Annotated in this window: 98 protein-coding genes and 1 tRNA gene (1 of these 99 running past the window's edge); 43 read left to right on the forward strand and 56 right to left on the reverse strand. The window is 36.7% G+C overall.

Annotated features, from left to right (window positions below; genetic code table 11):
- Positions 1-325 precede the first annotated feature (325 nt).
- The 4 genes from ileS (at position 326) to AC13DP_RS04845 (ending at position 5,663) form a co-directional block, all read left to right on the forward strand.
- A complete protein-coding gene (gene ileS, locus AC13DP_RS04830; RefSeq protein WP_483067397.1) occupies positions 326-3,751 on the forward strand; it encodes an isoleucine--tRNA ligase in 3,426 nt (1,141 codons plus the stop codon).
- A gap of 7 nt (positions 3,752-3,758) precedes the next feature.
- Positions 3,759-4,142 (forward strand): TraR/DksA family transcriptional regulator, encoded by a 384-nt coding sequence (locus AC13DP_RS04835; RefSeq protein WP_013069690.1) that lies wholly within the window; start codon positions 3,759-3,761, stop codon positions 4,140-4,142.
- A 242-nt stretch (positions 4,143-4,384) separates the two neighbouring features.
- The gene (locus tag AC13DP_RS04840; protein ID WP_228250758.1) at positions 4,385-5,017 is read left to right on the forward strand and encodes a DUF4097 family beta strand repeat-containing protein; all 633 of its coding nucleotides are present in this window, start codon (positions 4,385-4,387) and stop codon (positions 5,015-5,017) included.
- 37 nt (positions 5,018-5,054) lie between these two features.
- A complete protein-coding gene (locus AC13DP_RS04845; protein WP_013069692.1) occupies positions 5,055-5,663 on the forward strand; it encodes a lipoprotein signal peptidase in 609 nt (202 codons plus the stop codon).
- Between the two features lie 1,432 nt (positions 5,664-7,095).
- On the opposite strand, the gene AC13DP_RS04850 is transcribed toward AC13DP_RS04845, so the two are convergent.
- Genes AC13DP_RS04850 through AC13DP_RS04865 form a run of 4 tightly spaced genes read right to left on the reverse strand, consistent with a single transcriptional unit; the run spans position 7,096 to position 9,955 of the window.
- A complete protein-coding gene (locus tag AC13DP_RS04850) occupies positions 7,096-7,659 on the reverse strand; it encodes a 5-formyltetrahydrofolate cyclo-ligase (RefSeq protein WP_013069694.1) in 564 nt (187 codons plus the stop codon).
- The gene (locus tag AC13DP_RS04855; protein ID WP_013069695.1) at positions 7,652-8,638 is read right to left on the reverse strand and encodes a succinylglutamate desuccinylase/aspartoacylase family protein; all 987 of its coding nucleotides are present in this window, start codon (positions 8,636-8,638) and stop codon (positions 7,652-7,654) included. The genes AC13DP_RS04850 and AC13DP_RS04855 overlap by 8 nt, the downstream gene beginning before the upstream one ends.
- A gap of 8 nt (positions 8,639-8,646) precedes the next feature.
- Positions 8,647-9,519, reverse strand: a complete 873-nt coding sequence (gene rimK, locus AC13DP_RS04860; protein WP_013069696.1) for a 30S ribosomal protein S6--L-glutamate ligase — start codon at positions 9,517-9,519, stop codon at positions 8,647-8,649.
- A complete protein-coding gene (locus AC13DP_RS04865; RefSeq protein WP_013069697.1) occupies positions 9,509-9,955 on the reverse strand; it encodes an ATP-dependent zinc protease family protein in 447 nt (148 codons plus the stop codon). The genes rimK and AC13DP_RS04865 overlap by 11 nt, the downstream gene beginning before the upstream one ends.
- A gap of 186 nt (positions 9,956-10,141) precedes the next feature.
- Between AC13DP_RS04865 and uvrC the strand changes: the two genes are divergently transcribed.
- The 3 genes from uvrC (at position 10,142) to AC13DP_RS04880 (ending at position 14,530) form a co-directional block, all read left to right on the forward strand.
- On the forward strand, positions 10,142-11,944 hold the full coding sequence (gene uvrC, locus AC13DP_RS04870; RefSeq protein ID WP_013069698.1) for an excinuclease ABC subunit UvrC: 1,803 nt from the start codon (positions 10,142-10,144) through the stop codon (positions 11,942-11,944).
- Positions 11,945-14,167 carry a patatin-like phospholipase family protein gene (locus AC13DP_RS04875; RefSeq protein WP_013069699.1) on the forward strand — a complete coding sequence of 741 codons (2,223 nt, stop codon included), beginning with the start codon at positions 11,945-11,947 and terminating at the stop codon, positions 14,165-14,167.
- A gap of 75 nt (positions 14,168-14,242) precedes the next feature.
- Positions 14,243-14,530, forward strand: coding sequence for a ribosomal maturation YjgA family protein (locus AC13DP_RS04880; protein ID WP_049771401.1), 288 nt, complete (start codon positions 14,243-14,245; stop codon positions 14,528-14,530).
- 340 nt (positions 14,531-14,870) lie between these two features.
- On the opposite strand, the gene AC13DP_RS04885 is transcribed toward AC13DP_RS04880, so the two are convergent.
- Complete coding sequence (locus tag AC13DP_RS04885; protein ID WP_013069702.1) at positions 14,871-15,881, reverse strand: LLM class flavin-dependent oxidoreductase; 1,011 nt, start codon at positions 15,879-15,881, stop codon at positions 14,871-14,873.
- Positions 15,882-16,082: 201 nt separating this feature from the next.
- On the opposite strand from AC13DP_RS04885, the gene AC13DP_RS04890 reads away from it, so the two are divergent.
- The 10 genes from AC13DP_RS04890 (at position 16,083) to AC13DP_RS04935 (ending at position 30,288) form a co-directional block, all read left to right on the forward strand.
- Positions 16,083-17,252 carry a homogentisate 1,2-dioxygenase gene (locus AC13DP_RS04890; RefSeq protein WP_013069703.1) on the forward strand — a complete coding sequence of 390 codons (1,170 nt, stop codon included), beginning with the start codon at positions 16,083-16,085 and terminating at the stop codon, positions 17,250-17,252.
- A 29-nt stretch (positions 17,253-17,281) separates the two neighbouring features.
- Positions 17,282-18,424, forward strand: coding sequence for a 4-hydroxyphenylpyruvate dioxygenase (gene hppD, locus AC13DP_RS04895; protein ID WP_483067398.1), 1,143 nt, complete (start codon positions 17,282-17,284; stop codon positions 18,422-18,424).
- 296 nt (positions 18,425-18,720) lie between these two features.
- A complete protein-coding gene (locus AC13DP_RS04900) occupies positions 18,721-19,497 on the forward strand; it encodes a DUF3108 domain-containing protein (protein WP_013069705.1) in 777 nt (258 codons plus the stop codon).
- A gap of 1 nt (position 19,498) precedes the next feature.
- The gene (locus AC13DP_RS04905) at positions 19,499-20,464 is read left to right on the forward strand and encodes a tryptophan 2,3-dioxygenase family protein (RefSeq protein ID WP_013069706.1); all 966 of its coding nucleotides are present in this window, start codon (positions 19,499-19,501) and stop codon (positions 20,462-20,464) included.
- A gap of 3 nt (positions 20,465-20,467) precedes the next feature.
- A complete protein-coding gene (locus AC13DP_RS04910) occupies positions 20,468-21,700 on the forward strand; it encodes a M23 family metallopeptidase (RefSeq protein WP_013069707.1) in 1,233 nt (410 codons plus the stop codon).
- A 71-nt stretch (positions 21,701-21,771) separates the two neighbouring features.
- On the forward strand, positions 21,772-23,403 hold the full coding sequence (gene pgi / locus AC13DP_RS04915) for a glucose-6-phosphate isomerase (protein ID WP_013069708.1): 1,632 nt from the start codon (positions 21,772-21,774) through the stop codon (positions 23,401-23,403).
- 370 nt (positions 23,404-23,773) lie between these two features.
- Complete coding sequence (locus AC13DP_RS04920; RefSeq protein ID WP_013069709.1) at positions 23,774-26,326, forward strand: TonB-dependent receptor; 2,553 nt, start codon at positions 23,774-23,776, stop codon at positions 26,324-26,326.
- Positions 26,327-26,336: 10 nt separating this feature from the next.
- The gene (locus AC13DP_RS04925; protein WP_148211639.1) at positions 26,337-28,052 is read left to right on the forward strand and encodes a hypothetical protein; all 1,716 of its coding nucleotides are present in this window, start codon (positions 26,337-26,339) and stop codon (positions 28,050-28,052) included.
- A gap of 121 nt (positions 28,053-28,173) precedes the next feature.
- Positions 28,174-29,826 (forward strand): Ig-like domain-containing protein, encoded by a 1,653-nt coding sequence (locus tag AC13DP_RS04930; protein WP_013069711.1) that lies wholly within the window; start codon positions 28,174-28,176, stop codon positions 29,824-29,826.
- 24 nt (positions 29,827-29,850) lie between these two features.
- Positions 29,851-30,288 (forward strand): hypothetical protein, encoded by a 438-nt coding sequence (locus tag AC13DP_RS04935; RefSeq protein ID WP_041578476.1) that lies wholly within the window; start codon positions 29,851-29,853, stop codon positions 30,286-30,288.
- A 35-nt stretch (positions 30,289-30,323) separates the two neighbouring features.
- On the opposite strand, the gene AC13DP_RS04940 is transcribed toward AC13DP_RS04935, so the two are convergent.
- Positions 30,324-31,364, reverse strand: a complete 1,041-nt coding sequence (locus AC13DP_RS04940) for an endonuclease/exonuclease/phosphatase family protein (protein ID WP_013069713.1) — start codon at positions 31,362-31,364, stop codon at positions 30,324-30,326.
- Positions 31,365-31,505: 141 nt separating this feature from the next.
- On the opposite strand from AC13DP_RS04940, the gene AC13DP_RS04945 reads away from it, so the two are divergent.
- From AC13DP_RS04945 to AC13DP_RS04955, 3 genes are read left to right on the forward strand one after another with little or no spacing between them, the layout of a single operon-like run.
- Entirely contained in the window at positions 31,506-34,292 is a 2,787-nt protein-coding gene (locus tag AC13DP_RS04945; RefSeq protein ID WP_233421335.1) for a TonB-dependent receptor, read from the forward strand.
- Between the two features lies 1 nt (position 34,293).
- The gene (locus AC13DP_RS04950) at positions 34,294-35,661 is read left to right on the forward strand and encodes a DUF5689 domain-containing protein (protein ID WP_086026159.1); all 1,368 of its coding nucleotides are present in this window, start codon (positions 34,294-34,296) and stop codon (positions 35,659-35,661) included.
- A gap of 38 nt (positions 35,662-35,699) precedes the next feature.
- Entirely contained in the window at positions 35,700-36,095 is a 396-nt protein-coding gene (locus tag AC13DP_RS04955) for a hypothetical protein (protein WP_013069716.1), read from the forward strand.
- Here AC13DP_RS04955 and AC13DP_RS04960 read toward each other — a convergent pair whose 3' ends face one another.
- The gene (locus AC13DP_RS04960; RefSeq protein ID WP_013069717.1) at positions 36,096-36,821 is read right to left on the reverse strand and encodes a hypothetical protein; all 726 of its coding nucleotides are present in this window, start codon (positions 36,819-36,821) and stop codon (positions 36,096-36,098) included.
- Positions 36,822-36,894: 73 nt separating this feature from the next.
- Here AC13DP_RS04960 and AC13DP_RS04965 point away from each other — a divergent pair, with 73 nt between their 5' ends.
- Positions 36,895-37,095 (forward strand): ClbS/DfsB family four-helix bundle protein, encoded by a 201-nt coding sequence (locus tag AC13DP_RS04965; RefSeq protein WP_013069718.1) that lies wholly within the window; start codon positions 36,895-36,897, stop codon positions 37,093-37,095.
- 125 nt (positions 37,096-37,220) lie between these two features.
- Here AC13DP_RS04965 and hflX read toward each other — a convergent pair whose 3' ends face one another.
- The 13 genes from hflX to AC13DP_RS05030 all read right to left on the reverse strand — a co-directional run bounded on the left by hflX (position 37,221) and on the right by AC13DP_RS05030 (position 47,296).
- Positions 37,221-38,441, reverse strand: a complete 1,221-nt coding sequence (gene hflX, locus AC13DP_RS04970; RefSeq protein ID WP_013069719.1) for a GTPase HflX — start codon at positions 38,439-38,441, stop codon at positions 37,221-37,223.
- A 120-nt stretch (positions 38,442-38,561) separates the two neighbouring features.
- Entirely contained in the window at positions 38,562-39,458 is an 897-nt protein-coding gene (locus AC13DP_RS04975) for a DUF3078 domain-containing protein (protein ID WP_013069720.1), read from the reverse strand.
- Between the two features lie 20 nt (positions 39,459-39,478).
- Positions 39,479-39,994 carry a DUF2480 family protein gene (locus AC13DP_RS04980; RefSeq protein WP_013069721.1) on the reverse strand — a complete coding sequence of 172 codons (516 nt, stop codon included), beginning with the start codon at positions 39,992-39,994 and terminating at the stop codon, positions 39,479-39,481.
- A gap of 9 nt (positions 39,995-40,003) precedes the next feature.
- Positions 40,004-40,327, reverse strand: coding sequence for a DUF59 domain-containing protein (locus AC13DP_RS04985; protein ID WP_013069722.1), 324 nt, complete (start codon positions 40,325-40,327; stop codon positions 40,004-40,006).
- 1 nt (position 40,328) lies between these two features.
- On the reverse strand, positions 40,329-40,706 hold the full coding sequence (locus tag AC13DP_RS04990; protein ID WP_483067408.1) for a SufE family protein: 378 nt from the start codon (positions 40,704-40,706) through the stop codon (positions 40,329-40,331).
- Between the two features lie 43 nt (positions 40,707-40,749).
- A complete protein-coding gene (locus AC13DP_RS04995; protein ID WP_339811681.1) occupies positions 40,750-41,250 on the reverse strand; it encodes an META domain-containing protein in 501 nt (166 codons plus the stop codon).
- A complete protein-coding gene (locus AC13DP_RS05000; RefSeq protein WP_339811683.1) occupies positions 41,204-42,442 on the reverse strand; it encodes an aminotransferase class V-fold PLP-dependent enzyme in 1,239 nt (412 codons plus the stop codon). The genes AC13DP_RS04995 and AC13DP_RS05000 overlap by 47 nt, the downstream gene beginning before the upstream one ends.
- Before the next feature lie 48 nt (positions 42,443-42,490).
- On the reverse strand, positions 42,491-43,804 hold the full coding sequence (gene sufD, locus AC13DP_RS05005) for a Fe-S cluster assembly protein SufD (RefSeq protein WP_483067399.1): 1,314 nt from the start codon (positions 43,802-43,804) through the stop codon (positions 42,491-42,493).
- Between the two features lie 76 nt (positions 43,805-43,880).
- Positions 43,881-44,633: a Fe-S cluster assembly ATPase SufC gene (gene sufC / locus AC13DP_RS05010; RefSeq protein ID WP_339811686.1), complete on the reverse strand. Its 753-nt coding sequence runs from the start codon at positions 44,631-44,633 to the stop codon at positions 43,881-43,883.
- Between the two features lie 42 nt (positions 44,634-44,675).
- Positions 44,676-45,065 (reverse strand): hypothetical protein, encoded by a 390-nt coding sequence (locus tag AC13DP_RS05015; RefSeq protein WP_483067400.1) that lies wholly within the window; start codon positions 45,063-45,065, stop codon positions 44,676-44,678.
- An 18-nt stretch (positions 45,066-45,083) separates the two neighbouring features.
- Positions 45,084-46,529, reverse strand: coding sequence for a Fe-S cluster assembly protein SufB (sufB, locus tag AC13DP_RS05020; RefSeq protein WP_013069729.1), 1,446 nt, complete (start codon positions 46,527-46,529; stop codon positions 45,084-45,086).
- 31 nt (positions 46,530-46,560) lie between these two features.
- Complete coding sequence (locus AC13DP_RS05025; RefSeq protein WP_347405796.1) at positions 46,561-46,929, reverse strand: four helix bundle protein; 369 nt, start codon at positions 46,927-46,929, stop codon at positions 46,561-46,563.
- A gap of 37 nt (positions 46,930-46,966) precedes the next feature.
- The gene (locus AC13DP_RS05030; RefSeq protein ID WP_013069731.1) at positions 46,967-47,296 is read right to left on the reverse strand and encodes a HesB/IscA family protein; all 330 of its coding nucleotides are present in this window, start codon (positions 47,294-47,296) and stop codon (positions 46,967-46,969) included.
- 305 nt (positions 47,297-47,601) lie between these two features.
- On the opposite strand from AC13DP_RS05030, the gene thiL reads away from it, so the two are divergent.
- Positions 47,602-48,654, forward strand: a complete 1,053-nt coding sequence (thiL, locus tag AC13DP_RS05035) for a thiamine-phosphate kinase (protein WP_483067401.1) — start codon at positions 47,602-47,604, stop codon at positions 48,652-48,654.
- 4 nt (positions 48,655-48,658) lie between these two features.
- Here the strand turns inward: thiL and AC13DP_RS05040 are convergent, their stop codons facing one another.
- From AC13DP_RS05040 to AC13DP_RS05065, 6 genes are all read right to left on the reverse strand, one after another.
- A complete protein-coding gene (locus AC13DP_RS05040; RefSeq protein WP_041578479.1) occupies positions 48,659-48,916 on the reverse strand; it encodes a hypothetical protein in 258 nt (85 codons plus the stop codon).
- Positions 48,917-49,421: 505 nt separating this feature from the next.
- Positions 49,422-50,864 (reverse strand): IPT/TIG domain-containing protein, encoded by a 1,443-nt coding sequence (locus tag AC13DP_RS05045; RefSeq protein WP_347405793.1) that lies wholly within the window; start codon positions 50,862-50,864, stop codon positions 49,422-49,424.
- 107 nt (positions 50,865-50,971) lie between these two features.
- Positions 50,972-51,946, reverse strand: coding sequence for a DUF4973 domain-containing protein (locus AC13DP_RS05050; protein WP_347405792.1), 975 nt, complete (start codon positions 51,944-51,946; stop codon positions 50,972-50,974).
- Positions 51,947-51,957: 11 nt separating this feature from the next.
- A complete protein-coding gene (locus AC13DP_RS05055; protein ID WP_347405791.1) occupies positions 51,958-54,015 on the reverse strand; it encodes a RagB/SusD family nutrient uptake outer membrane protein in 2,058 nt (685 codons plus the stop codon).
- Between the two features lie 12 nt (positions 54,016-54,027).
- Positions 54,028-57,405 carry a SusC/RagA family TonB-linked outer membrane protein gene (locus tag AC13DP_RS05060; RefSeq protein WP_347405790.1) on the reverse strand — a complete coding sequence of 1,126 codons (3,378 nt, stop codon included), beginning with the start codon at positions 57,403-57,405 and terminating at the stop codon, positions 54,028-54,030.
- A gap of 160 nt (positions 57,406-57,565) precedes the next feature.
- On the reverse strand, positions 57,566-58,729 hold the full coding sequence (locus AC13DP_RS05065) for a FecR family protein (protein ID WP_347405789.1): 1,164 nt from the start codon (positions 58,727-58,729) through the stop codon (positions 57,566-57,568).
- 114 nt (positions 58,730-58,843) lie between these two features.
- Here AC13DP_RS05065 and AC13DP_RS05070 point away from each other — a divergent pair, with 114 nt between their 5' ends.
- Positions 58,844-59,410 carry an RNA polymerase sigma factor gene (locus AC13DP_RS05070; RefSeq protein ID WP_483067402.1) on the forward strand — a complete coding sequence of 189 codons (567 nt, stop codon included), beginning with the start codon at positions 58,844-58,846 and terminating at the stop codon, positions 59,408-59,410.
- 51 nt (positions 59,411-59,461) lie between these two features.
- Here AC13DP_RS05070 and AC13DP_RS05075 read toward each other — a convergent pair whose 3' ends face one another.
- From AC13DP_RS05075 to AC13DP_RS05085, 3 genes are all read right to left on the reverse strand, one after another.
- A complete protein-coding gene (locus tag AC13DP_RS05075; protein ID WP_347405787.1) occupies positions 59,462-60,232 on the reverse strand; it encodes an alpha/beta fold hydrolase in 771 nt (256 codons plus the stop codon).
- A 67-nt stretch (positions 60,233-60,299) separates the two neighbouring features.
- A complete protein-coding gene (locus AC13DP_RS05080) occupies positions 60,300-61,598 on the reverse strand; it encodes an aminopeptidase P family protein (protein ID WP_228250793.1) in 1,299 nt (432 codons plus the stop codon).
- Positions 61,599-61,838: 240 nt separating this feature from the next.
- Positions 61,839-62,603, reverse strand: a complete 765-nt coding sequence (locus AC13DP_RS05085) for an SDR family NAD(P)-dependent oxidoreductase (protein WP_347405786.1) — start codon at positions 62,601-62,603, stop codon at positions 61,839-61,841.
- Positions 62,604-62,891: 288 nt separating this feature from the next.
- Between AC13DP_RS05085 and asnB the strand changes: the two genes are divergently transcribed.
- The 9 genes from asnB (at position 62,892) to AC13DP_RS05130 (ending at position 72,989) form a co-directional block, all read left to right on the forward strand.
- Positions 62,892-64,574 carry an asparagine synthase B gene (gene asnB, locus AC13DP_RS05090; RefSeq protein ID WP_347405785.1) on the forward strand — a complete coding sequence of 561 codons (1,683 nt, stop codon included), beginning with the start codon at positions 62,892-62,894 and terminating at the stop codon, positions 64,572-64,574.
- 328 nt (positions 64,575-64,902) lie between these two features.
- Complete coding sequence (locus tag AC13DP_RS05095; protein WP_013069744.1) at positions 64,903-65,565, forward strand: succinate dehydrogenase cytochrome b subunit; 663 nt, start codon at positions 64,903-64,905, stop codon at positions 65,563-65,565.
- Between the two features lie 12 nt (positions 65,566-65,577).
- Positions 65,578-67,581 (forward strand): fumarate reductase/succinate dehydrogenase flavoprotein subunit, encoded by a 2,004-nt coding sequence (locus AC13DP_RS05100; protein ID WP_483067403.1) that lies wholly within the window; start codon positions 65,578-65,580, stop codon positions 67,579-67,581.
- Between the two features lie 75 nt (positions 67,582-67,656).
- Positions 67,657-68,403: a succinate dehydrogenase/fumarate reductase iron-sulfur subunit gene (locus tag AC13DP_RS05105; protein ID WP_041578485.1), complete on the forward strand. Its 747-nt coding sequence runs from the start codon at positions 67,657-67,659 to the stop codon at positions 68,401-68,403.
- A gap of 189 nt (positions 68,404-68,592) precedes the next feature.
- Positions 68,593-69,048, forward strand: coding sequence for a protease complex subunit PrcB family protein (locus tag AC13DP_RS05110; RefSeq protein WP_339811457.1), 456 nt, complete (start codon positions 68,593-68,595; stop codon positions 69,046-69,048).
- A gap of 4 nt (positions 69,049-69,052) precedes the next feature.
- Positions 69,053-69,682: a ligase-associated DNA damage response endonuclease PdeM gene (gene pdeM, locus AC13DP_RS05115; protein ID WP_013069748.1), complete on the forward strand. Its 630-nt coding sequence runs from the start codon at positions 69,053-69,055 to the stop codon at positions 69,680-69,682.
- A 230-nt stretch (positions 69,683-69,912) separates the two neighbouring features.
- Positions 69,913-70,260, forward strand: coding sequence for a HopJ type III effector protein (locus tag AC13DP_RS05120; protein WP_483067404.1), 348 nt, complete (start codon positions 69,913-69,915; stop codon positions 70,258-70,260).
- A gap of 165 nt (positions 70,261-70,425) precedes the next feature.
- Complete coding sequence (recJ, locus tag AC13DP_RS05125; RefSeq protein ID WP_483067409.1) at positions 70,426-72,129, forward strand: single-stranded-DNA-specific exonuclease RecJ; 1,704 nt, start codon at positions 70,426-70,428, stop codon at positions 72,127-72,129.
- 497 nt (positions 72,130-72,626) lie between these two features.
- Positions 72,627-72,989 (forward strand): hypothetical protein, encoded by a 363-nt coding sequence (locus tag AC13DP_RS05130; protein WP_347405782.1) that lies wholly within the window; start codon positions 72,627-72,629, stop codon positions 72,987-72,989.
- Positions 72,990-73,096: 107 nt separating this feature from the next.
- Here AC13DP_RS05130 and AC13DP_RS05135 read toward each other — a convergent pair whose 3' ends face one another.
- Positions 73,097-73,555, reverse strand: a complete 459-nt coding sequence (locus tag AC13DP_RS05135) for a hypothetical protein (protein WP_347405781.1) — start codon at positions 73,553-73,555, stop codon at positions 73,097-73,099.
- A 458-nt stretch (positions 73,556-74,013) separates the two neighbouring features.
- On the opposite strand from AC13DP_RS05135, the gene AC13DP_RS05140 reads away from it, so the two are divergent.
- Genes AC13DP_RS05140 through AC13DP_RS05155 form a run of 4 tightly spaced genes read left to right on the forward strand, consistent with a single transcriptional unit; the run spans position 74,014 to position 77,856 of the window.
- Positions 74,014-74,676, forward strand: a complete 663-nt coding sequence (locus tag AC13DP_RS05140) for a metal-dependent transcriptional regulator (protein WP_013069754.1) — start codon at positions 74,014-74,016, stop codon at positions 74,674-74,676.
- Positions 74,669-76,561 carry an Nramp family divalent metal transporter gene (locus AC13DP_RS05145; RefSeq protein WP_483067405.1) on the forward strand — a complete coding sequence of 631 codons (1,893 nt, stop codon included), beginning with the start codon at positions 74,669-74,671 and terminating at the stop codon, positions 76,559-76,561. The genes AC13DP_RS05140 and AC13DP_RS05145 overlap by 8 nt, the downstream gene beginning before the upstream one ends.
- A gap of 14 nt (positions 76,562-76,575) precedes the next feature.
- On the forward strand, positions 76,576-77,397 hold the full coding sequence (locus AC13DP_RS05150; protein WP_041578490.1) for a ZIP family metal transporter: 822 nt from the start codon (positions 76,576-76,578) through the stop codon (positions 77,395-77,397).
- Between the two features lie 51 nt (positions 77,398-77,448).
- Entirely contained in the window at positions 77,449-77,856 is a 408-nt protein-coding gene (locus AC13DP_RS05155; protein WP_483067406.1) for a hypothetical protein, read from the forward strand.
- On the opposite strand, the gene AC13DP_RS05160 is transcribed toward AC13DP_RS05155, so the two are convergent.
- The 4 genes from AC13DP_RS05160 to AC13DP_RS05175 form a co-directional block, all read right to left on the reverse strand.
- A complete protein-coding gene (locus AC13DP_RS05160) occupies positions 77,853-78,005 on the reverse strand; it encodes a hypothetical protein (protein WP_347405778.1) in 153 nt (50 codons plus the stop codon). The two genes, AC13DP_RS05155 and AC13DP_RS05160, sit on opposite strands and share 4 nt — an antisense overlap.
- 36 nt (positions 78,006-78,041) lie before the next feature.
- The gene (gene feoB, locus AC13DP_RS05165) at positions 78,042-80,144 is read right to left on the reverse strand and encodes a ferrous iron transport protein B (RefSeq protein WP_347405777.1); all 2,103 of its coding nucleotides are present in this window, start codon (positions 80,142-80,144) and stop codon (positions 78,042-78,044) included.
- Positions 80,141-80,371, reverse strand: a complete 231-nt coding sequence (locus AC13DP_RS05170; RefSeq protein ID WP_013069760.1) for a FeoA family protein — start codon at positions 80,369-80,371, stop codon at positions 80,141-80,143. The genes feoB and AC13DP_RS05170 overlap by 4 nt, the downstream gene beginning before the upstream one ends.
- Before the next feature lie 180 nt (positions 80,372-80,551).
- Entirely contained in the window at positions 80,552-81,226 is a 675-nt protein-coding gene (locus AC13DP_RS05175) for an SCO family protein (RefSeq protein WP_041578495.1), read from the reverse strand.
- Positions 81,227-81,378: 152 nt separating this feature from the next.
- Here AC13DP_RS05175 and rseP point away from each other — a divergent pair, with 152 nt between their 5' ends.
- Complete coding sequence (gene rseP / locus AC13DP_RS05180) at positions 81,379-82,698, forward strand: RIP metalloprotease RseP (RefSeq protein WP_013069763.1); 1,320 nt, start codon at positions 81,379-81,381, stop codon at positions 82,696-82,698.
- Positions 82,699-82,809: 111 nt separating this feature from the next.
- Here rseP and AC13DP_RS05185 read toward each other — a convergent pair whose 3' ends face one another.
- From AC13DP_RS05185 to AC13DP_RS05210, 6 genes are all read right to left on the reverse strand, one after another.
- A complete protein-coding gene (locus AC13DP_RS05185) occupies positions 82,810-83,727 on the reverse strand; it encodes a glycerophosphodiester phosphodiesterase family protein (RefSeq protein ID WP_347405776.1) in 918 nt (305 codons plus the stop codon).
- Between the two features lie 244 nt (positions 83,728-83,971).
- Complete coding sequence (locus AC13DP_RS05190; RefSeq protein WP_347405775.1) at positions 83,972-85,546, reverse strand: calcineurin-like phosphoesterase C-terminal domain-containing protein; 1,575 nt, start codon at positions 85,544-85,546, stop codon at positions 83,972-83,974.
- A 27-nt stretch (positions 85,547-85,573) separates the two neighbouring features.
- Positions 85,574-87,022, reverse strand: a complete 1,449-nt coding sequence (locus AC13DP_RS05195) for a SusD/RagB family nutrient-binding outer membrane lipoprotein (protein ID WP_483067410.1) — start codon at positions 87,020-87,022, stop codon at positions 85,574-85,576.
- Between the two features lie 13 nt (positions 87,023-87,035).
- Positions 87,036-90,479 carry a SusC/RagA family TonB-linked outer membrane protein gene (locus AC13DP_RS05200; protein ID WP_347405773.1) on the reverse strand — a complete coding sequence of 1,148 codons (3,444 nt, stop codon included), beginning with the start codon at positions 90,477-90,479 and terminating at the stop codon, positions 87,036-87,038.
- Positions 90,480-90,563: 84 nt separating this feature from the next.
- The gene (locus AC13DP_RS05205; protein WP_347405772.1) at positions 90,564-91,496 is read right to left on the reverse strand and encodes a FecR family protein; all 933 of its coding nucleotides are present in this window, start codon (positions 91,494-91,496) and stop codon (positions 90,564-90,566) included.
- Positions 91,497-91,662: 166 nt separating this feature from the next.
- The gene (locus AC13DP_RS05210) at positions 91,663-92,247 is read right to left on the reverse strand and encodes an RNA polymerase sigma-70 factor (protein WP_013069769.1); all 585 of its coding nucleotides are present in this window, start codon (positions 92,245-92,247) and stop codon (positions 91,663-91,665) included.
- 313 nt (positions 92,248-92,560) lie between these two features.
- Between AC13DP_RS05210 and AC13DP_RS05215 the strand changes: the two genes are divergently transcribed.
- Complete coding sequence (locus AC13DP_RS05215; protein ID WP_013069770.1) at positions 92,561-93,199, forward strand: 2OG-Fe(II) oxygenase; 639 nt, start codon at positions 92,561-92,563, stop codon at positions 93,197-93,199.
- A 182-nt stretch (positions 93,200-93,381) separates the two neighbouring features.
- Here the strand turns inward: AC13DP_RS05215 and AC13DP_RS05220 are convergent, their stop codons facing one another.
- From AC13DP_RS05220 to AC13DP_RS05235, 4 genes are all read right to left on the reverse strand, one after another.
- Positions 93,382-93,510, reverse strand: coding sequence for a hypothetical protein (locus AC13DP_RS05220; RefSeq protein ID WP_013069771.1), 129 nt, complete (start codon positions 93,508-93,510; stop codon positions 93,382-93,384).
- 331 nt (positions 93,511-93,841) lie between these two features.
- Positions 93,842-94,291 (reverse strand): GNAT family N-acetyltransferase, encoded by a 450-nt coding sequence (locus tag AC13DP_RS05225; protein ID WP_347405771.1) that lies wholly within the window; start codon positions 94,289-94,291, stop codon positions 93,842-93,844.
- A 113-nt stretch (positions 94,292-94,404) separates the two neighbouring features.
- Positions 94,405-94,569 (reverse strand): FeoB-associated Cys-rich membrane protein, encoded by a 165-nt coding sequence (locus tag AC13DP_RS05230; protein WP_013069774.1) that lies wholly within the window; start codon positions 94,567-94,569, stop codon positions 94,405-94,407.
- 3 nt (positions 94,570-94,572) lie between these two features.
- The gene (locus AC13DP_RS05235; protein ID WP_228250813.1) at positions 94,573-95,340 is read right to left on the reverse strand and encodes an enoyl-CoA hydratase/isomerase family protein; all 768 of its coding nucleotides are present in this window, start codon (positions 95,338-95,340) and stop codon (positions 94,573-94,575) included.
- 123 nt (positions 95,341-95,463) lie between these two features.
- Between AC13DP_RS05235 and AC13DP_RS05240 the strand changes: the two genes are divergently transcribed.
- The gene (locus AC13DP_RS05240) at positions 95,464-96,687 is read left to right on the forward strand and encodes a GAF domain-containing sensor histidine kinase (RefSeq protein WP_347405770.1); all 1,224 of its coding nucleotides are present in this window, start codon (positions 95,464-95,466) and stop codon (positions 96,685-96,687) included.
- On the opposite strand, the gene AC13DP_RS05245 is transcribed toward AC13DP_RS05240, so the two are convergent.
- Positions 96,684-98,024, reverse strand: a complete 1,341-nt coding sequence (locus tag AC13DP_RS05245) for an MATE family efflux transporter (RefSeq protein WP_347405769.1) — start codon at positions 98,022-98,024, stop codon at positions 96,684-96,686. The genes AC13DP_RS05240 and AC13DP_RS05245 overlap by 4 nt on opposite strands.
- 24 nt (positions 98,025-98,048) lie before the next feature.
- Positions 98,049-98,552: a GNAT family N-acetyltransferase gene (locus AC13DP_RS05250; protein WP_041578502.1), complete on the reverse strand. Its 504-nt coding sequence runs from the start codon at positions 98,550-98,552 to the stop codon at positions 98,049-98,051.
- A gap of 57 nt (positions 98,553-98,609) precedes the next feature.
- Between AC13DP_RS05250 and AC13DP_RS05255 the strand changes: the two genes are divergently transcribed.
- Positions 98,610-98,683: transfer RNA gene (locus AC13DP_RS05255), tRNA-Ala, on the forward strand.
- 28 nt (positions 98,684-98,711) lie between these two features.
- On the opposite strand, the gene AC13DP_RS05260 is transcribed toward AC13DP_RS05255, so the two are convergent.
- The 6 genes from AC13DP_RS05260 to AC13DP_RS05285 all read right to left on the reverse strand — a co-directional run bounded on the left by AC13DP_RS05260 (position 98,712) and on the right by AC13DP_RS05285 (position 109,120).
- The gene (locus AC13DP_RS05260; protein ID WP_013069780.1) at positions 98,712-99,287 is read right to left on the reverse strand and encodes a DUF4468 domain-containing protein; all 576 of its coding nucleotides are present in this window, start codon (positions 99,285-99,287) and stop codon (positions 98,712-98,714) included.
- Positions 99,288-99,453: 166 nt separating this feature from the next.
- Positions 99,454-100,353 (reverse strand): alpha/beta hydrolase family protein, encoded by a 900-nt coding sequence (locus AC13DP_RS05265; RefSeq protein ID WP_013069781.1) that lies wholly within the window; start codon positions 100,351-100,353, stop codon positions 99,454-99,456.
- A gap of 6 nt (positions 100,354-100,359) precedes the next feature.
- The gene (locus AC13DP_RS05270) at positions 100,360-103,101 is read right to left on the reverse strand and encodes a PD-(D/E)XK nuclease family protein (protein ID WP_013069782.1); all 2,742 of its coding nucleotides are present in this window, start codon (positions 103,099-103,101) and stop codon (positions 100,360-100,362) included.
- Positions 103,102-103,166: 65 nt separating this feature from the next.
- A complete protein-coding gene (locus AC13DP_RS05275) occupies positions 103,167-104,579 on the reverse strand; it encodes an OmpA family protein (protein ID WP_013069783.1) in 1,413 nt (470 codons plus the stop codon).
- Positions 104,580-104,757: 178 nt separating this feature from the next.
- A complete protein-coding gene (gene kbl, locus AC13DP_RS05280) occupies positions 104,758-105,954 on the reverse strand; it encodes a glycine C-acetyltransferase (protein WP_013069784.1) in 1,197 nt (398 codons plus the stop codon).
- 43 nt (positions 105,955-105,997) lie between these two features.
- The gene (locus AC13DP_RS05285) at positions 105,998-109,120 is read right to left on the reverse strand and encodes a UvrD-helicase domain-containing protein (RefSeq protein WP_483067407.1); all 3,123 of its coding nucleotides are present in this window, start codon (positions 109,118-109,120) and stop codon (positions 105,998-106,000) included.
- A gap of 252 nt (positions 109,121-109,372) precedes the next feature.
- Here AC13DP_RS05285 and AC13DP_RS05290 point away from each other — a divergent pair, with 252 nt between their 5' ends.
- Positions 109,373-109,981, forward strand: a complete 609-nt coding sequence (locus AC13DP_RS05290) for a superoxide dismutase (protein ID WP_013069786.1) — start codon at positions 109,373-109,375, stop codon at positions 109,979-109,981.
- A gap of 278 nt (positions 109,982-110,259) precedes the next feature.
- On the opposite strand, the gene AC13DP_RS05295 is transcribed toward AC13DP_RS05290, so the two are convergent.
- The 4 genes from AC13DP_RS05295 to purN form a co-directional block, all read right to left on the reverse strand.
- Positions 110,260-112,158 (reverse strand): amidophosphoribosyltransferase, encoded by a 1,899-nt coding sequence (locus tag AC13DP_RS05295; RefSeq protein ID WP_013069787.1) that lies wholly within the window; start codon positions 112,156-112,158, stop codon positions 110,260-110,262.
- Between the two features lie 129 nt (positions 112,159-112,287).
- Complete coding sequence (locus tag AC13DP_RS05300; protein ID WP_041578504.1) at positions 112,288-113,211, reverse strand: PfkB family carbohydrate kinase; 924 nt, start codon at positions 113,209-113,211, stop codon at positions 112,288-112,290.
- 83 nt (positions 113,212-113,294) lie between these two features.
- Complete coding sequence (gene rnhA / locus AC13DP_RS05305; RefSeq protein ID WP_339813869.1) at positions 113,295-113,756, reverse strand: ribonuclease HI; 462 nt, start codon at positions 113,754-113,756, stop codon at positions 113,295-113,297.
- A 3-nt stretch (positions 113,757-113,759) separates the two neighbouring features.
- Positions 113,760-114,359: a phosphoribosylglycinamide formyltransferase gene (gene purN / locus AC13DP_RS05310; RefSeq protein WP_228250824.1), complete on the reverse strand. Its 600-nt coding sequence runs from the start codon at positions 114,357-114,359 to the stop codon at positions 113,760-113,762.
- Between the two features lie 147 nt (positions 114,360-114,506).
- Between purN and AC13DP_RS05315 the strand changes: the two genes are divergently transcribed.
- Positions 114,507-114,743 (forward strand): acyl carrier protein, encoded by a 237-nt coding sequence (locus tag AC13DP_RS05315; protein WP_013069791.1) that lies wholly within the window; start codon positions 114,507-114,509, stop codon positions 114,741-114,743.
- Between the two features lie 15 nt (positions 114,744-114,758).
- On the forward strand, positions 114,759-115,343 hold the start of the coding sequence (fabF, locus tag AC13DP_RS05320; protein WP_228250825.1) for a beta-ketoacyl-ACP synthase II. 669 nt of this gene lie beyond the right edge of the window; the window shows 585 of its 1,254 coding nt (coding positions 1-585); it begins with the start codon at positions 114,759-114,761; its stop codon lies off the right edge, out of view.

Consider the following 115,343-nt stretch of genomic DNA (forward strand, 5'->3'; position numbering starts at 1 on the left):
TGAGCGGCCACATGGTTCACTGAAAAATAGGAAACCACAAGAATTTTTAAACTTTGTTCAGCGCTTAGCTACTGAACAAAGACCAGTATTTAAAATAAATTATTAACTTGAAAAAAGGCAACCTTATTCAGGCAAGGTCAAATTGTTAACAGTCAACTGTAAACTATATTCAAAACAAAAGAAAAAACCGGTATAAATATTACGTTTTCTTTAATTCGGTTTTACCAATAGATTAATATTTATAAGAATGGGTAATTTAAGCAGATAGCAACCGCTGTTTTAGCAAAATTCCTTATTTTCGCACATCATTAGAAATTTTGAGGAAATGAGCACAAAGTTCCCTGAATATAAAGGACTTGACTTACCAAAAGTTGCAGAGGAGACATTAAAATATTGGAAAGAAAACCAAATATTTGAAAAGAGCATAACTTCACGTGATGGTGAAAAGCCATTCATATTTTTTGAAGGACCGCCATCAGCTAACGGATTGCCGGGTATTCACCACGTAATGGCAAGATCGATTAAGGATATTTTTTGTCGCTATAAAACTCAAAAAGGATTTCAGGTAAAACGTAAAGCAGGTTGGGATACTCACGGTCTTCCGGTAGAGCTTGGTGTGGAAAAAGAACTTGGGATCACCAAAGAAGATATTGGTACTAAAATTAGTGTTGAGCAATACAACGAGGCTTGTAAAAATGCGGTAATGCGTTATACAGATATCTGGAACGATCTTACCGAGAAGATGGGATATTGGGTAGATATGGATGATCCCTATATCACCTATAAGCCCAAGTATATGGAAACGGTTTGGTATCTCTTAAAACAGATCTACAACAAAGGTCTTATTTACAAGGGCTATACCATTCAGCCATATTCTCCAAAAGCAGGTACGGGTTTAAGTTCACATGAACTTAACCAACCAGGGACGTATCAGGACGTGTCAGATACTACGGTTACGGCAATGTTTAAAACCAAAAAGGAGACATTGCCAGCAGGTTTAAAAGAACATGAAGAAGATGTATTCTTAATCGCCTGGACCACCACTCCATGGACGCTTCCTAGTAACACTGCGCTTACTGTAGGGCCAAAAATCGAATATGTAACCGTAAAAACGTATAACCAATATACCTTTGAGCCGATTACGATAGTTGTTGCTAAAGAACTTGCTCTTAAACAGTTTGATAAGAAGTTTAAACAGGTAGAAAGCGAAGAAGAACTAAAAGCGTATAAAGAAGGTGATAACCTGCCTGCCGGCAAGGCAGGAAAAATCCCTTTCTTAATTGGTGAAAATTACAAGGGGAAAGATCTGGTAGGTATAGCGTATGAGCAATTATTACCTTATACTTTGCCTTTCGAAAATCCTGAAAATGCCTTTAGAGTAATTTCCGGAGATTTTGTGACTACCGAGGATGGTACGGGTATCGTGCATACCGCGCCTACTTTTGGAGCAGATGATGCTCTGGTTGCAAAACAGGCAACACCACCAGTACCTCCAATGTTGGTGAAAGATGAGAATGACAATTTAGTTCCTTTAGTAGACCTTCAGGGTAAATTCAGACCAGAAATGGGCGAATTTGCTGGGAAGTATGTGAAGAACGAATATTATGATGAGGGTAAAGCCCCTGAAAAATCTGTAGATGTAGAGATCGCTATTAAGCTGAAAGAAGAAAACAGGGCTTTTAAGGTAGAAAAATATGTACACAGTTATCCAAACTGCTGGCGTACTGATAAGCCCATTTTATATTATCCGTTAGATTCCTGGTTTATCAAAGTAACCGAGGTTAAAGATCGAATGCACGAGCTGAATACCGGTATAAACTGGAAACCAAAATCTACGGGAGAAGGACGTTTTGGAAACTGGCTTGCGAATGCGAACGACTGGAACTTATCCCGAAGTCGATATTGGGGAATTCCGTTACCAATTTGGAGAACTGAAGACGGTAGGGAAGAAAAAATCATTGGTTCTGTAGAAGAATTAAAAATAGAAATCACCAAAGCGGTAGAAGCTGAAGTGATGGACAAGGATATTTTCGCTGATTTTAAAATTGGCGATATGAGTGAAGAAAACTACGCCAATGTAGATCTCCATAAAAATGTGGTAGATACAATTACTTTGGTTTCTGATTCTGGGAAACCAATGAAGCGCGAAGCCGATCTTATCGACGTATGGTTTGATTCGGGTTCAATGCCTTATGCGCAGTGGCACTATCCTTTTGAAAATAAAGAGAAAGTAGAGAAAGACTGGCGTAAAGCCGATTTTATTGCGGAGGGTGTCGATCAAACCCGTGGCTGGTTCTATACACTTCATGCTATAGCCACCATGACTTTTGACGATGTAGCGTATAAAAATGTAGTTTCCAACGGACTTGTTTTAGATAAAAATGGACAAAAAATGTCCAAACGTCTTGGAAACGCGGTAGATCCTTTTGAAACCTTATCGGTTTACGGGCCGGATGCGACACGTTGGTACATGATTTCTAACGCGAATCCTTGGGATAATTTAAAATTTGATATTGAAGGAATTGGAGAAATAAGCCGTAAGTTCTTCGGAACACTTTATAATACCTATTCTTTCTTTACCCTATATGCTAACATCGATAATTTTACGTATGCTGAAGCCGATGTTAAATTAGAAGAACGTCCGGAAATCGATCGTTGGATTCTTTCAGAATTACATACGTTAATTGAGAAAGTAGATAAATTCTATGCAGATTACGAGCCTACAAAGGCTACTCGGGTTATTTCAGAATTTGTTCAGGAAAATCTGAGTAACTGGTTTGTGCGATTAAGTCGAAGAAGGTTCTGGAAAGGGGATTACCAGCAGGATAAAATTTCAGCATATCAAACTTTATATACCTGCCTGGAAACCGTAGCGAAACTTAGTGCACCTGTGGCACCATTCTTTATGGATGCTTTATATAAAGATCTGAATCAAACTACGAAGAAAGAGAATTATGAATCGGTTCACACGGCTTTATTCCCGGTTTTCGATGAGAAATTTGTAGATAAATCTTTAGAACGTAAAATGGAAAAAGCACAAACAATTTCCAGTTTGGTACTTTCATTACGTAAAAAAGAAATGATTAAGGTGAGACAGCCGCTACAACGAATCATGATTCCGGTATTGGATAAAAAACAGGGAGAGGAAATTTTAGCGGTGCAGGATCTTATAAAATCTGAAGTGAATGTAAAGGAAGTCGAGTTAATCGATGATGCTTCAGGAATTCTGGTAAAACAAATAAAACCGAATTTTCGCGTTTTAGGGCCTCGTTTTGGAAAGGAAATGAAGCACGTGGTAGCTAAAATTAATCAACTTCAAGCCGAAGATATTGCAACGATCGAAAAAGAAGGCAAAATTGAGATTGAAGTAAATGGAGAAATGATTATTTTGGACGCCAGTGAAGTAGAAATAAGTTCGCAAGATATCGAAGGATGGCTTGTGGCTAGCAGTGGCAATATAACTGTAGCGCTAGACGTTAATATCTCGCCAGAACTCAAAAAAGAAGGAGTTGCGAGAGAATTGGTAAACCGAATTCAGAATATGAGAAAAGACAGTGGATTCGAGGTGACCGATACTATTAACGTACAGCTGCAAAAAGATGGCATTATCGAGGATGCTGTTGCAGATAATATAACCTATATCAAAACTGAAACTTTAACTGCAGCGCTCGAACTTGCAGAAGTAGTAAAAGATGGAGTAGATGTTGAATTTGACGATGTAACTACAAAATTATTAATCACAAAAAACTAAGCAGCTTATGTCAACCGAAGTAAAAGAGCGTTTTAGCGATGCGGAATTGGCCGAATTTAAAGAGCTAATCCAAGGTAAAATCGCCAAAGCCAAAGAACAACTAGAAATTTATCAAAATGCTTATAAAAACGACGGGAACAACGGTACAGATGATACATCCCCAACGTTTAAGGCTTTTGAAGAAGGTAGCGAAACTATGAGTAAAGAAGCGAATTCTCAATTGGCGATTCGTCAGGAGAAATTTATTCGTGATCTTAAAAATGCTTTAATGCGTATCGAGAATAAAACCTATGGTGTATGTCGTGTTACCGGAAAATTAATCAATAAAGAGCGTCTAAAGCTGGTTCCGCATGCCACTTTAAGTATCGAGGCTAAAAATATGCAACGATAAGAGAAAAGCTTTACTCGATAATCGAGAATAAATACTCCGATCCTTTCCTGATAGCTATCTGGAAGGGATGACTATAAATAAAAAATGGTTTTCTAGAAGCTATCTCATGGGCTTGCTCAAGGTAGTTTGGAATTTCACCGCAGCTAATATTTTATTAAAATATTTGCGCGGTTGGCCATTAGGTATTTGATCAAAAAATAAACGCTCCCGTTTTAAGGAGCGTTTATTGTTCTATAAATGATATGAAAATAGCTAATCGATATTGGATGTTTTTATTGTGTTTTTTTACAGGCACAGTTATAGTAGTTGCTCAAAAAGATACACAGAATATCCTAAATTCAGATTTTAAAGAAGTGATTATCGATGCCAATGAGGTTTTTAAAATCAATATCTTTAGCGAAAAAAGAAAGACCTTAAAGTATAGAAGTCACTCTGAAGGAGAATATTTGAATGATATCAGGCTAACAACAAGTTTAAAAAATGGGAAGCTTTATATCGAAACTCAATATCCCGAACAACTGGTAGGTGGTTTTGATAAGTTGAGTGCACATAAAGTCTTTTCTTTAGAAGTAGATCTTTATTTGCCAGAAGATAAAATACTAATGATTAGTTCTAATTCTGCTTCTTTGATTGTTTCAGGGAAATTTGAAAGTTTCTCGGCCAATCTTCAACGAGGCTATTGTAACTTAAAAGATTTTGAGGGAAATGCAACGATAAATACCTACAAAGGTGACATTGATGCAGAAGTAGTTTCTGGAGAAGTAATGGCAAAAAGCAGGCACGGTAAAGTTTTGGTCGATCAAAAGCTTTATGGAATGCATCAAATTAAATTAACTTCAATTAATGGTGACATAAGCGTGCGAAAAACTAAATAATATTAGTATTTTTGGTGCGTTTTTAACAAAAAAAGAAATGTCTTTAAAGAAAGCAGGCCTAATAATATTTATTGTTCTTTTAATCGATCAGGTATCTAAAATTTATATCAAAACACATTTTGAACTTGGCGACGAGTATAAGGTTCTTGATTGGTTTAGAATTCTTTTTGTTGAAAATGAAGGGATGGCCTGGGGTACTAAAATTCCGGGACAGTATGGGAAACTAGCACTTACGCTTTTCCGTTTAGTAGCGATTTTTGGAATAGGTTACTGGCTGGTAGATTCTGTAAAGAAAAATGGAAGTCGAATTTTGATTACCTCAATCTCGTTGATCTTTGCCGGTGCTTTTGGAAATATAATTGATTCGGTTTTCTACGGAATCACGTTTAACGACAGTTATAATAAAGTAGCGACTTTTTTACCTGAAGGTGGAGGCTACGGAACACTTTTCCATGGAAAGGTGGTAGATATGCTTTATTTTCCTTTATATGAGGGATATCTACCGGAGTGGATTCCGTTTTGGGGAGGTAAGTTCTTTACCTTTTTTGAACCTGTATTTAATATTGCCGATTCTTCGATAAGTATTGGCGTGGTTTTATTGCTGTTATTCAACAAAAGAGCTTTCCCAAAAGAAGAGAAAGAGTAGTAAAGTTTATAGCCGTTAGCCTATAGCTTTCAGCTCTTAGCTTTAAAATAGTCGTCTAATGTTTTTTAATGGGCAGATTTCAATAGAAGAAGGGAAAGCAAAAAAACGTGCTTCGTCATCTCGACCGAAGCGGAGGGATCTTTTTCTGATAGAAGTTAGAATATATAGAAGAGACGCAAGAATCAGGAAGCAGGCCTATTAATTTTGAATAACTTTATTATTTAGTCTAATAGAGAAAATTTGTAAATGATTCTGCAAAAACTTCTCGATACCACAACTTTTGAACCTTGAATTTTTGAACTTTGAACGTCTATCTTGATTAAGATTTCTTCATTCCGCTGCGCTGCACCTGCCTGCCAGCGAGGCAGGGTCGAAATGACAACGAAGTTCATTCAAAGCTTAGCATCAAGAATTCAATATAAAATAGTCGTCTTATGTTTTTAATGGGCAGATTTCAATAGAAGAAGGAAAAGCAAAAAAACGTGCTTCGTCATCTCGACCGAAGCGTAGAGATCTTTTTCTGATAAGTTAGTATATAGAGAAGAGACGCAAGAATCAGGAAGCAGGCCTATTAATTTTGAATAAGTTTATAATTTAGTCTAATAGAGAAAATTTGTAAATGATTACTGTAAAGGCTTCTCGATACCACAACTTTTGAACCTTGAATTTTTGAACTTTGAACGTCTATCTTGATTGAGATTTCTTCATTTCGCTACGCTGCACCTGCCTGCCAGCGAGGCAGGGTCGAAATGACAACGAAGTTCATTCAAAGCTTAGCATCAAGAATTCAATATTAAATACTCATCCTATGTTTTTAATGGGCAGGTTTCAATAGAAGAAGGGAAAAAAAACGTGCTTTGTCATCTCGACCGGAGCGGAGAGATCTTTTTCTGATAGAAGTTAGAATATAGAGAAGAGACGCAAGAATCAGGAAGCAGGCCTATTAATTTTGAATAACTTTATTATTTAGTCTAATAGAGAAAATTTGTAAATGATTCTGCAAAGACTTCTCGATACCACAACTTTTGAACCTTGAATTTTTGAACTTTGAACGTCTATCTTTATTGAGATTTCTCCATTTCGCTACGCTACAGTCGAAATGACAACGAATTTTGTTCAAAATTTAAAATTCAGAATAATAAACCTCTATTTTATAAACACGATGTTCTTTTTTCTAAAAGAAATTGCTTCTATACTATACCAAAAATTAGCAAATCAACACATCATCACATTTTCAAATCGAAAAGTATGGTCTTTCTCTTGCTTCTTGTCTCCTGGTTCCCGATTTTCATTTCAGCATTCAGCACTCCAAATTCAGCATAAAAAAGGTAGCGTCTATATTCTAATTTTCTCATCTCTAAACTGGAAATAGTATTTCAATTACCAAATTAGCACGTCATCAAATTTTCAAATTAAAAAAGCGATCTAAATTCTAAAATCTATAAACTTTCTTCGGAGTCACACAATAATCAAGCGGAATATCACTGGGGTATACATCTTGAAAAGCTTCTTCAGCTTCGTAAAAAGAAAGTCCTATTTTAATAATGTTGGGTTTACAGTTGCTTAAAAATTTATCGTAGTAGCCTTTACCATAACCAATGCGGTGACCGTTTTTATCGAAAGCAAGTAAAGGCACAAAGACCACATCTATTTTTGCTGAGGGAATTTCTATCCCATCTACGGGCTCTGGAATATTCCACCTGTTTTTTTTGATCTTGGTGGTTTCTGTAAGTAAATAATTGATCAGATTGTTATGCTCGATATCGGTTCTGGGAATGACCACATTTTTATCTTTACCCTGAAGAATGTGTAAAATAAATTCGGTATCCACCTCTTTCTGCTCTGCAATACTAAGGAACAGGTGATAAAAATCACCTTCCCAGACATCAAGTTGAAGTAAGTTATTGGCAATCTTTAAACTATATTCTTCAATAACTTCAGGAGAAAGATCGATACGTAAAGCTTTGTATTTTTTACGGAGGTCGGTCTTATTCATCGATCACTTTTGAGGCGGTTGATATATGAAAAATAGCATCACCCTGATATACGATAGGTGATTCATTCACATTTATGATATATCCCTGATTTCTTGATTTTATCTTATGCCTAAATTTCCCGTAAGGATCGGTAATCGTGCCAATATATTCCCCTTTTTCAACAAACTTTCCGCAAGGAATTTTAAGATGTAAAAGTCCGCTGTATTTCGCACGCATCCAGGTGGTATTTTCAATCAAAATAGGTTCGGCATGGGCATCAGGTAATTCAAATTTAGATTTAAGCATATTTAGATGATCCAGGATACGCATGGTGCCTTCAACTCCTTGTTTTGCAATTTCTTTATTGCTATCCTGGGATTTTCCACCTTCAAAAAGTAAAATTGGGATCCCCATTTTAGAGCAGGTTTCACGATACGATTTGGTAATTGTCGTAGAAACGATAGTAAACGGAGCTTTAAAAATATTCGCTAATTCTATACTATGCTTATCGCCTTTTTTAACGCGTATTTGCGCTACGTTAAATCTACTTGCGCCACCGGTATGAAAATCCAGGCAGAAATCGGCAATTGGTAAAATTTCCTGCACAAACTGAAAAGCAAACCTGCTGGCCAGCGAGCCGTTTTTAGTACCCGGGAACATTCGGTTTAAATCACGGCCATCGGGAAATTCACGAGCCATATTTAAAAAACCAAACACATTAACTACCGGTATACAAATAGTAGTGCCGCATTTAGGTTTGTTAATTTCTTTACTGATGAGTTGTCTTACGATTTCTACCCCATTCAATTCATCACCATGGATACCGGCGGTAATTAATACTACCGGTCCTGGGTTCTTAGAACGCTCTATAATCACTGGCACTTCAACAGAAGTTGTGGTGTAAAGTTTCGCCATGTTAAGATTAATAGTGGCGCTTTTACCGGGTAAAATCTTTTTGCCCAGAATTTCCAGAACGTTTTCTTTGGTGATTTGAGGCATAAATTAAATTAGGCGTGTTTTTCGATATATCGAATAATGGTTTTGGCAATATCTTTTCCGGTAGCTTTTTCGATACCTTCTAATCCCGGTGAAGAATTTACTTCAAGAATTAATGGTCCGCGTGAACTTTGGATCATATCCACACCCGCAACGCCAAGCCCCATGGCTTTGGTCGCTTTTACCGCTGCAATTTCTTCTTCATCACTAAGTTCAATGGCCTCAGCACTACCACCGCGATGCAGGTTAGAACGGAACTCGCCTTCTTTTCCCTGTCTTTTCATAGCACCAACTACGTGACCATCTACGACAAAAGCTCTAATATCTGCACCTTTGGCTTCTTTTATAAATTCCTGCACGATCACTCGGGCCTGTAAACCGTTAAACGCTTCAATTACAGACTCGGCTGCATTTTTGGTTTCAGCAAGAACAACACCAACACCCTGTGTTCCTTCTAAAAGCTTAATGACCAATGGTGGTCCGCCAACCTGACTAATAACTCCAGAAACATCTCTGGAATAATTAGTGAATACTGTTTTTGGAAGTCCGATTTTAGCGCGAGAAAGCACCTGAAGACTTCTTAATTTATCGCGGCTTCTTACCAAAGCTTCACTTTCTGTCGTGGTAAAGGCCCCCATCATCTCGAACTGGCGAACAACTGCGGTACCATAAAAGGTTACCGAAGAACCAATTCTAGGGATAATGGCATCTACATCTTTTATATAGTCTCCCTTAAAATAAATGTTAGGGTTTCTCCTTTCTATGACAATATCACATTTTAAGGGGTCTACAACCTCTACGGTGTGTTTGCGTTTCATTGCCGCTTCAACAAGGCGTTTTGTTGAATATAGTTGCGTATTTCTGGAAAGGATTTTAATGTTCATTCGTTTGGTGTTGATTGTTAAATGATAAATCAATTAGTTGTGGATCCACAATAAATTTGTTGCTTAAAAATTTTCGTCCTAAAAGAACAGGGAAACGCATTTCCTGGCGTGAAGACAAAGAAAGCGAAATTTTATAAATTTTATTAAAAAGCTTTATTTTTGATTCGATCTGATAACGCTTTTGAATCATTCCATTACTACTACGAACGTAAATAATATCATAGTCTTTAAAAATGAATTCTTTACCGTTGTATAGCGCATGCTCTTCATCAAGAAATTTGCAGTATAATACATCGTCTTTTTCAATAATTTCGTCACAGTGAATGGAAGAGGTGTAAGCTCCGGTATCTATTTTTACCGAAATTCCTTCAAGATCCAGCACCGGGAAATCTGCCTTGTCAAAACGTCCAATAATTCTTTTTTTGCTTTCGCTCATATATCCAAGATAGCCAAAATAAATGTTTTATGGTTTTAAGGAATTATAAAATACCTTTAAAACTGCTAATTTCAGCAATACATTCGAGATTCAGAAATAAAAAATGAAAGAAGAATTGGTGAAAAATTGCTTCAAATTTCCCTGAATTTCTTCAAAATGGCCTAAAGATATTTTAAATTTGAAGTGATGGAAATACCTGCTTTGGATGTACAGTTAAAGACCTTACCCGATAGTCCCGGTGTTTATCAATATTTTGATAAAAATGGGAAGATTCTCTATGTGGGTAAAGCTAAAAATCTTAAAAAACGTGTAACCTCTTATTTTACCAAACGCCACGATAGTCATCGTATAGGGGTAATGGTGAAAAAAATTCACGAGATAAGACATATCGTGGTTTCTTCGGAAACCGATGCGCTGCTGCTGGAAAATAATCTAATCAAAAAATTACAGCCGCGTTTTAACGTAATGCTTAAGGATGATAAAACTTATCCCTGGATTTGTATAAAAAACGAACGTTTCCCAAGAGTCTTCCCAACCCGAAGATTGATTAAAGACGGGAGTGAGTATTATGGGCCGTTTACTAGTTTTAAAACGGTAAATACCTTACTTGATTTAATTAAGGGACTATATAAACTGCGTACTTGTAATTATGACCTTGTTGAAGATAAAATTAGGGATAATAAGTATAAAGTGTGCCTGGAATATCATTTAGGGAATTGTAAGGGGCCCTGTGAAGGCTACCAGGGAGAAGCAGAGTATAACAGAAATATCGAACATATTCGCCAAATCGTAAAAGGAAATTTTAAAGACTCGCTTAGTCAGTTTAGAGAGCAAATGCAGGAGCATGCTGAAAATATGGAGTTTGAAGATGCACAGCGAATAAAAAATAAGATCGAAGTTTTAGAAAATTACCAATCCCGGTCTACAGTTGTTAATCCTAAAATCAATAATGTAGATGTATTTTCTGTAATTAGCGACGAGGGGTATGGATACGTGAATTTTCTTCAGTTAATGCATGGTTCCATTATCAGGTCTCATACCATAGAAATGAAGAAAAAACTGGATGAAACCGACGAAGAATTACTGGAACTGGGGATTACTGAAATTAGGCAGCGATTTAATTCAAAATCACCAGAGATTTATGTGCCTTTTAAGGTAGATGCCGGTGATGATATAAAAGTAACAGTGCCTAAATTGGGGGATAAGCGTAAAATTGTAGAATTGTCTGAGCGGAATGCAAAATATTACCGACAGGAACGATTTAAGCAAATGAAAATTGTAGATCCAGATCGGCATGTAAATCGGGTAATGGCACAAATGAAAGAAGATTTGCGTTTAAGCGTTGAGCCGCGGCATATTGAATGTTTCGATAATTCTAATATTCAGGGAACAAATCCAGTGGCGGCCTGTGTGGTTTTTAAAAATGGCAAACCAAGTAAAAAAGATTATCGTAAATTTAATATCAAAACTGTTGAAGGACCTAACGATTTTGCTTCGATGGAAGAAGTGGTGTACAGAAGGTACAAGCGTCTTTTAAACGAAGGTGAAGAATTACCGCAGCTTATTATTGTAGACGGTGGTAAAGGTCAGTTAAGAAGTGGTTTAAAAGCTTTGGAGACTTTAGGCTTAAGAGGGGAGGTAGCCATAATTGGGATAGCTAAAAGATTAGAAGAGTTGTTTTATCCGGGTGATCCGGTACCCTTGTATTTAGATAAGAAGTCTGAAACCTTAAAGATTATTCAGCAGTTAAGAAATGAAGCACATAGGTTTGGTATCACTTTCCATCGAAATAAACGTAGTAAATCTGCGTTAAATACAGAGCTGGACTCGATTAAAGGAATTGGAGAGAAAACAGTGGTAGAATTACTAAAAAGCTTTAGATCTCTTAAACGGGTAAAAGAAGCTTCAGAGAAATCACTGGCAGATGTTGTGGGAAGTGCTAAAGCTAGAATTGTTTACGATTATTATCATCCGGAATCTTCAGAATAAATGAAAAAAGTCATTTGCATCCTATTCTTCTGTAGTTCACTTTTAAGTTTTTCCCAGGAAGAAAAATTAAAAGTAGGGCTTGTTTTAAGTGGAGGTGGAGCAAAGGGACTGGCACATATTGGTGCTTTAAAGGCAATTGAGGAAGCGGGTGTACACATCGATTATATTGGTGGAACCAGTATGGGTGCAATTATTGGAGGTTTGTATGCTTCGGGATATTCGGCATCCGAATTAGATTCTATCGTAAAAAACACCAATTTCAATATTCTTATTCAGGATGAAATTCCACGAAAATCGATGACATTTTATGAAAAGAGAAATACAGAGCGTTATGCTCTTACACTTCCTTTTGATCATTTTAAACTAGGCTTTCCTTCGGGCTTAAGTAAAGGGCAAAATATTTACAATTTAATGTCGGGTTTAACGGTGCATCTGGACGATGAAACTGATTTTTCAAAATTACCAATTCCGTTTTTTTGTGTCGCAGCAGATGTAGAAACCGGTGCCGAAATTATTTTGGATAAAGGTTCTCTTGCCAAATCTGTAGCGGCTAGCGGAGCTATTCCTTCCCTTTTTTCTCCTGTAAAAATTGATGGTAGGCTGCTCATTGACGGTGGTGTGGTTAATAATTATCCGGTAGAAGAATTACGACGTCGCGGTGCCGATATTATTATTGGGGTAGATGTCCAGGATTCGTTACTTAACCGAAAAGACTTAAAAGGGGTATTCGATATTTTTACTCAGGTGAGTAATTTCAGGACGATTAATGATATGAAGCATAAAATTCCGCTTACAGATATTTATATTCGACCCGATATTGCTCGTTTTTCGATTATGTCTTTTGAAGAAGGTTCAGCCATTATCGATTCCGGAAAGGTAGCGGGAGACAAGCGAATTTCGGCATTAAAACAATTGGCACAAAAGCAAAAATCCCATCCGGAACCTTATCACAGAAAAATTGTAGATACACTTCATTTAAGCCAAATTGAACTCGCAGGAAATACAAATTATCCACGATCTTTTATTATGGGGAGGCTTAGACTGCAAACTCCTGGTAAGTTTAGTCTTTCTCAGATAAACGAAAGCATAGATTTTTTATCGGCCACTGGAAATTTTGATAAGATTAACTACTTTCTAACTCAGGATAATGGCGAAGATACTTATACGTTAAACCTTAATTTGGATGAAAGTGAGAATAAAACTTTTCTAAAATTAGCCTTGCATTACGACGAGTTGTATCGCAGTGCGGCGCTGGTAAATTTAACACGAAAAAGTTCAATTTTTACGAACGATGTTACTTCTTTAGATTTAATCGTGGGAGAAAATGTTCGGTATAACTTTCAGTATTATATCGATAAAGGATATTATTGGAGTATAGGTATGAAATCACGTTTTAATTCTTTTGATACTCCGGTAGATTATGCGCTTATACAGGACGCAATTAACGGAGGTGATTTGAATGTTAATAAGATTGATGTCGATTTTAAAGATTTTACCAATCAATTTTATGTAGAGACTTTGTTTAAGCAGGTGGCTTCGCTGGGGATGGGGGCAGAGCATAAATATTTAAAGATCTCTTCAGAAACTATTAATAGCGAGGGAGAGGATGTAGACGTTCCCGGAACTGAATTTGAGAATAATCATTATTACAGTGCTTTTGGATATTTAAAATATGATTCTTTTGATAATAAATATTATCCAAAAAAGGGATTCTATTTTCATGGTGATTTTCATATTTATCCTTTTTCTTCTATTGACGATTTTAACGAATTTTCTATCGCTAAAGGAAAAATTGGCTATGTTTTTACTCCGATAAAGAATCTTAGTGTCCGCATCTTTTCTGAAACAGGATTTAAAATTGGCGATAGCGAACAGCAAAGTTTAGACTTTTTTTTAGGCGGCTACGGGAATAACCTAATAAATAATATGGTGCCATTTTATGGGTATGATTTTCTTAGCTTAGGAGCCGATAGTTACATAAAAAGTCTGGCTGAAGTGGATGTTGAAATATTCAAAAATAATCACATCACCTTAAGTGGTAATTTTGCTAATGTAGAGAACAAATTGTATTCCTCTGGAAACTGGTTGTCCATGCCAGATTATTCTGGCTACGCCTTAGGTTATGGGGTGGAAACCTTTTTAGGCCCAATGGAAGTAAAATACTCTTATTCGCCAGAAGTAAAGGAAAGTCAGTGGTTTTTTAGTTTAGGATTCTGGTTTTAATGCGTTTCAAATTAAAATACTTTTTAATTTCCTTATCGATTTTTATTATCGAATTTTTAATAGCTCGATTTATAAATGGTGGTTTTATACGTAATGTGCTTGGAGATTATCTGGTGGTATTATTTTCTGCTTACATTTTTTAAGTGGCAACAATTTAAAGTGGCCATTTTTGTGTTGCTTTTGGCTTATTTTATCGAGTTTTTACAATACCTAAAGATTCTAAAAATACTGGGGATCCCAAGATCTACATTTACAACTATGGTTTTGGGTTCTTCTTTCGACTGGGGTGATATAGTTGCTTATACTTTGGCATTTTTAAGCATTATTGGCATCGCCAAAGTATTTAATAACAAAGCTTGCTAATGATCCAGAGGATTCACTTTTGAATTCAATATTTAAAAAGAAGTTGATGGTTTAGGGTGATTAGTGAATAGAAAAGGCCATCAGCTTAAAAAGATTTAAATTTCAGTATTTCAAATTTTAGATTCCTGGTTCTTGACTCTCTCGTCTATTTTCTATTCTCTCTTTTCTATATTCTAAGTGCTCATAGCGAAGCGATCTAAGTTCTAGCATAAAACAGATTTCTGTATAATTCCGGAAAGATAGGCCTAAAAGGACTCGAAATTATAAAGAGTCTTTTCGGTTCATATCTCGCGGTTAGTATGTATTTCCCGACTTTTATAAATTTACGCTAAAAATCACCTCAGGAGGTGCTACTTATTGAAAATGCTTCAGCAACCAACTCAAAACTTTTTAAACGCAGTTCTTTATTAAAACTCATGGTAGAAATAATCACTTCATCTACCTCAAAATCCTTTGCCAAATTGGTGATTTTCTCTTTTACACGATCTGGTGTGCCAGAGATTATTCGGCCTGCATTATAGTGCAATCGCTGTTTTTCAAAAGAAGTGAACTGATGATTTCTAATGTCTTCAAATTCCGGTAGGCTTTGGTAGTTTCCTTTGTCGAATTGCAATAAAATATAATCGATATACTTACGCATTTGGTTAGCTTCCTCTTCGGTTTCCCCACACATAACAAAAGATGCGATTAAAGCTTTAGGTTCCTGTTGATCTTCGGTAGGTTTAAAATGTTTACGATAACGATCCACCACGCTGGGGGGTACACTGCCATTAATAAATTTGGCCACAGCAAGGTTTAATCCAAGATCGGCGGCAATCCTCGCACTGCCACCGCTACTACTTAAAATCCATTGCTGCGGAATTGTTTTTATCTGCGGAATAGCATATACGGGAGAATTGTTTACAAGTGCATGATCCCTAAAAAAATGATTTAGCTGCTGAAGCTGCTGAATATAATCGTCTTCCTGAAATGTGCTTGAAGGGTTTAAAAGTTTTGCGCTAACCCCATCCCCGCCGGGAGCACGGCCAATGCCAAGATCGATACGACCGGGATATAAAGCTTCCAGCATTCGAAAATTTTCAGCTACTTTAAAAGCACTGTGATTGGGTAGCATAACTCCGCCGCTACCTAATCTAATTTGTGAAGTTTCAGCTCCTAATCTTGCCATTAATACTTCTGGAGCAGAGCCGGCAATAAATGTAGAATTATGATGTTCGGAAATCCAAAAACGATGATAGCCTAAATTTTCGGCGAGGATAGCAGTTTCTATAGTTTCCTTAACCGCTTCCCCGGCTGTAGAACTGGTGCGAACGATAGATTGGTCTAAAATTCCTAGTTTAATATCACTCATTCAATGTGCTTTTATAAGTTATTCGATATTGGGGGTAATTGCTTACAAACTAATTTAGCGTATTAAAACCTAGTTTTACATTTCATTTAAGAAAGAATATAATTATTTTCTATAAATTTATTATTAGTTAATTTTATATGCTTTTTGTTGATAATTTTATAATTTTAGCTATCGGAAAGTAGTCTAATTAAATATTTAATTATGCCTTTTTATCATAAATTAGGTAAGATTCCACATAAACGACATACGATTTTTAAAAAACCGGATGGGAGTCTTTATTACGAACAGGTTTTTGGAACCATTGGTTTTGACGGGATGTCCTCGATCTCTTACCACGAGCAGCGGCCTACACAGGTTAAAGAAGTTAGAAAAAGTTATAGTGTAAAACCTGTAATTTCAAAAGTAAATAATTTAAAGTCTTACCGTTTAAAAGGTTTTCAGGTACAACCAACACGTGATTATTTAGGAAGTAGGAAGGTTATTTTAACCAATAGTGATGTCGATATTATTCTGGCAGCACCACAGAAATCAACTGATAATTATTTCTATAAAAATGCCGATAGTGACGAGCTTTTATTTATTCATAGGGGTAGCGGGAAATTAAGGACGCATTTAGGAAATCTCGATTTTAAATACGGTGATTATCTCCTGATTCCTCGAGGGACCATTTACAAAATCGATTTTGATACAGAAGATAACCGACTCTTTATTGTAGAATCCAGACGACCAATATATACACCGAAACGATATCGAAACTGGTTTGGGCAATTATTAGAGCATTCGCCTTTTTGTGAACGTGATCTAAGACAACCTTATGAATTGGAAACGAATAATGAAAAAGGTGATTTTTTAATCAAAATAAAAAAACAAGGAGAAATTTTTGATACGGTCTATGCCACGCATCCATTTGATGTTGTGGGCTACGACGGTTATAACTATCCCTATGCTTTTTCTATCCACGATTTTGAACCGATTACAGGTAGAATACACCAACCCCCACCGGTACACCAAACTTTTGAAACCGATGCTTTTGTAGTTTGTAGTTTTTGTCCCCGTAAATACGATTATCATCCAGAAAGTATTCCAGCACCCTATAGTCACAGTAATATAGATAGTGATGAGGTATTGTATTATGTAGACGGTGATTTTATGAGCAGGAATGATATTGAATCCGGGCATATTTCGCTGCATCCAGCAGGAATTCCTCATGGGCCGCATCCAGGAGCAGTAGAACGAAGCATTGGTAAAACCGAAACCGAGGAACTGGCAGTAATGGTAGATACCTTTAAGCCTTTACAGCTTACCGAAGATGCTATGGCCATTGCTGATGAAACCTATTACAGATCCTGGTTGGAAGACGAGGATAAATAAAAAGATTAAAAAAAACGAATATTTAAGTTATGTCTAAAGATAATTCATCATTACAGTTAGAAAAGGTTATCCCTGAAGCAGAAGATTTTCTTCCCATTTTAGGGACAGATTTTGTAGAGTTATATGTTGGAAATGCAAAGCAGGCTGCTTATTATTATCAGCATGCCTGGGGATTTCAGCCCGTGGCTTATTCTGGTTTGGAAACCGGTAGGGAGGATAGTGTTTCTTATGTCTTAAAACAGGGGAAAATTAGGATCGTACTTACCTCTCCGTTACAACCTTCAGGAGAAATAAATGCGCATATCGATAAACATGGCGACGGTGTGAAATTTGTTGCACTTTGGGTAGATGATGCTAAAAAAAGTTATGAAGAAACCACCAAAAGAGGTGCTAAAAGTTATGTAGAGCCTTACGAATTAGAAGATGAATATGGTAAAGTAGTGATCTCTGGAATTCATACTTACGGAGAAACGGTTCATCTTTTTATAGAAAGAGGTGATTATAAAGGTCCTTTTATTCCTGGTTATAGAACCTATGCTCCGCTTGCTAAATCTGAAGAGACTGGATTGAAGTATATCGACCATATGGTCGGAAATGTGGGGTGGAACGAGATGAATAAGTGGTGCGAGTTTTATGCAAAAGTGATGGGGTTTGCGCAAATGGTTTCCTTCGATGATAATGATATTTCGACAGATTATACCGCATTAATGAGTAAAGTAATGAGTAACGGAAATGGGCGAATTAAATTCCCTATTAATGAACCTGCGGAAGGAAAAAAGAAATCACAAATTGAAGAATATATTGATTTTTATAATGGTGCCGGAGTTCAGCATATCGCTTTAGCTACCGATAATATTATTGAAACCGTGACCGCATTGCGTAATCGTGGAGTAGAATTTTTATATGTTCCTGAAACGTATTATGATGATTTATTAGATCGGGTAGGAGATATCGATGAGGAATTAGCGCCACTAAAAGAGCTGGGAGTACTGGTCGATAGAGACGATGAAGGCTATTTATTACAGATTTTTACCAAGCCGGTTTTAGATAGGCCAACCATGTTTTTTGAAATCATCCAGAGAAAAGGGGCGCAATCTTTTGGAAAAGGAAACTTTAAAGCCCTTTTTGAAGCTATCGAAAGAGAGCAGGATTTGCGAGGAACGCTAAAATAATCGAAAATTGTTGATTTAAAGTAAGTTAAAACATTTTTTCGTTGTCTAAAAATCAATGTTTTAGTTAAAGTTTGTTTTTGGCTTTTTTTAACAGGATAAAATACGGAATTTTGCGCTCGCATTTTTGGAGTGGTTACCAAATTTGTTTTTTCATAATTTAAGTTTTAGTTGGTTAATAAGACAAAAAACCTCGTCATTAATTTGATGGGGTTTTTTGTTTTGATACATTTGGAATAGTAATTGTAAATCTGCTTAAGGATAGATGTTTAAAATATAAATATTTCAAATTTAAACCCATGACCCACAGACTTACGATTACGATACTGCTTGTATTCTTCGCACTTACCTCTCATCAAGCTCAAAATGCCTATGATACTGGGGAGTGGTTTAAATTCAGGATACATTATGGACCTTTTAATGCGAGTTATGCTACCCTCGAGGTTACCGATGATTATTTAAATGGCACACCGGTTTATCATATAGTAGGAGAAGGTAAATCTACTGGCATGCTTCACTGGTTTTTTAAAGTTAATGATAATTACGAAACTTTCATAGATCGTAAAAACGGGAAACCTTATAAATTCATACGGCAAATTGACGAAGGAGGGCATACCAAAGATTTAGAGATCGATTTCGATCATAGGTCCAATACCGCTTATGTTCATGATAAAAAGCATGATAAGAAAAAGACCTATTCTACAAAGGAAAATATCCATGATATGTTGTCTGCATTTTACTATCTTCGCAGCAATATAAACGAAGATGCGCTGCAACCCGGCCACGAGATATACCTTAATCTTTTTATCGATGATGAAAATATGGATTTTAAGGTAAAGTTTTTGGGAAGGGAAGTTATAAAAACCAAGTTTGGAAAAGTAAATGCGCTAAAGTTTAGGCCTTATGTAATGGCAGGCAGAGTTTTTAAAGAGCAGGAGAGTCTTACCTTTTGGGTAAGCGACGATAAAAATAAAGTGCCTTTAAAAATTGAAGCAGATCTTGCGGTAGGATCCCTAGATGCAGATCTTGATGCTTATAAAGGTCTAAAATATCCCTTCAGGATTATTATAGATTAGCATGGAAATTAAACCCGAAATAGCCGAAAGAATAGAATTGCTGGAAGAGAAATTCAGAAATTCGGGTCAGGATATGGGGTCTTACCTTGATGGTCTCTTATACGACCGCTATTTAACCTACTGGGATTATATAAGTTTAGATACGTTGTTAAGTCTGCAAAAGCCGGAAACTCATTTCCCAGACGAAGAGATTTTCCTAACCTATCATCAGATAACCGAGTTATACTTTAAGCTGATTATCCACGAGCAAAAGCAGGTGATCGAAAATCCTAATTTAACCGCACCTTATTTTATTGAAAAGCTGAATAGGATCATCCGTTATTTTAGGGTGCTTATCAATTCTTTTGATATAATGATTAAAGGAATGGAGCGAGAGCAGTTTTTAAAGTTCCGAATGGCTTTATTACCGGCAAGCGGTTTCCAGTCGGCGCAGTTTAGAATGATCGAGTTTTATTCTACTCCGGTTGAAAATCTTGTAGACCATAAGATCAGAAAGAACTTCAGTTTAAATAACTCAATCGAAGAATTATTCGAAAATATTTACTGGAAGAAAGGTGGTATAGACCTTAAAACCGGTGAGAAAACCTTAACCCTTAAACAGTTCGAAAAAAGATATACGCCCCGCTTTTTAAGGATTGCGAACGAGGTTAAGGGTAAAACCCTGTATGGCCGTTATCAGGCCCTGGCAGCTTCAGAAAAAAACAATCCAAAATTAATCGAAGCACTACGTACTTTTGATAGTAGTGTAAACGTTAACTGGTTGTTGATGCATATAGGTGCCGCATATAGACATCTGGATCATGGAAAGAAAACGGTAAAAGCCACTGGTGGCACAAACTGGAAAGAATTTTTACCACCGGGATTTCAAAAAATATCTTTTTTTCCTGAATTGTGGAATGAAGAAGAACACGAAGAATGGGGCAAAGAATGGGTAAACCACATGTTTAATATTGAAAATAAGAATTAGAAATTGAAGAAATTTAGTTTTTTATTCCTGCTGTTATTAGTTTTTGCGGGATGCAAGGAAGAAACAAAAGATAAAGCCGTAGCAGAAACTAAAAAGCCAGCACCCAAACCTATTGTAAAGGAATTTGGGTTTGTTCTGGACGATTTTGATGTAGTAATAGATACCATAGAGCGAGGGGATAATTTTGGATATATTCTGGATAATCACGGTGTAGATCGTGGTAAAGTTTTCGAAATTTCAGAAAAAGTAAAAGATACCTTTAACCCGGCAAGGATTACGGCGGGGAAAAAATATATAATTTTAAAAGCCAAAGATTCGGCTCATACACCGCTTCATTTTATTTATCAGAATAATAAAATCGATTACACGGTTTTAAACATAGGCGATAGTGTTTCTGCCTATACCTCAAAAAAGCCGGTTTCTGTAAAAAGAAGGGAAGTTTCTGGAGTGATTACATCCTCTCTTTCTGAAGCCATGCAGGCACAGGGCTTAAGCAATCTGCTTGTTTATCAATTATCGGATATTTACCAGTGGAGTATCGACTTTTTTAAACTTCAAAAAGGAGATCAGTTTAAAATGATCTATCATGAAAAGTATATCGATGATACGATTTTTGCGGGAATAGAAAGTGTGGAAGCAGCAGTTTTTAAACATTCAGATCGCCCTTTTTATGCTTTCAACTATGAAACAGATTCAGTGACAGGGCAGGCTAGTTTTTATGATGAAGAAGCAAAAGCCTTGCAAAGTTTTTTCTTAAAAGCCCCGCTTAATTATAGTAGGATTTCGTCTAGATATCAAAGAAGAAGATTTCACCCGGTGCAAAAAAGATGGAAAGCACATTTGGGAACAGATTATGCCGCACCAACGGGAACACCCATAAAAACTACGGCAGACGGAGTGGTAATCGCTTCCAGCTATACCTCTGGTAACGGTAATTATGTAAAAGTAAGACATAATCAAAAATATACCACGCAATATCTTCACATGAGTAAAAGAAATGTAAGGAACGGGCAGGCGGTAAAGCAGGGAGATGTGATAGGTTTTGTTGGCAGTACCGGGCTGGCTACGGGGCCACATGTGTGTTATAGATTTTGGGTAAATGGTAAACAGGTAGATCCTTATCGCCAAAATTTACCTACAGCCAAGCAAATTGAAGATGGTAAAAAAGACGAATATTTTGCGTTTATCGAGCCGTTAAAGACAGCGCTGGATAAAATACCTTACAAGAATATCTAAAAACAAGATTTTTGTGTAAAATTAGGTGGGTTTCTCTACTAAATTTTCGCAACGCAATAAAAAATTGAAAAATGAAGAATATAAATCCAACCAAAACCGAAGCCTGGAAAAAATTAGAAGCTCATTATAATGAGACGAAAGACCAGTCTTTAAAATCGTTATTTGAAAACGATAGTGAGCGCGCTGCAAAATTCACCACCAAGTGGGAAGATTTTTATGTAGACTTCAGTAAAAATAAAATTACCGAAGAAACAAAATCACTTCTTATCGATCTTGCTAATGAATGTGGGTTAAAAGAAGCTATGGATGCTTATTTTGGAGGCGAGGCTATTAATAAGACTGAAGGCCGACCTGTTTTACATACTGCTTTACGCGCTTCTAAAAATGCCGATATTAAAGTAGACGGTGAAAATGTAATGAATGAGGTTGAAGAGGTTAAGGCAAAAATAAAAGCTTTTTCTTCTGAAGTTATTCAGGGTATTACAAAAGGATATACCGGAAGAAATTTTACTGATATTGTAAATATTGGTATTGGAGGTTCAGATCTTGGGCCGGTAATGGTAACTGAAGCTTTGGAGTTTTACAAAAACCATCTAAATGTTCATTTTGTTTCGAATGTTGATGGTGATCACGTACATGAAACTATAAAGGATCTTAATCCAGAAACTACGTTGTTTGTTATTGTTTCTAAATCATTTACCACTCAGGAAACCTTAACCAATGCAACTACGATTAGAAACTGGTTTATGAAAACAGCTCCAGAAGATGAGGTTTCTAAACATTTTATTGCGGTTTCCAGTAACGTGGCCAAAGTAAAAGAATTTGGAATCGACGAGAATAATATTTTCCCAATGTGGGATTGGGTTGGTGGTCGCTTCTCACTTTGGAGTGCGGTAGGACTTTCTATAAGTTTAGCGATTGGTTATCCAAATTTTGACGCTTTATTAAGTGGAGCGCAAAAAATGGATGAGCATTTTAAAGAAACAGCATTCGAAAATAATATTCCTGTATTAGCCGGGTTGTTAAGCGTATGGTATAATAATTTTTATAAGGCAGAAAGCGAAGCAGTAATTCCTTATTCTCAATACCTGCATAGATTGCCGGCTTATTTGCAGCAGGCAGTTATGGAGAGTAACGGTAAAAGTACCGACCGTAATGGAGATAAAGTAGATTATCAAACCGGGGCGATTATTTGGGGAGAACCAGGAACAAATTCGCAACATGCATTTTTCCAGTTAATACATCAGGGCACCAAATTGATTCCGGCAGATTTTATAGGATATAAAGTGTCTTTATTTGACGATAAAGATCATCATTATAAACTAATGGCCAATTTCTTTGCACAAACAGAAGCTTTGCTTCAGGGAAAAACCGAAGATGAGGTTCGAGAAGAATTATCTTCTAAAGGAATGAGTGAAGATGAAATAAAAGAATTGCTACCTTTTAAATTATTTGATGGAGATAAGCCAACGACATCTTTTCTTATCGATAAACTAACACCTGAAAGTTTAGGGAAGTTAGTAGCGATGTACGAACATAAGATTTTTGTGCAGGGTGTTATCTGGAATATCTTTAGTTACGACCAATGGGGAGTTGAATTAGGAAAGCAATTAGCAAGTACTATTTTAAATGATATGGATAGTAAAGCGATAGAAAACCATGATTCTTCAACAAGTAGTTTACTAAAGGTTTTCTTAGGATAGTAATTTAACATTTTTTAAGATAATTTAAAAAGCACCTCGTTTTGAGGTGCTTTTTTGTTTTAATATTGGATTGCTGAGTAGGTCATTATTATAAATCACAGAAGTCTTATGAATACCTTAAAAACATCATTGTTTAATCACTAAATTCTCATTAAAGTTTAGTTAAAATTTATATTAAAATAAAAATAAGATAAAACTAAATATGAGTTAAAAACTTTTAGTCTCTCAATTTCAGAGGTTTGAAAAAAGTTTTAGTTTTGGCGAGCAAATTGGTGTTAAATATTGAATCCTTAACATTACGTTAAAGTTGGATTTTGGAATAATAACTTCATTTGCGTCGAACTAAAATCAAATCAAACAAATTTTACACATGAGGAAATTATTAGCTTTAGCGTTGTTTTTTGCAACGGCTACAATTTTTGCTCAGGGGACTATTACCGGTACGGTAATAGATTCTGAAATGGATGGCCCGCTACCGGGGGCAAACGTAATGGTAGTAGGTTCTAAGACTGGTACTACAACCGACTTTGATGGAAATTTTTCATTAGAGGTAAAAAGCTCTACAGGAACTTTAGAAGTGAGTTTTGTTGGGTTTAAAACTAAACAAGTGCAGTTTAGCCTTTCAGGAGGATCCCAGGATTTAGGCGAAATTGTTTTAGAGGCAGATGACAATGCTTTAGATGAAATTGTGATTACCAGCTTCTCTTTAGCAATTGACAGAAAAACACCTGTTGCAGTTTCTACAGTAAAAGCTGAAACAATCGAAACTAAATTAGGAAACCAGGAATTTCCTGAAATTCTGAAAACTACACCAGGTGTATATGTGACTAAACAAGGTGGTGGCTTTGGAGATGCCGACATAAGAATGCGTGGGTTTAATTCAGAAAACATTGCAGTAATGATTAACGGTGTACCGGTAAATGACATGGAAAATGGTCGTGTTTACTGGAGTAACTGGGCAGGACTTTCTGATGTTACCAGAACAATGCAAACTCAGAGAGGTTTGGGAGCAGCTAAAGTTGCAGTGCCTTCTATTGGAGGAACTATCAATATTGTAACCAAGTCTACAGATGCGAAAAAGGGAGGGAGTGTTATAGCTTCTACTGGTAATGATGGTTTACAAAAATTTGGTGCTACTGTGTCTACAGGTAAAACTGAAAATGGATGGGCAGCTACTATTTCCGCTTCAAAAATTAGTGGTAGAAGATTTGCAGATGGTCTTGAATTCGAAGGGTATAATTACTTTGTGAATATTGCAAAAGAGATTAATGAAAATCATGAACTTTCATTGACTGCTTTTGGAGCGCCTCAGCGTCACGGGCAAAGAGAAACTTTACATCCTATAGAGGATTATCAAAGAAGTAGTAGAGGTATAAAATTTAATAGTGACTGGGGCTATAGAAATGGTCAGGTAGTTAATGTACAGGATAATTTTTATCACAAGCCACAAATTTCTTTAAATCACTATTGGACGATAAGTGATAAAACAGAATTATCTACAGCTGCTTATGTTTCCTTTGGAACTGGTGGTGGCGGTGGTTATACTGGTAATGCTGATCTTCGTAGTGTAGATTCAGATTATAGACCAGCTCCATATCTGCCCTTAAATTTAGATCGTGTAGTAAGTGAAAATGCTGCTAATGGAGCAGACGGGTCAGAAACTATTTTATATGATTCAAGAAACGATCATTTTTGGACAGGCTTGCTTTCTACAGTTTCCACTGAAGTTGGAGAAGGATGGGATTTAGTAGGAGGTATAGATTTAAGATATTATAAAGGAAGACACTTCCAGGAAGTAAAGGATCTTTTAGGAGGCCAATACTGGGCTGATGACTCTAATGTAAATGATCCTAATAGGTCTACAAAAGAAGGAGATAAAATTAATTATTATAATGATGGTCTAGTACTTTGGGAAGGTGGATTTGCACAAGCAGAGTATTCTAACGATCTTGTTTCTGCTTTTGTGTCATTAAATGCTTCTAATACTTCTTATAAAAGAATAGATTATTTTAGATATGCAGATGATGGTCCTGATAAGGAAACAGATTGGATAAATTTTTTCTCTTACGGAGCTAAAGGAGGTGCGAATTTTAATTTAGACGACAACCACAAAGTTTTTGGGAATGTAGGTTATTTTGAAAGAGCACCATTTTTTAATACGGTTTTCTTAAATAATAGGAATATTGCAAATGACGATGCAGAAAACCAAAAGATTTTCAGTGCTGAATTAGGTTATGGGTTTAGAAATCAGAATCTTCGAGTTGACTTTAACCTTTATAGAACAGCTTGGAAAGATAAAACTTTAGCGAGATCTTTTGTTCAGGGCAATCAACAAATTTTTGCTAATATTTTAGGAGTTGATGCGTTGCATCAGGGTATTGAGCTAGAGTTTGAATATAAGGCCACAGATAGGCTTAACATAACAGGTATGATGTCTTTAGGTGACTGGAAATGGGACAATAATATTGACAATGTTGATATTTTAGCTGAAGATGGAACTACGGTCTTAGGAACAATTAATGTTGCTATAGATGGGGTAGAAGTTGGTAATTCGGCTCAAACTACAGCAGCATTAGGTCTTAATTATGAGGTGTTTCCTAGTACATTTTTAAGAGGTGATTTCACTTATTATGATCGTTATTTTGCAGATTTCGACCCTACTGTTAGAGATTCTGTTGATTTGCAAGGACCATTTGAATTGCCTGATGTAGGATTGTTAGATTTAGGTTTAACACATAAATTCGAGTTTGGATCTTTTGATGCTACTATCAATGCGAATGTATTTAACGTATTAGATACTGAATATATTTCTGATGCAAGAGAAGGAAATGTAAAAGACCCTGATTATAGAGGGCTTGTTGATTCTAATGTATGGTATGGTTTTGGACGTACCTATAGTGTAGGTGCTAAAATTAACTTCTAAAAATTTGACAATGAAAAAAATATATATATTACTACTACTTTTTATTGGAGCAACTTTAATTGGTTGTGATCCAATGGATGATATACATGAGCAGGTCAACGACCAAATTGATTCTGAAGGTGCTTTGGCAGATAAATCAATTGTATTAACTGAAGATGATTATGGTTTTTTAGGTCTTAGTTTTCCAAATTTTAACAGTGAGGATGATGCCAGATTACTCATTCCAGACTTACTTTCTGAGCGATATCCTTACTATGGTAAAAATTCATCTATAAATGTCATTTACGATATTTATGATCCTATTCGGGTGAAGCTTTATGAAGTTACCTCTCAGGATTATAGTGCAATAGGTTTAGAAGAAGGTTATTTTACTAGCTCTTCGCAGGTTTATGAAGCTTTAGGTGAGATTTTTCCTCAAGCTGAAAGTGGCGATTATGTAGATTTACAATATAGAACTGTGGCCGAGGAAATTCCTTATGAAATTAATGCTGAAGATTTTGATTTAATAGGAGAGAAGTTAGGAAGTGATTATCCAGATGCGGCACCAAGTGCTGCTCAGTACAGTAATTTCGATAGGCGTGAAGGGCGCGATGCCTACTGGGATAATGATATGATTCTTGAAGCAATAAATGTGGTACTAGAAGACAATTTTGAAGATGTTACTAATCAAATTTATAACGTTTCATATGCGATTTATGATGGAAGTGCTGGAACAGAAAGTATGACCGTGCAATTTAATGGAAATGAGTATGTAGCTTTTGGAGGAACTTCATACCAAATTAGTGCTTCTGATTTTGATGAGATAGGAAGCGAATTTGCTGAAAAGTTTCCAGATCCCGCTTCTAATGCCGCTGATTACAGTAATTTCGATAGGAGAGATGGCAGGGATACTCAATGGACAGATGCAATGATCCTTGAAGCGGTTGATTTTCTTTTAAATCAACAGTTTCCTAATGCTACAGATGGCTCTAAGTTTGCTGTAACTTACGCTGTTTATACTGGTTCAGCTGGTACAGAAGTTATAAATGTTGTAAAAACAGATGGTGCTTACGTTATAGATTCAAATGCCTCTACTGCTACAATTACTACTAGAAATGTATATGCTTACACTAACGGTTCATGGGGTAGACCATTTACTTTAGATATGGAAGATTATGAAGCAATGGGACAAAGTTACCCTAACTTCTCTAACGAAGATCAAGCCTTATATAGAATAGGTATTTATCTGGGAATGCAATATCCGTATGCAGAAGAAGGAGATGTAACTGCCGTTGCTTATGATTTATATAGTTCAGGTGAAACTTCAACAGAGTATGTAAATTATATTTTCGAAGATGGAGAATTTAACGTGGTACCTTCCACAAGGACAGCTTCTTTACAATTTGGATTAAATGATGAAGGAGTATGGGTTCCAGATAATACCATACGTTATACGCTTACCGGAAACGATTTTGCAACTATAGCTAGTGCTTTACAGGATAAATATCCTGATCCTGTGAGCAGCATGTTGCGTTATAACAACTTCGACACTAGATCTGACAATGGGGCGTATTGGAGTCCAGATATGATTTTAGAAGCTACACGTATTGTACTTAATAACATGGCTCCTAATGCTGAGGTTGGTCAGAAGTACGTTGTAACTTATGCCGTTTATGATGGTTCAAATACTACAAATAGTATTAGCTTGATTAAAAATGAAGCTGGAGAATGGGTTATTAATGAATAATCTGAATTCTTAGAATTTTTTAAAACCTTCTGTATTAATACAGAAGGTTTTATTTTTTAAAGCTCTTTTATTTAAGATATTTGTAATACTAGAATCAAATTAGAATATAAATCAAGAATTAATGAAAAAGAATTTCTTTTTTGCATTCCTTTTAGGAAGTTTCTTCCTTGGATGTAGCAGTAGTGATGAGGGAACGCCAAATGAACCTGGTAATCCTCAGGAAGAAAATCCAGTAGCGGTAGATGATAATTTTAGCACAATAGAAAATGTTGAAGTTACTTTTAGCGGAAATGATATCCTTCAGAATGATGAAATTGTAGACAAGGCACGTCTTTTTTCTATTGATATTGAAAGTAGTGAAGGGGGGACAATTTCAGATAATCGAGATGGAACCTATACTTATGTACCACCTGCAGATTTTCATGGAGAAGACACTTTTATGTATTCGCTTTGCGTTCCTGGGGATTCAGATAGATGTTCAGAAGCCACAGTAACTATTCAGGTAGATAAGCCTGGACCACCAACGGCTAATGACGATACTTATGAAGTGGCTGAGGATGGAACGCTAACAATTCGTAATTATGGTGATAATGATGACCTGGTTGGAGATGCAATGATAACAGAGGTTGAATCCTCTAGTGGAAATGCAACAGTTTCTATCGACGGTGAAAACAATATTATATATGAACCTAATGAAGGCTTTGCAGGATCAGATACCTTTACCTATACCATCTGTAATGATGATGAGAATACTTCTTGTGATACTGCTACGGTTACTATTGAAGTAATAGATGAAGGTAATCCGTATGCCGAAGATGATACGGTAATTGTAAATACTAATGATGCTGAGACGATTTTTGCAGAGCTGTTAGCTAACGATAATTTAATCGATGGAGCTACGCTTACTAGTATAGATGGTTCTTCAAGTGAGGGAACAGTAACCTTAAATAATGATGGTAGCGTAACTTATGTGCCCTCAGCTGGTTTTACCGGTGAAGATACTTTCGAATATTCTATTTGTGATGATGATCAGCCAGAAGCTTCCTGTAGTACCGCTACGGTAACTGTTCAAGTAGTAGCCCCTATAGCATTTAATATTCCGGCAGATCTACAGGATTATTATGATGATGTAACCTTTACAGAAAATTCAGATTTTTTAAAGCTTGCTCTTTCTAATTTTACTGTTGCTGCACACGAAACGATTTTAGCATACACAGATCGCCATGATTATTTATATAGTGCGGATGCCGATCCTGATACCCCTGGAAATGTAATTTTGATGTACTCTGGAGAAAGCCGCTCAGATGATGAATATCAAACTCAGGAGCCACCGGGTGATGATGAAACCTTCAATACAGAGCATATTTATCCTCAATCAAGATTATCTGCAGCAGATGCGGTAACAGATTTGCACCATTTAAGATCTATCGATATTGATGTTAATAGTGAAAGATCTAACTATCCATTTGCCGATGGCAATGGGGAATACGGTCTTGTAGGGAATAACGAACAATGGTATCCCGGTGACGATTGGAAGGGTGATGTGGCTCGAATGGTTTTTTATCTAAATATTCGTTATGGTGAAAATATTGAAACTGTAGGAAACTTAGATCTTTTCCTCAAATGGAATAGAGAAGATCCTGTTTCAGAATTCGAAATGCAAAGAAATAACGTAATCGAAGCTGCACAAGGTAATAGAAATCCGTTTATCGATAATCCATATTTAGTGACCCTTATTTGGGGCGGAAGTGATGCTGAAAATCGATGGGAATAACCTATTTTTGTAAAAAAGAAAATTATGTACCAAACTGTTCAATTTATACATTCCTACTGGGCTTATTTAGTAGTTATAATGCTTACCATCGCTTCGATAAGTGCAATAATTGGTTGGGTTTCCGGTAAAGAATATAGTGCCGGTAATTTTAGGATATCCCTTTTTACGCTTATCGTTTCTCATATTCAATTACTTATTGGTATTGTTCTTTACTTTGTAGCACCTTATTTTAAAATGTGGGGCGAAGTTGGAATGGGCGGAGTTATGGGGGACAGTACCCTAAGATTGTATAATGTAGAGCACCCCCTGATGATGATTATCGCTATTGCTTTAATTACCATAGGATATTCAAAACACAAAAAGAAATTAACTTCTACGCCAAAATTTAAAACACTGGCGATATTTTATACTATTGCTTTGGTAGTGCTTCTTTCAAGAATTCCTTGGAACGCATGGTTATAAAAAATTAACCTTCAAAATATCGAAAATCCCTGTTTTTAACGGGGATTTTTCTTTTTTATAAGATAAAGATATACTGGGAAATGGTCGCTATAGCCACCCAGGTAGCCATTATATCCATAACTTCTGAAGGGGTATCCTTTATACTGCCCCGTAGAGGTCACCAAATAATCTTTTTTGAAAACTCCTGCTTTGTAATACTGAAAATGCTCATAATTTTTAGTCATCATTGCTCCAGAGATTAAGATCTGATCAAATAAATTCCAATTGTCGCGATACGCTAAACTGCCAACACCTTTTTTATATAACTTTAGCATCGGATTATAAAACTGAAATTGATTTGGACTTTCTGAAGTCTTCAGCACATTTTTTACATTCTTGTTTTTAGGATCGTCATTAAAATCCCCCATATTGATAATTTTTAAAGAAGGATCGATAGCCCAAAGTGAATCGCATATTTTTCGGTTGACCAGTGCAGCTGATTTTCGATAATTTCGGCTTGCCTTTTCACCACCACTTCTGGAGGGCCAGTGGTTGACTAAAAATGCGAAGTTTTCATTTTGAATCCGTCCCGTAGCAACCAAAATATCTCTAGTGTAGATTCTCTTACCTTCTTCATTTCGAATTAAAACTTCAATATTTCTAGATTGTGTAGGAGTAAATACTTTGGTGTTATAAAGGAGCGCGTTATCTATTCCGCGGCGATCTGGTGAATCAAAATGAATGATTTTGTAGTTCTTATTTTGTAATTTTTCAGTGTTTAATAAGTCTTCAAGTACCCTGATATTTTCTACTTCACATAATCCAATAATTTCAGGGCTATGGCCAGATAATTCTGTCCCAATTTCAGATACTACTTGCCCAATATGGTTTAATTTCAGTTCATACTTTTCTTTAGTCCAGGCATCTTTACCTTCAGGTGTACGGTCATCATCAAAAGTAAAATCATCATTCTGGGTATCAAAAAGATTCTCTGTATTATAAAAAGCAATGGTCAAAACATCGTAGGTATCCTGATCTTGGGAAAACCCAATTCCGCAGTATAAAAGAAAAAGGACTGGTAATAATTTAGTAGTCAAAATCTTACTATTTTGAGGGATTGCGTTAAAAATCTTAATTTTTATTGATAAAGTTATACGGTTTCGAATACTATTTGTTAACTTGAATATCTAATGTATTGATTTTCAGTGAAAGGATTGGTCTTTTTTTGGATGATTTCAATGTCTTTCGGCTTTTTACAGGCCCAGGAAAGGTTAATTTCTGGAAAAATACTTAACGCCAATTCTCAGGAGGTGATTGCTGGCGTTTCGGTGAGTATAGAAAATCATTTTCTAAAAGAAACCACAGATGGCAACGGGGGATTTACTTTAAAATTCGACGATTTAGAAATGGGAAATTATATATTGAACATTTCTAAACCTGGTTTTGAGTCGTTGCGCTTACCTGTACTTCTGGATCAGGCAAGTTTAAATTTAGGGGTTATTAGGCTAATTCCAGATGTCATCGAAGAGCAGTCACAATTGGGAACTATAAATTTAAGCGAAAATCAGCTGGACGATGATCAGATAGATGCTGGATTTTCATCGATTTTAACCGCTGGCAAGGACGCTTTTTTAAATGCAGCAGCTTACGATTTTAGTCAGACCTATTTTAAACCACGGGGTTACGATAGCCAGTACGGAAAAGTTATGATTAATAGTATTCCGCTTAATAAAATCCAAAATGGCAGGCCGCAATGGAGTAATTGGGGCGGATTAAACGATGTGCAGCGTAATCAGGATTTTAATTTCGGACTTACCGCAGTGGATAATAGCTTTGGAAGCCTTGCCGGTACTACCAATTTTGTAATGCGGGCATCAAAGTACTCAAAAGGAGGTCGTCTTACCTTATCCGCAGCCAATAGGAGCTATCGTTCCAGGATTATGGCCACCTATAGTTCTGGAGAATTAAAAAATAATTGGTTTTATACGCTATCCCTTTCGGGGCGATTTGCTGAAGAAGGTTATATTGAAGGAACTTCGTATAAGGCGAAGTCAGCTTTTCTTTCCGTAGAAAAAAAGATAAACAAAAATCACAGCCTGAATGTTGCGGCAATTTATACGCCTAATATTCGGGGAAAATCAGCGGCGATCACCAATGAAGTTTTTAATTTAAAAGGAAGAAAATATAATAGCTATTGGGGATTTCAGGGAGACGAAATCAGAAATTCCCGGCAACGCCGGGTAGAGGAGCCTATTTTGATGCTGAATCACTTTTGGGATCTTTCAGAAAATACGAAGATAAATACCAATGTTGCTTATCAGTTTGGACATATCGGGAATACCAGGATCGATTATGGAGGTACTAATTTAGTGCGATTTAACGATGAGGTTTCTTATGAGGGCGGAGGGCAAAATCCAGATCCCGCCTATTATCAAAATTTACCGAGTTATTTTTTAAGATCTGAAGGTAGAGAGAACTATGAAGCAGCATACAAAAGCGCGGCGGCATTTAGGGAAAATGGACAATTAAACTGGCAGGCGATTTATGACGCGAACATGGCTGAAACCAATAACGGGAATAATGCGGTGTATGCTTTAACTGCAGATCGCTATGATGATCATTCCATGTATCTGAATGCTATTGTTGATCATACCATAAATGCAATGTTTAAACTGAATGGCGGAATTAATTTTCGGCATTTGCAAAGTCATAATTATGCGAAAATCGACGATCTTTTTGGTGCAAATCATTTTCTGGATATCGATTTCTTTGCTGAACCCATAAATGATTATTCGTTAGAGCAGGTTGCTCAAAGCGATGTACAAAACCCCAATCGTTTAGTGTCCCAGGGTGATATTTATAAATATAATTATGATCTAAACGCCACGAGTCTTCAAGCATTTTCACAACTTCAATTCGCTACGAAGAATATTGAAACTTACTTTTCTGCAAATGTGAGTTCAACAAGTTATGAGCGTTTTGGTAATTACCAAAACGGATTATTCCCGGATAATTCACTTGGGAGAAGTAAGGAACTGAATTTTATCGATTTCGGATTAAAATCTGGGATAACGTATCATTTTACAGGTCGGCATTCCGTTTCTTCTAATCTGTTTTTTGCCAGTAATCCACCAACACTACAAAATAGTTTTGCGAATCCGCGGCAAAATAATACGGTGGTTCAGGATCTGGATAGCGAACAAATGTATAGTGTAGATGCCACATACCGTTATCGTTCGCCAAATTTCAATTTTAAAGTCAGCGGCTATTTTACACAATTTCGAAATGTGACCGATGTTTCTTTTTATTATGTTGATGGTCTTTCAGGTTTGGGGAGAAATACAACAACTGCTTTTGTCCAGGAGATTCTATACGATGCCGAAAAACAACATTTAGGAATCGAATTTGGTGCTGAAGCTCAGGTGACTTCAACCATAAAATTAAAATCGGCTGTAGCACTAGGGCAGTTTATCTATTCCAATAACCCTAATTTGTATTTAACCAGCAATAGTTTTGCTGGAAATGTGAATTATGGAGAAACTCGATTGAAAAATTATCGGCTCGCAAATGGGCCACAACAGGCTTTGCAGTTAGGTTTTGAATATCGTGATCCCAATTACTGGTGGTTTGGTTTTACGGCCAACTATTTTGCAAATGCGTTTATCAATGTGAGTCCGTTGCTTCGAACGGCAAATTTTGCTACCGATACCGATGGTTTGCCGTTAGAAAATTATGATGCGCAATTAGCCAGAAAATATCTTAAACAGGAAAATTTAGGGAATTATTTTCTGCTGAATGCGATTGGAGGAAAATCCTGGAAATTGGGCGATTATTATGTGGGCGTTTTTATAAGCCTGAATAATATCCTGGATCAGCTTTATAAAACGGGAGGTTACGAACAATCCAGAAATGCAAATTTTACCAGTTTGCAGGAAGATCGGCAACGCGAAACACCGGTTTTTGGGAATCGTTACTGGTACGGCTATGGTACCACTTATTTTGCTAATCTTTATGTTCGGTTTTAAAATGAAGAAATTTCTAAGCCTTTTTATACTCATTTTGATCAGTTGTGTGAAGACCGATGATTATGAAGTGCCACAAAGCCAACTTCCCGAGAATGTAAGCACAGAAGGCACCAAAATCAGTCTGCGTGCTGTAAAAAATAGTTATAATGAAGAAACAGGGGAGATCTATACATTTTCAGGAGATCAGTATTTTGAAGCTTATGTAATTTCGTCTGATCGTGCCGGTAATTTTTATAATGAACTCATTCTTCAGGATCATCCTGAAAATCCCGAAGCCGGAATACAAATTTTGATTGATGAAAATGCACTCTATCAACGTTATAATTTCGGAAGAAAAGTTTTTGTAAAATTAAACGGACTCAGTATTTCGAAAAATAACGGATTAATTCAGTTGGGGAAACAAAATAGGGGCGATCTTGACCCTATAGTATCTTCAGAAATCGATGAGCATCTAATCCGTTCAGAAATTGTGGAAGAAATCATTCCGCTGCAGATTAATATTGGTGATTTTTCCTCAGATTTACTAAGTACTTATGTGCAGTTGAATCATATTCAGTTTAACCGAAATTTATTTAGTCCCTCCAATAGCACTTTTGCGGCTGAAGTTTTTGATCAATACGATGGGTTGCGGCAAATAGAAGAATGTGGTAGTGATGATACGGCTTTGCTAAGCACAAGCACTTATGCCGATTTTAGATGGCTTAATTTACCGGAAAATTCAGGAAGCATATTGGGTGTTTTAGGACGTGATTTTTACGACGATTTTTATATTATTCAGGTGAATTCTTCGGAAGATCTCTTGTTTAAAGGTGAGCGCTGTGACCCCGAATTTTTTAGCTGCGGAACTAACACTACCGAAGGGGAAACGATTTTATTTGAAGAAAACTTTGCTGAAATCACCAACGAGAATAAATTAGATCCTTTAGGGTGGACTAACCTAAACGTAAACGGAGGAGAAGAGCGATTTGTGGATGCCACTGCTAACGGGAATAGAACGATCAGAATTTCGGCCTATAATACCGGGGAGAATCCATTGGAAGCCTGGCTTATTACTCCGTCCATAGATCTTTCGCAATCGCAAAATGAAGTTTTGTCTTTTGATATTAAAGCATCTTATGACAACGGAACTATTTTGCAGGTTTATCTAAGTGAAGATTTTGATGGCGATCCAAAGAATGCAAACTGGCATTTACTGGAAGCCAATATTCCTATGGGGCCTTCAAGCCAAAGTGGAGAAAGCTTTAAGAATTCTAAGATCGATCTTTCCTGTTTTACTGCTGAAGTTTATATAGGCTTTTGTTATCAGGGAAGGGATCCTTCACGTACCACAACTTATGATATTGATAACATAAAAGTAACTGGGGAATAATTATTTTCGTAAAGCCTGCTAACCAAATCTACTATAGAATGAAACTTAAACTATTCCTGATATTTGCTGTTTTTGGTATCTGTTTTATGAGTGCCCAGGATCTCGAAGGTTCCTGGAAATGGACTTCGCCAGACGGTTCCCAGCAATTTGATATCGAACTGGAAAAGATTAGCGACAAAGAATACCGTGGTAAGCATTGCGCCATCTTTGATAATGGCGAACGTATAGATTGCGCTAGTGATGACACCTTCTCTATTGTATTACTTAAAATCTCTGAAGGGAATTTTGCCGGCACCATAGAAAGTAGCTATGAGCAATCTCAGGGTAAAATAAGAATGCAATATCATACTCAGGAAGATGTATTGTATTTTAATCTTACTAAAAATCCACCGGGAATTTTTTATTTGCCTACAGAGGCTATTTTAACCCGTTGATTAATCCCTAATAATTTCTTCGGTTTTATAGGGTGACCAGATTTCGTAAATAGCATCACCGGCCGAGCTTTTACCGCGATGATGCCATTCGTTGTTTAGAATCTGATAGTCGAAAGTTAAGCTGGCACCTACACGAAAATCGTCTTTAGAGAAAAACTCGATATTCTCGATATATCTGCCATATTTTGGAAGATACGAGCCGCCGCCTGTGGCAAAAAATTCTCCGGTGGCCGAGTTGTAAGCAATCCATTGAAAACGTGTTCCGCTAAGTAGCTTTATAGTTTTGCGATCGCCAGTTTCCCTTCTTTGCATTTCACCATTTTTCTGCCGGCCGGTAATAATCCAAACCCCTGAAAGATCGTCCTGATAATCACCAATTTTAAGCCAGGTTTGTGAAAAATCCTGTCCTTTTAACCGTAGTGTGTCTTTAGATACTTCAATCGCAAGATTATTGATACTTCCCACTTTTTCTTTATCTGCAGAATTGAACTCGAATTTTTCGGTATAAGAAGATCCTTCGGTTTCATAAATTCCACCTTTTGCATTTTTAAATTCGTAATCGCCTTGCTTGGTGCCTTCAGCAAAAAATCCGTCCTGATAAATACGAACTGTAGTGAGTTCAGTCGGAATTTCATTTTCTAAAATAAGCTCCCAGGATCCCTCTACACTTTGTGCATTTGTAAGTTGAAAAATCCACAAAGCTATAAATGAAAAAATTATCCTCATCTTCTTAATTTTTAAATGGAAGATACTAATTTTAGTTTATAATCAAACTGGAATTTATTATAGTTGATTCCTTATGGCAGCCCGAAAAAATAAGAAAGAATTAATTGGCGATATTCACACGAGCTATTCTAAATTGAGAGAAGATTTTGAAGGTATTCCTTTAAAATTGACCAAAGCTAAAGAACTGGCAGGCCATGCAAAAGATACCAGAATGAGTGTTTGTAAACTGATTTCGATTAAAGAAAATCCCGGAGGCGGAGTGAAATCTTTATAAAAATTTTTACAGGGGTTTACATTTTTGCTTCAAAATGACTACAATAAAATTTAAATTTAGATAAATAGAAAAGCGGGGTAAAAATGATTTACCCGCTGCTATATCTTGATTGAAAAATTTTATATTTACTTTTCTTCTCCGTATTTATCGTATTCCGGATATAGAAAATTGTTATATGGAAAGCGAGTAATATGGATTTTACGCACCGCTTCGTAAACCTTCTTTCTAAAATGCTCCATATTTTCTTTTTCTAAAGCTGAAATAAATAATACATTATCACCAAGACGGTTCATCCAGGTTTGCTTCCATTCGGTTAGCGTGTAATGCGCGGTTGTTCTTTCGGTCATAAGATCGTCTTCAGCAATTTCTTCGGGTACATATTGATCGATCTTATTAAAAACCATAACGCTTGGTTTATCTGAACTTTTTATTTCGTCCAAAATTTGGTTTACCGAGTCGATATGCTCTTCAAAATTAGGATGTGAGATATCTACTACATGCAACAATAAATCGGCTTCTCTAACTTCATCTAAAGTCGATTTAAAAGACTCTACCAGCTGCGTAGGTAATTTTCTGATAAATCCTACCGTATCGGTTAAAAGGAACGGTAAATTGCGGATAACCACTTTTCTAACCGTTGTATCCAGTGTTGCGAAAAGTTTATTTTCGGCAAATACTTCACTTTTACTAATAGTATTCATTAAAGTAGATTTCCCCACGTTGGTATAGCCTACCAAAGCCACCCTAACAAGCTGACCGCGATTTCCACGCTGTACTTCCATTTGTTTGTCGATGGTAGCGAGTTTCTTTTTCAACAAAGAAATTTTATCCCTAACGATACGACGGTCGGTTTCGATTTCTGTTTCCCCGGGACCACGCATACCAATACCCCCACGCTGTCTTTCAAGGTGCGTCCACATTCCCGCAAGTCGAGGTAATAAATACTCATATTGAGCAAGTTCTACCTGGGTTCTTGCATAACTGGTTTGTGCGCGTTGTGCAAAAATATCAAGAATAAGATTGGTTCGATCCAGTACTTTACACTTTAGTATTTTCTCTATATTTTTTTGCTGCGCAGGGGATAGTTCGTCATCAAAAATGGCGGTACCAATTTCGTTTTCAGAAACGTAAATTCGTACTTCTTCCATCTTCCCAGACCCAATAAAGGTTTTTGGGTTAGGGAAATCCATTTTTTGCGAAAAACGTTTTGCAACCTCTCCGCCGGCAGTATAGGTAAGGAATTCTAGCTCGTCCAGATATTCCTCTAATTTATCTTCATTTTGGTCCTTAGTAATGATCCCAATAAGAACCGCTTTTTCGTAACTTAAATCTGTTTTTTCAATCATAACTACAAAGGTACACAATAGATTAGTATTGTGATTTAGCGTATAATTTTTTCAAAATAATTTAACCAAAAAAAGCCTGTAATTAACTTACAGGCTTTAAAATTTAGTATTTTATACCGTTTAGAAGCTGTAATTAAATCCTAAACCAAATACTTCTCTTACCTGAAATGCACCTACGGCATTATCGTCATAAATGGTCTGGAAAATAAAATTTGTTGAAAGTAGATCGTTGATTTTCATCTTTACATTCATCGTGTAATCGATATCCACATTTTGGGGGTCTTCCAGATAGTTGGAATACAGGTTAAGGATGTTTTCCATTTTTACATTCTCGATAATATCGAATTTTGCATAAGCTGAAACGGAAGCACCAAGTTCAAATCGTGAAGAACTTCCCTTATCTACACCAAAATAATCACCATCCTGATAACCTTCTACACTGGTAAAATCGGAATCTACGAATATAAATCTAGCTGTAGCCGGAGCGATGTTTACATAAAAGTTCTCACTTTTCTTCCAAAGCATACCGGGACCAAATTGAAGATAAGCAGGAGAAAAAAAGCTGGTACGCTCGGTACGAATAGTTTCCCCTGTTTCTGCATCTTTACTAAAGGTGTAGCCTTTGGTTACCTGAGTTCTGAAATTTGTAAAAAATGAGTAAAACCAATTAGAATCTTCTACCTGTTTACCGGCAACCGAATTAAACTCTAAGCGGTCACTGGTTTTTCTGGGAAACTCATCTCCTTTTTGTTTTGTAAGTCCGTAGTCTACCAAAATTTTAGAGTCCCAGGTAAAATCATCTTTTAGATAATTAAAATCATAATTAAAGATTAGGTTACCAGCGATGTTGGATGTCCCGCCACCGGTCCATTCGGCATTAAAGGCAGATTGATTAAAAAGTAGTTGGATGTTACCTTCGGTGGTCCAGCCTTCTTTTTGCTCATCACTATCACTATCCTGGGCCTGTGCATTTAGAACACCTCCAAAAATTAATAGACTAAGTAAAATTTTTTTCATAGGTTATAGTAGTATTTGGGTTAGTTTTTTGGCTTTTTATATAAGGGTACAGAGGAGCATGCTTCACCATACATAATACTTTTTACGATGGGTTGCAATTTGTTTATCAATAGCAAATAAGCATTTTTAGGGACAGGTTTGTTAGCACAACCTTTAATAATTACCGGTTTATCTGCTAGGGCTGAAAGATCCATTTGCTGAATAACCTCAGTATACAGAATGCTTTCCAAATCCTCTAAACTGCCATTTACCGTTTTTTTTGCATAAGGCTGAAGGTAGGTCGCAATAAGCATATATGCCCAGGCAGGGATTATAGCCTCTGTACTACAATATAACGCGACGTAACAGTCCTGATATTGACTCCAATCGTAATTTTTTGCTTCTTCTCTAAAAGCACTTTCGCGCAGTACAAAACCTTCTAGCAACCAGCTTGAAATATCAAAAGTCACTCTTTGACCTTTTGGATAATAATCCTCAAGATTAAAAGTGACTAGTTTACTGTTTGCTACCCGATTTATAATTTCTTCTGTAGCCATGCATGTGTTTTATAATAGTCCTAATTCTAATTTAGCGCCTTCACTCATTAAATCCTGGCTCCACGGCGGATCGAAAGTAATTTCAACTTCACAATCTTCAACTTCATCCAGTGATTTTACTTTTTCCTCAACCTCCCTTGGTAATGATTCGGCTACCGGGCAGTTTGGTGTGGTAAGGGTCATTAAGATTTTTACATCATAATCTGTACTTACCATAACATCGTAAATAAGCCCCAGTTCATATATATCTACAGGGATTTCGGGATCGTAAATAGTTTTTAAAACTTTTACGATTTTTTCTCCCAATTCCTGAGTGTCGATTTCCTGTTCCATTTTATTTTAATTGGGTTTGATATGCTATTGCATACATTTTTAGTTGTTTGATCATACTTACCAGCCCGTTGGCTCGGGTGGGGGATAAGTGTTCTTTTAATCCAATTTCATCGATAAACTGGGTATCTGCTTCCAGAATATCAGACGGATGATGCCCGGAAAAAGCTCTGATTAAAATCGCTACGATACCTTTGGTTATAATCGCATCACTATCTGCTGTGAATTCAAGCTTCTCCCCATTTAATTCGGCATGAACCCAAACTTTACTTTGGCATCCTTTAATTAGATTTTCTTCGATTTTATATTTTTCGTCGATCAACGGAAGGAATTTTCCAAGTTCGATCATATATTCATAACGCTGCATCCAATCCTCGAACATCGAAAATTCATCTATGATTTCTTCCTGTATTTCTCGTATAGACTTACTCACTTTTTTCGGTTTTTATAAGGCTAATTAAAACCTTGTTATCATTTGATAATAACTTAAGCTCTTTTTCAGAAAAACTGAACTTCTCTATTTTTGGTAACACTTTAGAGATTGTATTTTCATTATCCATTGCTCCCTGACAAAACTTCCTGGTACTAATGGCATTAGAAAATTTAAGTTTGTTTTTGCCAATTTCGTATTCGGCAGTTATGTTATTACAATCCGTAGTAATAGCTAACCTTTTTTCTTCTGAATTAAAGTCAAATATAAGATTCCCGAGATTTTCAGTGTTATTATTCAGGGTTTTAATCGAATATTCACCTGAAATTTCAGAATTGTTTAACGTTTTTCGTTCGGTTTCGCTAATATGGGGCGTTTCTTTTGGTTTATGTTCCTGTTTACAAGCGTTCAAAAAAACGGAACTAAAAATTGCTAAAATCGCTAAATATTTAAGTGAGCATGGTTTTAGCTTTGACAACGGCTTTGATAAATACATCTATTTCTTCTTTTGTATTATAAAACGAAAAAGAAGCGCGAACCGTACCTGGAATTTTATAAAAATCCATAATAGGTTGTGCACAATGGTGCCCGGTTCTCACTGCTATTCCCAATTTGTCGAGAATAGTACCAATATCATACGGATGCATCCCGTTAATATTAAAAGAAATTACTGCTGTTTTTTCTTTTGAAACTCCGTAAATCTCCATTCCGTCGATTTCCAGAAGTTTTTTAGTAGCATAATGAAGCAATTCTTCTTCGTAAGCAGCAATTTTTTCGATACCTATGGTGTTCATGTAATCTAGCGCTGCACCAAAAGCGATACCCCCACAGATATTAGGGGTCCCGGCTTCAAATTTATGAGGAAGATCGGCATAAGTAGTTTTTTCAAAAGTTACCGTAGCGATCATTTCACCACCGCCTTGATAAGGCGGTAATTTATGAAGCCATTCTTCTTTTCCGTACAGCATGCCCACCCCAGTAGGACCACACATTTTGTGTGCAGAAACCACGTAAAAATCGACATCCAAGGCCTGCACATCTGCTTTAATATGAGGCGCTGCCTGCGCACCATCAACTAAAACGGCAGCATCGTATTCATGAGCTTTGTCAATTATTTTTTTTATAGGATTTACAGTACCTAAAGCATTAGAGACATGGTTTACAAATACAAGCTTTGTTTTTTCTGAAAGTAATTCTTCGAAAGCAGGGTAGATTAATTCTCCTTCCTGATTCATGGGGATGACTTTTAAAACAGCACCGGTTTTTTCAGCTAAAATTTGCCATGGCACAATATTAGAATGATGCTCTAAGGCAGAAACGATAATTTCGTCCCCTTTATTCAGTAAAGAAGCAAAACCGTTGGCTACAAGATTGATCCCATGGGTAGTCCCTGAGGTGAAAATGATTTCATGGGTCTTTTTAGCATTAAAATGCTCCTGGATTTTTTTACGTGCCTGTTCATATTTATCCGTAGCCTCCTGTGATAAAGCGTGTACACCACGATGAATATTCGCATTGTAATTAGAATAATAATCTACGATAACATCGATTACCTGTTGTGGTGTTTGCGAAGTTGCAGCGTTATCAAAATAAACGAGAGGATACCCGTTTATTTCTCGTTTAAGAATAGGGAAATCCTCTCTGGTTTTTTCTACGTTATATGCTAATGCTTCAGTAGCTGTACTCATATCTTAAAGTTTTTGCTGAATAAAAAGGGCTACTTCAAAAATAGGTTTCTATAGGTTGAAACCCAGTTCAACCCCAAGTTTTTCAGCAATAAGATTATTGATTCTTTTCTTGATTTCTGGGATTTTTACACTTTCTAATACGTTGTTAGCGAAAGCATACATTAATAATCCACGAGCTTCTTTTCTGGGAATTCCTCTTGATTGTAGATAAAATAATGCTTCTTCGTCTAATTGCCCGATAGTACAACCATGACTGCAACGTACATCATCTGCAAAGATCTCTAGCTGGGGTTTGGAGTTGATAGTTGCCTTATCATCTACCAGGATGTTATTGTTAGCTTGATATGCGTTGGTTTTTTGAGCCTCTTTTTCTACAACCACTTTCCCGTTAAATACTCCAACAGATTTATCTGAGAAAATTCCTTTATAATCCTGATGGCTTTCACAGTTAGGGTAAATATGATGAACAAGTGTGTTATGATCTACATGCTGTTTTCCCTCAATAATAGTAACTCCTTTCATGGTCGAGTCGATACGCTCTCCCTTTTGATAGAAGTTAAGATTGTTTCTGGTAAGGTTCCCACCAAAAGAAAAGGTATGTACAGAACAGTTACTCTCGTCTTTTTGCTCGATAAATGTATTATCGATTAAAGAAGAAGTTTCTTTATCATTCTGGATTTTATAATAATCTACAATGGCGCGGCGATCTGCAAAAATTTCAGTAACCGAATTGGTTAACACCGGATGGCTGGTTAAACTTTGGTGTTTTTCGATAATTTGAACATGAGAGTTCTCATCGACCACAATAAGGTTTCTTGGCTGAAGCAATAAAGATGATTCATTTCCTGTAGAGAAATTAATGATCTGAATAGGCTTATCTGCCATTATATTTTTATGAATATGTATATAAGCACCCTCTTTGGTAAATGCAGTATTTAGGGCATTAAGACCATTTTTAGGAGCAAGTTTGTTAAAGTAATTATCGATAACCGGTTTGAATTTGTCCTTATTTAATGCAGAAGACATTAAACAGACATCAATTTTATCGTGTGTGGTATTTGATAAATGAGATGAATAAATACCATCGATAAATACCAAATCATAGGTGTCTATATCATGAATAAGGTACTTTTTTATCTGGCTGTACTCTATCGCATTTTCTTCTTTTGGGAAAATGCTATAGTCATGTTTAAGAGTAGATTGTAGAGAAGTATATTTCCAGGCTTCCTCTTTTTTGCTAGGGAAACCAATGGTTTCAAAATCTTTTATTGCCTGACTTCTTATTTGATGAACATCATCACCTACCTGATATTGCTCGTCGAAAGCTAAAAATGATGATACTAATTTATCTTTTAATTCCATTTTCTTCTGTTTATCAGTTGTAATACAAATTCTTAGGGAGATCGAAAAACCGACCTGTTTTTATAGAATTTCGATATTAAACTGCTTTTTCTTGCTTAATCCAGTCGTAACCTCTTTCTTCTAGTTCGTAAGCAAGTTCTTTTCCGCCTGTTTTAACGATTTTACCATCGATTAACACGTGTACAACATCTGGTACAATATAATTTAAAAGTCTCTGATAGTGTGTAATTACAAGAACGGCATTGTTTTCAGTTCTCAATTTATTCACCCCGTTTGATACAATTCTTAGCGCATCGATATCCAAACCAGAGTCTGTTTCGTCCAAAATAGATAATTTTGGCTCTAGCATTGCCATTTGGAAAATCTCGTTTCTCTTTTTCTCTCCACCAGAAAATCCTTCGTTTAATGATCTGGATAAAAATTTACGATCGATTTCCAGTAACTCAGATTTTTCACGAATAAGCTTAAGCATTTCGTTAGCTGGCATATCTTCTAAACCATTAGCTTTACGATGTGCGTTGATTGCAGTCTTCATAAAGTTAGTTACCGATACTCCTGGAATTTCCACCGGGTATTGAAAAGAAAGAAAAACACCTTTATGAGCTCTTTCCTCTGGATCAAGTTCAGCAAGGTCTTCGTTTTCAAAAATGATTTCACCATCTGTCATTTCGTATTCTTCTCTACCTGCAATGACAGAAGATAAAGTACTTTTTCCAGATCCGTTAGGCCCCATAATAGCGTGTACTTCACCCGGGTTAATCTCAAGATCGATTCCCTTTAGAATTTCTTTTCCTTCTATACTTGCGTGTAAATTCTTTATCTTAAGCATAATTATTTGGTATACATTTAGGCTAAGCCTAAACTATGTTTGTTATTCCTGTCTTTTATTTCCTATGCTATCGGTAAGGATAGCTACAATTTCTCGTAATTCTATGTTTTTTTTGATACCGGTTTGTCTTGGACTTTGTTTTATTTTTCCTTTAACCTTTACCGGAACCATTTCGAAATCATCAGTTTTATAAGCTTCAACTTGTTTTCCTAAATTTCGGCTTAAGCTGTCTATTTCGACATTGTATATAAAGTCATCGCCTCTTAAAATGGCGTCTTTTTCAGTGAAAATGAATTTACCACTTACTGTGGGTACGGTATCCTGTTCAGTCTCTTCCTCTACAGTATTATTTTCCTGCACCGCCTTTACAGTATCATCTTTGCAGGATGCAATTGTGAAAAGCACTAAAAATATAAACAGAACTTTCTTCATTTTCTACAATTAGATCGCTTATCCTACAGAACCTTCTAATGAAATCTCTAATAGTTTTTGTGCTTCTACAGCGAACTCCATCGGCAGTTTATTTAATACTTCTTTACTAAAGCCATTAACGATTAGAGCAATTGCTTTTTCAGTGTCAATTCCTCGCTGATTACAGTAAAAAATCTGGTCTTCACCAATTTTACTGGTCGTGGCTTCGTGCTCTACCTTTGCGGTTTTGTTTTTTGCCTCGATATATGGGAAAGTGTGTGCACCGCAAGCGTTACCCATTAAAAGGGAATCACATTGTGAAAAGTTTCTTGCATTGTCTGCACGCGGATTTATTTGTACCAAACCACGATACGAATTTTGCGATTTCCCTGCAGAGATTCCTTTAGAGATAATGGTGCTCCTGGTGTTTTTACCAAGATGAACCATTTTTGTTCCTGTATCAGCTTGCTGATAATTATTTGTTACCGCGATTGAATAAAATTCTCCAACCGAATTATCTCCTTTTAGGATACATGAAGGGTACTTCCAGGTAACTGCAGATCCTGTTTCGACCTGTGTCCAGGAGATTTTTGCATTTTTCTCGCAAAGACCTCTTTTGGTAACAAAGTTAAAAACTCCTCCTTTACCATCTTTTCCGCCTGGGAACCAGTTTTGTACGGTGCTGTATTTTATTTCAGCATCATCTAAAGCTACTAGTTCTACTACGGCAGCGTGCAACTGATTTTCGTCACGCATTGGAGCGGTACAACCTTCAAGGTAGCTCACATAGCTGCCTTCATCTGCAATGACTAAAGTTCTTTCAAATTGCCCGGTTCCTGCCTGATTAATTCTGAAATATGTAGAAAGTTCCATCGGGCAACGAACGCCTTTTGGAATATAACAGAAAGACCCGTCACTAAAAACAGCCGAATTTAATGCTGCGTAGAAGTTATCCTTCTTAGGAACAACAGAGCCTATATATTTTTTAACTAATTCAGGATGTTCTTTAATAGCTTCTGAAATCGAACAGAAAATAATACCTTTTTCAGCCAGTGTCTTTTTAAAAGTAGTGGTTACAGAAACTGAATCCATGACCACATCTACGGCAACTCCAGCTAGTTTTTTCTGCTCGTCTATAGAGATGCCTAGCTTTTTAAAAGTATCCAGCAACTCGGGATCAACTTCATCTAAACTATCGTATTTAGGTTTTTTGTTAGGAGCCGAGTAGTAAGAAATATTTTGGAAATCTGGTTTTTTATAGTGCACGTTTGCCCATTCAGGCTCTTCCATTTGTTCCCATGCTCTAAAAGCTTCCAGTCTCCATTCTGTCATCCATTCCGGTTCTTCTTTCTTTTTAGAGATTGCTCTAACAATATCCTCGTTTAAACCAACAGGAAAGGTATCAGATTCTATATCTGTATAAAATCCGTACTCATATTCTTTGGTTTCGAGTTCTTTTTTTAAGTCGTCTTCAGTGTATGCCATAATCTGTTTCTTAGGTTCTAAAGTAGCAAGGTTATAAAGTTGATTTCAGGTATTTTATTAAACCACTCAGTAATTTTGAAATCTCTTCCAAGCCCGCCTTAATTTCATTAAACTCTTTTTCTTCCAAATATTCTAAATCGTATGCTAAAAATAGCTGAGACCTACATTCTCCAGTGGAAGCTTTTGATATATAAAGAAATCTAATGAATTCTTTAGTTGTTTCTCTTTCAAATCCTTCTGCTATATTAGAAGTTATTGAAACACTCGCTCTTCGTATTTGATTTTTTAAAACATTGTCATGGTAAAAAGAATTGGTATTAGTTAGTTTATAGATTTTCAGATTTAATTCCCTGGCTTTCTGCCAACTTAGAATTTCTTCAAAAGAATTAAATTTTGCCAAAAACTTTAAACTTTAATACTTTTTACATTCTACTTTTTTAAAGCGAAAAACTTTCACCGCATCCACAGGTTCTTTGAGCGTTGGGATTATTGAAAATAAAACCCTTGCCATTTAATCCACCAGAATATTCTAAAATAGTTCCTGCCAGATATAGAACGCTGCGTTTATCTACCACGATTTTAATATCGTTGTCTTCAAATAGTTTGTCATCATCGGCTTTGGATTTATCAAATTTTAATTCATAAGATAAACCAGAACAGCCGCCGCTCTTCACACCAACGCGCACAAAATCCTGAAGGCTGTTAAAACCTTCTTCTTCCATTAGAGCAGAAATCTTTTTTCTTGCGTCTTCACTAACTTTTATCATAGCTTCAAAAGATCTTTTTAAATCGCGTACAAATATACATTAAAACAAGCGTTTTACCATAGCGGTAATATTTGTTTTAAAAATGTAGAAATAGATGTATTCAATTATTGTTAGATGCCTCCGTTTAACCGGATAAAAAAGGCTAAGTTGTTTTGTTTCAAAATCTTCCGGCAGACTTGTAATTTTTTGTACTTCCTGTAGTATTAGTGGGATTATATATAAAACCTTTCAGTTTATATGATAAAATTTGTTAACTGTATGTTGTTGCCATAATATTCATTTATTTTGCATAAAATTTATTTGTGATGTTTGATAATAGTGAGCCTACCAAAACAAGTTTATCTGAATTAGGAGAATTTGGGTTAATCGATCATTTAACCAAAAATTTTTCTCCTAAACATGCTTCTACCATTAAAGCTATTGGTGACGATGCTGCAGTTTTAGATTTTAAAGACAAGCAAACTCTGGTAAGTACAGATATGCTGGTAGAAGGTGTTCACTTTGATCTTGCATATATGCCACTAAAGCATTTGGGATATAAAGCGGTAATGGTTAATGCATCAGATATTTATGCGATGAATGGTAAAGCTACTCACATCACCGTTTCGATTGCTCCATCTAACCGTTTCCCGGTAGAAGCTTTAGAAGAACTATACGCCGGTATTCAATTAGCTGCTGATTTATACAATATCGACGTTGTTGGTGGGGATACTACTTCTTCAACCTCTGGCTTATTTATAAGTATTTCGGTTTTTGGTGAAGCTGAAAAAGAGGATGTTGTATATCGAAGCGGAGCGCGAGCCAATGATTTACTAGTTGTTACGGGCGATCTTGGTGCGGCATATATGGGATTACAAGTTTTAGAACGTGAAAAACAGGTTTTTAAAGCCAACCCAAATGCACAACCAGATTTAGATCAATATACTTATTTAATCGAACGCCAGTTAAAACCTGAGGCCCGTAAAGATATCCCTCCTTTGCTAAAAGAACTGGGAGTAAAGCCAACTTCGATGATTGATATTAGCGACGGACTTTCTTCTGAAGTGATACATCTTTGTAAAAACTCGAAAACTGGAGTGAATTTATATGAAGAAAAAGTACCATTGGATCCTGCCGTTATATCGGTATGTGAAGAATTTGAACTGGACAGTACAATGATTGCTTTAAGCGGGGGTGAGGATTATGAATTACTTTTTACCATTGCACAGTCAGATTTTGATAAAATAAAAGGAAATCCAAACTTCACTGTTATTGGCCATATGACCGAAGAGAGCGCAGGTATGCATCTTATCACTCGTGCTAACCAGGCCATACCATTAGTTGCCCGTGGATGGAACTCTATGAAAAGCGAAGATTAAAAACTTAAGACGCTTTGGCGTAGTGGCGTAGACGACGATTTTTTCGTCTTCTGTGAATTTTAGCGATGTAGTTGTTCGTTTCTTTGAATTTCTTTGTTAAAGGTGCTAAAAATCCATTAGCAGTGTCTGTCATTTCCTGTCCGCAGTTGGCACATTTGTATTCGTGTACATGATCGGTAACGTTTTTGGTTACCTTTAACTTGTGGCCAAAAATACTACAGTAAACCTTAGCGAAAGAAAATTTATTGGGTGTGTCTTTCATAAAAGATTGATTTTTAAGTTTTTGACACCTTAAAATTAAAAAAGACTTCCTAAAATCCCAAAGAATAGCTAATTTTTTGTTAAAAATTATTTTTTAAGTTTTTAATTGCAAATACTGTAATATTCATGGGTTATTTTGAACAAATAGTAAGTTTGGATATAAAAAAACCATAAGTTTTATAAGCGCGGAATGTATATTCTTGAACGATTTAGCGCTATTTTGCCCTAAATCCTTCATGATTGTACTGTTAAATTAGTCTTGACTATACTTTTTATAGGCTTTAGTATTGATAACTTATTTTTATTTTGAGCTCTCGCAATCATATCTACATACATTTTTTGCTGTTATTAATATTTCGATTTCTAGTCGAAGAAAAAATATTTGAATGTTCGGTTAATGATTTAAATCAATATTCAGATAAAAGTCCTGAGCTTAATTTGGTTTTTATAGGCTCAGGACTTCTGTTAACTAATATTATCGTAAAATTATTTTTGTTTTCTTAGGATTATTCCTGAGCTTCTTCCAGTGCTATTTTACGAAAACGATGGTTCGATTTATCACCTATATAAAACGCCTTTTCTTCTTCGTTATAAGCAATGCCGGTAGGCTGGTCAAAACGAGCTTCCTCTCTAAGATCACCATTTACGTAACCCCAGGGATCAGGGTTTATACTGGAACTCCCTCTTCCTGCAAATGTGGTTACACTACCTTCAGGAGTTAATTTTCGAATGTCATGATTGCCTTGCTCTGTAAAATAGAAGTCATATTGATCATTCTTACCGGCCTCACTATAATCCTCATTTTTTACAAAAACCCCTTGATAAGGCTTATTAAGACGAACACTGGAACCTACTCCATCTTGATAACCACCATTATTACTAAGTTTACCACACACCAGATAGGGTTGATTAAATCGTTCTTTTTCCCAATTATAATCTATACGCAGGATGTAGTGCTTATTAATAACTACGATATATGCATAGTTTCCGGTAGGATGTATAAAAATCTTATATTCCCAGCCGGGATCCTGTACTACGAACAATTGTTCATAGTCTTTATCGCCCAGGCCATCTTCAAAATATTTATTTAAATCGAACCGGAAAAATTGTCCTTTTTCATAACTATTAAAATATAATTCCCCGTTTACCGGATGCACTGAAGCACCATTACAGTTTTTATATCTGGTTAAAATTTCTCTATCCTGCCAATCTTTATCTCTGGATAACCGATACGTAGCGCGGTCATTTTCGCCTCCACGGTCTTCTGCGATAATCATATACTTCCCATCGTTGGTAAAATCAATACTCCTGGGGCGATCAAAATCAGAGCGTACTTTAACAACGGTACTATCGGCAAAATCTATTTTATAGAGACCATTATTAAAGTCAAATACCACCCATAGATGTTTGGGATTCATAGGGTCAAATTTCATAAAAGAAGGCTCCCAAAATCCACTGGCCATATCATTCTGATTATCAGACTTGAATTTACCGTCTTTCCATGGTTCATCACCCCGATCATTTTTGTAACCAATAAGGGTAGATACGACCATCTTACGTTGATAATCAAAATTATTTGTAGCATAGGCTTTAACCTGTCTTTCCTCTTCGCCTACACGAACTTCAATGTCACCATCAAATGCTTGTTTGGGTACTAAGCAGTAAAGTGATTCGCCATTAACATTGATTACTTTGGCTTCTTTGCCACCTATTAAAACAGTAACAATGCTGGGGTCTGTTCCAAAGTTTTTTCCATAAATAACGAGACGCTGTCCTGCGCCACCAGATTCAGGAGTAAATCCCGAAACTTCAACAGGTCTCGATGGATCAAATTCCTGAGATGTTATATCATCATTATCGTCGCCCTGACAACTATAAAAAACAATGGTTAAAGAGGCTAATATCAAATAGAATGGATATAACCTCGTTTTTAATATATTTAAAGACATAGTTTCTTAATTTTAAATTCAAAATTCATACTCAATAATAGAGATTAGATGCTCCATAATTCCCGGTAGCTTGTTCTTCAATTTCAATTTTTTAAAAAGATATTGACCTACCATTCTATTTGCTGATCTTCATCTGGAATCTGTGTGTTTAGCTGGCGTTCTAAAATTAGAGAGCCTGAGACTTTGTAATTGATATCTACATTAGGGACCATTGTATAATCAGAAAATGTGTAGTCGATATTATTAATTGTTAAATATCGATGTAGCAAATACGGTCGGATTTCATCCATTTGTTCTGTGATGGTATAACTTGCTGTTTTATTTACCTGAAAATTCATATCGGGATTATCAACATCAAATGTTACCCCTCCATTACGATCAAAAGTGGCAAAGATCTTATAACTACGTCGGTCCTGGCGATCTTCATCGATATTCCCTGCATAGAAAAAGATCGTGTTTTCATCTACTACGTAAGATTTTATCTCTGATTTTACAATAGGTGTTTCATTTTCGTAGCCTTCCATCACAGTTTTTAAAGCGGTACCGCTATAGGTCCCTGAGTAGTCATTAAAGGGATTGATACGTAGAAGTGCTTTCCTATAATTTTTTCTTGGATTTGGCGTGTAGGATGGGTCGTCTTCGATCGTTAAAGGCAAGACCCATTTTTCAGCCATATCGATATCCTTTAAGGTAAAATCGATATTCATTAAGGAAGTGTTTTCGCCCGCTTTGATCTCTACTTCCGAAGGAAAAGAATAATATTTACTTTTTAATTCCCGATAATAGAAGTCTTCGCGTGTTTGAAACCTTTCGTAATTGAGTGTCTCTAGTGTGTCGGGATCCAAAGCTACATGCACTGTCTTGTTGTGTGTATTTGTTTTCGATCCGCTAACAATTAAAGGTAGTTGATAGGTGGTTTTTTCCTCAGCCTTATAGCGAATATAGATATCGGTAACTCCTTCACTATTGGTTATAGGTGCTTTAAAAGATATATAGTTTTCAAATTGCTCGTCTGTCCATTCATCATTGCATGAGGAGAAAATGATAAGCAGTATAATTGGTATCAATAGTTTTGTATTCATGATCATCCTTGTTAGTCGTTATAATTCCATCCCGGGTTTTGTGTAAGACGCTTATTGCGTTTAAGTTCAGTAAGACCGATTGGCCAAAACCACATCTTATCAGAAAATGTGGTCTCTAGTGCCCATACCGCCACGGGTTGATGGAAAAGTTCCCTTTCTTCTCTATTCATAAGTATATTACACCCGTAAATTGGTAATGATTCTTCTTCGGCTGCATCCATCCATCTGCGTAAGTCGTAGTAGCGTTGGCCCTCTGCTAAAAGTTCGATGAAACGTTCTCGCTTTAACTTTTTTCTAAGTGCGTCCTTGTCGTTATAAACGCTAGTAGAGTAGTCCGGTACGCCGGCACGTATACGAATGGGGTGAATACCTTTTTGCATCTCTGAGATGCTTCGAGAAATATTATGATTTCCTCCGTTCCACGCCTCAATACTATATGATCCATCCAATTCGTTAAGTGCCTCAGCGTACATAAGTAATATATCGGCATAGCGAATCGCAGGTTCTGGCTTAAAAACAATTTTATCTTCGTTCCCTCCTTCATAAGTATCATTAGGGTGAACATACTTTTTCATTCCTATTCCTGTTCGTAACCAATAAGCATTAGAAGAATTAAATCCGTTTCCATTAGGGTTATCACGATAATAAAATACCTGTTGATTGCGATTGCGCTCCTGGGACTCATTTAATAATGGCCAGAAACTACCGTTAAAAGCTACAGAAGCATAGAAGCGAGGTTCTCTGTTTGCATATTGCAAAGAAACACCCGGCAGCAAAGGTCGAAAAAGTCCGGCTTCATAATCTTCCTGTGTGACGAAACCATCTACCCGTTGAGAGCCATTTCCGCGGCCAATTTCTAAATCTTTACCGGGCACATCGGCTCCATCATCCATATAATAGGCATCCACGAGTTTTTGAGTTAATCCGTGGGTATTCCATCCTGTAGCAGATCTTGGTAATTGATGGGCAACCATCTGCCTAATATTTTCACCTCCCTGGTTATTTCCGCGAGTAAAAATTAATTCTGGATTACCTGAGGCCGGTAGTGTTCCGTCAAATACCTGGGCGTACGATTTTTCGGGATCTATATCTGCCCATCCCTCAGGCCATGTTTTTTCAGAAAAATTATTATCTGCAGGCGGAACTATTGTCGCGTTATCACCTGTTTCCTGAACAGGTACGGTGTATAATTGGTATACACCAAGATCCATAACGTCTTTGGCCGCCGCTGCCGCTTTAGCCCATTTTTCTTCCTGATAATCTGAAGAAAGTAGCTGCCTTCCCTGATCGTCCACTAATTGTGTCGCATAGCTGGAGGTATTCCCATTAGCCAGAGGGCTGGCGGCATAAATAAGCACTTTGGCGCGAGCAGCTAAGGCAGCTCCAACAGTTGGCCTGGCTGAGCCATCCTGCCCACGCACCATTCCCAGCGCTTCCATTTCCTGAGCGGCAAGTAATAATTCATTACTTATAAATTCTGCACAATCTTCGTAGGGGCTCCTTGGAATGGCCAAATCATCATAACTATCCGTATAATCCAGGCCTTCATCAGGCAAAAGTGGAATCGGACCGTATTTACGTAAAAGAAGCCAGTACAGGTAAGCTCTGGCAAACCTGGCCTGCCCTCTATAATCCTTGATTTCCTGCTCAGACATTTCTGTATTCATATAAATATTATGAATAAAAGTGGAGGCATTTCGAATTCCACGATAGGATTGAGTCCAGGTCCCCTGCTTATCATTTTCATTATATCGGCCCATTTTGAACATGTTATAAGACAGTTCGTTTTTGGAAGGGTCGTACTCACTGTCCCTATCACCATAATACATATCATCGGCAAAGTTATGGGGGGTAACTGCCTTACTGGCAACATCGGCATTTATGCCTTTTAATTCTTCATATATGTTAGCGAGCCATTCTTCGGAATAGACTTTGCTTTCAAATACTTTTTCTTCGGTTAACCGATCTTTAAAGTATCTACTGGAATCTAAATAGTCATCACTGCAAGAGAGGATGAACCCTGAGATAAATAGAATTAAGAGTGTTTTATAGAATATATTTTTATTCATTTCTTTTTTAGTTTATAGGTTAAGACTAATTCCGAAGGTGAGTGATTTAGCAGGAGGGTAATCTTCGCCTCTGGGGGTTGCTAATTCCGGATCCCATAATTTAAATTTTGACCAGGTCACTAAATTGGTTCCTACTACATATAATCGGATATTTTGAACATGTACCCTGCTGGTTATACTGTTAGGCAGGTTATAGCCAACATCCAGAGTTTTAAGGCGTAGGTATCTTCCATCCCTTAGCCAAAAGGTGGATTCCCTAAAGTTATTTGGATTTTCACCATAGCTTAAACGGGGATAAGAGGCATTTGGATCTTCTGTAGCGGGATCTCCAGAAATATCGGCATCTATCCATCGGTTATTCCCCATAACCCCTTTCATGACCTGTCCCCATTCTCCTTCGCTAAATGCATATACGGTTTTTCCGTAGGTAGAAAAGGTTGATTTTCCGGCACCCTGAAAATGAACCCCCAGGCCAAATCCCCGCCAATTAACAGATGCTCCTAAACCATAGATTAAGTTAGGCCGTCTGGTGGCGCCTATGGCCACACGATCGCCATCATCAATAATCCCATCGCCATTAACATCTTTATATTTAATATCTCCGGGTTGATAGGTGCCAAAAGTTTGCGTAGGACTATTTCGTATATCATCATAATCCTCAAAAAGGCCAAGGGCAATTAATCCTCTGGACTGGCCTACGCGAAACCCTTCCTGATTTTGATAGGGATAAACATTATTTTCTTCATCTCTTTCTACAATTTCGTTTTTACTGTAGGTGATATTGCTTCTGGCACTAAGTGTTACTTCGCCAATTTGTCTTGTATATTGAAAACGACCGTCAAAGCCGCGTGATCTAACGATACCTACATTCGCCCTTGGGATACTTTCCAATCCAACCATGGCAGGTAAATAATTTCTTTCCATATAAATACCCGTACGTTTTTCGTTGAAGAAATCTAGATTTGCTGTGATGGCTTTGGTCTCTATATCAAAACCCAAATTTTGTTTTGTTGCGACTTCCCAGGTAACATTAGATGAAGCCACCTGAGAGTAGATTATCCCGCCAAAATACCTGTCAGATCCATAATCTGACCAGCGATAACCGCCAGTAGCTTCGCCATCATCAGTAAAGAGTTCTGAAATGGTATATAAATAGGGAAAGCGTTCTCCGTTCATTAATTGATCGTTTCCTGCTTTCCCATAAGAATACCTGATTTTAAATAGTTTCAGCCAGCTTAGGTGCTCTTTAAAGAACTGCTCTCCGGCGATATTCCAGGCCCCTGAAATCGCGGGAAAGAAACCATATTGTTTGCCTGGGGCAAAGTTTTCTGAACCGGTATATCCAAAATTGAAATTAATGAAATACTTACTTTTCCAGTTATAAAGTACTCGCCCTGCCAGAGCTTGATTTCTTCTGGAGATACCATTTTTTATATCACCACCTAAGTCAACCGTTTGTACAAAGGCATCCCGGGTTAGTCGTATGGCGCCGCCTATATCATGATTTCCGAAACTTCGGTCATAATTGATCATAAGATCATAAAATTCTAAACGGTTTCCTGATGAGGTACTGGATTGAAATAACTCGCTTGGATCTGATATATGCGTAAAAACCAGGTCTCCATTTGCATCACGTGCACGATCAGCTCTCCACTGCTCAGGCCATTTACGGCGTTGAATGTTATTTGAGTTTTCGATGTCGTATCCCACGATACCCCTCATACGAAGACCTTCGGTAATAAAACCAAAGTCCTGCTCTATGGTTACGTTAGTTTGTACTTTATTGACCCAATTTTCGTTAAATCCGGTTTGGGTTGCCATTACCCAGGGATTGGTTTGATTTCCAGTCCCAATAGCAGGAACATAACCATTGGAATAAATTATTGGTGTGCGGATTGGTGAGTAGCCAAAGAGGGAACCCCAAAAGTCAACATCACCCAGACCGGGGCTGTTTCTTTTGCTAAGAGAACCAGCAACCCCTACTTTGGCAATAGTGGTCTTACTGATGTCAAAGTCTGCATTTAGACGATAGTTCCAACGTTTGTAATTAGCATTGGTATTATAATCATCTTTTAAGGATTCATCAATTTCATACATGCCACCTTCATTTATATAACTGCCTGAAACATAATACCTGGAGGTTTCCCCGCCACCACTCATGTTTAAATTGGCGCGGTACGTCATGGCTCCATCTCTTAGTAGCTCATCTTTCCAGTCTACGTTGGGATATAAATCAGGATCTAATCCCAATCGTAAAATTTCTAATTCTTCCGGTTGATAAATTGGGCCTTCGTTACGGGTGATACGTGCCTCATTCAAGAGATTGGCATAAGAGACCCCATCTTCAAAATCTGGTGTAATCGTTCGGGTATTGTATATAAATTCATCTTTGAAGTTAATATTTATTTTGCCGGCGCTCCCACGTTTTGTGGTAATCAATATTACTCCGTTGGCACCTCTGGAACCATACATGGCAGTTTCGGCGGCATCCTTTAAAACAGAAATGGATTTAATATCTTCTATATTTAGTTCGTTTAAATCCCGTTCTATATTATCTACCAAAACAAGAGGATTGGTGCCGCCGCCAAAAGTAGATATCCCTCGAATCCAGAATTCAGATATATTTCTACCGGGTTGTCCAGATTGCATCATTCCCATAATACCCGCTACATTTCCTGCCAGTGCGTTAGAGATGCTTGAGGTAGGGTTTTGCTTCATGTCTTCTACATCTACTGTAGATACCGCACCGGTAAGGGATATCTTTTTTTGCTTACCAAAACCTACGATAACTACTTCGTCTAAACTATCAGTATCCTCTTCCAGTACAATTTCGAAGTTTGTTTGATCATTAACCGGAATCTCTTTCGTTGCATAGCCTACATACGAAATCACCAGTATCGCATTTTTATTGGTTATGCTAATGGAGAAATCACCATTAAAATCGGTTACAACACCATTCATGGTCCCCTTTTCTATAATACTGGCTCCTGGTAATGGAAGCTTATCATTGGCCGTAATAACACGACCTTTTATTTCTAATTGTGGGGAGACTGTTTGTGAATCACTCCTGCTCCTGGAGTTTCTGTCACTCTTTTTAATGGTGATTGTATGGTCAGGGTTTTTTCTTATAAAAACATCAGCATTTTTACTAATACGATTTAGCAATGAGTCAATATTAATATCTCCTTTTTTTAGTTGAATTTCAGGCGTATTTTCGAAAAGACTTTTAGCGTAAATGAACGTATAATCTGTTTGTGCTCTAATAATATGAAAAACATCATCTATGCTGGCCTTCTGATCTTTTGAAATGATGATATTTTCCTGAGAGAAAGATGTCTTTGGTGAAAACCCGAATACTGTGGTACAGAGTAATAATAGGAATGTTTTCATAAGTAAGAGCAGCAGTTTCCGGTATCGGAAATGCGAGTTGAGTAATTTAATTTTCATAAATTTGTTAGGTATTTGTTAGTTATAATTATCTAATATTTATGTATGGGAGAGACGAAGTTGAGTGCATCGCCAAATGTTTGACTTCGTTCTCTTTCTTCTATTATTCTATTTCTATTTCACTGTTTTTGATTTTATAGTTTTTTATTATTCCTGAATTTTTTAACTGTAGCAGAATGCTTTCTATTTCCTGATCTTTACTTAGGATGCCTATAAATTGTTCGTTTTTTGTTTGCTCATTAGAAAAAATAAATTTCACATCATACCATCTTGATAATACTTTCATGATGTCGCCAAGCGGTTTGTTGTCGAAACTAAAAATTCCATCTTTCCACGAGATTTCATTGTAAATATCAATCGTTTTCGTAAGGATAACTTTGTTTTTCAAATTATATATGGCCTGCTGTCCAGGAGACAGGATCTTCTCGTGATCTTCGTATTTAAATGATATTTTTCCTTCTACCAGGGTGGTAAATATTTGTTGTTCTTCGTTATATGCTTTGATATTAAACTGGGTGCCTAATACCTGAATTTCCTTTCCTTTATTGTAGACCCTAAAATCGGCTCCATTGTTTTTAGAAGATGACGAAACATCAAAATAAGCTTCTCCATACACGAGTTCAACCTTTCGTGATTCTCCTTTTTTAAATTTCTCTGGATATTTTAAACGGCTATCTGAATTAAGCCAAACTTTAGTTCCGTCTGATAGTTTGATCATAAATTTCCCTCCTCTGGGAACAGTTAAATAATGATAATTTGTGGTATTAGAGCTATGTTTATCATTGTCAAAATATTCAAGTGTACTTCCGTTACTACCAAACTTTTCAGATGTATATACTTCTTGCTCTCCTAATTGTATTTCAGATCCGTCACCAAGGGTTAAAATGGCTTTGTCTGTGCCTGCTTTTATCTCTTCTGTAGCAGATTGGGATAGCTCGTTTGTAAATAAATTTTCTTTAAATGTATATCCTCCAATCAGGCTTATTATGGTGACTATAGCCGCCGCATACTTTATAAAATAGTGGCGCTTTTTTTTGTAGTCTAAGGTTTTACGCTTTTTGATGGACGATAATAACCGGTGTACCGCACGATCTGTATTTGGTTCGTAAATGTTATACTGGATAGCATAATAATCCTCGATAAAAGTTTGTAACTGTTTTTGATTTGAAGGTTTTTCTACCCATTTAGACAGCATCGTTAGCTCATCGGCAGAAGCGGTGCCGGTGATATATCTAATTATGGCTTTTTCAATAGTTTTGGTCATCATCTAAAAGGGTATTTGTAATAAATACAATTGAATTTTATAAAACCCTTGTTTAATTTTAAAATTTATTTAGCATTTATTAAATTTAAGTCAGTTTTTTTGACTATTATAGAATTTATGTATAAGGATAATCATGATCTTATAGAACGCCTGAAAAACGGTGAAGATTCGGCATATTCGTATTTATTACAATTATACCATAGGCAATTATTTGTGTACGTGGTGACATTAACAAGGGATCGTGATTTGGCGGAAGATATCATTCAGAATGTATTTCTGAAGCTCTGGGAGTATAGAAGTCGGCTTAACCCAAATTATTCAATTAAAAATTTTCTGTATAGAAGCAGTTATAATGAGTTTGTCAATAATTATAATAAAAATAAAGTAATTACTTACTTTGATAAAGTGTTTTTAGAGAACGCAGAGCAGGTTGCAATGAATAGTGATTTCGAGCTTCTTGAAAGAAAAATGGAAATTGTTTTTGAAGGAGTTTCATTATTACCGGATAAATGCGCAGAAGTTTTTATACTAAGTAAAAGGGAAGGGCTCACTAATATTGAAATTGCTGATTATCTCAATATTTCTTTAAAAACAGTAGAAGGACATTTAACCAAGGCCTATTCAATTTTAAGAGAACGATTAGGTACTAAAATAGAAAGCTTTCTACTCTTATTATTCCAATGATAGTTAGGTGATGATCTACTTTAGACAAGGATTACCATATATTCCCCGTTGTTATGCCTTTGATTTAAGGAAATGCAGTAGCTGATCCCTATTTTTGATAAAAGACAAGTGTCCATCGGGAAATTCTATGATTTCAGCATTCGTTTTTTTGGCGATTTGTAAAGTATTTGCTACCTCCAATACCGGGTCCTGCATGCCAACAACAATAAATTTTTCTCCTTTAAATTCTTTAAATATTTCAGTGCTATCCATTCTGTTTTTCATACCTAATGTGGCAGCAATAATACCTTCTAACGACATTTTTTGTGCTTCACTTTTAAGAATCTCGATTTCGGACTTAAATTTTTTGTTGTTTTCAGAAGTTAAGAGATTGGAAATGGCCATACTCACAAAAGCCGATTTATTTTTTGATACTAAACCGGCAACACGTTCCCTGTTTTCTTTTTTCTCTGGAGTATCTTCAGCCGGAGTAGAATTGATAAGACTAATTTTGGTTATTTTTTCAGGGTATTTTTTTAAAAGAGCCATGATGACATAACCGCCCATAGAATGACCGGCAAAATTCGCTTTTTCGATTTCCAAATAATTAAGAACCTCAATTACGCTATCAGCCATATCTTCCATAGAATGAATAGGTGCAATATTTCCTGTTTCTCCATGTCCCAAAAGATCGATTGTAATTACCTGGCGTTCTTTCGAAAGTAATTCCAAATAGTCTCTCCAAATTTCCTTGCTTTCTAAAAATCCATGTAAAAGCACTAATGGTTCATTTTTTCCCTTTGTTATAAACTTTATTTGTGTATTTTTATACGGTATTTTCATAAGCATTACATTATAAAAGGCCGCAAAATTGAATTAATTTTCAAATTCTGTGGCCTTTTTGTAATTTTTAAGAGTTCATAATCTCCTCAATCTCATCTGCTTCAATAGGAATATTACGCATTAGATTAAAAGGTTCCCCTTTTTCCTGAATTACCACATCATCTTCTAATCGAATCCCAAATCCTTCGTCTGGTAGATAAATTCCCGGTTCAACTGTAAAAACCTGATTGGCTTTCATCGGTTCAGTAAGGATACCGTAATCATGCGTGTCTAGACCAATATTATGAGCGGTGCCGTGCATAAAGTATTTTTTATAGGCCGGCCAGTCGGGATTTTCATTTTGTACATCGGCTTTATCCAGTAAACCAAGATCCAGTAGTTCTGAAGTCATTAGTTTCCCAACTTCCTTATGAAATTCGTCCCACATCGTACCAGGGATCAACCATTTTGTAGCTTCGGTTTTAACTTTATTAACAGCGTTATAAATTTGCTTCTGTCTATCGGTAAATCTTCCTGAAACCGGGATCGATCTGGTCATGTCGCTAGAATAGTTGGCATACTCGGCACCCGTATCTAATAAAATAAGGTCGCCAGCTTTACATTGTTGATTATTTTCAGTGTAATGTAGAACGTTGGCATTATTTCCGCTCGCGATAATTGGAGTGTACGCAAAACCTTTAGAGCGGTTTCTTATCATTTCGTGCCAGTATTCTGCTTCAATTTCGTATTCCCATACGCCAGGTTTCGTGAATTTAAGCGCTCTTCTAAAAGCTTTCTCGGTAATATCGCAGGCTTGCTGCATTAAATCCAGCTCTATGGGATCTTTAACAGCACGTAACCTTTGTAAGATAGGATTGCTTTTGGCAACCTGATGCGCCGGGTATTTTTCTTTACACCACTTTATAAAGCGATCGTCACGGGTTTCTGTCTGGATGCTTCCCTGAACACGATAATGCTCATTTTTATTAAAATAAATAGTCTCAGACTGTGCCATAACTTCAAAAAAGATTTTCTCGAAATCCTGTAGCCAGTAGACCGTTTTGATACCGCTTACTTCAAAAGCTTTTTCTTTGGTAAGTTTTTCGCCTTCCCAAACAGCTATATGCGGATTGGTTTCGGTTAAGAAAAGTATTTCCCGGTGTTCTGGTTTTGGAGCATCCGGGAATAAAACTAAAATTGCTTCCTCCTGATCCACTCCGCTTAGATAGAATAAATCTCGATTTTGCTGAAATGGCATGGTACTATCGGCCCCAATCGGGAACACGTCATTAGCATTAAAAACAGCTAATCCCCCGGGAACCATGCGTTCCATAAAGTTTTTTCGGTTTTTAATAAAAAGTTTGCGGTCTATTTGATCGTATTTCATAACTGTAATTTCAAAATTATCCCCCAAAGCTAAAAAACAGCGATTAGAATGCCTGTTAATCCAAGGCTAATATTTCTTTTTTTCAAGTGCCTAAAGCAGTTTCTGTTCCTGTTTTCGAGTTCATTAAAATTTGTATTTATGATGTGGATAATATTCTTCTTCGATTTATGTAAACTGGATAAAATATAAAAGGAATCCGTTTTATGGATTCCTTTTATATAAAAAAACATTTAAAAATGCTTAAGCTTTCATTCCGCCATCGATTACAAATGTTTGGCCGTTGGCATAAGAGGCTTTATCAGAAAATAGGAAGCAAACCATATGCGATATATCTTCAGGTGTGGCGTATCTTCCTAGCGGAATGGTAGCTTCGTAAGCTTTTTTTACATCGTCTCCATGTCCTGGATTTACGCCATCTTCAAGAGAACGCATCATACGATTATCTACAGAGCCGGGATTTACGCAGTTTACACGCACATTTCTTTTTCCCAATTCTAAAGCGGCAGTTCGCATGATTCCTATAACCGCATGTTTGGATGTGATGTAGGAAACCATTTTAGGAGAGCCTTGTAAACCAGCTACTGAAGATGTAATTACGATACTACCGCCATCTTCAATTTTCGGGATTACATGCTTCATTCCTAAGTAAGTGCCTTTTACATTAACCTCCATCACTTTATCAAAAATGTCATCTGGGTACTCCTCTAAAGGTGCCACTTTACCTTCTATACCGGCATTATTAAAGAAATAATCAATTTTACCATAACGCTCAATACAGGTGTCTACATAATTTTTTACATCCTCTGGTTTACTTACATCGGCGACAACGTAAGAAATATTTAAATTCTCTTTTTTTGCGGCCGATTCTTTTTCTTTTAAAGATTCTTCATCGATATCAACTAATAATACATTCGCACCTTTTTCTGCTATTTCTAATGCGGTAGTATAACCAATGCTTCCGGAACCGCCCGTGATTATTGCAGTTTTATCTTTGAAATTACTCATAATATTGAATTTTACCCTAAAATTACGATTATTGCTTCATTTTGAATCTTAAATAAATATTATAAATGTGTTATTAATTCTTGCACTTTTAGAATAAGCTTGAGATGTGGGATATAAGGAATTTTACTGCTGAAAAAAAATCACTATATTTATACTTCAGAATTTTTATTATTTAATCATATTTCAATTAATTGGTTGATAATTGTAATCGAAATAGGTGTTGTGACTTTTTTAATGAAATGATTAATCGATATTTGTTTCAACTTTAATACTTAAAATTTTAAAACTGTGTGTGGAATTGTTTGTGCGTTCGATTTAAAAGAGAAGTCTGATGATTTAAGACCTCAATTATTAGAAATGGCCAGATGTTTAAGACATCGTGGTCCGGACTGGAGTGGGATTTACAGTAATGATAATGCGATTTTGGCGCATGAGCGTCTAGCTATTGTCGACCCAATTTCAGGAGGACAGCCTTTATTATCTAAAGATGGTAATTTAGTACTTGCCGCTAATGGCGAAATATATAATCATAAGAAATTAAGAGAGCAGTGCCAAGATTACGAATTTCAAACAGCATCAGACTGTGAAGTTATCCTGGCTTTGTATAAGCAAAAGGGAGCAAGATTCCTTGACGATCTAAACGGAATTTTTGGTTTTGCTATTTATGATGTAGAAAACGATGAATATCTAATTGCCCGGGACCATATGGGTATTATACCGCTATATATTGGTTGGGATCAAAACGGTACTTTTTACGTGGCATCAGAGCTTAAGGCCCTGGAAGGAAAATGTACAAAAATTGAATTGTTTCCTCCGGGTCACTACCTATCCAGTAAGGAAGAAGGCTTCCAGAAATGGTACGAGCGTGACTGGATGGAATATGATGCGGTTAAGGATAATCATACCAGTATTGAAGAGCTAAGAGAGGCTTTAGAGAAAGCGGTTCACCGTCAGTTAATGAGTGATGTTCCTTATGGGGTATTACTTTCTGGAGGCCTGGATTCTTCAATAACTTCAGCAGTAGCTAAAAAGTATTCAGAAAAAAGAATTGAAAGTGACGATAAAGACGCCGCATGGTGGCCAAGATTGCATTCTTTTGCCATTGGTTTAGAAGGTTCTCCAGATCTTGCAGCAGCGCAAAAAGTAGCTGATCATTTGGATACCGTGCATCACGAAATTAAATTTACCATTCAGGAAGGTTTAGATGCTATAAAAGACGTGATCTATCATTTAGAGACGTATGATGTGACCACGATCAGAGCTTCAACTCCTATGTACTTAATGGCAAGGACTATCAAATCTTTAGGAATTAAAATGGTACTTTCTGGAGAAGGATCTGATGAGCTTTTTGGAGGATATCTTTATTTTCATAAAGCACCTAATGCAAAAGAGTTTCATGAAGAAACCGTACGTAAATTGGATAAATTACATCAGTACGATTGTTTAAGAGCGAACAAATCACTTTGTGCCTGGGGAATAGAAGGTCGGGTGCCATTCTTAGATAAAGAATTTATGGATGTGGCCATGCGAATTAATCCACAGGATAAAATGATCAATGGAGAACGTATCGAGAAATGGGTGCTTAGAAAGGCTTTTGAAGATTATTTGCCAGAGAGCGTGACCTGGAGACAAAAAGAACAGTTTTCTGATGGTGTTGGGTATAGTTGGATTGATACCTTGAAAGAACTGGTAAACGCTGAAGTTACAGACGAACAACTTAAAAACTCTCATTTTAAGTTCCCAATTCAGCCACCATCAAGTAAAGAAGAATACTATTACAGAACGATATTTTCACAGCATTTCCCAAGTGATGCTGCCGCATTATCTGTTCCTTCAGTACCTTCAGTGGCATGTAGTACTCCAACCGCTTTAGAATGGGACGAATCATTTAAGAACATGAACGATCCATCTGGTAGAGCAGTAGCAAATGTACATTCAGATGCTTATAAAAAAGAGTTAATCGAAGGCTAATCCTAAATTAAATTAAAAGAAAAAAGCTATCTAAAATACGCTATTTTAGATAGCTTTTTTTATGTTATCTTTAATCTATACAGTTTTATAAATTGTACAATTTCAATCGTTTGAAATATTCTTTTGATATTATGGTTTTTATCTTTTAGCTATTGTGAAAACTGATGGTGTTGCTATTTTGATCTAAAATTCAGCAACTTTTAGGATTAAACAAAATTATGGCTTACTTAAACTTGTTCTAAATAGCCCTATAAAGAAGCACTAAAGTTTGTCCGTAAATGAATTGGAGTGTATTTTTGCTCTTAAAATTCTATAAATAATCAAACCAATGGGTGGATTTTTAAAATCATCTATCGCAAAGAAAGTTGCGATGGCCTTGTCGGGACTGTTCCTGGTCTTATTTTTACTTCAACACTTTACAATAAATTTCACTTCTGTTTTTAGTGAGGACTTATTTAATGAACTTTCCCATTTTATGGGAACAAATTTCTTGGTACAGTCCATTCTTCAACCAGTATTGATATTTGGGGTGATATTTCATTTTGTAATGGGGTTTGTTCTTGAAGCTAAGAACCGCGGCGCTAGAAATGTAAAATATGTTAAGTACAATGGTGGTGCGAACTCTAGCTGGATGTCCAGAAATATGATTTATTCTGGATTAGTAGTATTGGCCTTTTTAGTGCTTCATTTTTATGATTTTTGGGTGCCAGAACTCGTGCATAAATATGTAGAATCTCACCCAGAGGATGCATCAAGATATTATGGGGAGTTGGTGGCTAAATTTCAGGATCCAATACGAGTGGCGGCCTATTGCCTGTCTTTTGTTTTCCTTAGTTTGCACTTGCTTCATGGGTTTTCTTCGTCTTTCCAGTCTATGGGTTGGAATAATAAGTATGCTAAAGGAGTAAGAGGCCTTACAGTGGCTTATGCTATAATTATTCCGCTTGGATTTATTTTTATAGCATTGTTTCACTATATCAATAACCTTTAATTCGCAAGATTTATGTCAGTTTTAGAATCAAAGATACCAGAAGGGCCGCTTAAAGATAAGTGGACTAAACATAAAAATGATATTAACCTGGTAAACCCTGCCAACAAGCGTAATATCGATATTATCGTTGTAGGTACAGGTCTTGCAGGTGGAGCAGCAGCTGCAACCCTTGCCGAATTGGGTTATAATGTAAAGACGTTTTGCTATCAGGATTCTCCAAGACGTGCACACTCTATTGCTGCACAGGGAGGTATAAATGCATCAAAAAATTATCAGGGAGATGGTGACTCAGATTATCGTCTTTTTTATGATACCGTAAAAGGTGGGGATTACCGCTCTAGAGAAGCGAATGTTTACCGTCTTGCAGAGGTATCAGGAAATATTATCGACCAGTGTGTTGCACAAGGTGTTCCTTTTGCACGTGAATATGGTGGTTATTTAGATAACCGTTCTTTTGGTGGAGTTTTGGTTTCCAGAACTTTTTACGCAAAAGGGCAAACTGGTCAGCAATTATTATTAGGAGCATATTCTGCAATGAACCGCCAGATAAATCGTGGTAAGATTCAGTCTTTTAACCGCCACGAAATGATGGATCTTGTTTTAGTAGATGGTAAAGCAAGAGGAATTATTGCCAGAGATATGGTTACGGGTGAGTTAGAGAGACACTCTGGTCACGCCGTAGTTTTAGCTTCTGGAGGTTACGGTAACGTATTTTTCCTTTCAACAAATGCAATGGGAAGTAACGTGATGGCAGCATGGAGAGCACACCGTAGAGGAGCTTACTTTGCTAACCCTTGTTATACGCAAATTCACCCAACGTGTATTCCTGTTACGGGAGATCATCAGTCTAAATTAACTTTGATGTCTGAATCTTTACGTAACGATGGTCGTATTTGGGTTCCGAAGAAAAAAGAAGATGCAATTGCGATTAGAGAAGGGAAGAAAAAGCCTACCGAACTTTCTGAAGAAGAAAGAGATTATTACTTAGAAAGAAGATATCCTTCATTTGGTAACCTTGTACCTCGTGATGTAGCCTCCAGAGCCGCAAAAGAACGTTGTGATGCAGGGTTTGGAGTAAACAAAACCGGGCAGGCAGTATACCTTGACTTTGCGAGTGCAATTAAGCGCTACGGAAAAGAAGCTGCTTTCACATCGGGACATAAGAATCCATCTGAAGCTGAAATTATAAAATTAGGTAAAGAAGTTGTAGAATCTAAATACGGTAACCTTTTCCAGATGTACGAAAAGATCACCGATCAAAATCCTTACGAAACTCCAATGATGATCTATCCTGCGGTTCACTATACTATGGGAGGTCTTTGGGTAGATTATAATTTACAGACAACTATTCCTGGATGTTATGCTGCCGGAGAAGCCAACTTCTCTGATCACGGTGCTAACAGGTTAGGAGCTTCTGCTTTAATGCAGGGACTTGCAGATGGTTATTTTGTATTACCATATACAATTGGAGATTATCTTTCTAAAGATATTAGAACAGGAAAGATCCCAACAGATTCTCCAGAGTTCGAAGCAACCGAGAAAGAAGTGAAAGACAAGATCGATCGCTTGATGAACGCTGGCGGAAAACACTCTGTAGATACTTATCATAAGAAATTAGGTAAGATCATGTGGGAGAAGTGTGGTATGGCTCGTAACGAGAAGGGTCTTAAAGAAGCTATCGAAGAAATTAAAGCATTAAGGGAAGATTTCTGGCAGAATGTTAAAGTTACCGGTACAGCAGAGAGCAAGAATGCGGAATTGGAAAAAGCAGGCCGTGTGGCAGATTTTCTGGAATTAGGAGAGCTTTTTGCAAAAGATGCATTACATAGAAATGAGTCCTGTGGAGGTCACTTTAGAGAGGAATATCAAACTGAAGATGGGGAAGCTTTAAGGGATGATGAAAACTTTAAATATGTAGCTGCCTGGGAGTATAAAGGACAACCTAGTGATGCAGTCCTTCATAAAGAAGAGCTGATCTTTAAAAATATAGAATTAAAAACAAGAAGTTATAAATAGATGCAAGTGTTGAGATATGAGCTGTTACAAATTAGCGACTCAAGACTCAATACTCAATACTAAAATCTAAAGAATATGAAACTTACATTAAAAATATGGCGACAAGAAAACGCTAAGTCTAAGGGGAAGATGGTATCTTATCCTATTGACGGTATTGAAGGAGATATGTCTTTTCTGGAAATGCTGGACGTTTTAAATGAAGAACTTGTTGCTAAAGGGGAAGATCCGGTAGAATTTGATCACGATTGTCGTGAGGGCATCTGCGGTGCTTGTTCTTTACAAATTAACGGAGAGCCTCACGGTCCAGATAAGTTAATTACAACCTGCCAGTTACACATGCGTTCTTTTAAAGATGGTGATACCATCGTTATTGAACCATTTAGAGCTAATGCCTTTCCTGTAGTAAAGGATTTAATCGTTGATAGAAGTTCTTTTGATCGTATTCAGCAGGCTGGGGGTTATGTTTCTATAAATACTTCAGGAAATACTATTGATGCTAACAGTATTCCGGTAAATAAACATGATGCTGATGATTCATTCGCAGCAGCAACCTGTATTGGTTGTGGAGCCTGTGTTGCAGCTTGTAAAAATGCAAGTGCGATGTTATTCACTTCAGCAAAAGTATCTCAGTATGCCTTACTTCCACAAGGACAGGTAGAAGCTACAGACCGTGTAATGAACATGGTTCGCCAGATGGATGCAGAAGGTTTTGGAAACTGTACTAATACTGGTGCTTGTGAGATCGAATGTCCTAAAGGAATCTCTTTAGAAAACATAGCTCGTATGAACCGAGAATATCTATCTGCAAGTACAAAAGGATAAGAAAACTCAATTTTATAAATTAAAATCCCAAATTCATCAAATTGAGTTTGGGATTTTTTCGTTACAATGAGCGGTGTAAAATAATTACTATAAAACGAAGACCGATTTAATCTCTAACGTAAAAAGCGTGTTAACGCAATTACTATTAACTACCCAAATTTCTATCTTCGCCTATTAAAACAAATTCCTATGAAGAACTTAGTTTATTGCTGTATAGTCATGTTGATGTTCAGTTGTAATTCAGCTCAAAATTCAGAAAATATGAATCCCACTCTAATTGCCGAGGGTAATCTGTATGGAAATGGTAATGATGGCTTAGTGGAAAATAATATGGTACTTAAAAACCAAACAGAATGGAAAGAAGTAGCTGCTAAACTGAATAAGCTTAATGCTAATATCAAAGAAGATCAGATAAAGGCTGTTGATTTCAAAAAGCAAATGGTCATCGTCTTAATCGATCAACAACGCACAAAAGGAGGATATGCTATTAAAATTTCAGGTGTCAAAAATAAAGAAGAATCGGTAGTAATAAACCTACGGAAATCACAAACGGAAGGCATGGCCACAATGGTAATGACACAGCCCTATTATGTGGGAACCATCCCAAAAACCGATAAAGAAATCGAATTTGAAGAAGTGAAATAGTTCATTGAAAATTAATATTCAACATAATCATTTTCAGTTAGCATGTAGTGGTGTTTCCTATTGGGAAGAGCAAAAGACGCTACTAGTGGCCGATGTGCATTTAGGAAAGATTTCGCATTTTCGAAAGTATGGCAGTGCGGTACCGCAAACGGCGGTTCAGACCAACTTTGATCGTCTAGATCAAGCAGTAGTACAATTTCAACCATTAAAAATCATCTTTTTAGGAGACTTGTTTCATAGCGCTTTAAATGCAGAATGGAATTTGTTTGAAAACTGGTTTCAAAATCAAAAAGCTGAGGTTATTTTGATTGCGGGAAATCACGATATTATTGCTCCGTGGCATTACGAAAAATTAGGTGTGAAAGTCTTTCAGGAGTTACACATTGATGATTTCCGTTTAACGCATCACCCCGAAGAAAAACAGGGTAGCTTTAATATTTGTGGACATATTCATCCGGGATATCGATTGGTGGGTTTGGCCAAACAGCATCTAAAACTGAAATGCTTTTTTAGAAGTAGAAACCAACTTATTTTACCTGCTTTTGGTGAGTTTACGGGTGCTTTTTTAATGAAACCTGAAGCAGAAGACCAGGTTTTTGTATGTGCAAAAGCTGAAGTGATTCGGGTGAATTAAGCCCATGTATTTTATCACAAATAAACTTTAGCCCGAACTAATGTAAGCTTATGTGTTTCTTGCCAGAATCTGGCTGGCTTACTGCCATTAGGTAAACTCTATTAGATAAGCTTGTTAAATAGGTACGACTTAAACTTTAAATGCTAAGCTATGAGGATCGATGTGTATTCTCCAGATTGGATTGATTATAGAACGGTATAAATGAGCTTATCAAACTTAAAAGTATAACAATGGATTTATTAAAATATTTAGAACAGGTGGCGTCCGATCCAAAATCCGCTGATTTTAAGCAAACAATAGATTTAATTGATGAATACTATCAATTTTCACCAGCCTCTTTTAAAAACGGACAGATTTATAATGAAGCCGGCAACAACAACGGTAGCTGTAAAATATTTGCTCTCGGCTTACTTAAAGGACTAAGTAAAGAAACAACATTGGCACTTTTTGGGGAGCATTATTTTGATGGAGTTTTAAAAGATCCTGAAGGCGATAGTCATCAGAATATTCGTAACTTTATGAACACCGGATGGAGCGGTATCGCTTTTGATACCGAAGCTTTACAACCTGTAAAGTAATTTCTTTTTGTATTTTTATGCCCTCATTAGCGCACTATCCTTCAATCGGTGTAGCGATTGGACATACCCGAAAGATGTTGGGAAAAGATGAGATAATTGAAGTATAAATTTTATTTCCTGAATAATCCTTTTCAGGAAACTTTTTTTGAACAGAAGATACATGCTATGAACAGCCGCTGGACTATAAAACCTAACCCTAACCCAGACATTGTAAATTCTTTAATGCAATCTCTTGGAGTAGGCAAGCCTATTGCCCGGCTTTTAGCCCAACGTGGTATCAATAGCTTCGAGGAAGCAAAGAAATTCTTTAGACCAAATCTCAAAGACCTTCATGATCCATACTTAATGCGGGATATGGATAAAGCGGTAGCCAGAATTGAAATGGCACTCGCTGAAGAAGAGAACATCATGGTGTACGGTGATTATGATGTAGACGGAACCACCAGCGTAGCACTAATGTCTTCGTACTTAAAAACGCGATATCCAAATGTAGCTACCTATATTCCAGATCGCTATAACGAGGGCTACGGGGTTTCCTATCAGGGAATCGATTTTGCTGCCGATAACGATATTAGTTTAATTATAGCGTTAGATTGCGGAATTAAAGCCATCGATAAAGTCGCCTATGCCAGGGAAAAAGGTATTGATTTTGTGATTTGCGATCACCACCGTCCGGGTGAGAAAATTCCTCAAGCGGCTGCAGTACTAGATCCTAAACGGGAAGATTGTGAATACCCTTATAAAGAATTGTGTGGATGCGGAGTTGGTTTTAAGCTCATACAGGCTTTGGCAGAAAAACGTGGGGATAGTATACAGGTATTATTACCTTATTTGGATTTGGTGGCTACTGCAATTGGTGCTGATATTGTACCCATTACTGGAGAAAACCGCATTTTAGCCTATCATGGTTTGCACGTGATTAATGTGGCGCCAAGACAAGGCTTTAAAGCGATATTGAGTCAGCTTAAAAAGGAAACTATCACCATTACAGATGTGGTTTTTGTGATCGCCCCGCGAATAAATGCTGCCGGAAGGATGAAACATGGTTTGTATGCCGTCGAGCTACTTACTGAAGAAAATGAAGCACAAGCACAGCAATTTGCTTCTGAAATAGAATATCATAATTCCCATAGAAAAGATACGGATAAATCAATTACCGCTGAGGCTTTAGTACAAATTGAAGAGTTAGAGGAGCAAGAACGTTTAAGTACCGTTGTTTATGCCGATCACTGGCATAAAGGAGTTATTGGGATTGTGGCAAGTAGACTTACAGAAACCTATTATCGCCCAACATTGGTTTTTACCAAAAGTGGAGATAAGCTGGCAGCATCGGCAAGATCAGTAAAAGGTTTTGACGTTTATAATGCTTTAGAGGCTTGCCAGGAGCATATCGAGCAGTTTGGAGGCCATATGTATGCAGCGGGACTAACCATTAAGGAAGAAGAATATGATAATTTTAAACGAAAGTTTGAAGAAGTGGTTGCTGAGACCATCGATAGAAAACTACTGACTCCTGAAATTAGTATCGATGCCGAAATTGAATTAGATGAAATTACTCCTAAATTTTGGCGAATCTTAAAGCAATTTGCGCCGTTTGGCCCGGGCAATATGTCTCCTCTTTTTATGTCTCGAAATTTAACCGATTCTGGATTTGGGAAATGCGTAGGTAATGAACATACTCATTTAAAATGTAAGGTTAGCCAGCTTAACAATACAGCTTCTTTTGATGTAATTGGTTTTAATCTGGGAGAAAAACTGGAACTTATCCAAAATAAAAAATCCTTTAGCGCTGTATATGCTGTAGATGAAAACGAATGGAACGGGAATGTTTCTTTGCAGTTAAAACTTAAGGATCTCAAGGAAGTTTAAATTAGACGGCTGTGCCTTTATAGCCTTTATAGATTGGAAAAGAAAGAGAGAAGAGCATTTAGTTTTATTTTGAATGCTGAATGTTGATGAGGAAACCGGAGTATAATTTTCAATTTTGAAATGTGATTATGTATTGATTTGATAATTGAAAAGGCTCTTCGAGTTCTGGAGTAATCTATTTTAATTCTTTTCCAGGTCATTTTAACTGAAAGTCAGTGAAATAGATGAATATTTTTATTATGCAAATGGGATGTATCCACTTGGCCTGTCGGTGAGAGAATCACTGTCTAAATTAATTTCGTTGTTTAGATTTGTTTGTTTTTGGTATAATTGATTTCTTAAGTAAGACAGTGGCTGATTACCTTTACACTTCAAAATCTTAAATACAGTAATTTCGATTTTAAATGCTGGAAGGCGCAACTACTAAAACCTCATCTATTTAGACTGGTTTTAAATAATATTCTTATCTTTGGTGTAAACCTACTTAAAAGAGAAGTATGGAAGATGTAGATGTTATTTATCACAACGATACCGGGATTTCTTTTAAATGGAAAAATGGGATCGGCAATACAGATAAAAATCGGGTGCAACTGGTGTTTAAAGATATGGGGTTCTATTTGTTACCTGAGGAAGTAATGTTGTTTTCAGAAAACATTCGAGTAGCAAGACGTCGTAATCCCCAGTGTTTTCGTTGTTTAAGTTCAGATGTGTGTGAGCGTAATATTTTGTTGAAATCACCACTTCAAAAAATGGATTTTGCAGTTAATGCTTTCGAATTAAATGAAATCTGTGATCTTGTTGAAGGGACAATCTTTAAATTGCAGCTTAATTATTATCTGGAGTATGTCGCTAAGAATTAGAAATTAGTGTCGATCGCTGCAATTTTAAATAATGGAGGTGAGAGCATTTGTTTCTTCTAAATATTATAATGATACCTCAAGTTTTAAGGGCTGTAATGTAAGATAGTCTACTGGTGTTGTCTACTCTTAGAGGTTTTTAAGACTAAATAAGTCTGACTTAAAGCACCAGCCATTCCTGGCTCACTTTCTTCGAAGTTTATAATAATTTTGTTATTTCTTTTAAAGATCTGGTTAATGGTAATTTGGGAACAGCAGGAATTAAAGAATTCGCCAATTACAATGATTAAATTATTATTAGTAAAATCGAACGATATGTTTCTTAATGTCTTCGCGCGATCAGGATTTACTCTTTCGATAGTTGGAATAAAGGCTAACCAATCTTCCTGACTTGTAAAAACCTGATATTGCTTAGGTATTTTTTCTTCTTCGTAATAACTTAGTTGGCTTTCCAGTAATACTTCATATGAGATTTTTTCGATTACTACCTCAGCATCATCAGTAGAGCAACTCATAAATAAACTCATAGAAAATAATAATATAGTAGTGGTTAATTTGTAAACAGGCATACTATTCTTTTTATGAAGATACCAAAATCAACTTCAGGTTGCTTTCTAGGTTGTTAAACTTTAAATACATGGAATTTTTTAAGACATTTTTTATGATGGATGTATTTCTTAAATATGATTACGCTGTAAGGCCTATTGCAGTGGAGCTAAAATAAGATACCCAAACTCTTATCGCTCTCTATGAGTTTTTAATCTTTTTTTAATGCACTACAAACTGCTTGGAAAAACCTTCATGAATACAATCGTTGTACTACCAAAACTTATCACTGTAGGTAAAGCACATTTTATAGAGATATGTATAGATTAATCCCACCTTTTTGAAGCTCAAGTAAAGAACAAGAATGATAATTACATGGCTTTATTTTAGTTATATTTAATTGATTCTTAATAAATTTAGATAAGGCTAAAAATTTGTTTTAAAAATAAAAAATGTATTTTTGTGTGTAATAAAATAGGAAATGACGCTTTCAGAAGAGAATTATCTAAAATCAATATATCATTTAGAGAAGAAATATACCCGGGGTGTAAGTACAAATGCACTGGCAGAGGAAATGGAAACCAAGGCATCCTCGGTTACTGATATGATCAAGAAACTTTCAGAAAAAGAACTGGTGAACTACAAGAAGTATCAGGGAGTAAAACTGAGTGAGAAAGGTAATGCGATTGCTGTACAAATTATTAGGAAGCATCGTTTATGGGAGTATTTTTTGGTAGAAAAGCTTGATTTTAATTGGGATGAGGTACATGATATTGCTGAGCAGTTGGAACATATAAAATCTGATGAATTAATCGCTAAACTTGATAAATTCCTGGATTATCCTAAACGTGATCCTCATGGTGACCCTATTCCCGATGCCGAAGGTAATTTTGCAAATTTAGAGAAAAAAATTCTGGCAGAATTTGACAAAGGAGAGCATGGAGTTTGTGTAGGTGTTAAGGATTCTTCAGCAGCATTTCTGCAATATTTAGATCGAAATAAAATCAAATTGGGAAAATCGATTAGCATTTTAGAGAAGGAACAATTTGATGGTTCGATGATCCTGAAAATGAATAATAAAGAACTTACAATTTCTAAAGTCGCTGCTAATAATATTTATTTAAAACCGGTAGAAGTTGAGTGATAGAAATGAACATAAATCACTTGAAGAGGTTCATGGTTCAGTAAATACTTCGGGAAAAAAATCCCTTTGGAAGCGTATATTGGCGTTTTTAGGTCCGGCTTATTTAATTAGTGTCGGCTATATGGATCCCGGTAACTGGGCTACAGATCTTGCCGGTGGTAGCCAGTTTGGCTATTCTTTGCTTTGGGTACTTTTAATGTCTAATATTATGGCTTTACTCTTACAAAGTTTAAGTACCCGGCTTGGTGTTGTTCGTGGGATGGATTTGGCACAAGCTTCACGGGAAGAATACCCCCCTTTTGTGAATTTTATGCTTTATATTTTTGCTGAAATTGCCATTGCAGCCTGTGACCTTGCTGAGGTGGTTGGGATGGCGATTGGGTTACAGTTATTGTTTGGGCTTCCGTTACTTTGGGGAGTATCCATTACCGTTTTTGATAGCTTTTTACTCTTATTCTTACTAAATAAGGGAATGCGAAAAATGGAAGCCTTTATCGTAGCACTTATCGCAATAATAGGAGGATCTTTTTTACTCGAATTATTTTTGGCAAAGCCTGATATACCTGAGGTTTTAGGAGGCTTTGTACCATCGATTCCCAATAACGACGGACTTTATATCGCGATAGGGATTATTGGAGCTACGGTGATGCCACATAACCTTTATCTACATTCTTCCCTGGTGCAAACGCGTAAGATTGAAAAGACAAAAAAAGGTATTCTACAGGCACTTCGTTTTAATTTTATCGATTCTTTCATTGCCTTAAATCTGGCTTTTTTCGTAAACGCTGCAATTTTGATCCTCGCCGCTTCGGTTTTTTTTAAAAACGGAATGTTTGAAGTTGCAGAAATTCAGGATGCGCATAAATTACTGGAACCGCTTTTAGGTTCTTCTTTAGCCCCTATTCTGTTTGCGCTGGCTTTAATCGAAGCAGGGCAAAGTAGTACGCTTACCGGTACTTTAGCCGGACAAATTGTAATGGAAGGTTATCTAAATCTAAGGATACAGCCCTGGGTGCGCCGCTTAATCACAAGATTGTTAGCTATAGTTCCTGCATTTTTTACTATAATTTATTTTGGGGAGCGCGCTACAGGAGAACTTTTAATTCTTAGCCAGGTGGTATTAAGCTTGCAGCTTGGTTTCGCAATCATCCCACTTATTCATTTTGTAAGCGATGAAAAGACCATGAATGGCTTTCATATAAAATGGCCGCTTATTATCGCTTCCTGGATAATTAGTCTTGTGATAGTATTATTAAATGCGAAGCTTGTTTTTGATGAATTGAAAAGTTGGATAACTTCGGTTGAAGATGCCACTTATATCTGGGTTTTTATAGTGCCTATAACCATAGCCGTCGTATTACTATTGGTTTTTATTTCATTATGGCCATTATTTAAAGAAAAGCTGGGTCGTGGCTGGATCACTAATCATGCGCCACATAAAAATCCACAAACTATTGAAGTGATTGCAGAGAAGAACTTTAAGCATATTGCGATCGCTATCGATTTTTCAGGATCTGATAAAAAAAGTATTTCAGCGGCTCTTCAAATTGGAGGGAAAAATGCAAAATATACTCTTTTGCACACCGTAGAAACTCCTGGGGCTTTTATTTATGGAACACAAATAAAAGACTATGAAACCGATAAAGATCGGGAGTTTCTAAAAAATTATAAGAGCCAGTTAGAGGCTTTGGGATATCATACAGATATAAACCTTAGTTTTGGAAATCCCAAAAAAGCCATTCCTAAATTATTGAATTCTGCAGAAGCGAATTTCGATTTACTGGTGATGGGGCGGCACGGGCACAAAATGATTAAAGATATCCTATTGGGAACAACGGTAGATGTAGTGAGGCATCGGGTAGAGATTCCTATTTTTATTACTTAACTTACTAAATAATGATGAACCAAATAATAGCTTATTTTGAAACTTTAGACCCTGTTTTAGCCGCTTTTTATGCCACGCTTTTTACCTGGGGATTAACCGCTCTTGGAGCTAGTCTGGTGTTTTTCTTTAAGAAAATGAACCGAATGCTTTTTGATGGAATGCTGGGGTTTACAGGTGGAGTTATGGTTGCGGCCAGTTTTTGGAGTTTGCTGGCGCCCGGTATCGAAATGAGCCCGGGTGAAGGGTTTGAAAAAACCATCCCTGCGGTAGTAGGTTTTGGTTTAGGGGCACTTTTTATCTTTGGCCTGGACAAAATATTGCCACATTTACATGTGAATTTTAACACTACTGAAAAAGAAGGGATAAAAACCCCGTGGCACAAATCCATATTACTGGTTTTAGCAATTACTTTACATAATATTCCTGAAGGGCTGGCGGTAGGAGTATTATTTGGCGGTGCAGCAGCCGGATTTGAAGGCGCCAGTATAGCCGGTGCCGTGGCTTTAGCCATTGGAATTGGTCTACAAAACTTTCCTGAAGGATTTGCAGTGGCGATGCCTTTAAGAGGGCAGGGGTTTAGCCGACGAAAAAGTTTTAATTACGGGCAGCTTTCTGCAATTGTAGAACCCGTTGCAGCTGTACTTGGTGCTTGGGCGGTAATGACATTTCAGCCTATTTTACCCTATGCACTGTCTTTCGCAGCAGGTGCAATGATTTTTGTAGTAGTTGAAGAAGTGGTACCCGAATCCCAGCAAAGTAAATATACCGATGTAAGTACTTTAGGCTTTATTGGCGGTTTTATGGTAATGATGACCTTAGATGTTGGTCTTGGGTAAAAACGAATGCAACATTGCTTCAAAAATATCGTCTTTTAGAAAAAGGTGACGATGAAGAAGATTATACTTATTTTAATTTTGTTAGTTAATGGAGTAAGCCTGTCTGCACAAACCGAGGTGGCCAGGCTTCAATCTTTTTTAAAAGTAGGTGAACAGTTAGATTGCGGAAATTATAGCATTTTGTTTAAAAAAGTCATTTCAGATTCCAGATGTCCCAAAAGTGTAACCTGTGTATGGGCAGGAACGGCTGAAGTTTTACTTGAAATTAGAAAAGCAGATGAAGTGTATGAGGAATATCGTATAGAAATTGGGAGCTTCATAGATGTTTATTTTCAATTGCCACAATTAGCCAATATCCATTTAAAATTACTTGGGTTGGCTCCATATCCTGAAACTCCCCAAAAAATCAAACAATCTGAATATAAGGTTACGATTCAGTTAGAAGTATTGCTTGATTAATGACTGCAACCACAGTCACTCATTCCGCAGGCTTTCTCTTTTGGTGCTTTCTTTTTAAGAAATGCCGGTTTCCACACAAATTTGGTGATGAGGTATCCTACCGCAGTTAGAAAAGTGATAAAAACTAAAATATGCTGTATAAGTTCCATAATATTTAAGTCGAAATTCTATAAAATTCTTACGTATTAATTTAAGACCTGAAATGCAATTAAAGCAACCACATAAGCAAAAACACTCATAATCACTAATTGCAATACTGGCCATTTCCAGCTATTGGTTTCTTTTTTTACAATTGCCAGGGTACTCATGCACTGCATAGCAAAGGCATAGAAAAGTAACAAGCTTACACCGCTGGCCAGGGTAAATAGCGGGCCGCCAAGTATAGGGTTGGTTTCTGCCGCCATTCTGTTTTTAATGGTTTCTTCTTCATCGCTACCCACGCTATAAATCGTTGCCAACGTACCCACAAAAACCTCACGAGCCGCAAAAGAGCTAATGATTGCGATACCAATCTTCCAGTCATAGCCCAAAGGCGCTACGACCGGTTCGATACCACGTCCCATAATCCCAATGTATGAATGTTTCAGTTTATAACTGGCGATTTCCTGTTCTATTTCTTCAGTAGGGATGTTTTGTTCGATGTAATTGCTACGAATTATTTCTTCGGCATTATTAAAATCATTTCCGGGACCGTAACTTGCCAGAACCCAAAGGATAATAGAAATAGCAAGGATAATCTTCCCGGCACCAAATACAAAAGATTTTGTTTTTTCAACCACGTTAATTCCAATGTTTTTAAGCAGTGGAACTTTATAGTTGGGCATTTCAATCACAAAATAGCTTTTGCTCTTAATCTTTAAGATTCCGTTTAAAATCCAGGCCGAAAAAATAGCAGTTCCAAAACCAAGCAGGTAAAGAAACATGAGCATTAATCCCTGTAGGTTGAATCCTAAAAATGTTTCATCTGGGATTACTAAGGCAATGATAATAAGATAAACCGGTAATCTGGCCGAACAGGTTGTAAAGGGTACTACTAAAATGGTGATTAAGCGCTCTTTCCAGTTTTCGATATTTCTAGTTGCCATTACCGCAGGGATCGCACAGGCAGTTCCTGAAACCAAAGGCACTACACTTTTTCCGCTAAGTCCAAAGCGACGCATAATTCGATCCATTAAAAAAACAACCCTGCTCATATAACCGGTTTCTTCCAGAATGGAAATAAACAGGAATAAAAATGCGATCTGCGGAATAAAAATTACGATGCCCCCCAAGCCTGGTATAATTCCTTCGGCAATTAAACTGGTAAAGACACCCTCGGGTAAATTTGCTTTGGTAAACTCGCTTAAAGAGGCAAAGGTGCTATCAATTAGGTCCATAGGGTAGCTGGACCAATCATAAATCGCCTGAAAAATTAATAATAAGATGGCAAAGAAAATGACATAACCCCAAACTTTATGGGTTAAAACCCTGTCTAATCTTGATCTTAAATCTTTGGCGGCATTGCTGTCTACACGTAGCGTTTCTTTTAAAACCCCGTTGATAAACTGGTAGCGATGAATGGTTTCTTTTTGCTGAAGTCTTTTAAGCTCTGATGATGATTTGGTATTGAAACCAGAAGTTTTATCAATTTCATTCCGATTTATATTACCAAAGTTTACATCCTGAGTAATAACCAGCCAAAGTTTATAAATAGACTGTTTTGGAAAAGCTTTTCTTAAATTCCCAAAATAATCGGGGTCAATAACCGAAGCATTTACGCAGGGCTCTGTAGAGATATTTCGGGAATTAATTATTAATTCTTTTAGCTTATCGATCCCTGTACGCTTTCTTGCGCTAACCAGGGCAATCTTTGTTTTTAAACGTTCTTCCAGAATATCGATGTCCAAAGAAATACCTTTGCGTTCCATACGATCGGCCATGTTGATAACCAGTATTGTAGGGATTCCAAGATCTTTTATTTGGGTAAAAAGTAAAAGGTTTCTTTTAAGGTTTTCGACATCGCTTACTACAACGGCAACATCGGGAAAATCTTTATCATTTTTGTTCAATAATAACTCAATAACCACATTTTCATCCAGAGAAGAAGCGTTTAGGCTATAAGTGCCGGGAAGGTCGATAATATGAGCTTTTAATCCACGAGGAAGCTTACAAATACCTTCTTTTTTTTCTACCGTGATTCCTGGATAGTTCCCTACTTTTTGGTTTAATCCTGTGAGTTGATTAAATACTGAAGTTTTACCGGTATTGGGATTTCCAATTAGCGCTACGTTGATCTGTTTGCCCGTCATTTGATAAGCTCTATTTCGATTTGTAAAGCAGTTTCTTTCCTGATGGCTAAATGGCTTCCGTTGATGTTAAGGTACATAGGATCTTTAAAAGGAGCGGTTTGTACCAATTCTACTTCGTTACCAGGTAAACACCCCATCTCTAATAGTTTTAGTGGTACATTATCTGCGGAAAATTCTTTGATAATCCCGCGTTCGCCTCGCTTTAAATGAGCAACTGTAACCTTCACGTTTATTTAGATTGATTTTAAACAACGCAAAAATAGTGGAATTTAACCAAGTACAAAAGTTTAGGCGTTAAAATATAGGCTTTTACTGGATAATCGAGATTATATGCTTTTGTTTCGCTTGGATAGCTATCAGATTCAGGAAGTAAAAAATAATTCTCTAATAAAGGCTTAATGCGCTATTTACTCCTGATATTCTTTTTTAAGGATTTTAAGGTCCTCCATAAGCTCTTCGATAGCTTCAGGATTGGTGCCGTCATAAAAACCCCGTATCTGTCTGTTTTTATCGATCAGTACAAAATTTTCAGTATGTACCATATCGTATTTTCCGCCGTCACCTTCGCTTTTTGCCGCCAGATAGGATTTTCTTGCCAGATCGTAGATTTGCTTTTTGTCCCCGGTAACAAGATTCCATTTGCTATCGATAACCCCTTTTTCTTCGGCGTAACGTTTCAATTGCGCTACGGTATCAATTCTTGGCATCACCGTGTGAGACAGTAATAGCACCTCTGGATCGTCTTTTATTCTTTCCTGAATTTTCACCATGTGATCGGTCATAATGGGACAAATCGTCATGCAGGTGGTAAAGAAGAAATCGGCAATATAAATTTTATCCTTATAATCAGCATTGGTAATGGTATCCCCGTTTTGGTTTACCAGTTTAAAATCTTTAATCCGGTGATATTTTCTTACATATTGCATTGTAGTATCTACCAGCTCACTGTTGACCATATCGGGCTGGTAGATCGTAAGTTTTTCTTCAGGCTTTAGAAGGCTGTAGATGGACCACATAATCATCATACAAAGAATCCCAAAGGTGATTATGAAAATTTTATATCTGGAAAGAAATTTACGCATAGCAAATTTTTATGCAAAATTACGGTCTGGCGGTTAATTAGCCACATGAAAGTGCTAAAATTTTGGCAGGATAAATGCTAGATAACTTTCAAACTTTTCTAGGTCTTATTAAAAGACTACTTTTGTGCGATTTAAAAATTGAATATTAGCGAATGGATCCATTTATAGTAAAAGCAATTCAGCTACTTCTTAGTTTGTCATTGCTTATTGTGTTGCATGAGTTTGGACATTTTATACCTGCAAAATTATTTAAAACCCGAGTTGAAAAATTTTTCCTCTTCTTCGATGTAAAGTTTGCGCTTTTTAAGAAGAAAATAGGAGATACCGTGTATGGTATTGGCTGGCTTCCTTTAGGAGGTTACGTAAAGATCTCTGGAATGATCGATGAGAGCATGGATAAAGAGCAAATGGCGCAACCACCACAAGAATGGGAATTTAGAAGCAAGCCGGCATGGCAGCGTTTAATTATCATGTTAGGTGGGGTAACGGTAAACCTGGTATTGGGATTCTTGCTTTTTATGATGATCTTATTTGTTTGGGGAACCAATTATGTTGGACCAGATGAAATGCCGGAAGGCTTTGCTGTAGTCGATGAGTTTAAAGAATTTGGTTTTGAGGATGGAGACCGTGTATTAAAAGTAAATGGGGAAGAGCTTCAAAATAGTTTAGATATTAACCGCAAGTTATTTATGCGCGATGTAAATACGGTAACAGTATTGCATCAAAACGGAGCTGAGGAAACCATCAATATTCCTGAAAATATTGGCGAGCAAATGTTCGAAGACGGAATAATGCAGCCATTTATTCCTATCCAGCGACCAATTTTAGATAGTGTAGCGGCTAAAACTGCCGCTGATGTTGCCGGACTTCAAAAAGGGGATAGTATCATTTCGATCAACGATCAGGAAATTGGTTACTGGCACGAAATGACAAAAAATACCAGAGCAAACAAAAACAAAGAAATGGAAATTGTTTTTAAGCGCGATGGTGAAATTAAAAGTGTAATGGCAACTCCAGATGAAGATGGTATTTTAGGAGTAACGCCAAGAAGAGATTTTGAGGTGAAAACCCAGCAATATAGTTTTGCAGAAAGCATCTCTGAAGGTTTTAAAGATGGCTACTGGACGCTTAGAGATTATGTATATCAATTCAAATATGTGTTCACTAAAAAAGGCGCTACGCAGGTTGGTGGTTTTGGTGCTATAGGTGGAATGTTCCCAGATGCATGGAACTGGCAGGCCTTTTGGCATACCACCGCTTTAATTTCTATCATATTAGCATTTATGAATATTTTGCCCATTCCTGCTTTGGACGGTGGGCATGTGATGTTTTTACTTTACGAAATGATTACCGGTAGAAAGCCAAACGAGAAATTTATGGAATATGCCCAGATGGTAGGGTTCTTTATCCTGATCGCTCTGGTGCTTTATGCAAATGGAAACGATATTTATCGGGCGATATTCGATAAATAAGAGCTAGCATATTTTGAAAAAAGCAAAACCCGAAATTTCATAATTTCGGGTTTTGCTTTTGCGGTTATTAGCGAATTATTGAAAGCTGATAACTGTGAGCTATAAGTTTTTCTACTCTATTGCTCTTTCAGGATAGTCAGTAATAATACCATCGACCTTCATCGTTTTTACCTTGTCAATATCAGCTTGTTCATTAACGGTCCACGGAATTACTTTCATGCCGCTTTGCTTAATTTCAGTCACTTTTTCCTGATCTAATAATTTATAATAGGGACTATAAATTTGTGGAGTAAAGCTGATTTTTTTCATATTCTCTTCAAATTCTCCACTTCCTACAAGATAAGCTAAAAGAACATCAGGATAAGCTTGGTGCATTTCTTCTAAAATAGCAACGTCAAAAGATTGAATATTGATTTTGGGAATAATCCCTTTTTCTTCTAAAACCTGCATCACGACCTGTACAAATTCAGCTGGTTTTGGTTGAGATTTTTCGTATTCGGAGGGATCAGATTTAATTTCAATGTTATAGTGTACAGGATCTAAATTGTTGGATGCTATATAGTTTTCTATGCTATCGATCACCTCGCTAAGCAAAGGTTTATAGGTTTTAGATCTCTTTTGTTCGGGGAAAGCGGTATTGCCTTTACTCCCAATGTCAAATTTTTTAATGCTATCGTAAGTCATCGTAAAAAGATTATAGTCTTTTTCCTGCTGTTTGGATATGGTATCGCCAGCCGGAGTTAAAACATAAGCTGAAGACATAAACGACTCGTGGCTTACCACTACTTTTCCGTCTTTGGACATAACCACGTCCATTTCTACTACATCAACACCTTTATCGATTGCTGCAATAAACCCGGGAATACTATTTTCAGGGGAATGTCCGCGTTCGCCACGATGCCCCTGTACTTCTATTTTTGATGTCTCCGTAGGGATTTTTTCTTCGGCAGCGTTTTTACCTTTGTTGTTCTCCTTACAACTTAGGATGGCCAGTGCCATCAAAAGAAGGCTAATTTTAACGATTTTCATGGTTTTATGATTTTGAAAAAAATTGAGCGAATGATCTCAAGACAAGCTCATCAGATATATATTCGAAAATTAATTTTTATTTCAGCCATTCCTATACCCATGGTTATGGGGATCCAGAACATTCAATCTCGGTTATCGACTAAGATTTTAAATATAAAGCTTTGATTTCTAGAAATAAATTTTTGTACCGATTAAAAAGTCCGCCGACGGGATGAAATGACGACGGACTCCAACAAACTAAAAATCAAATTGCTTCTTCTAACCGGTAGGAGGACTTAGAAGTGTAGGTTTTCCCAAACATATCTATCGCTTTAACCTCTATGCTATGCTTTCCGGTGTCTAAATTAGTAGGGATATTTCCAAGCCATAAATGTGTGCTTTTTACAGGATTAGAAGAACGCCTTCCCGGCATTAATTCTTCGGTAAGATCCCATTCGTTTACCAAAAATTCATAAGAAGGGTCTGTACGTTCAGTATATTGCATGGGGTGCCATTCGCCCCCGTCAATTCGGTATAAAACTTTATCTCCTTGGGTACCCATAAAGAAGTTTACAAAAATGCCGGCCTGTGTTCTTCGACCTTTGGCTACTACTTTTGGCGCGAAAACTTTCATTTGATAGTTCTCATTTTCACCGGCGACCTTATAATTGATTTTATACGAGTTTCCATCAAAATGGATAAACGCATAACCTTTTGGTGTACCATCTCTCATTACTGAAATAGGAATACCTTCTTTATTAAGCTTGCCTGAGTACCAGTCTCCAGATGTAGTACCTACATTGTATTCGTGATGAGGCTTGTCCCGATTAAAGCCTTCGTCTTTTCCAAAGAAATCCTGGCGTTGTATATGGGTATGGGCAGAAAGTGATAAGGTGTGCGGGAATTCGCTTAGAATTGAAAATAAACGTTCGCGATCTTCATCTCTAAAAGTATTATTGTCTTCTGGTTCAAAAAGCGGAATGTGCCAGGCTAAAACAACCAAATGATCTTTAGGAACATAGTTAAGGTCATTTTCTATAAAATCCAGCTGATCTTTTCTAAACCCACCAAGATAACCTTTCATATCCCGAGGATCTGGATATAAAATATCATCCATTACAATAAAATGAACTTTACCATAATTGAAGGCATAATTTGCCGGTCCAAAATGAGCCTCGTAAGTCTCGTCGGAAAGCTGATCTTCTGTCGCATCAAAATTCATGTCGTGATTGCCCATAAGGTTATACCACGGGATACCAACTTTTTTAACCGCTTTAATGTAAGGGCTAAAAAGATCGAGGTCGTTGCCCACCAAGTCCCCAAGGCTTAAACCAAAGGGCACGTCTTTGATTCCTTCGACTTCCGTGACAATCCCTTTGGTGAAATATTCAATTTCTTCTAAATTGTAAGGTTGCGGATCTCCAAAAATAAGTGCGGTAAACGTTTCTTTTTCTTCAGTGGGAATTAAACCAAAATCTATAGATTTTGGTAGTTTTCCGGTAGGTTTTACACCGGCAAATTCAGATTTAGGTGAGCCATTGGGTTTATGAATATAATAGAATTCTGGAAGGTTATTTTCGTTGATTTTTGGTACATAACCGGAAGGTTTGATCACAAAAATAATATTATCATCACCTACAGGAATTTCATATTTACCATTGGTATCGGTTACTACCACTTGCTGACTATTAGATACCGATACATTAGCAATTCCCGATTCATTCCGATCTTTTTTGCCGTTTTCATTTTGATCTTCAAAAACATATCCTGTTGCCATTTGCTGGGCAAAACCAGATACACCCAGGAGGAAGATGGCTGTAGCTAAAATTGTTCTTTTCATAGTATAAATGTTTGGTATTTAACTTGTTTATTGATCCCACCACACTTTTGTATTGATGTCATCGCTACCACCAAGTAATTCTACTCCCTGTGCATAACCCTTAGGGTTTTCAATAGCAAGATCTGTAGGATAATAGAATCTTGAAGGCATTACCCCATCATTAAACATAGCTTCTGTTGTTGGTAGTTCTGGGAAACCTGTTCTTCGATATTCAAACCATTGCTGATAATCAGTAAAATAAAGAGCATAGTATTTTTGAAGCAAAATACGTTCTAAAGTTCCGTTATATGCGGCTTCGGAATTTTCAAAATAATTTGTGGGAATTTCTTCTACTTCTAATTGTTCCATAGCGGCAATAACTCCGTTTTCATAGTGAGTTGCAGCATCTTCATTTATAAAGCCACGTTGCGCCAATTCAGCTTTAATAAATTCTACTTCAGCATATGTGAGAAAGAATATCTGCATGGGATTGGTGACCTGTTCAATATTAAAGGTGGAAGCGTTATAAGTAAATTGGGATTCTGGTCCATCGTAAGCACTTGGAATACCTTTGTAGCCTATATTGATAGTGTTTTGGTTTTCATCGGTCTGTGTTGCCATGGTAGCGATAACAGGTCTTCTAGGATCTTCCCAAGTGTTCAGGTTATCGATAAAAAATGAAGCTATTTTTACACTGAGCCTAAAATCCTGTGGCCTGCCCCATGGGCTTACGTTGGGCTCTACGCCGGTCACTTGTAAAATAGCAGATTCTTCGGTGCTTTCAAAAACCGGATAGGTATCAGGATTATTCACCATATCCGCTAATTGCTGAAAAGAATTTGGCTGGCGATTAGAAATTCTTAGTAATAATCGCATGTGTAAAGAATTAGTGAATTTTTGCCAGCGTTCTACATTATTCTGGAAAAGTATATCCTGCAGATATACCATATCTCTGGTGGTATCATAAAGGGCATTTGCCGTTTCAAGATCTGCTAAGATCTTTGTATAGATGTCTTCCTGAGTATCAAATTCGGGATAAAGAATCCCTTCTTCGGCCATTACGGCCTGGGTCATTGGTACCGGTCCAAACAGATCTGTAAGGTTGGCATACACCATAGCGTTTAATGTAAGGGCGATGGCCTCGTAGTTTACATCATCATTAATAATGGCTGCAGCTTTCATCTCCTGGATGTTTTTTAACCATCTGTAATAATTACTCCAGGAAGAATTCCCTATTCCCATGCTCACATCATAACGGTGTAAGCCACCCGAAACGCTTGGATAAGGAAGGGAAACCTGCATAAGGTCGAAAGTTATGGCGTTGGCACGTCCGGCATTATGGCTTGCTAAACTGTAAATAATAGGGTTTAGTAAGGTCGCCGGACTAATTTCTTCAATCCTGTTAGGATCTGAGTTTGTTTCTTCGAAATCGCTGGTACAGGCTGTAAATGTTATTACAGCTAGTATAATTAGCAAATTTGATGTTATCTTGTTCATCATTTTTCTATGATTATAAGCTTAGTTTTAAATTAACTCCGTAGGTCGCTGGCGAAGGCATTTGTCCTATTTCTACACCGGGCATAATTCGGTTCCCGTTAAGAGCAGCGGTTTCAGGATCATAAATAGGGAAGTCGGTTAGCATAGCAACATTTCTTCCGAAAGCAGAAAGGGACAGTGATTGGATCCCGGTGTTATTTAACCATTTTGCCGGGAATCTATATTGAAGGTTTATTTCACGCAATTTTAAGTAAGAAGCTTCAAAAGAATTCGACTCCACATTTGCTCTACGGTAATATCTATTGTACCATTCCTGTACGGCAACTTCAGTAGTATTAGGAGAATAAGAACCATCTGCATTCAGTACCACTCCGTCGCCAACGATACTCATATTATCCCTGCCTTCATAAGTAAACTTAAGTTTTCCCTGTTGGGTAAGTTTATGATGTGTCTGGGAATAAATGATTCCGCCATACTGCCCATCTAATGTGAAGCTAAAATCAAAATTGCCCAGGGTAATCTGGTTGTATAAACCTGCTCTCCAATCGGGCATAGCGTCCCCAACGTATCGAATGTCGCCAGACTCCGGATATGCAGGTAAACCTTTACTGTCGTATACGATTTGCCCCTCAGGAGATCGTACAAATTTATAACCGTAAATGGCGGTAGGAGAACCACCAACCTTAGCAATTAAAGAAGCTTGGCCTCCCTGATCGATTATATATTGATTTTCAATATTATCTGGAAGGTTAAAAACTTCGCCTTCGTTTTTAGACCAGGTAAGGGTAGAGGACCATTTAAGTTTATCGTTATTTATAATTTTTCCTGTTAAGGTGAGTTCAATACCTCGGTTTCTTACTTTTCCCGCATTTAGAATAGCTGAACTGTAACCTGTATCCCAATTTAGCGGGACAGCGATAATTTGATTTTCAGTAGAAATCTGGTAAACCGTAGCATCAAGACTAATACGATTGTTTAAGAATCTGGCTTCAAAACCAGTTTCATAACTCGTAGAAATTTCAGGTTTAAAATCGCGATTATATAAGGTTGTTGGTACGGTTGCCGAACTGGGGAAATTATTTTGACTATAATATTTTCTGGTTTGGTATGGACTGGTATCATTACCTACCTGAGCATATGAGAATCGATATTTTAAATATTCAATTCCTTTTCCAGAGAAATTAAAAATGTCTGATAAAATAAAACTTGTATTTGCTGAAGGATAAAAGAACGACCAGTTTTCTTTTGGTAAGGTGCTGGACCAATCGTTCCTTCCCGTAATATCAAGAAAAATCTGATCTTTATAGGACCATGTCATTAAACCATATAAACTGTTAACTTCTTTGTTTTGATCTGAAGTGTATAGTGAAGGTGCATTTTTACCATTTGAAAGTTTATAAACATCTGGCACAACCAGACCCGTAACCGATGCGTTATTTAATCTTCTTTTTTCAGTTCTGTTGTTTCCTCCAATACTGGCAGACAGGCTAAAGTCTTTAAATTTGTTTTCATAACTAAGCAGAAAGTCATTATTGATTTCCTGTTTAAAAACATCCTGAGTTTGGTAATATCCTTCGGCGTACCTGTTAATACTATACGGTCTTTTTTGTTCTCTTTCCTGGTTGTAAGTATTTATAGCTGTTCTAAGCATTAAGTTGAAATGCGGAGCAAGCTTTATATTGGCATTTAAATTTCCAACAATTTGATGACTGTTAAGGGTATTCAGTGATTTGTAAGCTATTAGGTAAGGGTTATCGATATACGAGCTAAATGGTTGTATTTGCTGTATGTTTTCCTGCCCCTCCTGCCATATTGGTCGATACCAATCCAGATCTACATTTGGATTCTGGAAAATCATAAAGTAAGCGATAGAACCATTGTTGTATCCCGTGCTGGGTAAATTATCACTCCATTGATTGTTGTAGTTTACCACGGCGCCCAAACTAATTTTTTCTGAAATGTTATATTTAGAGTTTAGGGAAGCGGTTACTCTTTCGTATCCGGTATTAGGCATTATCCACTCATTTTTTGTGTGGGCTAAAGAGGCCCTCATCGAACCATCCTTACCACCGCCCTGGATAGCAATATTATTTTGAGTGGTGACCCCGGTTTGCCAAAAGTCTTTTCTATTGTCTTTATAAGGTCGCCATTCTTGTCTTTCTAAAGATTGTCCTTGTACCAAGGGATCGTATTGGAAAAATTCCTGATCATTAAATTCAGGACCCCAGGCACTGCTGGTACCTCCCGTGCTACTGCCATCTTCAGAACTTCCGTAAGAATAATAAAGTTCCCCATCGGCATTGGTGTAATTGTTTCCCTGGCCGTAACGATATTGGTAATCCGGCCATCTTTGAATACGATCAAAAGAAGTAATTGAATTAATGGTGATCCCTAATCCCTTACTTTTTTTACCGGATTTGGTGGTAATCATTAGAACCCCATTCGCCGCACGACTACCATATAAGGCGGCGGCACCAGGTCCTTTTAAAACAGAAACACTTTCGATATCATCAAAATTGAGGTTTGAGATTCCGTTACCGTAATCAATAGGAGAATCTTCTCCCATATAAGCACTGCCGGATCCTGAAGTGGTCATTTCGGTATTTATGGGAACACCATCTACTACGATAAGTGCGTAATTTCCGTTGAGATCAAAAGAGCTATTTCCTCTTAATGTGATTTGTTGAGAGTTAATGGGGCCAGAACCTGAAGAGCTAATGTTCATCCCCGCAACTTTTCCTTTTAAACCAGAGCTCCAGTTGGTAGGGGCAGTTTGGGATAAACTTTCACTATCTACAGTGGCTTGAGAGAAGCCTAATTGTTTTTCTTCCCTTTTAATTCCCAGGGCGGTTACGACCACCTCATTTAAGGCATTGGCATTTTCCTGGAGTATAATTTCTAATGGCTCATCAGTGCTTGTTGCTGTGATTTCCTGAGTTTTAAATCCCATAAAAGAAACTTCCAATATAGTTGGATTACTAGAAATACTGATGCTGAAATTTCCATCAAAATCTGTCGTAACGCCATTAGAAGTCCCTTTTTCGATAATCGTTGCTCCCGGCAATGGAAGCTTTTCGTCATCTAAAACCTTACCCCAAATTTTTTGCTGAGGTATCGCTTTTAGTACACTGATTGTTTTATTGATTTGCTGGAATTTTAATCCAGTTCGCGAACTAATCAATCCCAGAATAGTAGAAAGCCGTTGTTTTTTTCCCATGAAATTGAATTTTTCCTTTGATTTTGTTACAGTTTCATCAAAAACAAAGGTGAATTCGGTTTTAGATTCGATTTCAGAAAAAACATCAGCTAAATTGGCATTCCTAACTGATAGCTTAATTAAGATTTCATTGAAATTTTTATTGTTTGTAGAAGCAATAGCGCTTCCCGTAAGTAGCAGAAAACTTAATAATAGATAATAAGCACAAAGTTTTCTGAAAAATTGTAGTTTCGTATTCATTACAATTGGCTATAGATTATTTATTTGTAGTCGGTAACTTTTAGACCCACTACTGTGGCAGCAGGAGTGGGTTTTGTTTTTAGCTTATATGGGGTTCTTTCTTATAATTATTTGTTTTTTGTTGGTAGAATCGATTTTAAGATTCTTAATAAGTGCCAGACTTTTAAGAACATTAGAGAGTTTTTCGTCGTTAAATTTCCCAGTGATTTTCAATTGTTTTAAACTGTCGTCAGCAAATTGAATATTCACATCATACCAGTTTTCAATAATTTTAGCGGTATGTTCTAAACTGGTATTTTTTAGGATAATCATCTTCCTTGTCCAGGCATTAAAATCCCTGCTGTCTCCTTTACTTATTTTAGGTTTTCGATTTTCTTTAAAAGATGCCTGTTGATCTTTGGTAAGAATTACTTTGTACTCTGGGTTTTTTAAAGGTGTGACCTCTACTTTTCCGGTGTTTACACTTACCATGGGCACTTGATCTTTATAGCTTTTTATGTTAAAAGACGTTCCTAAAACGCGGGTTTCTAAATCTTTGCTCTTTATGGTAAAAGGATGTGATGTATCCCTGGCGACTTTAAAGAAAGCTTCTCCCTGCAGCTTGACAGTGCGCTCTTCAGTGAAATTATTTTCATAGGTGATGCTACTATTGCCGTTTAAAAAAATTACAGAGCCATCGTCCATTTTTATCTCCTTCTTTTCTCCTTTTTCAGCAATAATGGTGGTGTAATTATTGCTAAACATGCCTGTGAAAAATCCTAGCATCAATAAGGTAGTAAATCCAGCAGCAGCCATTGCCAGATATTTCTTTAGTGGAGTTCTTTTTCGTTTTATAGTCAGGTTTTGCTGAATATTATAAAATAACTTTTCTCTTTTTTCAGAAGAAATCGGCACCAATACATTTTTATTAGCTTCCTGCATTTTCGAAAAGAAAATATCCATAGCCAAACGTTCCTGGCTATTCACCTTTTTGTGTGTGTATTTTTCTGCTAACTTTTTAAATTCTTCTACTTTCAAGACTTAATTTTTATGTGATAGACTGGGTTATCATTTTTACTTATGTAATGTTTAAGGGTGAAAACGATCGTTTAGAATGCGTTTCTAAAAGGGAGTCACAAAAAATAAGGAGCACACGTAAGGAAAAAAGTAGTCTTAAACTTTTGTTAACGATAAAGGTGTTAGGTTAACCTTTAATAAACATTGTAGTAATAAGGAGGGAAATTTGGTAAGGATCGATATTGTTTTTTAGAAACTTCAGGGCATTGCTAATATGCGTTTCCACCGTTCTTGTAGAGAGATTTAATTTTGAAGCAATTTCAGTATTAGAAAGTTGTTCGTATCTACTTAATTTGAAAACTTCCCGACATTTGGGAGGTAGTTTTTCAATAAGTGTCTTTATTTGCTGTTCAAATTCTTCAAATTCGATGTTTTTAGAAGCCGTGGTTGGATAGGGAATTTGTAGTAAGATACTTTCATGAAGTTCTGTGAATTTTAGATCCCGGATATGATTGGCAATACGATATTTTACCGCCCTAAAAAGGTAGCCTTCTAAATGAACAATTTCTGTGTCTGCTAATTTTTCCCAAAGACTTATAAAAACTTCCTGTACGATATCTTCGCAAATAAGCTCATCCTGATAAATTTTATAGGCATAAGAGTAAAGACGTTTCCAGTATTTGTCGAAAATAGCCTGGAAAGCATCCGGATCTTTATCCTTAAACAAGCGATAAAGTGTAGCATCGGTTAGTTTAGAAATTTCCTTTTCCATTGGTTTGTAGGGTATAACAAATGAAAAACATTTCTGACTTTTAAGGAAGCGTATCTGGTTTAAGATTAGGTTAATTATTACGAGTTAAAAGTTTAAAAGTTTAAAAGTTAAAAGTGAAAAGTTTACAAGGGTGTCGTATATGGGGAATTACGTTATGCTTTTCTATTTCTTCAGCATGCAAAATAGTATCACTTATTTTAGATGCTTGTCTATTCTCTAATTTCCAACACTTAAGGGTGTTATTTTCTGCCAGCTTTCAGCTTTTGTATTTAAAAATAGACTAATTTTGCGCGATTTTTATAAAATATAGGCATTGAAAGAAGAACTTTTTGAGCAGCTGGATTTTACTGTAAATCAGCAGTACGAGCAAATTATAGACGATTTGTTGGAGAAGCAATATAGTATTGTTGACGATTTTTTTGATCCTCTAGAAATCCTGAAACTTAGAAGTTCGTTACTGCATAAATACGAAGAAGACAAGTTTAAAAAGTCGGCTATTGGTAACCGCACTAACGAACTTATCGAAAAAGCGATTCGCGGTGATTTTATTTTATGGATGAACGAAGCTGAAGCCGGAGAAACCGAAAAAATTTTCTTCCATAAAATCAATAATCTTATCGAATATTTAAACAGAACCTGTTTTATGGGTATTCTGCATAAAGAATTTCACTATGCCGTATATCCAAAGGGTACATTTTACAAGCGGCATTTAGATACTTTTCAAAATGATTCTCGTCGTAAACTTTCTATTGTAAGTTATTTAAACGATGAAAACTGGTTGAAAACAAATGGAGGAGAACTGGTGATTTATAAGGAAGATGGAAGCGAGGAGGTGATTTATCCATTGCCTGGAAGGGTTGTGATTTTCGAAAGTCAGATTCTGGAACACGAGGTAAAAGAAGTAAAAAATTCTGAGCGTTTAAGTATTACCGGTTGGTTGAAAACCCGGTAAGTTTAATCCCCTGAGACTTACCTCGAAATCAGAAAAAAGTTTTTTGGATTCATACCTGGAGGGTTTGCCCTAAGATTCTTGATTAGCAATTTTGTTAGTGGTGGCTTTTGCTACCCTCTTTTGCCAGTAACGAGCAAAAGGATTTCTAATGTATATCACTAACGCAAAAAGAATTAGGAGGGCTATTTTCTAAACTTTTTATACAAAACCAGGATAACTAGGATGATGGCTAAAATCATCCAAAAGCCATAGCCACTAAGAAAACTTAAAATTTCAAAAGTTTCTTCATTTTCAGGTAAGGTACTTTGCATTACTGTCTTTCTTTTTTACGGCGGTAATAATCAAATATCACTAATGCGGTTATGACAACAAAAATGAGCAGAAACCAAAAGTTGTCACTTAAAAAGTCGGAGAGCTCAAAACCATATTGCTGGGATTGAGTCGCAGGTTGATCTTTTGGTAGTTCAGGTTGTTGAAAAAAAGGCATGCTTTTTAATTTATCTAAAATTAGTAAATGCTGCGATTAATAAAGCCAAAGAAATTGTAAAGTTAGGTGTTAGTCTGTAGAAGTTTTATTTCTATGGGATTATTGCGCTTGAGGAGCTAATTTATTTAGAGTTTTGACTTTTATTTTTTTAAATATTATAGGTGCTTCTCAAAACAGATACTATCTTCTATACCATTATATTGACCATAGTTAGGAACTACTTTGTAATTACTTTTTTCGTATAATCTAATAGCTTCGGGCATTTTGTTGCCTGTTTCTAATATGCACTTGCTATAATTCATTTCTTTTGCCCAATTTTCAAGGTTTTTTAAAATGTGAACCGCTATTCCTTTACCGCGCATTTCAATAGGAACAAACATCCTTTTGATCTCCATGGTATCACTATCATATGCTTTGATAGCTCCACATCCAACAGGTTTATTGTCAATAGTTGCGATGATTACATTTTTAATCTGGTCTATTTTATTATACTGGGCAAAGAATTCGTTTGTTTCCCCATTTCTTGTAGACAGCTCCCCATCTAATTCAGAAACTAAATGTTGAAAATCTATTTCGCTAGAGCTAGTCCGTTTTATTTCAATCATTTTATTTTTTTCTCTTGAATTCGCGATAGGCAATAAGAACTACGAAGCAGAGAATGAGGAAAGGCAGAAGTACTATTAAAAAGTCATTGAACTGGACTCCTAGATCCATTTCATCAGCGTGCGTCACGGTGTAGTTTTTTCTTTTTAAAAATTCGGTAAACTAAAAAGGCAACGATAACAAAAAATGCAAATGGCATCATCATCGCAGCGATTTCTCCTGTAAATGCTCCCAGCATTTCTGCTTTATCACCCAAAGTGTCTAATGGTAAAACTTTCATATATTATTTTTTAAATTTAGCAAGTGCATTCCGGGTAAAGTCTGATAATACCAGTTCTCCGCTAATGGCAGCATTTTCCATGAGGATAGTCGACCAGTTTTCGGTGCCTTGCCATAACACACGTTTCATTTCGAGTAGGGCTTCAGGATTGTAAGATGCTAATTTTTCAGCAAAAATTCCAATTTCTTTATCTAAATCTTTAGTACTTTCAAAAACCCGGGCAAAAAGTCCTTTGTCTTTTGCCCAATATGCGGTTTTCCATTCGTGTGCGGCTAATGTAAGCTCGCCAAGGGCAGCAATCCCAATTTTACGTTCTATGGCTGGTGCGATCACAAAAGGCCCGATTCCAATACTTAGTTCTGAGAGTTTGATAGCAGCAGCTTCTGTAGCCATGGCATAATCGCAAGCAGCGATTAATCCAACGCCTCCTCCAACGGTTTTTCCCTGAATACGACCAATAATTAACTTCTTACAGGTTCGCATGGCGTTTAAAACTTTAGCAAAGCCAGAGAAAAAGACTTTACCCTGTTGCATGTTTTCAACAGCCATTAATTCGTCAAAAGAAGCGCCGGCACAAAATGCTTTTTCTCCTTCAGATTTCAGGAGGATTACTTTTACTTCTGGCTGATCGGAATATTCGCAAATAGCTTTTTCCAGTCGGTCTAAAAGTACACCGGGAAAACTATTACTGGCAGGATGTCCAAATTCAATAATCCCGATGTTATTTTCTATTGAGGTATATAAGCTTCCGTTCTCGCGTGTGGTGGTCATAATTCAAGTTTTATCAAATGTAAATAATCTTAAGAAAATGATAAGCGAAGACTTCGTTAATAAAAGAGTGCCTATATTGCTGATCAAGGTAATCAATTTTGTACCTTTCAGCGTTTTCAGAATATGGCAATAGATAAAAGTTTAGCTCTTAGAAAAGACATCGAAGATGTAAATGAAATTCCCGGAATTCATAAGTTACTTAATGTAATTAGCTGTTCCTCTAATATGCGGTTTGTTGCGATAGCAAGAGTTACCGAAGAGCGTTGGATTACTGCGGTTTCTAAGGATGATATTGAGTTTGGTTTAAGACCTGGAGATGAGTTAGCAGTAGAATCTACAATTTGTAACGAAATTAGGCAACATCACATTCCTGTGGTTATAGAGGATGTAGATCATAACACTATATTTTGTAATCATCATACTCCAAAACAGTATGGTTTTAAAAGTTATATTTCTTATCCTATTTTCCTGAAAGATGGTTCTTTCTTTGGGACCTTATGTGCGATCGATCCAAAACCTGCTAAAATAAATAACGACGGGGTTAGAGATATGTTTAAGTTGTATACAGATTTAATCTCTTATCATTTAGAAACTGTACAAAAGCTTGATCGTGCTAATAGAAAGATTAAGAAACAGGATGAGATAGCTGAACTTAGAGAAACTTTTGTTGCTATTTTAGGTCATGATCTTAGAAATCCCGTTGGCACTACCAGAATTTGTGCAGATATGCTTCTGAGTTCAAAGATACCCGAGGCTGCCAAAAAGCAGGCAGAGATCATCAAATCTACTTCTTACAGGATGCAGAGTTTAATCGATAATCTTTTAGATTTTGCCAAGGGAAATATAGGAGAGGGGATTAGTTTGAACCTAAGCGAAGATAAAAATAAGCTGGAAAAAGAGTTAGGAGAAGTGATTACGGAGTGTAAAATTATTAATGAGGATAGATTGATTGAAAGTGAAATAAGTTTACATCAAAAAGTAGATTGTGATACCACCAGAATGGCACAATTACTTTCCAATTTGTTAAATAATGCCATAAAACACAGCATATCTAAAAAGCCTGTGCTGGTTAAAATATCAAGTAGTTCCTCTCAGTTTTCGCTTTCGGTTATTAATCATGGGGAGACAATTCCTAAAAAGAATCAGCGCGAATTGTTTAAACCTTATTTTAAAAGTAAAGCCAAAAATAATGAAAATGGATTAGGTTTAGGACTTTATATCGCTTCAGAGATTGCTAAGGCGCATCATGGTAATTTAGGTGTTACATCTGAAGATGGCGTGACCAGCTTCAATTTTAGCATGCCAGTTGAGTCTAGCTTGGAATCAACAGGAACACTTTTAGGTTAAACTTCTTTATTTAAATATTTTCTTCGGAATTTAATAACGAGTCCGCTTGCCCTAATGAGCATCCAGACCAAAAAGGCTATCCAAATCGCGTACAATTTCAGGCCAAAATAATCTGAAATTAACAATGCCGGGGTAAAACCCAGAAAGGTAGCGACAAGTAATAAATTGCGTAGGTAAGCTGCTTCTCCCAGACCTTTAAATATGCCGTCGAACATAAAAGCGATCGCATTAATGGGTTGCATTAAAAGTACGATCCAAAAAGCCGAGGCAAAAAGCGCTAAAACCACTTCATCTTTATTAAATAAAATCCCGATTTGATTGTAGAAAATTCCGCAGATGGCCATTAATATCAAAGCGATCAATACTGCGTATTTGGAGATTTTTTTGCTTAATTCCCAAAGGTTTTTGTAATCTTTGGCACCTAATAATTTTCCTCCAATGGCATTGCCGGCATTAGCATAACCATCTATAAAAAAGCTAAAAAACAACCATATATTCATCAAAATACTTTGCGCGGCAATATAGTTTTCTCCATAGTCTGTTGCGTAGGCATTGGCCAGCATAATAGCGATATTTAGGGAAAGTGTCCTTAAAAAAAGATTCGCCGCCATGACCAAAAGGGGTTTAAATTCTGGATTAAGTTTTAAGCTTGGTTTAAGATGAAATGGTGTTTTTTTAAAGAAAAACCATAAGGCCATTATCAACATAGTAGTCTGGGCAGCAAGACTGGCATAGGCAGCACCCTCCAAATGCATCGCCGGGATATAGCCTTCTATACCATATACCAGCAGGTAATCGAGTAAAATATTTACTACCGCTCCGCTTAAGCTGCACTTCATGGCCCAGGAGGTGTTTTGTAAGCCTCTAAATACTCCAAAAATGGTGAAGGTAAGTAGCGTTAAGGGGAAACCAATAGCCCTAATTTGATAATAACTTACGGAATACTCCAAAATCAAACCTTTAGCATTGTAAGCACTAAATATAAATGTTGCCAATGGTGCGGTAATCCCGTAAATAAAGAGGCTAAGTAAAAGATTAAAAACGATGGTTTGCGGCACCAGGGTTTTTACAGCATGAAGACGGTTAGCTCCTAAATGTTGGGATACTTTTGCCGAAATAGCGGTTTTTGTCTGCGCTAAAATCCAGATTACGGCAGAAAGAAAAGAACCTACAATACCGGCAGCAGCTAGTGCTTCAACCGAGTTACTTTCTACATTGCCAATAACAGCAATATCGGTAAGTGAAATTAAAGGTTCTGCAATACCTGCGATTATCGCAGGTATTGCAATCCTATTAATGTTTTTGAAACTTACTGCAGAGGTATCCAATTTGGCCATATTGGTAAATATAGACAGGTTTTTTTAAAGAACTAGCTCGTAACAATGAAACGGATGTTCGCTTTTTACCGGGAAGAAAATATCCCCTAACCTTTGATAGCCTCTGGATTCGTAGAAGCGATGGTTTCTTTTGTTCTGGCTAAAGGTATCCAACCTTATAGATGTGTAATGGTGTTTTCTGGCAAACTCTTCAGCAAAGTCCATTAATTTTTTTCCATTTCCAAGCCCCCAAAAGCTTGGGTCTGTAGCCAGGCGATGGACATATAGATTGTTTTTATTTTCAGTGATCCAAGGTATAGGAAGGTACTCTTCATCCATTTCAGGTGTTAAAACGATGATACCCATAATCTCATTTTCGGTATTAACAAGCTTAAATAGTTCGTTTTTATCGATATCTGTAGCTAGTTTTTCTTTAGAAGGATAGTTCTCGTTCCACTGGTTAATCCCTTTATCTATCATGGCTTCGGCACAACGTTCGGTAAGACGTTTTATCTCGGAGAGGTCTTTTGGAAGGGCAGGTTTAATCATTCGGTTTAAAAAACTTTTTTATTTCAATAAAATTTATAAATTTGCTTCGGTCAAAATGGGGGATTAGCTCAGCTGGCTAGAGCGTTTGGCTGGCAGCCAAAAGGTCATCGGTTCGACTCCGATATTCTCCACAAAACCTCGCAATTTTTGCGAGGTTTTTTATTTCATATAGACTTTTAATCTTTCGACTAATCCGCGAATGTAGCTTTTTACAGCAGTTAGCATTTGATCATGATTTTGTAAGCCACGCTCGTAAATGCTTTTCATTTTCTTTTCATCATCCAGAATGGCCTGATTTTTAGCTTTTGCCTCACCACTTAGTCGGTCTACCGTTTCCTGCATTTCGCTTTTGAAAGCCTCAAAATCCGGAAAATTAATTTTAACCGGCGTCTGGGTTGGGCCGATATCGATATGACTTAACTGAATGCTAAGTTCGTTATCTTTAAAATTGCTTAAAATTCCGAAGTAAATATCCATGGGAATGCTGGCGCTTCCTTGTTTGATGTCAACTCCAGAAGTAATATCAACAATCATCTCGTTTTCGGTATTTTTAGACGCCTTAATATTAGATTGCTCAAATTCTGATAAGAGCCATTCATGGAGTTTTTCCTTAATTTCTTGAGTAGATTTACCATGAAGTTTAATGGTTTCTTCGTAATATAAATTGCCTTTCTCGTTAAACTGAGCTGATGTCTTTAAGCCCAGCAAAAGAAAGAATATTAAAAATCGATTCATTTTTTATAAGATTTGAGATCAAAGATAATTCCTATGCTAAAAGAAAAAAAGAAACCTCCTACATTCATTCAAGAATAAGGAGGTTCGATAAGTTGTTAAGAGGTTTAAAACTCTTTATGACTTTGGTAATTGGACATAGTAGCCCAATATTCATATATCTTTGATTTTAATTGTCATCATCATTATCACCATACTCATCAATCAGATCCTGAACTTCTGCAGCGATGAATGGGAACGTCCTGTCTAATAAATATTGAAATTTTTCTGGAAGGTCTTCTTTTTCCCAGGGATGAGAAGCTTCAAAAACATGATTGGCATTTTCTACCAATAGTAATTTTGAAATTGGGCTCCACTCAAACAATTCTCCAGAGCAGGAAATTGAAACGGTCGTATCATTACTGCCGTGTGCAATTAAATGAGGGATTTCCAGTTTTTTAGTGGCATTTTTGACATTTAGGCGCTCTTTGTTTTCCTTATAGTTTTTATAAAACTGGTAATGGTGAGGCAATTGTTGTTTTGTGCGTGTATTTACGATGTATTGCACACCTTTCTTTTCCCATTTTTCAAGGTCTTTCCCGGTGGGGAATTTCGCGCCAAGGTCTGTAGGTGCTGCAAAAGTAACCAATCGGGTGATACGCTTTTCATTGGCTGCTTTAATAATGGCTATAGCGCCGCCGCGAGAATGCCCAATAAGGTTAATATGGCTAACATCTATTTGTATAGCATCTGGAAAATCTGGAACTAAAAGCCAATCGATTACTGATTGTAGATCGTCTAGTTCTATGCTATAATTGTTATCGCCAAAAGCTTCGATGTCTAAAAATTCTGTAGGATTTTCTGGGGTGGTACCATTATGTGAAAAATTAAATTTCACAAAAAAATAGCCTTTTTCAGCAAAAGTTTCGGCCATTTTATCCCAGGCTCCCCAGTCTTTAAAACCTTTATAACCATGACAAAAAATAACTACGGGTTTTGGTTTTTGATCGTCCTGGAAAAACAAATCGCAAAGTATTGGTTTATTATGTTTTCCTTCAATTTGAATGTTCTTCTTTCTAGTAATCTCCATAAGCTTTTAAATCTCTTTTTCGGTGAATGGAATCGCCGGATTGCAAATTTCAGTAATTAATTTTTCTAATTGGTCTTCGTAAGCTAAAAAAGTGTCTTCGTTTATTGAGAAATCTTTGGAGCCACCTCGCGGTTTCTCTCGCTTGGCAAATTTTAGGAGACCGGCTTTCAGGTTTTTAAAAGATATTATTCCTCCTTCTAGAGGTAACGGAATATTTTCTTCGTTTTTCATCATGGTAGCATAGGCAAGTACCTGAAAACTCTTGCTATACTTATCGTAATCTGTAGTAATGTTTTCCCAATCTACAATTTCTATTTTACTTTGTTCTACCTTTCCCGTTTTATAGTCAATAATTCTGGTGATACCGTTACAATTTTCTACACGATCTACTTTCCCTCTTATATATACAGGAAAATCCAGTGAAGAAATATTGATTTTCGATTTTAAATTTTTTTCAATTTTTTCAATTCTTATCGCTTCCCCTTTTTTTAAACGATCGTTTTCCAGGTCCAAGAAATTGGAGAGATAACGTTTAGCGATTTCAAAAATCAGGTAGTTTTTTCCCTGTAAGATGGGTGATTTTGTGTAAGATTTATAAAACTGTGTGCTCACCTCCTGGTCGATACGTTTTCTGAAATCCAGAATATGGATTTCTTTTAGTAACTCTCCTTCCAGTGGTTTATAAAATACTTCCAAGCTATCATGTATCACTGTTCCCAGGGTATTATAAGCTACAGTTTCTTCAACTTCTTCTTCCTCTTTTACGCCAAGTACATATTGATAGTAAAAATCAAGCGGGTTCCTGATATAACTGGTTAATGCTGAGGGTGAAAACCCATAATTTGCCAGATCTTTTAATTTCTCAATCATGGCCGGAGTTTTCCCAATTACTTTTAATTCGTTATTCACCTTGGGTACTTTTGGTGAAACGGTATTGATTTTTAAAAGGTGGTTAGGTTGTTTTTCAATTTCCAGTTGGGTTAAAAACCTGCTTTTTTCTCCGGAATTTAGTCCGCCACTCTCGGTATTATACAGTAAGGTCACCTTTGTGGCGCGCTGCAAAAGTCGGTAAAAGTGATAGGTATAAACCGCATCCTTTTCCCGATAAGTCGGGAGGTTATAGGACTTTTTAAGATCGTAAGGAATAAACGAGTTATTGGATTTTCCCGAAGGTAAGGTGCCTTCATTTACTGATGTAATGATGACGTTTTCAAAGTCCAGCGCTCTGGATTCTAACATACCCATAAGTTGTAGACCTTTAAATGGGCGTCCCTGAAAATCCAGACTTTGCGTGCTCATAATCTCATTATAAAAATTGCGGAGTGCAGTTAAGCTATTTATATGAGGATAGGTCGTATTTAAAGTTTGAAGCTGATTAAAGAGTTTATGAAAATGATATAAAAATTCCAGTTGTAGTTTGCCTGCCTTTTCTTGCGTTAAGCTATCTTTTATGCTGAAAACGATATTCTGGAAATGCAGGATAGCTTTTTTGGCAGAATTCTCCCAGCTTTTAAAACACCAACTGATAAACTCCTGTAGCGTTGCCGGAAAGTTAGCTTCGATTTCTTCATACTTCAGATATACGGTATTCTCTTTATTTATTTTCTGAATAAATTTTGAAGCATAGGGTTTTAATATTTGATGCAGTGAGGGATGATTTATAATGGCAATAACATTTTTATAGTAATAGCTGGAACCCGATTTGGTGTGTAAATCGAATAAGGAATTAAATAATGAGGTTACCGGAGCATTTTTTAGCGGAAATCCCATCGTAATGTTTAAATCTTTTACATTAGGAGGTAAACTATTTAAAATAGGGAGCAGCAAACTTTCGTCGCCTAAAACAATAGCAGTTTTCTCTAATTCGGCTTCACTTTTATTGGCTAATAGTTCTGCCAGATATTTGGCCTGCCCTATATTTTTAGGGATTCCGGTAATCGAAATGTCTTTTGCTTCACGGTATTCTTCAATTTCGGGATGAAAAGGGTTTTCTTTATAAAATGGCCAGTCTTTTAAATATTCTCTTATAAATAACGAAGCTTCGTGATGATAATCCTTTAGGAAGACATTGTCGATATCCCAAAAAACCTTTGCTAAATTTTGCTGTAATAATTCCTGAAAAATAACCTGCTCTGCTGAATTTAAAGCGTTAAAACCTAAGAATACATATTCTTGATTTGAATTTTTCGAAGCGTATACTGCTACTTTCGAAGCAGCCGAACGATAAATGAGACCTTGATATCCCTGCTCTTTTTCAAAAAGATTTTCTTTTAAGACAGAATAATATTGCGGTAACTGATCCCAGAACTTCAGGTAATTTTCGATAAGTTCGGTGCGATGCTGCTTAGACCAGTGGTTGATATCCTGAATATCGGCCAGATAGTTAAAAAACTTTTCAGCATCGATTAAATAACGGTCAATTTCATTAAAATCATGAATCAAACTTTGCGCCCAGGCTAAAAAAGTTTCAAAACTTTCTAATTCTTCCTTTGGAGTAAGTTTTTGATAAACCTCGTAGAATTCGAAAAGAGTGGTCGTATTATCAATAGATTTTAAACCAGAGACCTCTTCTGTAAACTCTTCTATACTATAAATTTTAGGGGCAAAAATAGTGGAAGAAGTAAGTTGGCTAAGTTCATTCAGTAAAAAAGCACCTGCTCTTTTACTAGGTAAAATAAAGACCAAATCTGAGATTGGAGTATCTTCTTTTTGCAGTTGCTCCAGTACCTGGCGAATAAATGATTTCATAGTATAAAAATAAAAAACGCGCTGAGCATTCAGCGCGTTTTTAAAAGATATTATGATTCTTAAGATTACATGTTTGAATCTTTCATTTCTTTATCTTTATCCAAAGAGATTTCAACTCTTCTGTTTTCTTGTCTACCAGCTTCAGTACTGTTTGTTGCGATAGGTCTAGATTCTCCGTAACCTTCAGATGTTAATCTGTTAGCGGGAATTCCTCCATCTACAAGAAATTGTCTTACCGATGCAGCTCTTTCCTTAGATAATTTAAGGTTGTACTCATCACTACCAACGCTATCTGTGTGTCCACCAATATGGAATACAGTGTTTGGATATTCTTCCATAATCTCAATGATAGAATTTAAAGCTTTTTCAGACTCAGATCTAATTGTAGCTTTATTGAAATCGAAAAGTACGGTATTCGAGTATTCGTTTAGTTCATTAATAACCTCTACAGTAGGCTCTGGACAACCGTTATTTGCCACAGTACCGGCAACCTCAGGACAATCATCTTCAGGATCTATTACGCCGTCACCATCTGTATCTTCGTAAGGACATCCGTTATTTTCTTCAGGACCTGCTTCTTCAGGACATTCGTCTTCGTTATCAGGGATTCCATCACCATCGGCATCAGGACATCCGTTTAGTTCAGCTAAACCTGGAGTTTCAGGACAGTCATCTTCAGGGTCTGGAACACCATCACCATCAGTATCAGGACATCCGTTAAATTCAGCTAAACCTGCTTCATTAGGACAATCGTCCATAGAATCCTGGATTCCATCACCATCTGAGTCAGGACATCCATTAAATTCTGGAAGACCTGGCGTTTCAGGACATTCATCGTTTTTATCGTAGATTCCATCACCATCAGTATCAGTTCCACCAAACATAAATTTAAGACCTGCACTATGTTGGAAATGTTGTCCCATTTCAGGTTCAAAAGCATGCTTATATTTAGACTCTACAAAAATTGCTAAATTATCTGTAAACCAGAAATTGATCCCTAAGCTACCATTTAAGGTAGGAGCGTCTAAGTTTTCAAGGTCATCAGCATCCTGATTACCAATCCAGGTGTAACCACCACCAATACCCACAACAGGATCAAACCATCCATCGTTAAGCATTGCTCTTAAAGAGTAGTTAATCGAACCATCTACGGAATAGTAAGAAAGATCATCTACAGCTCTGTCCCCAAAATCACTAATTTGGTTAATAGAACCGTCGATTTCTGCAACTAACCCGGCACCAATATATCTACCAACAGTAAGTTGAGAAACAGAAGGTAATATGTTCCAGTGGTCACCCGCATTAAAATATTCATCAAAAAAACCATTACTTAATGGAGCACCATTATTAGTAGGATAAAAATCCACGGCATTTGTACCGATGCTTAGCGCCCATGGGTTGTTTTCGTCCTGCGCACTAGCAGAACTTATACCCAACACGATCATCGATAATACAATTAATCTAGAAAGATGTTTCATATCAATAGTTTAATTTTAAGTGTTAATTGGTACAAAATTAGTCGGTGTTCCCACAGTTCCAAAGTTTGCGATAATAAAGTTTTCTTAATAATGTTCGAATTATGACAAGTTCATTTTGAAAATTTGTTATAGTTTTACAGGTTTATTAAGAATTTGTTTTATAATTCATAAAGATAAGTTAATCAATAACCCCCAATTCCTTTCCGATTTTGGTAAAAGCCTTAATAGCTTGATCCAGGTGTTCCTTTTTATGCGCAGCAGATAACTGCACTCTAATTCGTGCTTTTTCCTTGGGAACTACGGGATAAAAGAAACCTATTACATAAATACCTTCTTCCAAAAGTTTGTCGGCCATATCCTGTGATAGTTTTGCATCATAGAGCATTACCGGAACAATAGCAGCATCACCGTCAATAATATCAAAACCGGCATCTTTAATACCTTGTTTAAAATATTTAGTGTTTTCTTTAAGTTTATTTCTCAGACTGTCATCTTTTTCTAACATTTCAAAAACTTTTAAAGAAGCTCCAACGATAGATGGTGCCAAAGAGTTTGAAAATAGATAAGGGCGAGAGCGTTGTCTTAATAGTTCTATAATCTCTTTTTTTGCTGTAGTATAACCGCCCATAGCACCGCCAAGTGCTTTACCTAATGTTCCTGTAATGATGTCTACGCGGCTTAGTACATCTTTTTCTTCTAAGGTACCTATTCCTTTTTCTCCGATAAATCCTGTAGCATGGCATTCGTCGATCATTACTAGGGCATCATATTTATCGGCCAGATCACAAATTTCATCTAAAGGAGCTACAAGTCCATCCATAGAGAACACACCATCAGTTACGATCAGTTTAAAACGGGCACCGTTTTCATTGGCAGCTTTAAGTTGCGCTTCAAGATCTGCCATGTCTCCGTTTTGATAACGATAACGTGCAGCTTTGCAGAGGCGAACTCCGTCTATAATCGAAGCGTGATTTAAGGAATCAGAGATAATAGCATCTTCCTTAGTTAGCAAGGGCTCGAAAATTCCACCATTTGCGTCAAAACAAGCGGCGTAAAGAATAGTATCTTCAGTTCCATAGAAATCGGCAATTTTTTGTTCTAATTCTTTATGGATATCCTGCGTGCCACAAATAAAACGGACGCTGGACATTCCAAACCCATGCGTATCCATCGTGTCTTTAGCGGCCTGGATAACCTCGGGATGAGAAGAAAGTCCCAGGTAATTATTGGCGCAAAAGTTAATCACTTCCTGCCCGGTATTGATTTTAATGACAGCGTCTTGCGGGCTCGTGATAATACGTTCTCTTTTAAACAATCCGTTGTCTTTTATTTCTTCTATTTCTTTTTGAAGGTGTTCTTTAATAGATCCGTACATAATAGTTAGGTGATTTTTGTTTTTTCAAAATTAAGTATCTCTTTTATACAAACCGAAGGGAAATCGCTTTGTTTGTATAAACGAGGATTTTTTTATCGATTTGGTATCCCATATTGGAAAGCGTTTCGCCATAGTTATTGATCTGGCGTTCATGTTTTGTATCAAACGCCCCAGTTTTATAATCGATGATGCTTACCAAATGCTCTTTAAAGTTTAATCGGTCTGGGCGTAATCGTTCGCCACTTTTAGTAATAATCTCTCTTTCGTTATCATTTTTTACGGTTTCAGAAAAATAAACTTCCAGCTCTGGATGGGTAATGATACTATTCAGTATATTTTCAATGGTCTCAGAAACTTCTTCAGTAATAATTCCGTTAGCGATCGCATTTTTTAATACCGGTTTTAGATCTTTTTCGGTATTAATTTCTGCCAATAGGTCATGGATGATTTCCCCTTTTTCGATAGCTTCCTGTTGTTTGGTATCCCATAAGCTACCTGATCGCGTGACGATATTTACAGCATGGTTTTGTGTGGCTGAAGAATAAAAATGTTGCAGGGTGATCCCCAGGTTTTCTATCTCTTTGGAAGTTGGCGGTTCCATTTCTCCAAATTCGTAACTTTTTTGCTCATCTTTCCAAAGCTTATTCTGTTTTAGATAACCGATGAGTAGGCCTGAAGTTTTTGATGCACTTTCGTTGCCGTTTCTATCCAGATCGAGTTTCGATAAGATATAGAGTTGTTTTACCGGACGTGTACAGGCTACATATAGCACGTTAAGTGTATCCAATTCATTTTGAAAAAGTAATTGTGTGTACAAAGCATCGGGAATTTCGCCCCAATTTTCCATTTTAGAGGAAGCGTTAATATAGCTTACGGGAATATCGTTTAGATGTTCATCGTTGGGTACCCAAAGCGAATCTTTACGGGTGTCTTTAAAGTCGGAATTCGCAAAAGGATAGATCACGATAGGGAATTCCAGACCCTTTGCTTTATGGATGGTCATGATGGTCACCGCGTTTTCCTGTTGCGGAGCTATAATACTGAGCTTATCGTTTTCCTGCTCCCAGATTTCTAAAAATCCCTGAATCCCTTCGGTATCTTTTTGTGTGGTTTCGTAAACGAAATCCAGGAAAAACTGGATGTAGGCGTTAGAATCTTTTACCAGACCAAAACTTCTAATTATGTATTCGCAGCTTTCGTAAACCGAATATTCATTTAAAAAATCCAGATTAAAATCGAATTCAAATTCCTGTAACCAAGTAAAAAAGTTGTTGCCGTTCTCTTTTATTTTTTCTGAAATTACCGCATGTGGATCTTTAAGTGATAATAAATATTCCTGAATAAAAGCGAAAATGGATAATTTAAGCTCGTTATTTTCAGGAGTGATCGAGAACTTTAAAAGGTTGCATATAAAGTGAACTTTAGGTGATCTTGAAATCAATAAGGTTTCAGATGAAACCACATCGATTTCCTTTTCATTTAAGGCGGATGCAATAGCCACGCCTTCAGATTTTCTTCTGGTAAGAATACAAATGTCGGATCGTTTAAAACCTTTAGTATTGAGATTGTTTATGATTTCGATTACTTTTTCAGGATAAACCTCCTGTTCTTCCTCACGATTTTCAGCTTCAATAAAACTGATATTTACATAGCCCGAACCAGATTTTTTAGGATTTTGGGCACTTTGTTTAAATAAATTGCTGTATTGAGGATGACCAAGAAAGTCGGCCGCATACCCAAAAAAGCGGTTATTGAAATTCACAATTTCAGCAGCACTTCTATAATTATCGGGCAAATTATAAACCTGTTTCTGGATCTGAAAAGGATTGCCCTCGTTACTTAAATCAATAAACTGTTCAGCTTTACCGCCACGCCATCGATAAATCGATTGTTTGGCGTCACCTACCAGCATCAAACTGGAGTTTTCGTTAGGTAAAGATTCCATAGAGAGTTTATTGTCGATAAGTGGGATTAAGTTTTCCCATTGCATTTGCGAGGTATCCTGAAATTCGTCTATAAAATAATTCTGATAGCGCTCGCCCAACCGCTCGTAAATAAAAGGTGCCGGTTGATCTTTAACCTGCGCGCTAATCATGGGGTTAAATTCTGAAATCAGTAAAATTTGACGTTCTTCTTTAATTTCCTGGATTTCCCGATTTAAGGCGTTTAATAAAGAAAGTTGCGTGAGGCGTTTACCAATTTCAGTATAAAATTCTAAGCTAAAAAATAGTTTTTTTGTGTGAATGAATAAATCCAAAATTTGAGGCTGAATAGCCTCGCCAAGTGCCATTTTACCTTTTTTAAGAGGTAAAATGCCTTCATTTTCCATTTTTTCTACCCACTTAGAGCTGAAGTTTGGAGATTCGTTGGCTCTAAGCTTTAAAAAATGCTTAGGTAGATATTGTCCGCTAAAATCTGTAGCATCAATGCCGCTATTAGTAATCAACTCAAAAAATTGATCTGCTTTTTGTGCAATTTCTGCCTGATTATTTGTGATTTGTTGTTTTAGTTTTTTTCTAAAGATTTCAAAATCTTGCAGGGTTTTTGGCTGCAATTGTTGTAGATAAAATTGATTGTTTTCATTTACGAGAAGTTTGGCAATTTCCAGCAGATCTCTACCAATATCCCAACTTTTATCATCGTCGGCTTTGCTTAGGGAAAAATCGACCAGCACTTTGGTGAGTTTTTCGTCTTTTCCAGTACGGTTTATTAATCGGTCTACTGCTTCATTCAGGATCTTATCGGTATCCAGCTCAACTTCAAAATTTACGGGTAATCCAAGGTCTTTAGCAAAAGTGCGCAATACACGATGTGTGAAGCCATCGATCGTAGAAACTTCGAAAGCTGCATAATTATGGATAATATTCTTTAAAATCGCTACTGATTTTTCCTGAATTTCTTCCTTGGAATGAGCTGTTTCTTTAGCTACAGCCTCTAAGAGCGCTTTAGAACTTTCTGGAACGGGCTTTTTTGTAAATGCATAAAGACTTTCTACAATACGCGTTTTCATCTCGTGAACCGCCTTATTTGTAAAGGTAATCGCTAGGATATTTTTATAAGTATCGGTTTTCCCTGATTTAAAAAGTAAGCTTAAATAAGATTTTACCAGGGTAAAGGTTTTCCCTGATCCTGCCGAAGCGTTGTATATAGTGAAGTTATTAGCCAAAATTGTGAGTAAATTACCTTAGAGCAAGCTCATGAGGTATGTATTAGAAAAATATCTTTTTATTTTGAGACAAGCCTCTGGGCATTTAATCTCGATTATTGAGTAAAAAAATGAGATTTAAAGGTAAGGTAAAATTGATTTTATAAAAGCATAAGCTTTTAAGTATATTATAACATTTAAATGTTTCCATTGCACGGGTTAATACTTAAATTTGAGTGAATTTATTACTAATCGCTAAAAAAATATAAGACTATGGCATTTGCGTTACCAGAGCTTAAATACGCATTCGATGCGTTAGAGCCACATATAGATGCAAAAACAATGGAAATTCACCATGATAAACATCATGCTGGATATACTACAAAATTGAATAATGCAATCGAAGGGACTGATCTTGAAGGTAAAACTATCGAGAATATCCTTAAAAATCTAGACTTATCTAATAGCGCTGTTCGAAATAACGGTGGTGGTTTTTATAATCACTCCTTATTTTGGGAAGTGATGTCTCCAGACGGAGGAGGGAAGCCAGAAGGTGAATTAGCAGAGGCTATTGATACTGCTTTTGGTTCTTTTGATGCTTTTAAAGAAGAATTTTCTAATGCTGCAGCCGGCCAGTTTGGATCGGGTTGGGCATGGTTATGTGTTCACGATGGTGGAAAATTAGAAATCTGCTCTACGCCAAATCAGGATAATCCATTGATGCCTGAAGTAGGTTGTGGCGGGACTCCGATATTAGGATTAGATGTTTGGGAGCATGCTTACTACCTAAACTATCAGAATAAGCGTCCGGCTTACATCGATGCATTCTTTAATGTGATTGATTGGAAAGAAGTAGCAAGTCGCTATGCAAAAGAAAAATAGTTAAGTAATTAATTGTTAAAGTTTGAAAGGGGCTGTTCGTAAGAACGGCCTTTTTTGATTTTTATAGTTTTGAAGGAATAATTTCTAAATTATAGAATTTCGAAATTTAAGAAAGTATAGAAAATAAAAAAGGTGGATTGTTATCCACCTTTTTTGCCCCAAATCTACCATGAACTTAACCTACTTAAATTTTATGGCAAGACTAATATAGATATAATGTCTGTTCGTTTAAAAACTTTTAGATGAAAGACTTATAAAAATAGTTGAAATACACACTTTTAATATGCTCTGTCTTTATTTCCTTCAAAAAAGTTAATATATGCCCTGTTTACAACTCGGTTACCACCAGGGGTTGGATAGTCTCCGGTAAAATACCAGTCCCCAAGGTTTTTAGGGCAGGCTTTATGCAAATTATCTACCGATTGATAAATCACTTTTACACTGGCCTCTACAGTTGGCTCACTTAAAAGCTCTGATATCTTTGCTGAAATCTGCTCGTCTGTAAATGGTTCGTAAATCTCTTTTACAAAATTTTGTACGTCTTTATCTTTTAGGTTTACCTGTTGTTTACATTTTTCATAAACCTCTTCAACCAATTTGTAATTGTTGTCGTCTTTTAGTAATTCTAAAGCTGCCCTAAAAGCAACAAGATCTTCCAGGCGTGCCATATCAATTCCGTAGCAATCGGGATAGCGAATTTGCGGAGCCGAAGAAACCACCACAATTTGTTTTGGATTAAGACGATCCATCATTTTGATGATACTTTTCTTGAGGGTTGTACCTCTTACAATACTATCATCTATAATTACCAGGTTATCTTCTTTTTTGATCACACCATAAGTCACGTCATATACATGGGCTACAAGATCATCACGGCTGCTGTCCTCTGTAATAAAAGTTCGTAGTTTTACGTCTTTTATTGCAATCTTTTCTGTTCTTAGACGGTGAGCCAGGATTTCCTGTAAACGTTCATCAGTTAAGGTGTCTTTTTCCGCTAAAATCGCTTCGTTCTTTTGCCGGCTTAATTCGTCCTGGGCGGCTTCTACCATTCCGTAGAAAGAAGTTTCGGCGGTGTTCGGTATAAAAGAAAATACCGTATTTATGGTGTCATAGTTAATGGCCTTAAGAACCTCAGGCATTAATAATCTCCCTAACATTTTCCGTTCTTTGTAAATTTCAGCATCACTTCCCCTAGAGAAATAAATACGCTCAAAAGAGCATGCTTTTCGCTCTAAAGGTTCAATGATTTTGGTGATCGAAACATTACCGTTCTTTTTGGTAATAATGGCATGGCCAGGATCTAATTCTTTAATGTCTTCAAAATTTAAATTGAAGACAGTTTGTATTACGGGGCGTTCTGAAGCTACGACAACTACCTCGTCATCTTTGTAATAATAGCAGGGGCGAATTCCTGAAGGATCGCGAAGTACGAAAGAATCGCCATGTCCCATAAGTCCGGCCATCGCATAACCGCCGTCCCAGTCCTTAGAAGACTTTTTAAGGATTTTGGCAACGTTAAGCTGTTCTGCAATATGGGGAGAGGCCTGTTGTTTGGTATAGCCTTCTTTCTTTAGTTTTTTGTATAACTTTCTAACTTCAGAATCTAAGAAATGACCAATTTTTTCCATTATGGTCACCGTATCTGCCTTTTCTTTTGGATGTTGCCCAAGTTCTACCAGGTTGTTAAAAAGCTGGTTTACATTGGTCATATTAAAGTTTCCCGCAACAATAAGGTTACGGTGCATCCAGTTGTTTTGCCTTAAGAAAGGATGAACACTTTCAATACTGTTTTTCCCAAAAGTACCATAACGAACGTGCCCCAGAAAAAGTTCTCCTAAATAAGGGATCTTTCTTTTTTGAAGCGCAACATCATCGGCATATTCAGGATGCTCTTTCATCTCGTCATTAATACGCTGATTTATCTGCTCAAAAATATCCTGAATTGGCTGCGATTGGTTAGAACGAATCCTGCTTATATAACGCTCGCCAGGTTGTACATTAAGTTTTATACTTGCAAAACCAGCACCATCCTGCCCGCGGTTGTGTTGTTTTTCCATTAGCAGGTACATTTTATTTACGCCGTAAAAAGCGGTACCGTATTTTTCTTTGTAATATTCAAGTGGTTTTAACAGTCTAACCTGTGCAATTCCACACTCGTGTTTAATGGCGTCACTCATAGTTGTATTGTTGCTCCTTGTGGGATTTGTTTACTCGATAACCGAGATTAAAATATTAATATATACTAAGCGATATCCTTACTTTTATCTTAGTAACAAAAAAGCCCTGAAATTACAGGGCGTGTTTCTTTATTTTAGTGCTATTTTGAACTGTGTGAGTTTTTTAAATTCTTCCAGCCGCATATTTATATCTTCCTTCGACAGGTTTTTCATGCGCTCGGTTCCAAATTTCTCTACGCAAAACGAAGCGAGATTTGAACCATAAATTATCGCATTTTTTAAATTTTCGAAAGAAATATCATCTGTGTGAGCTAAATAACCAATAAAACCACCAGCAAATGTATCTCCTGCTCCGGTTGGATCAAAAACTTCTTCTAAAGGTAAAGCAGGAGCAAAGAATACTTTTTCTTTATGGAAAAGTAAGGCACCGTGCTCTCCTTTCTTAATAACCACATATTCTGGTCCCATTTTTTCAATCTCACGGGCAGCTTTTACTAATGAATATTCTCCGGAAAGTTGTCTAGCTTCTTCATCATTAATAGTAATAACATCTACTTTAGCGATTACCTTTTTCAAATCTTCCAGGGTATTGTCCATCCAAAAGTTCATGGTGTCTAATACCACAAGTTTTGGATTTTTTACCTGATCCAGTACACTTAGTTGTACTAAAGGATGCAAGTTTCCAAGCATCACATATTCAGCGTCTTTATAGACTTCAGGAACTACCGGGTTAAAATCTGCAAGCACATTAAGTTGCGTGTCTAAGGTGTCTCTGGAATTTAAATCGTTATGATATCTGCCGCTCCAAAAAAATGTCTTTCCATTTTCAACAATTTCGATACCGTCTATATTGATGTTTTTTGAAGAAAGAAGATCCAGATATTTTTGAGGGAAGTCACCGCCAACTACAGAGACTATTGCACTATCTACATTAAAGTTTGCGGCCGAGAGGCCAATGTAAGTTCCTGCACCACCAAGAATTTTATCGGTTTTTCCAAAAGGAGTTTCGATAGCATCAAAGGCTACAGTTCCTACAATAACTAGTTTGCTCATAATTGCATTCAAAAATTATGCTGCAAATATACGGTTTGTTTTTCAAGCTGTAAACCAAAAGTTAAATTAGACGATGAGGACGGTTAATTTTTAAAGCCTGTATCTTCTAATAATTCTTTTTCTTTGGAGGCTTTAACGGCCAGCGCATCACATCTTTCGTTTTGAGGGTGGTTGTTATGTCCTTTAATCCAGGTAAATACAATTTGATGTTTTCTGTACTCTTGTAAGAAATCTTTCCATAAATCGGCATTCTTACGGTCTTTAAAGTTTTTTTTCTCCCATCCAAAAACCCATTTTTTTTCTACAGCATCGGCTACGTATTTAGAATCGGTAAACACTCTGATATTAAGATTAGGTTTTTTAAGTTTTTTAAGCGCTTCGATTACCGCTAAAAGTTCCATACGGTTATTGGTGGTATGCTTAAAGCCCTGAGCAAATTCTTTCTTATAAGATTTGCCTACCCATTCCATCACTATGCCATAACCGCCCGGGCCGGGATTGCCCCTGGCAGCTCCATCAGTATAAATTCGAACTTGTTCCTGCAATGTTTAGGAGTCTTTTTGAAGTAATTTTTCGATCACCAAAGGAAAATGATGATGTTCTAATTCATTAATTTTAGAAGCTAAACTTTCAGGCGAGTCATGTGTTTCTATAATAGTTTTAGCCTGAAAGATATGCTCTCCTTCATCATAGTGTTCATTAACAAAATGAATGGTAATACCACTTTCTTTCTCTTTGTTGGTAATAATTGCTTCATGAACGCGCATCCCATACATTCCTTTTCCTCCATAGTTAGGTAATAGGGCAGGATGAACATTTATAATACGGTTTGGAAAATTTTCGATAATATTTTTAGGCACCATCCATAAGAAGCCTGCCAGTACAATAAGATCTGGATCTATATCTTTTAAAACATGCAGGACATCGTTGGAATGATAAAAAGCATCTCTATCAAAGTATAATGCCTGTACATCTAAATCGTAAGCGCGGCGTAAAACTCTTGCGTTTCTTTTGTTCGAGAAGACCGCTGCTACCTTAATATTTTTTGAATTTTCGAAATGACGTATAATATTTTCGGTATTTGATCCTGATCCCGAAGCAAATATTACGATTTTTCTTACATTATAATTAGTTGGTTGATCGCTCAAAACAAGGCTATTAACAATTATTAGGATATAAAGTTAACCTCTTTCATCGAAAAATATGTAAATTACCTTCACATTTTTAAAGTAAAAATCGGTTTTAAAATAAAGTTTTTTATTTTTGCCACCTAATCAAAATTAAAATAAAATATTATGTCTGACATTGCATCAAGAGTAAAAGCGATTATCGTTGACAAATTAGGTGTTGATGAGAACGAAGTTGTTAATGAAGCAAGCTTCACCAACGACTTAGGTGCTGATTCATTAGATACTGTGGAATTAATCATGGAATTTGAAAAAGAATTCGATATCCAAATTCCAGACGACCAGGCTGAAAATATCGCAACAGTAGGTCAAGCAATTTCTTATATTGAAGACGCGAAAAAATAAATTTAAAAGATCCATATGGAGTTAAAGCGAGTTGTAATAACGGGCTTGGGTGCCCTTACCCCAATCGGTAACAATATTAGCGAATATTGGGACGGCTTGGTTAATGGTAAAAGTGGTAGCGGCCCTATTACGCATTTCGACCCCGAAAAGTTCAAAACAAAATTCGCTTGTGAACTCAAAAATTTTAATCCATTAGACTACTTCGACAGGAAAGAAGCTAGGAAGTTGGATAAGTTTACCCAATATGCCATGGTAGCCTCTGATGAGGCTATCGCAGATTCCGGGATAGACCTGGACGCGGTAGATAAATACCGCGTAGGTGTAATCTGGGGTGCCGGAATTGGCGGATTGGAAACCTTCCAAAACGAAATGCTTAATTTCGCGGCGGGAGATGGTACTCCAAGATTTAATCCTTTCTTCATTCCTAAAATGATCGCTGATATTGCCCCTGGTAATATCTCTATTAAACATGGTTTTATGGGAGCGAACTACACTACGGTGTCAGCCTGTGCTTCTTCAGCCAATGCAATGATAGACGCATTAAATAATATCCGTTTAGGATATAGCGATGTGATAGTTTCAGGAGGATCAGAGGCCGCT

It is taken from the genome of Zunongwangia sp. L-65, assembly GCF_056859415.1.

What these genes read in the sequence shown, in the direction of transcription:
- ileS (WP_483067397.1), top strand. Translation starts at nt 326, where the DNA reads ATGAGCACAAAGTTCCCTGAATATAAAGGACTTGACTTACCAAAAGTT.
- AC13DP_RS04835 (WP_013069690.1), top strand. Translation starts at nt 3,759, where the DNA reads ATGTCAACCGAAGTAAAAGAGCGTTTTAGCGATGCGGAATTGGCCGAA.
- AC13DP_RS04840 (WP_228250758.1), top strand. Translation starts at nt 4,385, where the DNA reads ATGAAAATAGCTAATCGATATTGGATGTTTTTATTGTGTTTTTTTACA.
- AC13DP_RS04845 (WP_013069692.1), top strand. Translation starts at nt 5,055, where the DNA reads ATGTCTTTAAAGAAAGCAGGCCTAATAATATTTATTGTTCTTTTAATC.
- AC13DP_RS04850 (WP_013069694.1), bottom strand. Translation starts at nt 7,659, where the DNA reads ATGAATAAGACCGACCTCCGTAAAAAATACAAAGCTTTACGTATCGAT.
- AC13DP_RS04855 (WP_013069695.1), bottom strand. Translation starts at nt 8,638, where the DNA reads ATGCCTCAAATCACCAAAGAAAACGTTCTGGAAATTCTGGGCAAAAAG.
- rimK (WP_013069696.1), bottom strand. Translation starts at nt 9,519, where the DNA reads ATGAACATTAAAATCCTTTCCAGAAATACGCAACTATATTCAACAAAA.
- AC13DP_RS04865 (WP_013069697.1), bottom strand. Translation starts at nt 9,955, where the DNA reads ATGAGCGAAAGCAAAAAAAGAATTATTGGACGTTTTGACAAGGCAGAT.
- uvrC (WP_013069698.1), top strand. Translation starts at nt 10,142, where the DNA reads ATGGAAATACCTGCTTTGGATGTACAGTTAAAGACCTTACCCGATAGT.
- AC13DP_RS04875 (WP_013069699.1), top strand. Translation starts at nt 11,945, where the DNA reads ATGAAAAAAGTCATTTGCATCCTATTCTTCTGTAGTTCACTTTTAAGT.
- AC13DP_RS04880 (WP_049771401.1), top strand. Translation starts at nt 14,243, where the DNA reads ATGGTGGTTTTATACGTAATGTGCTTGGAGATTATCTGGTGGTATTAT.
- AC13DP_RS04885 (WP_013069702.1), bottom strand. Translation starts at nt 15,881, where the DNA reads ATGAGTGATATTAAACTAGGAATTTTAGACCAATCTATCGTTCGCACC.
- AC13DP_RS04890 (WP_013069703.1), top strand. Translation starts at nt 16,083, where the DNA reads ATGCCTTTTTATCATAAATTAGGTAAGATTCCACATAAACGACATACG.
- hppD (WP_483067398.1), top strand. Translation starts at nt 17,282, where the DNA reads ATGTCTAAAGATAATTCATCATTACAGTTAGAAAAGGTTATCCCTGAA.
- AC13DP_RS04900 (WP_013069705.1), top strand. Translation starts at nt 18,721, where the DNA reads ATGACCCACAGACTTACGATTACGATACTGCTTGTATTCTTCGCACTT.
- AC13DP_RS04905 (WP_013069706.1), top strand. Translation starts at nt 19,499, where the DNA reads ATGGAAATTAAACCCGAAATAGCCGAAAGAATAGAATTGCTGGAAGAG.
- pgi (WP_013069708.1), top strand. Translation starts at nt 21,772, where the DNA reads ATGAAGAATATAAATCCAACCAAAACCGAAGCCTGGAAAAAATTAGAA.
- AC13DP_RS04920 (WP_013069709.1), top strand. Translation starts at nt 23,774, where the DNA reads ATGAGGAAATTATTAGCTTTAGCGTTGTTTTTTGCAACGGCTACAATT.
- AC13DP_RS04925 (WP_148211639.1), top strand. Translation starts at nt 26,337, where the DNA reads ATGAAAAAAATATATATATTACTACTACTTTTTATTGGAGCAACTTTA.
- AC13DP_RS04930 (WP_013069711.1), top strand. Translation starts at nt 28,174, where the DNA reads ATGAAAAAGAATTTCTTTTTTGCATTCCTTTTAGGAAGTTTCTTCCTT.
- AC13DP_RS04935 (WP_041578476.1), top strand. Translation starts at nt 29,851, where the DNA reads ATGTACCAAACTGTTCAATTTATACATTCCTACTGGGCTTATTTAGTA.
- AC13DP_RS04945 (WP_233421335.1), top strand. Translation starts at nt 31,506, where the DNA reads ATGTCTTTCGGCTTTTTACAGGCCCAGGAAAGGTTAATTTCTGGAAAA.
- AC13DP_RS04950 (WP_086026159.1), top strand. Translation starts at nt 34,294, where the DNA reads ATGAAGAAATTTCTAAGCCTTTTTATACTCATTTTGATCAGTTGTGTG.
- AC13DP_RS04955 (WP_013069716.1), top strand. Translation starts at nt 35,700, where the DNA reads ATGAAACTTAAACTATTCCTGATATTTGCTGTTTTTGGTATCTGTTTT.
- AC13DP_RS04960 (WP_013069717.1), bottom strand. Translation starts at nt 36,821, where the DNA reads ATGAGGATAATTTTTTCATTTATAGCTTTGTGGATTTTTCAACTTACA.
- AC13DP_RS04965 (WP_013069718.1), top strand. Translation starts at nt 36,895, where the DNA reads ATGGCAGCCCGAAAAAATAAGAAAGAATTAATTGGCGATATTCACACG.
- hflX (WP_013069719.1), bottom strand. Translation starts at nt 38,441, where the DNA reads ATGATTGAAAAAACAGATTTAAGTTACGAAAAAGCGGTTCTTATTGGG.
- AC13DP_RS04975 (WP_013069720.1), bottom strand. Translation starts at nt 39,458, where the DNA reads ATGAAAAAAATTTTACTTAGTCTATTAATTTTTGGAGGTGTTCTAAAT.
- AC13DP_RS04980 (WP_013069721.1), bottom strand. Translation starts at nt 39,994, where the DNA reads ATGGCTACAGAAGAAATTATAAATCGGGTAGCAAACAGTAAACTAGTC.
- AC13DP_RS04985 (WP_013069722.1), bottom strand. Translation starts at nt 40,327, where the DNA reads ATGGAACAGGAAATCGACACTCAGGAATTGGGAGAAAAAATCGTAAAA.
- AC13DP_RS04990 (WP_483067408.1), bottom strand. Translation starts at nt 40,706, where the DNA reads ATGTTCGAGGATTGGATGCAGCGTTATGAATATATGATCGAACTTGGA.
- AC13DP_RS04995 (WP_339811681.1), bottom strand. Translation starts at nt 41,250, where the DNA reads ATGTATTTATCAAAGCCGTTGTCAAAGCTAAAACCATGCTCACTTAAA.
- AC13DP_RS05000 (WP_339811683.1), bottom strand. Translation starts at nt 42,442, where the DNA reads ATGAGTACAGCTACTGAAGCATTAGCATATAACGTAGAAAAAACCAGA.
- sufD (WP_483067399.1), bottom strand. Translation starts at nt 43,804, where the DNA reads ATGGAATTAAAAGATAAATTAGTATCATCATTTTTAGCTTTCGACGAG.
- sufC (WP_339811686.1), bottom strand. Translation starts at nt 44,633, where the DNA reads ATGCTTAAGATAAAGAATTTACACGCAAGTATAGAAGGAAAAGAAATT.
- AC13DP_RS05015 (WP_483067400.1), bottom strand. Translation starts at nt 45,065, where the DNA reads ATGAAGAAAGTTCTGTTTATATTTTTAGTGCTTTTCACAATTGCATCC.
- sufB (WP_013069729.1), bottom strand. Translation starts at nt 46,529, where the DNA reads ATGGCATACACTGAAGACGACTTAAAAAAAGAACTCGAAACCAAAGAA.
- AC13DP_RS05030 (WP_013069731.1), bottom strand. Translation starts at nt 47,296, where the DNA reads ATGATAAAAGTTAGTGAAGACGCAAGAAAAAAGATTTCTGCTCTAATG.
- thiL (WP_483067401.1), top strand. Translation starts at nt 47,602, where the DNA reads ATGTTTGATAATAGTGAGCCTACCAAAACAAGTTTATCTGAATTAGGA.
- AC13DP_RS05040 (WP_041578479.1), bottom strand. Translation starts at nt 48,916, where the DNA reads ATGAAAGACACACCCAATAAATTTTCTTTCGCTAAGGTTTACTGTAGT.
- AC13DP_RS05045 (WP_347405793.1), bottom strand. Translation starts at nt 50,864, where the DNA reads ATGTCTTTAAATATATTAAAAACGAGGTTATATCCATTCTATTTGATA.
- AC13DP_RS05050 (WP_347405792.1), bottom strand. Translation starts at nt 51,946, where the DNA reads ATGAATACAAAACTATTGATACCAATTATACTGCTTATCATTTTCTCC.
- AC13DP_RS05055 (WP_347405791.1), bottom strand. Translation starts at nt 54,015, where the DNA reads ATGAATAAAAATATATTCTATAAAACACTCTTAATTCTATTTATCTCA.
- AC13DP_RS05060 (WP_347405790.1), bottom strand. Translation starts at nt 57,405, where the DNA reads ATGAAAACATTCCTATTATTACTCTGTACCACAGTATTCGGGTTTTCA.
- AC13DP_RS05065 (WP_347405789.1), bottom strand. Translation starts at nt 58,729, where the DNA reads ATGATGACCAAAACTATTGAAAAAGCCATAATTAGATATATCACCGGC.
- AC13DP_RS05070 (WP_483067402.1), top strand. Translation starts at nt 58,844, where the DNA reads ATGTATAAGGATAATCATGATCTTATAGAACGCCTGAAAAACGGTGAA.
- AC13DP_RS05075 (WP_347405787.1), bottom strand. Translation starts at nt 60,232, where the DNA reads ATGAAAATACCGTATAAAAATACACAAATAAAGTTTATAACAAAGGGA.
- AC13DP_RS05080 (WP_228250793.1), bottom strand. Translation starts at nt 61,598, where the DNA reads ATGAAATACGATCAAATAGACCGCAAACTTTTTATTAAAAACCGAAAA.
- AC13DP_RS05085 (WP_347405786.1), bottom strand. Translation starts at nt 62,603, where the DNA reads ATGAGTAATTTCAAAGATAAAACTGCAATAATCACGGGCGGTTCCGGA.
- AC13DP_RS05095 (WP_013069744.1), top strand. Translation starts at nt 64,903, where the DNA reads ATGGGTGGATTTTTAAAATCATCTATCGCAAAGAAAGTTGCGATGGCC.
- AC13DP_RS05100 (WP_483067403.1), top strand. Translation starts at nt 65,578, where the DNA reads ATGTCAGTTTTAGAATCAAAGATACCAGAAGGGCCGCTTAAAGATAAG.
- AC13DP_RS05105 (WP_041578485.1), top strand. Translation starts at nt 67,657, where the DNA reads ATGAAACTTACATTAAAAATATGGCGACAAGAAAACGCTAAGTCTAAG.
- AC13DP_RS05110 (WP_339811457.1), top strand. Translation starts at nt 68,593, where the DNA reads ATGAAGAACTTAGTTTATTGCTGTATAGTCATGTTGATGTTCAGTTGT.
- AC13DP_RS05120 (WP_483067404.1), top strand. Translation starts at nt 69,913, where the DNA reads ATGGATTTATTAAAATATTTAGAACAGGTGGCGTCCGATCCAAAATCC.
- recJ (WP_483067409.1), top strand. Translation starts at nt 70,426, where the DNA reads ATGAACAGCCGCTGGACTATAAAACCTAACCCTAACCCAGACATTGTA.
- AC13DP_RS05130 (WP_347405782.1), top strand. Translation starts at nt 72,627, where the DNA reads ATGGAAGATGTAGATGTTATTTATCACAACGATACCGGGATTTCTTTT.
- AC13DP_RS05135 (WP_347405781.1), bottom strand. Translation starts at nt 73,555, where the DNA reads ATGCCTGTTTACAAATTAACCACTACTATATTATTATTTTCTATGAGT.
- AC13DP_RS05140 (WP_013069754.1), top strand. Translation starts at nt 74,014, where the DNA reads ATGACGCTTTCAGAAGAGAATTATCTAAAATCAATATATCATTTAGAG.
- AC13DP_RS05150 (WP_041578490.1), top strand. Translation starts at nt 76,576, where the DNA reads ATGAACCAAATAATAGCTTATTTTGAAACTTTAGACCCTGTTTTAGCC.
- AC13DP_RS05155 (WP_483067406.1), top strand. Translation starts at nt 77,449, where the DNA reads ATGAAGAAGATTATACTTATTTTAATTTTGTTAGTTAATGGAGTAAGC.
- AC13DP_RS05160 (WP_347405778.1), bottom strand. Translation starts at nt 78,005, where the DNA reads ATGGAACTTATACAGCATATTTTAGTTTTTATCACTTTTCTAACTGCG.
- feoB (WP_347405777.1), bottom strand. Translation starts at nt 80,144, where the DNA reads ATGACGGGCAAACAGATCAACGTAGCGCTAATTGGAAATCCCAATACC.
- AC13DP_RS05175 (WP_041578495.1), bottom strand. Translation starts at nt 81,226, where the DNA reads ATGCGTAAATTTCTTTCCAGATATAAAATTTTCATAATCACCTTTGGG.
- rseP (WP_013069763.1), top strand. Translation starts at nt 81,379, where the DNA reads ATGGATCCATTTATAGTAAAAGCAATTCAGCTACTTCTTAGTTTGTCA.
- AC13DP_RS05185 (WP_347405776.1), bottom strand. Translation starts at nt 83,727, where the DNA reads ATGAAAATCGTTAAAATTAGCCTTCTTTTGATGGCACTGGCCATCCTA.
- AC13DP_RS05190 (WP_347405775.1), bottom strand. Translation starts at nt 85,546, where the DNA reads ATGAAAAGAACAATTTTAGCTACAGCCATCTTCCTCCTGGGTGTATCT.
- AC13DP_RS05195 (WP_483067410.1), bottom strand. Translation starts at nt 87,022, where the DNA reads ATGAACAAGATAACATCAAATTTGCTAATTATACTAGCTGTAATAACA.
- AC13DP_RS05200 (WP_347405773.1), bottom strand. Translation starts at nt 90,479, where the DNA reads ATGAATACGAAACTACAATTTTTCAGAAAACTTTGTGCTTATTATCTA.
- AC13DP_RS05210 (WP_013069769.1), bottom strand. Translation starts at nt 92,247, where the DNA reads ATGGAAAAGGAAATTTCTAAACTAACCGATGCTACACTTTATCGCTTG.
- AC13DP_RS05220 (WP_013069771.1), bottom strand. Translation starts at nt 93,510, where the DNA reads ATGCAAAGTACCTTACCTGAAAATGAAGAAACTTTTGAAATTTTAAGT.
- AC13DP_RS05225 (WP_347405771.1), bottom strand. Translation starts at nt 94,291, where the DNA reads ATGATTGAAATAAAACGGACTAGCTCTAGCGAAATAGATTTTCAACAT.
- AC13DP_RS05230 (WP_013069774.1), bottom strand. Translation starts at nt 94,569, where the DNA reads ATGAAAGTTTTACCATTAGACACTTTGGGTGATAAAGCAGAAATGCTG.
- AC13DP_RS05235 (WP_228250813.1), bottom strand. Translation starts at nt 95,340, where the DNA reads ATGACCACCACACGCGAGAACGGAAGCTTATATACCTCAATAGAAAAT.
- AC13DP_RS05240 (WP_347405770.1), top strand. Translation starts at nt 95,464, where the DNA reads ATGGCAATAGATAAAAGTTTAGCTCTTAGAAAAGACATCGAAGATGTA.
- AC13DP_RS05245 (WP_347405769.1), bottom strand. Translation starts at nt 98,024, where the DNA reads ATGGCCAAATTGGATACCTCTGCAGTAAGTTTCAAAAACATTAATAGG.
- AC13DP_RS05250 (WP_041578502.1), bottom strand. Translation starts at nt 98,552, where the DNA reads ATGATTAAACCTGCCCTTCCAAAAGACCTCTCCGAGATAAAACGTCTT.
- AC13DP_RS05260 (WP_013069780.1), bottom strand. Translation starts at nt 99,287, where the DNA reads ATGAATCGATTTTTAATATTCTTTCTTTTGCTGGGCTTAAAGACATCA.
- AC13DP_RS05265 (WP_013069781.1), bottom strand. Translation starts at nt 100,353, where the DNA reads ATGGAGATTACTAGAAAGAAGAACATTCAAATTGAAGGAAAACATAAT.
- AC13DP_RS05270 (WP_013069782.1), bottom strand. Translation starts at nt 103,101, where the DNA reads ATGAAATCATTTATTCGCCAGGTACTGGAGCAACTGCAAAAAGAAGAT.
- AC13DP_RS05275 (WP_013069783.1), bottom strand. Translation starts at nt 104,579, where the DNA reads ATGAAACATCTTTCTAGATTAATTGTATTATCGATGATCGTGTTGGGT.
- kbl (WP_013069784.1), bottom strand. Translation starts at nt 105,954, where the DNA reads ATGTACGGATCTATTAAAGAACACCTTCAAAAAGAAATAGAAGAAATA.
- AC13DP_RS05290 (WP_013069786.1), top strand. Translation starts at nt 109,373, where the DNA reads ATGGCATTTGCGTTACCAGAGCTTAAATACGCATTCGATGCGTTAGAG.
- AC13DP_RS05295 (WP_013069787.1), bottom strand. Translation starts at nt 112,158, where the DNA reads ATGAGTGACGCCATTAAACACGAGTGTGGAATTGCACAGGTTAGACTG.
- AC13DP_RS05300 (WP_041578504.1), bottom strand. Translation starts at nt 113,211, where the DNA reads ATGAGCAAACTAGTTATTGTAGGAACTGTAGCCTTTGATGCTATCGAA.
- AC13DP_RS05315 (WP_013069791.1), top strand. Translation starts at nt 114,507, where the DNA reads ATGTCTGACATTGCATCAAGAGTAAAAGCGATTATCGTTGACAAATTA.